Annotated in this window: 93 protein-coding genes, 1 other RNA gene and 1 pseudogene (2 of these 95 cut by a window edge); 35 read left to right on the plus strand and 60 right to left on the minus strand. The window is 72.9% G+C overall.

From position 1 onward, the window contains the following. A protein-coding gene (locus AB0C78_RS01565) for a flavin monoamine oxidase family protein (protein WP_360740541.1) crosses the window boundary here: on the minus strand, nt 1-1383 show its 5' portion. Its footprint begins 246 nt before the window's first position; 1383 of the gene's 1629 nt are visible here — the first part of the coding sequence; its start codon is at nt 1381-1383; its stop codon lies beyond the left edge, outside the window. 301 nt (nt 1384-1684) lie between these two features. On the opposite strand from AB0C78_RS01565, the gene AB0C78_RS01570 reads away from it, so the two are divergent. From AB0C78_RS01570 to AB0C78_RS01580, 3 genes are all read left to right on the plus strand, one after another. After that, complete coding sequence (locus tag AB0C78_RS01570; RefSeq protein ID WP_360740543.1) at nt 1685-2566, plus strand: DUF4231 domain-containing protein; 882 nt, start codon at nt 1685-1687, stop codon at nt 2564-2566. 42 nt (nt 2567-2608) lie between these two features. Then, nucleotides 2609-3142 (plus strand): hypothetical protein, encoded by a 534-nt coding sequence (locus AB0C78_RS01575; RefSeq protein WP_360740545.1) that lies wholly within the window; start codon nt 2609-2611, stop codon nt 3140-3142. Between the two features lie 85 nt (nt 3143-3227). Continuing rightward, nucleotides 3228-5186 carry a methyltransferase domain-containing protein gene (locus tag AB0C78_RS01580; RefSeq protein WP_360740547.1) on the plus strand — a complete coding sequence of 653 codons (1959 nt, stop codon included), beginning with the start codon at nt 3228-3230 and terminating at the stop codon, nt 5184-5186. Here the strand turns inward: AB0C78_RS01580 and AB0C78_RS01585 are convergent. The 7 genes from AB0C78_RS01585 to ftsE all read right to left on the minus strand — a co-directional run bounded on the left by AB0C78_RS01585 (nt 5150) and on the right by ftsE (nt 12749). Beyond that, complete coding sequence (locus tag AB0C78_RS01585) at nt 5150-6376, minus strand: amidohydrolase (protein ID WP_360740549.1); 1227 nt, start codon at nt 6374-6376, stop codon at nt 5150-5152. The two genes, AB0C78_RS01580 and AB0C78_RS01585, sit on opposite strands and share 37 nt — an antisense overlap. A 162-nt stretch (nt 6377-6538) precedes the next feature. After that, nucleotides 6539-6911: a transfer-messenger RNA gene (ssrA, locus tag AB0C78_RS01590) on the minus strand. 326 nt (nt 6912-7237) lie between these two features. After that, nucleotides 7238-9217, minus strand: coding sequence for a penicillin-binding transpeptidase domain-containing protein (locus tag AB0C78_RS01595; RefSeq protein WP_360740551.1), 1980 nt, complete (start codon nt 9215-9217; stop codon nt 7238-7240). An 8-nt stretch (nt 9218-9225) separates the two neighbouring features. Beyond that, nucleotides 9226-9699 carry an SsrA-binding protein SmpB gene (gene smpB, locus AB0C78_RS01600; protein WP_151541267.1) on the minus strand — a complete coding sequence of 158 codons (474 nt, stop codon included), beginning with the start codon at nt 9697-9699 and terminating at the stop codon, nt 9226-9228. Between the two features lie 5 nt (nt 9700-9704). After that, on the minus strand, nt 9705-10874 hold the full coding sequence (locus AB0C78_RS01605; protein WP_360740554.1) for a S41 family peptidase: 1170 nt from the start codon (nt 10872-10874) through the stop codon (nt 9705-9707). 76 nt (nt 10875-10950) lie between these two features. Next, the gene (gene ftsX, locus AB0C78_RS01610) at nt 10951-11856 is read right to left on the minus strand and encodes a permease-like cell division protein FtsX (protein WP_360740556.1); all 906 of its coding nucleotides are present in this window, start codon (nt 11854-11856) and stop codon (nt 10951-10953) included. Nucleotides 11857-12059: 203 nt separating this feature from the next. Continuing rightward, nucleotides 12060-12749, minus strand: a complete 690-nt coding sequence (ftsE, locus tag AB0C78_RS01615; RefSeq protein WP_151541270.1) for a cell division ATP-binding protein FtsE — start codon at nt 12747-12749, stop codon at nt 12060-12062. A gap of 445 nt (nt 12750-13194) precedes the next feature. Here ftsE and AB0C78_RS01620 point away from each other — a divergent pair, with 445 nt between their 5' ends. Continuing rightward, nucleotides 13195-13380: a hypothetical protein gene (locus AB0C78_RS01620; RefSeq protein WP_151541271.1), complete on the plus strand. Its 186-nt coding sequence runs from the start codon at nt 13195-13197 to the stop codon at nt 13378-13380. Nucleotides 13381-13440: 60 nt separating this feature from the next. Here AB0C78_RS01620 and AB0C78_RS01625 read toward each other — a convergent pair whose 3' ends face one another. Next, nucleotides 13441-14481: a hypothetical protein gene (locus tag AB0C78_RS01625; RefSeq protein ID WP_360740559.1), complete on the minus strand. Its 1041-nt coding sequence runs from the start codon at nt 14479-14481 to the stop codon at nt 13441-13443. 147 nt (nt 14482-14628) lie between these two features. Between AB0C78_RS01625 and prfB the strand changes: the two genes are divergently transcribed. The 3 genes from prfB (at nt 14629) to AB0C78_RS01640 (ending at nt 18010) form a co-directional block, all read left to right on the plus strand. Then, nucleotides 14629-15741 carry a peptide chain release factor 2 gene (prfB, locus tag AB0C78_RS01630; protein ID WP_151541273.1) on the plus strand — a complete coding sequence of 371 codons (1113 nt, stop codon included), beginning with the start codon at nt 14629-14631 and terminating at the stop codon, nt 15739-15741. Between the two features lie 205 nt (nt 15742-15946). Next, nucleotides 15947-16924 (plus strand): hypothetical protein, encoded by a 978-nt coding sequence (locus tag AB0C78_RS01635; protein ID WP_360740561.1) that lies wholly within the window; start codon nt 15947-15949, stop codon nt 16922-16924. Between the two features lie 195 nt (nt 16925-17119). Continuing rightward, the gene (locus tag AB0C78_RS01640; RefSeq protein ID WP_360740563.1) at nt 17120-18010 is read left to right on the plus strand and encodes a hypothetical protein; all 891 of its coding nucleotides are present in this window, start codon (nt 17120-17122) and stop codon (nt 18008-18010) included. A gap of 59 nt (nt 18011-18069) precedes the next feature. Here AB0C78_RS01640 and AB0C78_RS01645 read toward each other — a convergent pair whose 3' ends face one another. The 7 genes from AB0C78_RS01645 to AB0C78_RS01675 form a co-directional block, all read right to left on the minus strand. Continuing rightward, the gene (locus tag AB0C78_RS01645) at nt 18070-22950 is read right to left on the minus strand and encodes an NAD-glutamate dehydrogenase (protein WP_360740565.1); all 4881 of its coding nucleotides are present in this window, start codon (nt 22948-22950) and stop codon (nt 18070-18072) included. A 410-nt stretch (nt 22951-23360) separates the two neighbouring features. After that, complete coding sequence (locus tag AB0C78_RS01650) at nt 23361-24938, minus strand: protein kinase (RefSeq protein ID WP_360740567.1); 1578 nt, start codon at nt 24936-24938, stop codon at nt 23361-23363. Between the two features lie 258 nt (nt 24939-25196). Continuing rightward, nucleotides 25197-27158: an acetoacetate--CoA ligase gene (locus AB0C78_RS01655; protein WP_360740569.1), complete on the minus strand. Its 1962-nt coding sequence runs from the start codon at nt 27156-27158 to the stop codon at nt 25197-25199. Nucleotides 27159-27652: 494 nt separating this feature from the next. Continuing rightward, nucleotides 27653-28363: a haloacid dehalogenase-like hydrolase gene (locus AB0C78_RS01660; RefSeq protein WP_360740571.1), complete on the minus strand. Its 711-nt coding sequence runs from the start codon at nt 28361-28363 to the stop codon at nt 27653-27655. Nucleotides 28364-28820: 457 nt separating this feature from the next. Then, nucleotides 28821-30452 carry an L-glutamate gamma-semialdehyde dehydrogenase gene (pruA, locus tag AB0C78_RS01665; RefSeq protein ID WP_360740573.1) on the minus strand — a complete coding sequence of 544 codons (1632 nt, stop codon included), beginning with the start codon at nt 30450-30452 and terminating at the stop codon, nt 28821-28823. Nucleotides 30453-30634: 182 nt separating this feature from the next. Continuing rightward, nucleotides 30635-31141 (minus strand): hypothetical protein, encoded by a 507-nt coding sequence (locus tag AB0C78_RS01670; RefSeq protein ID WP_360740575.1) that lies wholly within the window; start codon nt 31139-31141, stop codon nt 30635-30637. A gap of 17 nt (nt 31142-31158) precedes the next feature. After that, complete coding sequence (locus AB0C78_RS01675) at nt 31159-31809, minus strand: HAD family phosphatase (RefSeq protein WP_225992534.1); 651 nt, start codon at nt 31807-31809, stop codon at nt 31159-31161. 61 nt (nt 31810-31870) lie between these two features. Here AB0C78_RS01675 and AB0C78_RS01680 point away from each other — a divergent pair, with 61 nt between their 5' ends. Next, the gene (locus AB0C78_RS01680; RefSeq protein WP_151546569.1) at nt 31871-33067 is read left to right on the plus strand and encodes an acyl-CoA dehydrogenase family protein; all 1197 of its coding nucleotides are present in this window, start codon (nt 31871-31873) and stop codon (nt 33065-33067) included. Nucleotides 33068-33424: 357 nt separating this feature from the next. Here the strand turns inward: AB0C78_RS01680 and AB0C78_RS01685 are convergent, their stop codons facing one another. Together AB0C78_RS01685 and AB0C78_RS01690 are read right to left on the minus strand one after the other, a co-directional pair. Then, nucleotides 33425-34321 carry an N-acetylmuramic acid 6-phosphate etherase gene (locus AB0C78_RS01685; RefSeq protein WP_360740577.1) on the minus strand — a complete coding sequence of 299 codons (897 nt, stop codon included), beginning with the start codon at nt 34319-34321 and terminating at the stop codon, nt 33425-33427. After that, nucleotides 34318-35280, minus strand: a complete 963-nt coding sequence (locus AB0C78_RS01690) for a MurR/RpiR family transcriptional regulator (RefSeq protein ID WP_225992680.1) — start codon at nt 35278-35280, stop codon at nt 34318-34320. Before AB0C78_RS01690 ends, AB0C78_RS01685 begins: the two co-directional genes overlap by 4 nt. Before the next feature lie 61 nt (nt 35281-35341). Here AB0C78_RS01690 and AB0C78_RS01695 point away from each other — a divergent pair, with 61 nt between their 5' ends. The 5 genes and pseudogenes from AB0C78_RS01695 (at nt 35342) to AB0C78_RS01715 (ending at nt 41749) form a co-directional block, all read left to right on the plus strand. Further along, the gene (locus AB0C78_RS01695) at nt 35342-36610 is read left to right on the plus strand and encodes a BadF/BadG/BcrA/BcrD ATPase family protein (RefSeq protein ID WP_360740579.1); all 1269 of its coding nucleotides are present in this window, start codon (nt 35342-35344) and stop codon (nt 36608-36610) included. A gap of 431 nt (nt 36611-37041) precedes the next feature. Further along, nucleotides 37042-37869: pseudogene (locus AB0C78_RS01700) on the plus strand (biosynthetic peptidoglycan transglycosylase); the annotation flags it as partial. Between the two features lie 127 nt (nt 37870-37996). After that, nucleotides 37997-39283: a penicillin-binding transpeptidase domain-containing protein gene (locus AB0C78_RS01705; protein ID WP_360740581.1), complete on the plus strand. Its 1287-nt coding sequence runs from the start codon at nt 37997-37999 to the stop codon at nt 39281-39283. A gap of 395 nt (nt 39284-39678) precedes the next feature. Beyond that, nucleotides 39679-41184 carry a glycoside hydrolase family 3 N-terminal domain-containing protein gene (locus tag AB0C78_RS01710; RefSeq protein ID WP_360740583.1) on the plus strand — a complete coding sequence of 502 codons (1506 nt, stop codon included), beginning with the start codon at nt 39679-39681 and terminating at the stop codon, nt 41182-41184. Nucleotides 41185-41245: 61 nt separating this feature from the next. Further along, entirely contained in the window at nt 41246-41749 is a 504-nt protein-coding gene (locus tag AB0C78_RS01715) for a hypothetical protein (RefSeq protein ID WP_360740585.1), read from the plus strand. 128 nt (nt 41750-41877) lie between these two features. On the opposite strand, the gene ptsP is transcribed toward AB0C78_RS01715, so the two are convergent. From ptsP to nagA, 7 genes are read right to left on the minus strand one after another with little or no spacing between them, the layout of a single operon-like run. Next, on the minus strand, nt 41878-43560 hold the full coding sequence (gene ptsP / locus AB0C78_RS01720) for a phosphoenolpyruvate--protein phosphotransferase (RefSeq protein WP_360740587.1): 1683 nt from the start codon (nt 43558-43560) through the stop codon (nt 41878-41880). Next, nucleotides 43553-43825 (minus strand): HPr family phosphocarrier protein, encoded by a 273-nt coding sequence (locus AB0C78_RS01725; RefSeq protein ID WP_151538612.1) that lies wholly within the window; start codon nt 43823-43825, stop codon nt 43553-43555. Before AB0C78_RS01725 ends, ptsP begins: the two co-directional genes overlap by 8 nt. Continuing rightward, nucleotides 43822-44505, minus strand: a complete 684-nt coding sequence (locus tag AB0C78_RS01730) for an HAD family phosphatase (RefSeq protein WP_360740589.1) — start codon at nt 44503-44505, stop codon at nt 43822-43824. Before AB0C78_RS01730 ends, AB0C78_RS01725 begins: the two co-directional genes overlap by 4 nt. Nucleotides 44506-44509: 4 nt before the next feature. After that, nucleotides 44510-44959 (minus strand): PTS glucose transporter subunit IIA, encoded by a 450-nt coding sequence (locus tag AB0C78_RS01735; RefSeq protein WP_151538614.1) that lies wholly within the window; start codon nt 44957-44959, stop codon nt 44510-44512. Between the two features lie 20 nt (nt 44960-44979). Then, nucleotides 44980-45213, minus strand: a complete 234-nt coding sequence (locus tag AB0C78_RS01740; protein ID WP_151538615.1) for a PTS glucose/sucrose transporter subunit IIB — start codon at nt 45211-45213, stop codon at nt 44980-44982. A gap of 27 nt (nt 45214-45240) precedes the next feature. Beyond that, nucleotides 45241-46281 carry an SIS domain-containing protein gene (locus tag AB0C78_RS01745; RefSeq protein WP_360740592.1) on the minus strand — a complete coding sequence of 347 codons (1041 nt, stop codon included), beginning with the start codon at nt 46279-46281 and terminating at the stop codon, nt 45241-45243. Further along, a complete protein-coding gene (gene nagA / locus AB0C78_RS01750; protein ID WP_360740594.1) occupies nt 46278-47435 on the minus strand; it encodes an N-acetylglucosamine-6-phosphate deacetylase in 1158 nt (385 codons plus the stop codon). The genes AB0C78_RS01745 and nagA overlap by 4 nt, the downstream gene beginning before the upstream one ends. A gap of 107 nt (nt 47436-47542) precedes the next feature. Between nagA and AB0C78_RS01755 the strand changes: the two genes are divergently transcribed. From AB0C78_RS01755 to AB0C78_RS01770, 4 genes are all read left to right on the plus strand, one after another. Continuing rightward, entirely contained in the window at nt 47543-48859 is a 1317-nt protein-coding gene (locus AB0C78_RS01755) for a PTS transporter subunit EIIC (protein ID WP_360740596.1), read from the plus strand. Between the two features lie 198 nt (nt 48860-49057). After that, a complete protein-coding gene (locus AB0C78_RS01760; RefSeq protein WP_151538619.1) occupies nt 49058-49798 on the plus strand; it encodes a GntR family transcriptional regulator in 741 nt (246 codons plus the stop codon). Between the two features lie 25 nt (nt 49799-49823). Next, nucleotides 49824-51215 carry a PTS transporter subunit EIIC gene (locus AB0C78_RS01765; protein WP_360740598.1) on the plus strand — a complete coding sequence of 464 codons (1392 nt, stop codon included), beginning with the start codon at nt 49824-49826 and terminating at the stop codon, nt 51213-51215. Between the two features lie 700 nt (nt 51216-51915). Further along, complete coding sequence (locus AB0C78_RS01770; protein WP_360740600.1) at nt 51916-52263, plus strand: Rv3235 family protein; 348 nt, start codon at nt 51916-51918, stop codon at nt 52261-52263. 67 nt (nt 52264-52330) lie between these two features. Here the strand turns inward: AB0C78_RS01770 and secA are convergent, their stop codons facing one another. Then, the gene (gene secA / locus AB0C78_RS01775; RefSeq protein ID WP_360740602.1) at nt 52331-55204 is read right to left on the minus strand and encodes a preprotein translocase subunit SecA; all 2874 of its coding nucleotides are present in this window, start codon (nt 55202-55204) and stop codon (nt 52331-52333) included. Between the two features lie 182 nt (nt 55205-55386). Between secA and AB0C78_RS01780 the strand changes: the two genes are divergently transcribed. After that, nucleotides 55387-55725: an HGxxPAAW family protein gene (locus tag AB0C78_RS01780; RefSeq protein WP_360740604.1), complete on the plus strand. Its 339-nt coding sequence runs from the start codon at nt 55387-55389 to the stop codon at nt 55723-55725. A 22-nt stretch (nt 55726-55747) separates the two neighbouring features. On the opposite strand, the gene AB0C78_RS01785 is transcribed toward AB0C78_RS01780, so the two are convergent. The 7 genes from AB0C78_RS01785 to mtrA form a co-directional block, all read right to left on the minus strand. Continuing rightward, the gene (locus AB0C78_RS01785) at nt 55748-56941 is read right to left on the minus strand and encodes a crosslink repair DNA glycosylase YcaQ family protein (protein ID WP_360740606.1); all 1194 of its coding nucleotides are present in this window, start codon (nt 56939-56941) and stop codon (nt 55748-55750) included. A gap of 58 nt (nt 56942-56999) precedes the next feature. Further along, nucleotides 57000-57656, minus strand: coding sequence for a response regulator transcription factor (locus tag AB0C78_RS01790; RefSeq protein WP_225991365.1), 657 nt, complete (start codon nt 57654-57656; stop codon nt 57000-57002). Between the two features lie 463 nt (nt 57657-58119). Further along, entirely contained in the window at nt 58120-58794 is a 675-nt protein-coding gene (gene raiA, locus AB0C78_RS01795; RefSeq protein WP_360740608.1) for a ribosome-associated translation inhibitor RaiA, read from the minus strand. Between the two features lie 644 nt (nt 58795-59438). Further along, complete coding sequence (locus AB0C78_RS01800) at nt 59439-59804, minus strand: phosphoribosyltransferase family protein (RefSeq protein WP_360740610.1); 366 nt, start codon at nt 59802-59804, stop codon at nt 59439-59441. 730 nt (nt 59805-60534) lie between these two features. Further along, nucleotides 60535-62355 carry an LpqB family beta-propeller domain-containing protein gene (locus AB0C78_RS01805; protein WP_360740612.1) on the minus strand — a complete coding sequence of 607 codons (1821 nt, stop codon included), beginning with the start codon at nt 62353-62355 and terminating at the stop codon, nt 60535-60537. Beyond that, a complete protein-coding gene (gene mtrB / locus AB0C78_RS01810) occupies nt 62352-63989 on the minus strand; it encodes an MtrAB system histidine kinase MtrB (protein ID WP_151538626.1) in 1638 nt (545 codons plus the stop codon). The genes AB0C78_RS01805 and mtrB overlap by 4 nt, the downstream gene beginning before the upstream one ends. A gap of 112 nt (nt 63990-64101) precedes the next feature. After that, complete coding sequence (gene mtrA, locus AB0C78_RS01815) at nt 64102-64779, minus strand: MtrAB system response regulator MtrA (protein ID WP_151538627.1); 678 nt, start codon at nt 64777-64779, stop codon at nt 64102-64104. 435 nt (nt 64780-65214) lie between these two features. On the opposite strand from mtrA, the gene AB0C78_RS01820 reads away from it, so the two are divergent. The 5 genes from AB0C78_RS01820 to AB0C78_RS01840 all read left to right on the plus strand — a co-directional run bounded on the left by AB0C78_RS01820 (nt 65215) and on the right by AB0C78_RS01840 (nt 70589). After that, complete coding sequence (locus AB0C78_RS01820) at nt 65215-66342, plus strand: hypothetical protein (protein WP_360740614.1); 1128 nt, start codon at nt 65215-65217, stop codon at nt 66340-66342. Then, nucleotides 66339-67025: a DUF4129 domain-containing protein gene (locus tag AB0C78_RS01825; protein WP_360740616.1), complete on the plus strand. Its 687-nt coding sequence runs from the start codon at nt 66339-66341 to the stop codon at nt 67023-67025. Before AB0C78_RS01820 ends, AB0C78_RS01825 begins: the two co-directional genes overlap by 4 nt. After that, nucleotides 67019-68242 (plus strand): DUF4350 domain-containing protein, encoded by a 1224-nt coding sequence (locus AB0C78_RS01830; RefSeq protein WP_360740618.1) that lies wholly within the window; start codon nt 67019-67021, stop codon nt 68240-68242. Before AB0C78_RS01825 ends, AB0C78_RS01830 begins: the two co-directional genes overlap by 7 nt. An 86-nt stretch (nt 68243-68328) precedes the next feature. Then, nucleotides 68329-69297 carry a MoxR family ATPase gene (locus AB0C78_RS01835; protein ID WP_225991366.1) on the plus strand — a complete coding sequence of 323 codons (969 nt, stop codon included), beginning with the start codon at nt 68329-68331 and terminating at the stop codon, nt 69295-69297. After that, the gene (locus AB0C78_RS01840; RefSeq protein ID WP_360740620.1) at nt 69297-70589 is read left to right on the plus strand and encodes a DUF58 domain-containing protein; all 1293 of its coding nucleotides are present in this window, start codon (nt 69297-69299) and stop codon (nt 70587-70589) included. The genes AB0C78_RS01835 and AB0C78_RS01840 overlap by 1 nt, the downstream gene beginning before the upstream one ends. Nucleotides 70590-70733: 144 nt before the next feature. Here AB0C78_RS01840 and AB0C78_RS01845 read toward each other — a convergent pair whose 3' ends face one another. Further along, nucleotides 70734-71729, minus strand: a complete 996-nt coding sequence (locus AB0C78_RS01845; RefSeq protein ID WP_151538632.1) for a stage II sporulation protein M — start codon at nt 71727-71729, stop codon at nt 70734-70736. Nucleotides 71730-71799: 70 nt separating this feature from the next. Here AB0C78_RS01845 and AB0C78_RS01850 point away from each other — a divergent pair, with 70 nt between their 5' ends. Together AB0C78_RS01850 and AB0C78_RS01855 are read left to right on the plus strand one after the other, a co-directional pair. After that, nucleotides 71800-72978: an RDD family protein gene (locus AB0C78_RS01850; RefSeq protein WP_360740622.1), complete on the plus strand. Its 1179-nt coding sequence runs from the start codon at nt 71800-71802 to the stop codon at nt 72976-72978. A 153-nt stretch (nt 72979-73131) separates the two neighbouring features. Beyond that, nucleotides 73132-74553, plus strand: a complete 1422-nt coding sequence (locus AB0C78_RS01855) for a cellulase family glycosylhydrolase (protein WP_360740624.1) — start codon at nt 73132-73134, stop codon at nt 74551-74553. A gap of 25 nt (nt 74554-74578) precedes the next feature. Here AB0C78_RS01855 and AB0C78_RS01860 read toward each other — a convergent pair whose 3' ends face one another. The 3 genes from AB0C78_RS01860 to AB0C78_RS01870 all read right to left on the minus strand — a co-directional run bounded on the left by AB0C78_RS01860 (nt 74579) and on the right by AB0C78_RS01870 (nt 77324). Beyond that, nucleotides 74579-75460 (minus strand): MBL fold metallo-hydrolase, encoded by an 882-nt coding sequence (locus AB0C78_RS01860; RefSeq protein ID WP_360740626.1) that lies wholly within the window; start codon nt 75458-75460, stop codon nt 74579-74581. 64 nt (nt 75461-75524) lie between these two features. Then, entirely contained in the window at nt 75525-75989 is a 465-nt protein-coding gene (locus AB0C78_RS01865; RefSeq protein ID WP_360740628.1) for a helix-turn-helix domain-containing protein, read from the minus strand. A 78-nt stretch (nt 75990-76067) separates the two neighbouring features. Further along, on the minus strand, nt 76068-77324 hold the full coding sequence (locus tag AB0C78_RS01870; RefSeq protein WP_360740630.1) for an MFS transporter: 1257 nt from the start codon (nt 77322-77324) through the stop codon (nt 76068-76070). Between the two features lie 102 nt (nt 77325-77426). Between AB0C78_RS01870 and AB0C78_RS01875 the strand changes: the two genes are divergently transcribed. Next, entirely contained in the window at nt 77427-78302 is an 876-nt protein-coding gene (locus AB0C78_RS01875) for a LysR substrate-binding domain-containing protein (RefSeq protein WP_360740632.1), read from the plus strand. On the opposite strand, the gene AB0C78_RS01880 is transcribed toward AB0C78_RS01875, so the two are convergent. The 3 genes from AB0C78_RS01880 to ahcY (AB0C78_RS01890) all read right to left on the minus strand — a co-directional run bounded on the left by AB0C78_RS01880 (nt 78303) and on the right by ahcY (AB0C78_RS01890) (nt 81640). Beyond that, nucleotides 78303-78881: a hypothetical protein gene (locus AB0C78_RS01880; protein ID WP_360740634.1), complete on the minus strand. Its 579-nt coding sequence runs from the start codon at nt 78879-78881 to the stop codon at nt 78303-78305. 3 nt (nt 78882-78884) lie between these two features. Continuing rightward, nucleotides 78885-80141, minus strand: coding sequence for an adenosylhomocysteinase (gene ahcY, locus AB0C78_RS01885; RefSeq protein ID WP_360740636.1), 1257 nt, complete (start codon nt 80139-80141; stop codon nt 78885-78887). A gap of 68 nt (nt 80142-80209) precedes the next feature. Next, a complete protein-coding gene (gene ahcY, locus AB0C78_RS01890) occupies nt 80210-81640 on the minus strand; it encodes an adenosylhomocysteinase (RefSeq protein ID WP_151538640.1) in 1431 nt (476 codons plus the stop codon). 227 nt (nt 81641-81867) lie between these two features. On the opposite strand from ahcY (AB0C78_RS01890), the gene AB0C78_RS01895 reads away from it, so the two are divergent. Together AB0C78_RS01895 and AB0C78_RS01900 are read left to right on the plus strand one after the other, a co-directional pair. Next, a complete protein-coding gene (locus AB0C78_RS01895) occupies nt 81868-82233 on the plus strand; it encodes a MerR family DNA-binding transcriptional regulator (RefSeq protein WP_151538641.1) in 366 nt (121 codons plus the stop codon). 64 nt (nt 82234-82297) lie between these two features. Continuing rightward, complete coding sequence (locus AB0C78_RS01900; RefSeq protein ID WP_360740639.1) at nt 82298-82972, plus strand: hypothetical protein; 675 nt, start codon at nt 82298-82300, stop codon at nt 82970-82972. A gap of 26 nt (nt 82973-82998) precedes the next feature. Here the strand turns inward: AB0C78_RS01900 and AB0C78_RS01905 are convergent, their stop codons facing one another. The 7 genes from AB0C78_RS01905 to AB0C78_RS01935 form a co-directional block, all read right to left on the minus strand. After that, complete coding sequence (locus AB0C78_RS01905) at nt 82999-83670, minus strand: response regulator transcription factor (RefSeq protein ID WP_151538643.1); 672 nt, start codon at nt 83668-83670, stop codon at nt 82999-83001. 36 nt (nt 83671-83706) lie between these two features. Then, nucleotides 83707-85335 carry a histidine kinase gene (locus AB0C78_RS01910; RefSeq protein WP_360740641.1) on the minus strand — a complete coding sequence of 543 codons (1629 nt, stop codon included), beginning with the start codon at nt 85333-85335 and terminating at the stop codon, nt 83707-83709. 438 nt (nt 85336-85773) lie between these two features. Beyond that, on the minus strand, nt 85774-86736 hold the full coding sequence (locus AB0C78_RS01915) for a cation diffusion facilitator family transporter (protein ID WP_360740643.1): 963 nt from the start codon (nt 86734-86736) through the stop codon (nt 85774-85776). Further along, a complete protein-coding gene (locus AB0C78_RS01920) occupies nt 86737-87873 on the minus strand; it encodes a bifunctional phosphoglucose/phosphomannose isomerase (protein WP_360740645.1) in 1137 nt (378 codons plus the stop codon). Then, a complete protein-coding gene (locus AB0C78_RS01925) occupies nt 87870-88052 on the minus strand; it encodes a Trm112 family protein (RefSeq protein WP_151538645.1) in 183 nt (60 codons plus the stop codon). The genes AB0C78_RS01920 and AB0C78_RS01925 overlap by 4 nt, the downstream gene beginning before the upstream one ends. 26 nt (nt 88053-88078) lie before the next feature. Next, nucleotides 88079-89434: a phosphomannomutase/phosphoglucomutase gene (locus AB0C78_RS01930; protein ID WP_360740647.1), complete on the minus strand. Its 1356-nt coding sequence runs from the start codon at nt 89432-89434 to the stop codon at nt 88079-88081. A gap of 140 nt (nt 89435-89574) precedes the next feature. Beyond that, a complete protein-coding gene (locus tag AB0C78_RS01935; RefSeq protein WP_192808627.1) occupies nt 89575-89952 on the minus strand; it encodes a DUF3499 domain-containing protein in 378 nt (125 codons plus the stop codon). Nucleotides 89953-90217: 265 nt separating this feature from the next. Between AB0C78_RS01935 and AB0C78_RS01940 the strand changes: the two genes are divergently transcribed. Further along, complete coding sequence (locus tag AB0C78_RS01940; protein ID WP_360740649.1) at nt 90218-90646, plus strand: metallopeptidase family protein; 429 nt, start codon at nt 90218-90220, stop codon at nt 90644-90646. A 23-nt stretch (nt 90647-90669) separates the two neighbouring features. On the opposite strand, the gene AB0C78_RS01945 is transcribed toward AB0C78_RS01940, so the two are convergent. The 4 genes from AB0C78_RS01945 to AB0C78_RS01960 form a co-directional block, all read right to left on the minus strand. Continuing rightward, nucleotides 90670-92115 (minus strand): DUF5719 family protein, encoded by a 1446-nt coding sequence (locus AB0C78_RS01945; protein ID WP_360740651.1) that lies wholly within the window; start codon nt 92113-92115, stop codon nt 90670-90672. 1 nt (nt 92116) lies between these two features. Then, entirely contained in the window at nt 92117-95491 is a 3375-nt protein-coding gene (locus tag AB0C78_RS01950; protein WP_360740653.1) for a glycosyltransferase, read from the minus strand. A 233-nt stretch (nt 95492-95724) separates the two neighbouring features. Then, nucleotides 95725-95940, minus strand: a complete 216-nt coding sequence (locus AB0C78_RS01955; RefSeq protein ID WP_171064042.1) for a WhiB family transcriptional regulator — start codon at nt 95938-95940, stop codon at nt 95725-95727. 283 nt (nt 95941-96223) lie between these two features. Then, nucleotides 96224-97183: a hypothetical protein gene (locus AB0C78_RS01960; protein WP_360740655.1), complete on the minus strand. Its 960-nt coding sequence runs from the start codon at nt 97181-97183 to the stop codon at nt 96224-96226. Nucleotides 97184-97355: 172 nt separating this feature from the next. On the opposite strand from AB0C78_RS01960, the gene cofD reads away from it, so the two are divergent. Both cofD and AB0C78_RS01970 read left to right on the plus strand, forming a co-directional pair. Beyond that, nucleotides 97356-98306: a 2-phospho-L-lactate transferase gene (gene cofD, locus AB0C78_RS01965; RefSeq protein WP_360740657.1), complete on the plus strand. Its 951-nt coding sequence runs from the start codon at nt 97356-97358 to the stop codon at nt 98304-98306. Further along, nucleotides 98303-99589: a coenzyme F420-0:L-glutamate ligase gene (locus tag AB0C78_RS01970; RefSeq protein WP_360740659.1), complete on the plus strand. Its 1287-nt coding sequence runs from the start codon at nt 98303-98305 to the stop codon at nt 99587-99589. The genes cofD and AB0C78_RS01970 overlap by 4 nt, the downstream gene beginning before the upstream one ends. 11 nt (nt 99590-99600) lie before the next feature. On the opposite strand, the gene AB0C78_RS01975 is transcribed toward AB0C78_RS01970, so the two are convergent. From AB0C78_RS01975 to AB0C78_RS02000, 6 genes are all read right to left on the minus strand, one after another. Then, nucleotides 99601-100617 (minus strand): substrate-binding domain-containing protein, encoded by a 1017-nt coding sequence (locus AB0C78_RS01975; protein WP_360740661.1) that lies wholly within the window; start codon nt 100615-100617, stop codon nt 99601-99603. Between the two features lie 78 nt (nt 100618-100695). Next, nucleotides 100696-103248: a bifunctional FO biosynthesis protein CofGH gene (locus AB0C78_RS01980; protein ID WP_360740663.1), complete on the minus strand. Its 2553-nt coding sequence runs from the start codon at nt 103246-103248 to the stop codon at nt 100696-100698. A gap of 395 nt (nt 103249-103643) precedes the next feature. Next, entirely contained in the window at nt 103644-104588 is a 945-nt protein-coding gene (locus AB0C78_RS01985; RefSeq protein ID WP_360740664.1) for a DNA-3-methyladenine glycosylase 2 family protein, read from the minus strand. After that, complete coding sequence (locus AB0C78_RS01990) at nt 104581-105648, minus strand: NDP-sugar synthase (RefSeq protein WP_151538652.1); 1068 nt, start codon at nt 105646-105648, stop codon at nt 104581-104583. Before AB0C78_RS01990 ends, AB0C78_RS01985 begins: the two co-directional genes overlap by 8 nt. 37 nt (nt 105649-105685) lie before the next feature. Beyond that, nucleotides 105686-106855 (minus strand): glycosyltransferase family 1 protein, encoded by a 1170-nt coding sequence (locus tag AB0C78_RS01995; RefSeq protein ID WP_360740666.1) that lies wholly within the window; start codon nt 106853-106855, stop codon nt 105686-105688. A gap of 180 nt (nt 106856-107035) precedes the next feature. Then, complete coding sequence (locus AB0C78_RS02000; protein WP_360740668.1) at nt 107036-107740, minus strand: class I SAM-dependent methyltransferase; 705 nt, start codon at nt 107738-107740, stop codon at nt 107036-107038. 96 nt (nt 107741-107836) lie between these two features. On the opposite strand from AB0C78_RS02000, the gene AB0C78_RS02005 reads away from it, so the two are divergent. Continuing rightward, nucleotides 107837-108838 carry a lysylphosphatidylglycerol synthase transmembrane domain-containing protein gene (locus AB0C78_RS02005; protein ID WP_360740670.1) on the plus strand — a complete coding sequence of 334 codons (1002 nt, stop codon included), beginning with the start codon at nt 107837-107839 and terminating at the stop codon, nt 108836-108838. A gap of 2 nt (nt 108839-108840) precedes the next feature. Next, the gene (gene trxA, locus AB0C78_RS02010) at nt 108841-109164 is read left to right on the plus strand and encodes a thioredoxin (protein ID WP_151538655.1); all 324 of its coding nucleotides are present in this window, start codon (nt 108841-108843) and stop codon (nt 109162-109164) included. On the opposite strand, the gene AB0C78_RS02015 is transcribed toward trxA, so the two are convergent. The 3 genes from AB0C78_RS02015 to AB0C78_RS02025 all read right to left on the minus strand — a co-directional run bounded on the left by AB0C78_RS02015 (nt 109145) and on the right by AB0C78_RS02025 (nt 113418). After that, on the minus strand, nt 109145-110236 hold the full coding sequence (locus AB0C78_RS02015; protein WP_360740672.1) for a glycosyltransferase family 4 protein: 1092 nt from the start codon (nt 110234-110236) through the stop codon (nt 109145-109147). The two genes, trxA and AB0C78_RS02015, sit on opposite strands and share 20 nt — an antisense overlap. A gap of 13 nt (nt 110237-110249) precedes the next feature. Further along, the gene (locus tag AB0C78_RS02020; RefSeq protein ID WP_360740746.1) at nt 110250-111185 is read right to left on the minus strand and encodes a glycosyltransferase family 2 protein; all 936 of its coding nucleotides are present in this window, start codon (nt 111183-111185) and stop codon (nt 110250-110252) included. Nucleotides 111186-111375: 190 nt separating this feature from the next. Next, on the minus strand, nt 111376-113418 hold the full coding sequence (locus AB0C78_RS02025) for a hypothetical protein (RefSeq protein ID WP_360740674.1): 2043 nt from the start codon (nt 113416-113418) through the stop codon (nt 111376-111378). A 107-nt stretch (nt 113419-113525) separates the two neighbouring features. Here AB0C78_RS02025 and AB0C78_RS02030 point away from each other — a divergent pair, with 107 nt between their 5' ends. Next, a complete protein-coding gene (locus tag AB0C78_RS02030; RefSeq protein ID WP_360740676.1) occupies nt 113526-114386 on the plus strand; it encodes a TIGR03089 family protein in 861 nt (286 codons plus the stop codon). A gap of 153 nt (nt 114387-114539) precedes the next feature. Next, nucleotides 114540-115343, plus strand: partial view of an LCP family protein gene (locus AB0C78_RS02035; RefSeq protein ID WP_360740678.1) — the 5' portion only. Its footprint extends 618 nt past the window's final position; the window shows 804 of its 1422 coding nt (coding positions 1-804); it begins with the start codon at nt 114540-114542; the stop codon falls past the right edge of the window.

Genomic DNA, 115343 nt, shown 5'->3' on the forward strand with positions numbered 1-115343 from the left:
CTTGGCGCCGTAGATGCGTTCGCCGAGGGTGACGGCGCGTTCCTGGCGCTGTCGCGGGGTCATCTTGCCGTACTTGTCGGCGGTCTCGTCGTAGTTGTAGTAGCCGACGATGACGCCCCGCCTCTCGTGGAAGCCGTGGGAGGGGTGCCAGACATGCGTGAGGTCGAGGTCGGTCTCGGTGATGCCGCCGTAGATGCGGTGGTCGGTCTCCCACCACCGGCTGCGGTACTCCAGTCCGATCTTGCTGGCGGAGGCGGGGGTGATGGCCCGCAGGGCCGCCTGGACGTCGTCGCCGAGGTTGTGCGGGAGCCCGGCCAGCAGGTGCGGGGGCATCGCGGCGATGCAGTAGTCGGCGTCCAGGGTCTTCTGGCGGCCCGCGGCGTCGGTGTAGTGGACGGTCACGCCGTCCGGCCGCTGCACGAGACGGGAGGCGGCGCAACCCAGCTTGACCTTGCCGGGGCCGATGGCGCGCGTCAGCGCCCTGGGGATCTGGTCCATGCCGCCGACCGGCTGGAACATCAGCATCGCCTGGTCGTACTCGAACTCGAAGGAGAAGTAGCGTCCGACGGCCGACGCGAACACGTCGGAGACATCGGGAACCGAGCCCAGCGGCGTGCCGGGCTGACCCGCCGCGCCGGGGTAGACGCCGAAGCCGCGGTTGGTGCCGCCCTTGTAGGCGTAGCCGTCGGACTTGCCGCCGATCTGGCCCCAGTCCTCCAGGAACGACAGCAGCGCGGCGCGGTCGTCGCCGGTGAGCTCGGCGTCCAAGGCGCCGCTGCCGGCGGCCTTGGCGAGCAGCTCGCTCACGTAACCGTAGACGTCCGCCTTGGCCGTCCTGTAGCGCATGGGGTGCCCGGGCTTCATGCCGGAGGACTCGTTGTAGATGTAGGCGTCGGCGTTGACGTTGGTGAACACCTCGATCGGGACGCCGAGTTCCCTGCAGTAGTCGAGCGTGACCATCCACTGGGCGAGCCTCGCGGGACCCGCGTTGAGGTACTGCCCTTCGCCGAAGCGGGCGACCTGCTTGTTGCCGAACAGGTCGGTCTGCTCGGTGCCGCCGCGCACCGTGAAGTTGCGGCCGCCTGTCCGGTCGCGTGGTTCCAGGATCGTGCAGCGGTATCCGGCCTTGCCGAGTTCGTAGGCGGAGACGAGGCCGGCGATGCCGCCGCCGAGGATGACGACGCTGGCGGCGCTGCGCCCGGTGAGGTGGAAGTCGGCGGGGCTGAGGGGCCGGAAGGGCGGTGTGGCCGCGGTGGCCTCGGCCGGTGCGAGGCCGAGCACCCCCATGGCCGCGAACATCGTGCCGGCACCGCCCGTCAGCCCCACCGCGCGCAGGAAGCCCCTGCGCGTCTGCCCGTGCCGCGTCCGCTGGATCTGTGCCAAGGCGCATCTCCCCACATGAAGATCGTTCCGTCGATGCGCCGACGATCTTCATTTTGGAACGTTTCGGGCGGAGTGCTCCCCTGTGAACTTCATGTGTCCTGGCCCCGCGAACACGAACGGCCCGACCGCGGCGGAACGGAAATCGCGGAGATCCGCCCTCCCGCGGGTTTCCAAGCCCTCTTTCATCCCGACCGGCGATCGCCGCCCGCAGAGGAGATGCCGCGGCCAGAATGTCGTCACTTCTATGGCAAACGTCAGGTTTGCCACAGACAGATCGCCGCCGTTGGCTTCATATCAGTACGTGGAGCTGATTTCTGAGACGGAGTTCCCCGCGTCGTACCGCGCCGCCGATCGCCATGCGCAGGTGGGGCAGCAGAGACTTCTGACGGCGACCGGGGTCAGGCTGGTCGCGCTCGTCTCGGCGGCGGTCTTCGGCGCCCTGAGCCTCAAGAGCGGCCGGGTGGACCTTGCCGCCTTCGGCGCCGCCACTGCGCTGATCGTGGCGCTGGTGACCGATGTCTATCTGCTGACCGTCCGGCCGGACCGGCACTGGTACGCGGCCCGCGCCATGGCGGAGTCCGTCAAGTCGCTGGCCTGGCGCTACCTGGTGGGCGGGCGTCCCTTCGCACGAGGGAGCGAAGACGGGCATCACGCCGACGAACTGCTCTTGCGCCGGTTCGGCAGCATCACCGATGCCCTCCGAGGCGTCGTCGTGGCGCCGCCACCCGAAGGCGGCCTGCAGATCACCGGCGCGATGCGGCAGTTGAGGGCGATGTCGCTGGACGAGAGGCGGCACGCCTACACGATGGGCCGGATCAACGACCAGCGGTCCTGGTACGCCTCCCGAGCGCTGCTGAACGAGCGCAGAGCCGCCCGGTGGTCGGTCGTGCTGGCCGTCGCGGAGGCCATCGGGCTCGTCTGCGCGGTGCTGAAGGTGGCGCAGGTGACCAACATCGACCTGGCAGGAGTGGCCGGTGGGCTGGCCGCCGCCGGTGTGGCCTGGCTGCAGACCCGGCAGCATCACCAGCTGGCCAGCGCCTATGCGGTCGCCGCCCAGGAACTGGCCGACATCGCCTCGCGCGTGGACTGGCCCGAGACCGAAGTGGAGTGGGCGCACTTCGTCGACGAGGCGGAGGAGGCGATCTCCCGTGAGCACACTCTCTGGTGGGCATCGCACAGTTGAGGCCGACCGGGCGGGACGAGACGGCGGAAGGGCGGTGACGGCATGCGCGTCGCCGTGACCGGCCATCGGGACCTGACCGCACGGTCCGCCCTAGCGGTGGAGGCGTGGATCCGGGATCTGCTCGGTTCGCACGCTCCAGGGCTGGTGGGAGTCTCCTGCCTCGCGGAGGGCGCCGACCAGATCTTCGCGCGCGTCGTCCTCGACCTCGGCGGCACGCTGGAGGCCGTGGTCTGCGCCGCGGACCGCCGCCGTGCCCTCCCGGCGACGGCGAGGGACCTTTACGACCGGCTGCTCGGCGCGGCCGCCCGGATACGCCGGCTCCCCTTCGCCGAATCCACGTCTCACGCCCATGAGGCGGCGAACCTCGTCATGCTGGAGGCGGTGGACGAACTCATCGCGGTCTGGGACGGCCGGCCTGCGCGGGGACGGGGCGGTACGGCGGAGGTGGTCGGCGAGGCCCGGCGGCGAGGCATCCCGGTCAGGCTGGTCTGGCCACCAGGCTCGGCGCGTTCTTCCGCGTACGGCCGCGCGGCAATCGACCGGTTCGTGACCAATTCGTACGCTGCCGGGAAATGAGATATCGGGGTACGCTGGTAACGCTGAACGGGCACGGCATGGCGTGTCGCGCACCCCCGCGCCGAACCGAAAGGCAGGGAGAGCCTTGGATCGCACCAGAGTTTTTCTCGCCTGGTCCCAGCAGGTCTCCGAGGAGAGCGCGCTGAACAAGGCGCTCGATATGGTGCGAAAGCAGCTCGGCGAGCGCGAATACGTTGTCTACGACTGGAGTCAGCAGCAACATATCCGCAATATCGGCGCGGAAATAGAGAACCAGCTGCACCAGTGCGATCTGGTGATCCTGGAGGGCTCGTCGGGTCGCCCCAACCTGGCGTTCGAGGTCGGTTTCGCGCGGCGTGCCGACATCCCGGTCATCATCCTGAAGCAGGAGGGCACCGACGCGCTTCCCGAGGATTTCGGGGCGCCCAAGTACCTGCAGTATCCGAAGGACGCGAGCTGGGAAGCGAACTTCAAGCGGTTCGAAGCGGATCTGCGCAGGCTGCTGGACACGCTGGAGAGCGGAGTGCTCAGCCCGGGACATCGGGACCTGCGCCGGGCGCGGGCCGAGTTCCACCACTGCGTGCAGCAGATACTGGACACCTATCCCGGCGATCACGCCCACCTGCATCTGATGGACGGGCTGCTCAAGGCGATGGCGGGCGGGATCCGCGAGGGCGGGCAGTCGATCATCACCGCGCATCCCGACTACTACGTGCGGATGTTCAACGCCCTGCAGAAGCGGGCCGGCGTCCGCGTCAAGGCGATCGCCGACCTCACCGACGACATCGAGCCGTTCTGGAGGTCCAGCAAGCCGGACCTGACCACCCCGGTGGGCGAGCGCGTCTTCCTCGTCGACTGGCGGCTGTTCTTCGAGCGCGAGGCGGAGCTGTCCCGCTACATCGACACCTGGCGCAAGGAGCTCCTGCGGCACAAGGACTACAAGATCTTCGTCGCCACCAAGGACGACATCGACCCGCGTGCCCGGCATCCGTTCAGCACCGAGACGGTCGGCCTGAACCTGCTGCTCATCGAGGACGACGCCACCTTCGGCGGCTACCGCCGGAGCCGGGACTCGGGCGAGCAGGAGGTGTTCATCGTGGAGCACGACGAACACCGCTGTGAGAACGCGCGGGTCTTCTACAACGCGGTGGTGGAGGGCGCGGTCCGGTTCGAGTCGGCCGACGACTTCGTCACCCTGAAGCGCAAATGGCTCGGCAAGCACCGGATCGGCCAATGGGACCTGGCCTGGAACCAGCAGACCGAGCGGCGGCCGCCGGCCTATTTCGACCGCTACGACCAGCACGTTCGCTGCTGGATACCGCTCTACAACGAGCTGATCTCCGAATGCGCGGCGGCGGTGGCCCGCGAGATCCTGCATATCCGGCAGGGCACCGGAAAGCCCGTGGACCTGCTGGAGATCGGCCACGGAACCGGCAGCCTGACCGCGTTGATCCTGCCCTGGATCAAGCATCTCAGCGAGCCCTCCGAAGCCCTCGGCGACCTTCCGCCGGTCGGCCACTACTACGCGGTGGACCGTGCCGAGCAGATGCACAACATCGCCCGGGAGTACTTGGGCGACGACGTGAACGCGCGGGTCCACCTGCTCAAGCAGATCGCCTGGCAGGGTGTGCGCGATGATCTGCAACACGATGTCATCTTCGGCTCCCTGGTGACGCATTTCATGCTCGATCGCGATGCCGGACGGGTGAGCGCGGACACCTTCTTCAAGGAATGCCTGCGCAGGCTGCGGCCCGGCGGGAGCCTGGTCTTCTCCGACTCCTTCGGCATCGACGAGAGTTCGGGGATGACGCCGGAGGACGCCGCCAGGCAATGGCGGGACGCCATGATCGCGCACGGCCTGACGGACGACTACGCCAACGGGTTCATCAGCGGGAATCCCGACATGATCGGCGCCTTCTCGTGCGAGGAGCTCAGGGAGGTCGCCGCCGAGAACGGCCTGGTCCCGGTGGGCGAGCGGTCGATCGGCGCCATGCCGTTCTTCAAGGTCATGGCCTTCCGATGGCCCGCTCAGGGCGCCGGAGCGGCCGCCGTCCCGGCGACGTAGCCGAGGGCCAGTGCCCGGGCCGTGGCGGCCACGGCCTCGTCGGGCGGCAGGAAGTCGGGCTGGTGCAGCGGGACCGGCTCGAATCCCGGCGCGCCGCGGAGGCCCACGAAGATCATGAGTGCCGGGCAGACGGCCCGGTAGTGCGCGAAATCGTCGCCACCGCAGGAGCGCCACGGAGGAGCGAGCCGGAAACCGGTGCCGGCGGCCAGGGATCGAGCGGCCCGCGCCAGGCCTTCGTCGTTGACGAGCGCGGGTTCGGTCTTGGGGAACGTCATCGCGGCCGTGCAGCCGTGCGCGCCGGCGATATGGGACGTCATCCGCGTCACCGCGTCCCGCAGCCTGTCCTGGTCGCGCTCGTCGAGCGCACGGAAGGTGAGCCTGGCCTCGGCATGGTCGGGGATGATGTTCTCCGCCGAGCCCGCCCGGATGCTGCCGACCGTCAGCGTCGCCGCCCTGGTCGGGTCCACCCGGCGTCCGACCAGCCCGTTCAGCCCGACCACCAGGTGCGCGAGCGCCAGCACGGGATCGGCGGCCTGGTGCGGGTAGGCGGCATGGCCGCCCGCGCCCTCGATCACGATGTGCACGGCGTCGGCGGCGGCGTTGACGGCGCCCGGCTCGATCCCGACGCCTCCCCAGGGCAGCTCCGGATGGACGTGCGCCGCGATCGCGGCTCGGACGCCGGCCGTCAGGTCCGGCTCCTGGACGAGCGCGAGCGCCCCGGAGGGATGGCGCTCCTCGCTGGGCTGGAAGACCGCGGTGAGCCTGGCCGGCAGAGCGTCGCGCATCCGGTGGGCGGCGCGCACCAGAGCGACCAGCGCCGCGATATGGACGTCGTGGCCGCAGGCGTGCATGGTTTCGCCGGTGGCGGCGTACGGGACCCCGGTGCGTTCCCTGATCTCCAGGCCGTCGAGTTCGGCCCGCACCCAGACCGCGTCGAGAGCCGGGTCGCCGACCGACACCAGCCGTCCCGTTCCGGCGAAGCCCCGTCCCGGGACGGGAAGAGCAGCGTCGACGAGCGCGGCCGTGGCGTGCTCTCGCAATCCGAGTTCCGGGACGCCGTGGAGCCTATGCCGCAGTTCGACGGCACCGGGAAGTTCCCCGTCCAGAAGTCTCAGCAGTTCCCGAAGCGTGTCGGCACCGGGCAGAGGCAGACCAGAAGAACCGTCGGCGGCCATGTCACGTTGCCCCATCGCTTGGCTCTGGATGCCCAGGATCTCAGGCACGCCGAGGCCTGCCAAGTGCCCCGTCGGCTCGTCTCAGGTCCCTTCGGCTCCCGGCGACCTGACATGCGCGGCCTCGGACGAACGCGAACGGCCCGACCGGAACAGAGCGTTCCGATCGGGCCGTCAGCATGGTGGAGGTGGCGGGAATCGAACCCGCGTCCTTCGGTGAAGAGCTAGGGCTTCTCCGGGTGCAGCCTGCTTGACGCTTTCTCAGTCCCGGCGCTCACGCAGGCGTGTCGCCGACGGACTCAGTCGCTGTTGGTTTTCCCTACCGGCCCCGCGACCGGACTGGTAGGTGGAGTCTCCTTACGATGCCAGACCCCGGTTCGGAGACGCTACCGGGCTGACAGAGTTCGCTCCTCGCTCAGGCGGCGAGGGCGAACTCGGACTGCTTCTTGTTGGCAGTTATTGGTTTGCTGTCACAGGATTAACGAGGTCACGACAGCAACCCTCGACCCGCTTCCCCTGGCTCGAACGACCGAAGTCGAAGCCGGTCACCCCCATGTTGAGTTGTCAAAGCGGCCGCCGCAGGACGTCCGCACGATGACGTTACAAGGATAACGCCCGCCGGAGCAACGTCATTCCCCGCAGGGGCCCGGACATGCAGGAACCCCGGTGGCGTGACCGAGTCGCGCCACCGGGGTCGACCGGCAGGGTCAGGCCGGTCCGGACGGCAGAGCCTCCCCCGAGACGAGGCTCTGGTCTCATCACTGCGACTGAGTCCGCAACCCCCCAAGCGGTTTCTCAGTCACCCGGGAAGACGCAGCCGGACCCCGGGACGGTTGCGTCCCGCCGGGCAAAGAGATCACAAAGTCCCGGCGGGGCCGCTCAGCCTGCGCTACCGGTCCTGGCCTTGGCGGGGATGCCGCGCAGGAACGTGGCCGCCACCTGGGACGCCGAGACGGGCCCCTCGATGGCGATGGCGAACGCGAGCTCGCCGGCGGAGCCGACGAACCAGGAGACCGTCTTCTGCTTGCCGCCCTCGGCGTACTGGGCGGTCGCCGCGGTGCCGGCGACGTCGCCGGTGACGTGGGCGGCCTGCGCGACGCCCTTGGAGGCGGTGCGGCCCAGCACGGTCGTCAGGTTGGCGACGGGGTCCGACGGCAGGTTCTGCGCCGGGACGTCGGCGGCCTTGGGCGGGTCCGTGAGCAGGTAGGGCGACCGCCAGGTGCCGGCCCGGGCGGCGCCCGCCACCAGGGCCATGCCGAGCGGGCTGACCTCGACGCCCTCGCCGACCATCGCGGCGGCCTTGGCGCCCTCGCTGGTCAGCGGCGGCAGGGACCCCGTGAACGCCGGGACGGAGACGCCCCACCCGCGGCCGATGCCGAACTGGGCCGCCTCGGCCTGCAGGGCACGCGCGTCGATCTTGCTGCTCAGCTGGGCGAGGGTGGTCCGGCAGCCGAGGGCGAAGGTGTTGGCGAAGGACGTGTCGGCGTGGGCCTTGTTGGTGAACGTCTTGCCGCCGACGGTCACGCTGGCGGGGCACGAGGTCTTGGTGTTCTGCTTCATGCCGCCCTGCGCGAACAGCGCCTCGGCGGACACGATCCCGAACGCCGTGCCGGGCTGGTAGTGGGCCTCGAAGGCGCGGTTCTCGCCGCCCGTGGCGTGGTTGGAGACCGCGACGACCTGGCCCGTGTTCGGGCGCAGCGCCACCAGGGACGCGGGATAGCGCAGCCCCTTGAGCGCGTTGTCGGCCTTCTTCTGCACGGTCGGGTCGAGGGTGGTGGAGACCGGCTGCGGGGCCGCCCCGGGCCAGGTCTTCAGCACCTGGGTGGCCTTGCCGGTGGAGTCCTGCGCGACGACGCTGACGCTGGGGGTCCCGGCGAGGCGGCGCTGCTGGAGGAGCTGGACGCCGCTGACGCCGATGGTGTCGCCCGGCTGGTAGGGGGCGCCGACCTGCTGGAGGAGGTCCGCGGTGGCGGGCCCGAGCTCGCCGACCAGCTCCGGCGCGTAGTTCGGGGCGCTCGGCGCCTTGATGGCGTTGATCTTCAGCCCGGGGACCTGCTTCAGCCGCTGGGCCAGCGCGCTCTGCTCCGGGTACCGCAGGGTCAGCAGCGACAGGAACTTCTGCGGCGGGGCCGAGCGGACCCGGCCGAGCAGCCGCTCGGAGTCCAGCCGCCGGCCGCCGCCGAACTTGGCCACCTTGGCGAGCTGGTCGATGGTGGCCTGCGCGTCGGCGAGGTGCCCGGGGACCACCCCGATGTCGTAGGAGTACACCTCGTGCAGCATGCTGCGGCCCGTGCCGTCCTCGATCGGGGCGCGCTTCGGCACGTCGGAGACCACGGCGAGGCGCTGCCCGGGGCCGAGCTGCGGGTTGATGATCGACGGGTTCCAGACGACCTTCCACTTGCCGCCGATCCGGCGCAGGTGCATGTGTCCGAGGTACTCCCAGGGCTGCCCGTTCTCGCCGAGGTCGATCTTCACCGAGAACCGCGCGTCGGCGTCGTCGCCGTTCTTGGCGATCGCCTTGACCTTGGCGTCGTCGACGCGGCCCTGGTCGTCGGAGACGCCGAGGGACAGCCGCAGCGAGGCCGCGTCCAGCTGGGCGCGGACGGCGCCGAGCGCGGACGCGACCGCCTTGCGGTCGGTGCCGACGGTCTTCTTCGCGGCGGCCGGGTAGTTGCCGACCTGCCAGGCGATCAGGAAGTCGCGGACGGCGGGCATCGCGGACGGCTCCGCCCAGCAGCCCGTCGTCATCGTCGCGACGAGGGCCCCGCAGGCCGCCAGCGAGACGGCGCGGCGGCGCACGGTCCGGCTCCCGCGCGGGAGCCGCCTCGACACGCGGGCGGCTCGGCCTCGGTTGGTCATCGACACCCTTACCGTCTCCTGAACCGGGCGGCCGCCGCCTTCTGCATCTCCCGGTCGGCTTCCCGCTTGGCGATGGCCTGGCGTTTGTCGTAGGCCTTCTTACCACGGGCCAGGCCGATCTCGACCTTGGCCTTACCGTCCTTGAAGTACAGCGCCAGCGGGATCAGCGTCCAGCCCGGCTCGGACGACTTGGCGATGATCTTGCCGATCTCGCGCCGGTGCAGCAGCAGCTTGCGGCGGCGGCGCGGGGCGTGGTTGGTCCAGGTGCCCTGCGTGTACTCGGGGATGTGCACGTTCTCCAGCCACACCTCGCCGTCCATCACGTGGGCGTAGCCGTCGGCGAGCGAGGCGCGGCCGGCGCGCAGCGCCTTGACCTCGGTGCCCATCAGCACCATGCCCGCCTCCCACGTGTCGTCGATGTGGTAGTCGTAGCGGGCACGCTTGTTCTGGGCGATGAGCTTGCGCCCTGTGTCGCGTGGCACTGTGATCAGTCCTTGTCCGGCGTCGTCGCGAGCAGGCCGCGCAGCACGCTCCGGCCGCGCTGCTCGGCCACTGAGGGAGGGCGGTCGGCGGAGACCGCCACGTCGGGTTCGATCCCGACCCCGTCGAGGTTACGGCCGCCCGGGGTGCGGTAGCGACCCACGGTCAGCTCGATCGCCGATCCGTCGGCCAGCCGGACCGACTCCTGCACCGAGCCCTTCCCGTACGTACGCGATCCTATGATCACCGCGCGGTCCCGGTCGCGCAGGGATCCGGCGACCACCTCGGCGGCGCTGGCGGTCCCGGCGTCGACCAGCACGACCAGCGGGGTCCGCGGGTCGCCCGGCGCGGTGACCGTGCGCCGCTGGACGGGCCCGCCGCGCGGCTCGTAGGTCACGACGAGGCCGCCGGGCAGGAACGCCGACGCCGTCTCGACCGCCTCGTCCAGCAGGCCGCCGGGGTCGCCGCGCAGATCGAGCATGATCCCGCCGGACGGGGCGCCCCGCGGCGACCGCCCGGTCACCGCGTCGCGGACCTGCCGTCCGGTGCCGCGGGTGAAGGCGCCGACCCGGATCAGCCGGACGTGCCCTGGCAGGTCGGTCACGGTGACGTCGCCTCCGGAGACGGGCGTGCGGACGAGATGGAACTCCTCTGTCCGACGCCCGCGCAGCACGGTGAGTTCGACGGCGGCGCCGGGACGTCCGCGCAGCGCCGTGCCGACGCGCGTCACGTCCCAGCCGGCGACCGGGGTGCCGCCGACCGCGGTCACCACGTCGCCGGCGAGGACGCCGGCGCGGGCGGCGGCGGTGCCGGGCTGGACGCTCGCGACCCGCACCCGCGGGTCGCCGTCGGCGCTGCCGAGCCAGATCCCCACGCCGCTGTAGCGGCCGTTCAGGCGGCCCTCCATGTCGTCGTACCGGGCGGCCGGGTAGTAGCGGGCCCACCTGTCGCCGAGGCCGCGGAGCATGCCCTCGATGGCGGCGCGGTCGAGCTCGCCGCGGCCGACCGGGTGCGCGGCCCGGCTGCCGATCTTCGCGGCGGCCTCGTCCAGCACCGACCCGCCCGCGGCCGCGCGGCGGTCCGGACGGCCCTCGCCGCTCAGCACGCCGAGACCGTAGGCGCACAGGATCGCGGTGGCGACGGCGGCGCCGCGCAGCAGGCGGCCGGGGGCGGACATGACGGCAAGTGTAAAACCGCGGCCGCGCCGCCCTCCGCCGCTCCGCCGGACGCGTGCGGCCGGATCTCGCGTACGGCTAGATCTTCAGGTATCTGCGCAGGGTCAGGAACGACGACGCGGCGCACAGCAGCACGCCGAAGCAGATCGACACGATGATCACCATGATCACCTGGAACCAGCCGAGCTGGCTGACCAGCTGCACCGTCCCGGCCAGCCGGTCGATCAGCAGCTTCTTGCTGATCACCAGCAGCACCGAGGCGAACACCCCGCCGATCAGGCCCGCGATCGCGCCCTCCAGGATGAAGGGCAGCTGGATATAGGTGTTGGACGCGCCGACCAGCCGCATGATGCCGGTCTCCCGGCGCCGGTTGAACGCCGACAGCCGGACCGTGTTCCCGACCAGCAGCACCGACGCGATCACCTGGATCAGCGCGATGCCGAGCGCCGCCGCCTGGAGCCCGTTCAGGATCTTGAAGAACTTCTTCAGGATCTGCTGCTCGTTGATCACCGTGTCGACGCCGGGATGCCCCAGCATCGCCTGCGCGACCGGTTTGTACTCCTCCGGGTTCTTCAGCTTCACCCGGAACGAGTCGGGGATGTCGCCCTCACGGGTGCTCTGCACGAACCCCGGCGACCCGGCGAAGCGGTCCTTGAACCGCGCGAACGCCTCCTGCTTGTTCTCGTACTGGACGTTGGAGACCTGCGGCATCTTCTTCAGCTGCGCCTGGATCTCGGACCGCTGCTGGTCGGTGACGTCCTGCTTCTGGCAGTTGGCGTTGGAACTGGTCTTCGCGCACAGGAAGATCGAGACCTCGATCTTGTCGTACCAGTAGTCCTTGGACGCGGCCACCTGCTGGCGCAGCAGCAGTCCGGTGCCGAAGAGCGCCATGGCGATGGCGACGGTGATGACCAGGGAGATCGTCATCGTCAGGTTCCGGCGGAGACCGATCCAGATCTCCTGCATAACGAACTGTACGCGCATGCCTCGCTGTCCTTGATCGCCTGTGTCCGCCGCCGGCACGGGTCCGCCGCTGGCGGGCCCGGAACGGGCGTCCCCTCTGCCTGAGTCGTACGCCCGGTGGGAACCGTCGGTTCAGATGGAGCCGCCGCTGGAGGGGGTCCGCGGCGGTGGCCCGTCGGGCCGTGGTCGATGGGGCTCGTGCCGGCCGGTGCGCCGGGCCCGGGTCAGTACGCCTGGCCGTACACGCCGCGGGACTGGTCGCGGACGACCCGCCCGTCCTCGAGCTCGACGACGCGCTTGCGGAACGCGTCGACGATGGCGGCGTCGTGGGTGGCCATGACGACGGTGGTGCCGGTCCGGTTGATCCGGTCCAGCACCTTCATGATGCCGATCGAGGTGGCGGGGTCGATGTTCCCCGTCGGCTCGTCCGCCAGCAGGATCATCGGCCGGTTGACGAACGCCCGCGCGATCGCGACGCGCTGCTGCTCGCCGCCGGACAGCTCGTCCGGCATCCGGTGGGCCTTGCCCTCCAGGCCGACGAGGTCGATGACCTCGGGGACGACCTTGCCGATGAACCGCCGCGGCTTGCCGATCACCTCGAGGGCGAACGCGACGTTCTCGAAGACGTTCTTGTTGGGGAGCAGCCGGAAGTCCTGGAAGACGCAGCCGATCCTGCGGCGCAGGTGCGGCACCTTCCAGTTGCTCAGACGGCTCAGGTCCTTGCCCGCCACGTGCACGTGACCCTGGGACGGGCGCTCCTCCTTGAGGATGAGGCGCAGGAAGGTCGACTTCCCGGACCCCGACGGGCCCACCAGGAACAGGAACTCGCCCTTCTCGATGCCGACGTTCACATGCTGGAGGGCGGGGCGGTTCTGGCTCGGGTAGACCTTGGTGACGTTGTCGAAATTGATCACGGCTGCATCACGGCGGTTCAGTCTAGGGGTTGGGGAGCGGCCCGGCCGCCTGCCGCGGACTGGCCGTCCGCGTGCCGCGACCTGCGCCGCCCGGCTCCGCGACCAGGGGGGCCGTGGAACCTTCGAGCAGTGTAGAGGGGACAGTCAACTACCTCGTCCCGCTCCGTGGGGTGGGAACGCCCGGGGCCCGCCGCTTTCAACGGCGTGTCGCGCGCGGACGGGACGACGGCGCGGGCGGCGCCCCGCGGGGCCCCGACCTGTCCGTGCTGTGTCATGTACCGTCTCCCGACGTCCGGCCGTTTCATGCCGTCAAGCTCCCGGACTTGCCGGAACGACCATACAGTCCGGCTACGCTGGATGATGGCGAAAGATACCTAATCGGTCGACGATCGACCTTATCCCCGCACGGAGCCACGTACCGTTCACGGAGAATGGGGCCCACGACATGAGCTGCGAACATCTGATCTGCGCTCGGTGCTCGAATCCGGTGGTCGAGGGACGCTGCCCCACCTGCCGCGCCGCGCGCGCGGAGCTGCACCACCACGGACCTTCCGTCCCTCCGGCCGTGGTCTTGGCCGTCCTGGTCGGCCTGCTGTTCGCCGCCCTCGTCCTCCAGCGCGTCTACGGCTGACGCCACGTCCCGTTAGGGCGCGCCTCAGAACTCCTTGACGCGCTTAGAACTCCTTGACGCTCAGGGCTTTTTGATGGGCGGGGTGGCGGCCTTGGAGATCGCCCCGTCGTCGGCCACCAGCTCGGCCTTGGGCTGCGGCTTGCCGTTCTTGGCGCGGGGCGGGTCGTAGGCGGCGAACTGGAACGTCGCCGTGGTGTCGATCTCGTCGCCCTCGACGGTGCCGTCCAGCAGGTGCTCCGCCTCCTTGGGGATCTCCGGCTTCGCCCCGGCCGTCCCCGGCCCGACGAGCGCGTTGTTGCGGAACAGCGAGTACAGGATCAGCCCCCCGCCGCTCTTCGTCCGCAGCCCGAAGTAGGGATAAGGCGTGGCCGTGTAGACGACGGTGAGGGTGAGGTCCTGATCCTTGGCCTTCTTCTTGGCGCGCTTGGTCTGCTGGTAGTAGCCGGACGTCAGCGGACCGGTCTTCATGACCTTGGCGGCGACGCTCGCGGCGCCCTCGGCGGCCATCGTCGCCTGGATCCCGCCGACGTCGCGGGGACGGATCAGGACCTTGGAGTCGTCCGAGCTCAGCGCCTCGGCGTAGCCGTCCGGATCGAGCTGGATCTTCGGCAGCTCGGCCTTGGGCGCGAGCAGCGTCGCCAGCGTGAGGTGCCAGTCGTCGGACGGGCCGCGCAGGATGAACCCCATCAGCGCGGTCTCCTTGCTCTTCTTCTCCCCCGGGACGGACCGGTCCACGGACGCGACAAACCACTGCGGGTACGCGTCGGCCTTCAGCTTCGGCACGTACAGCGTCGGCTTGCCATAGGAGAAGCGGCGCACCGGGTCGCCGTCGAAGGCCGCCTTGCGGAACTCGGCGGCGGTGAGCAGGGACTGCCCGTCGGACGTCCAGGTCAGCGCCAGCCGCTCGTCGGCGGCGGCACGGGCCACGTCCTCGTCGGTGATGTAGGTCTGGAACGCCTTGCTCGCGACATCCGGGGTCAGCGGGACCGGCTGCGGCGGGGTGGTCGACGGCATGACCGGGGTGGGGCGCGCGCGCGGCTTGTCGCCGCCGCCGCAGCCCGCGGCCATGAGCGGCGTCACCAGCAGCACGGCGGCCGCCACCGCCCGCGCGATCCTACGCAACTACCGCCCCCCGGCACCGACGCGTCGCCGGGCCGTCCCCGGCCCGGCCTTCCGGCCCGTGATTCTGCCATCCGCAGCGTATCCGCGGGCGTCCGGGCACTGCCCGCACGGCGATAAGCTCGAAGCGTGGCAGGCATCGAACCGGAAGAGCAGCTCAAGGAGCTCGGCTCGACCCTCGCGGGCATCGAGCAGGTGCTGGACCTCGACGGCATGCGGCGTGACATCGCCGAGCTGCGCGAGCAGTCGGCCGACCCCGATCTGTGGAACGACCAGGAGCGCGCCCAGTCGGTGACGCGCCGGCTGTCGTACCTGGAGAGCGAGCTGGGCCGGGTCGAGGGGCTGCGGCAGCGGCTCGACGACGCCGCCACCCTGTACGAGATGGCGCAGGAGATGGACGACGCCGACACGCGCGCGGAGGCCGACGAGGAGCTGGCCGCGCTGCACAAGGCGATCCAGCAGCTCGAGGTCCGCACGCTGATGTCGGGCGAGTACGACGCCCGGGAGGCGCTCGTCACCATCAACGCGCAGGCCGGCGGCGTGGACGCGGCCGACTGGGCGCAGCAGCTGCAGCGGATGTACCTGCGCTGGGCCGAGCGGCACGGCTACCCCACGGAGATCTACGAGACGTCCTTCGCCGAAGAGGCGGGGATCAAGTCGACGACGTTCACCGTGAAGGCCCCCTACGCGTACGGGACGCTGCGCGGGGAGCACGGCACGCACCGGCTGGTGCGGATCTCCCCGTTCGACAACGCGGCCCGGCGGCAGACCTCCTTCGCGGGCCTGGACGTCGTCCCGGTGGTGGAGCAGAGCGACCACGTCGACATCGACGAGAGCGACCTGCGGGTGGACGTGTACCGGTCGTCCGGGCCGGGCGGCCAGGGCGTCAACACCACCGACTCGGCGGTGCGGATCACCCACATCCCGACCGGGATCGTGGTGTCCTGCCAGAACGAGCGCAGCCAGCTGCAGAACAAGGCCACGGCGATGAACGTGCTGCAGGCCAAGCTGCTGGAGCGCAAGCGGCAGGAGGAGGCGGAGAAGATGTCCGCGCTGCGCGGTGAGGGCACCAGCAGCTGGGGCACGCAGATCCGCAACTACGTGCTGCACCCGTACCAGATCGTCAAGGACCTGCGGACCGGCGTCGAGGTCGGCAACCCGACCGCGGTGCTGGACGGCGACATCGACGAGTTCATCGAGGCCGAGATCCGCTGGATGCGCCAGCAGGAGACCTCCGCCTGATCCTCGCGGAACCGGAACCGGAACCGGCCTGAGGCGGCCTTTCCGGGCCTGCTGCGGCCGGCGTTCGCGCGCGCCCATCTCCCCGCCTCCGGGTGTCTCCGGAGTGAGGTCCGCGTACGACTTTCCGGATTCGGTGAGTGACCGTGCAGTTACTCTGCGATTATCTTCCGTGGACCGGATCACCGACTCCACCACGGGGGGCTGCATGCCCGCACGCATCGTCACGTCCACGGTTCTGCCGGCCGTCCTGCTGGCCGGCGCCGCGCTGGCCGCAGCCGGGTGCGACGACAACACGTCCTCGGCCGGAGTGGGCCCGCCCGCGCTGACCAAGCAGCAGGCCGGGCAGGTGCTGGCCGCCTACACCACCGCGGTGAACCGGGCGGGCAAGCGGCTGGACGGCAGGGAACTGCCCGGGATCGAGGCCGATCCGCAGCTGTCCATGGACGAGGCCGCGCTGAAGCTGCGGCGCACGATCCGGCAGCGGCCGCCGGCGCTGAAGTTCACCCACCCGGTGTTCTACATCCCGCGGCTGCACGGGTACCCGCACTGGTTCGCCGCCGACGCGATCACCGGCAAGGGCAAGCAGACGCTCCGGCACGCGATGCTGTTCACGCAGGCCAAGGCGGGGGCGCCGTGGCTGCTCGCGGCCGACCCCTACCCGGCGGACGCGGCGCTGAGCAGGGTGGCGCTCGACCCGGACGGGTACGCCACCCCGGTCGACGCCGGCGACAAGGGCCTGCCGATCGCGCCCGCCCGGCTGCCCGCCGTGCACGCGGCGGTGCTGAGCGGCGGCACGTCGGCGCCGGGGGCGTCGGCGCTGGCGAAGGGCCCGAAGACCAGCGAGACCTACAACGCGCTGAAGCAGGGCGAGCAGGCGCTGGCGAACCGCGGCGTCACGCTGTCCTCGAAGTTCTCGGCGGCGCCGTACGCGGTGTACGCGCTGCGCACGAAGGACCGCGGCGCGCTGGTCTGGTACGTCGTGAAGCAGAACGAGGCGTATTCCGCCGCGAAACGGGGCAGGCTGGCTGTGAGCGGTGATCTCACCGGGCTGGCCCCGGCGGCGTCCGCCAGGACGCGGATGGACACGACCGTCCTGGTGCAGTACCTGGCCACCGTTCCGCCCAAGGGCCGCGCCACGGTCACCGGCATGTACCGCAAGGCGATCGCGGCCCACGGTTCCTGATCTCCGTCGGGTGCCGGGCCGTCCCGCTCTTCTCGACCGCTGCAGTGGGACGGTCCCGGCATCCGACGGGCCGCCACCGGACGTTCCCGCCCGGCACGCGGCACCCGGCGGGGCACCGCGTTCTTCTACACTGGCGCGACATACTCGACATTCCGTCCGCCGAGGTGGGAAGTGCGCCGAGCGCCCCGGAGGGCCGTGGCCCTGGTCATGGCCGGTTCCGCCGTCCTCACCGGGGCCTGCTCCGGCGGCGGCGCGGCCGGCGGGACGGCCGCCGCCGCGCCCGCGGGGTCCCCGGTGGTCGGCGCGGACGAGTCCCTGAAGGTGCTGCGCGACTGGACCGACCGGCACAACAGGGCCATCACGTCCGGCGATGAGAAGCTCTGGCGCGACACCGTGACGGGCGCCCTCGCCGCCCCGGTCACCGCTCGCGTCCGCACCTACGGCAAGCTGCCGGAGACGGCGACGATCTCCCTGGCGAACCCGGTGCTGTACGTGCCGCGCCGCTCCGCGTACCCGAAATGGTTCGGGATCGCCGCGCTGGAACGCTCGGACGGCAAGGACCAGCAGGTTCTCGGCGTGTTCGTGAAGACGGGCGCCAAGGACGGCTGGCGCGCCGCGCACTGGCTCACGTTCCAGGGCGGCGCCCCTGACCTCGCCTACGACGCCGAGGGCTACGCGATCCCCGCGCCCGACCGGGGCCTGCCCACCGCGCACGCGAACTACCTGGCCAAGGGCGACGCCACCGGGCTGATGCCGGACGCGTTCTCCGCGAACGCCCGCAAGGCCGAGCAGGGCGACTGGACGGTGACGCCCGGACGGTTCGCGCCCGGTCCGGGCCCGTCGTACGCGCTGCGGACCGGCGACGGCGGCTCCCTCGTCTGGTACGGGCTGACGCAGGACGCGACGCTCACCGGCGGCACGGAGCCCGGCCTGCCCGCTGACGTCCGCGACTACCTCGCCAAGGACGGCCGGAAGCCGGGCGGGACCGTCCACGCGTCCTGGCAGTGGCTCGTGATCGGCTACGCCCCGCCGTCCGGCAAGGGCCGCGTCCTCGGCGAGTCCGTCTCCCTCACCACCGCCCGCTGACCGCCGAACCGCGGCGTGCCGCCCTCATCGCGGCCGATGAGGGCGGCGGCGCCGCGGGATCAGGCTTCGGTGGACGGGAGGGAGCTGGCCGTCACCAGGGTGCGGATCGAGCCGAGCGCGACCGACAGCGTCGCCAGGTCGAAGCTGTCGCTCTCCCAGATCTCGCTGAGCGTCTGCTGGGCGCGCTGCACCGCCGTCTTGTTCTTCTCCGCCCAGTGCGCCATCCGCACCTCGGGCTCGCCGCCCGGCTCGCTCGTCACCAGCACGTCGCGGGTGAGCGCGGCGTGCGCGGCGTACAGGTCGTCGCGCAGCGCGGAACGGGCCATGGACCGCCACCGGTCGTCGCGCGGCAGCGCCACGACCCGGTCGCGCAGCCGGGCCAGCTGCAGCCGGTCCGCCAGGTCGAAGTAGACCTCCGCGACCTCCTCCACCGGACGGCCCGACTCGTGCGCGATGCCGACCAGGTCGAACGTCGAGTACGCGGTGACCAGCATCGCGCACTGCTCGGCCAGCTCGTCCGGCACGCCCCGCTCGGCGAAGCCGTCCCGGCGCTGCTCGAACGCCTGCAGGTCCAGGCCGACGAGCAGCTTCGGCAGCTGCGAGGTGAGCGTGGTCGCGCCGGCGCCGAAGAAGTCGATCGTCTCCCGGATGTCGAACGGGGGACGCCGGTTGTGCAGCAGCCAGCGGGCGCCGCGCTCGGTGAGCTTGCGCGCCTCCAGCAGCATCGCGATCTGCGTCGACTCGGCGACCTGGTGCGACAGCCGCTCCACCGACCGCCAGAACCGCGGCATCTGGAACACCTCGCGGGCCACCAGGTAGGCGCGGGCGATGTCCGACGACGACGCCCCCGTCTCCTCGTTCATCCGGAACACGAACGTGGTGCCGCTGTTGTTGACCAGGTCGTTCACCACCGCGGTGGTGATGATCTCGCGGCGCAGCGGGTGCCGGTCCATGTACGGCTGGAACCGCTCGCGCAGCGGCGTCGGGAAGTAGTCGACCAGCCACGACTCCAGGTACGGGTCGTCGGGCAGGTCGGAGGCGATGATCTCGTGGTCGAGGGTCAGCTTGGAGTAGGCGAGCAGCACCGAGAACTCCGGGCTGGTCAGCCCGAGCCCGGACTGCCGCCGCTCCGCGATCGCCTTGTCCTCCGGCAGGAACTCCAGCCGCCGCTTCAGCCGCCCGTCCCGCTCCAGCTTGCGCATGTACCGGGCGTGGACGTGCAGCATCGCGGGCGCCTGCGCGCGGGACGCGGCGAGCACCACGTTCTGCGCGTAGTTGTCGGGCAGCACCAGCCGCGCGACCTCGTCGGTCATCTCGTAGAGCAGCGTGTCGCGCTGCTTGCGGGTCAGCTCGCCGTCCCGCACGACCTGGTCGAGCAGGATCTTGATGTTGACCTCGTGGTCGGAGGTGTCGACGCCGGCGGAGTTGTCGATGAAGTCGGTGTTCACCAGCCCGCCGTTGCGGGCGAACTCGATCCGGCCGAGCTGGGTCATGCCGAGGTTGCCGCCCTCGCCGATGACCTTGCAGCGCAGCTCGTCGCCGTTCACCCGCAGCAGGTCGTTTGCCTTGTCGCCGACGTCGGCGTTGTTCTCCACCGACGCCTTGACGTAGGTGCCGATGCCGCCGTTCCACAGCAGGTCGACCGGCGCCTTCAGCGCGGCGCTGATCAGCTCGTACGGCGCCATGGCCTTCACCGCGTCGTCGATGCCGAGCGCCGCCCGCACCTGCGGGGTGATCCGGATCGACTTGGCGGCGCGGGGATGCACGCCGCCGCCCTTGGAGATCAGCGAGGTGTCGTAGTCGGCCCAGGTGCTGCGCGGCAGCTCGAACATCCGGCGCCGCTCGGCGAACGAGACCGCCGGGTCCGGGTCGGGGTCGAGGAAGATGTGCCGGTGGTCGAACGCGCAGACCAGCTTGATGTGCTCCGACAGCAGCATCCCGTTGCCGAACACGTCGCCGGACATGTCGCCGATGCCGACGACGGTGAAGTCCTCCCGCTGGACGTCCTTGCCCAGCGACCGGAAGTGGTACTTCACCGACTCCCACGCGCCGCGCGCGGTGATGCCCATCGCCTTGTGGTCGTAGCCGACGGACCCGCCGGACGCGAACGCGTCGCCGAGCCAGAACCCGTACTCGGCGGCGACGCCGTTGGCGATGTCGGAGAACGTCGCGGTGCCCTTGTCGGCCGCGACCACCAGGTAGGTGTCGTCGCCGTCGTGGCGGACGACGTTCGGCGGCGGGACGACCTTGCCGTCCACCAGGTTGTCGGTGACGTCGAGGAGCCCGGAGATGAAGTCCTTGTAGCAGGCGATGCCGGCCTGCTGCCACGCCTCCCGGTCGACGGACGGGTCGGGCAGCTGCTTGCCGACGAACCCGCCCTTCGCGCCCGCCGGGACGATGACGGTGTTCTTCACCGCCTGCGCCTTGACCAGGCCGAGGATCTCGGTGCGGAAGTCCTCGCGGCGGTCCGACCAGCGCAGCCCGCCGCGCGCGACGGACCCGAACCGCAGGTGCACGCCCTCCACCTTCGGCGAGTACACGAAGATCTCGTAGGTGGGCCGCGGCTGCGGCAGGTCCGGGATGCCCTCCGGGTCGAACTTCATCGACAGGTAGGGCTTGTGCTGGTAGTGGTTCGTGCGCAGCGTCGCCTGGACGAGCGCGAGGTAGGCGCGCAGGATGCGGTCCTCGTCGAGGCTCGCGACCTCGTCGAGCATCCCGTTCAGCTCCTCGATGATGGCGAGGCTGCGCTCCTCCTCGCCGCCGGCCAGCCCCGGGTCGAGGCGGCTCTCCCACAGCCGCACCAGCAGCCGGGTGATCGCGGCGTTGCGCAGCAGCACCTGCTCGATGTACCGCTTGGAGAACGTCGTCCCGGTCTGCCGCAGGTACAGGGCGTAGGCGCGCAGGATCATCGCCTGCCACCAGTTCAGCCCGACGTGCAGGACGAGCGCATTGAACCCGTCGTTCTCGATGCGGCCCTGCCACAGCGCGGTGAACGCGTCCTGGAACAGGCCCTTGATGGCCTCCTCCGGGACGTCCCCGGGCGGCGCGTACCGCAGCCCGAGGTCGTAGACCCAGTACCGCTGCCCGTCGGAGGTGTTGACCTCGTACGGGCGCTCGTCGACGACCTCCACGCCCATGTTCTGCAGCAGCGGCAGCACCCGCGACAGCGAGATCGGCTCGCCCCGCCGGTAGATCTTCAGCCGCCGCTCGCCGGGCTCGGCGCTGAACGGCTCGTACAGGTTGATGGAGGTGTCGTCCTCGTCGGTGAGGTCGTCGAGGAAGCGCAGGTCGGCGACCGCGGTGCGGGCCGGGAAGTCGGCCTTGTAGCCGTCGGGGAACGCGTCGCCGTAGCGGCGCGCGAGCGTCCCGGACCGTTCCTCGCCGCACTGCTCCACGATCGCGTCGGCGAGGTCGTCCTCCCACGAGCGGGTCGCGGCGGCGAGCCGGTCCTCCAGCCCGTCGACGTCCACGTCCGGCAGCGGGCGGCCCCGCTCGCCGCGCACCACCACGTGCAGGCGGGCCAGCAGCGACTCGGTCACGTTCGCGCTGTAGTCGACGCTGACGCCCTCGAACGCGCGGCGCAGGATCTCCTGGATGCGCAGCCGGATCTTGGTGGTGTAGCGGTCCCGCGGCAGGTACACCATGCACGACATGAACCGGCCGTACAGGTCCTTGCGCAGGAACAGCTTCAGCTGGCGGCGCTCGCGCAGCCGCAGCACGCCGAGCGAGATGCCGAGCAGGTCGTCGACGGAGATCTGGAACAGCTCGTCGCGGGGGTAGCTCTCCAGGATCTCGATGAGGTCCTGGCCGTCGTAGCTGTCGGGGGTGAACCCGGCGCGCTCCAGCACCTCGTCGAGCTTGCGCTTCAGGACGGGGACGTGCGCGATCGACTCGCTGTAGGCGACGTGCGTGAACAGCCCGAGGAACCGGCGCTCGCCGATGACCTCGCCGTCCTCGTCGAACTTCTTGACGCCGATGTAGTCCAGGTACAGGCCGCGGTGGACGGTGGAGCGCGAGTTCGCCTTCGTCAGGATCAGCAGCCGCTTCTCGGTGGCCTTCTCGCGGACCTCCGGCGGCAGCGCCGCGAAGCTGTCGGACTCGCGCTTGTCGTTGCGCAGGATGCCGAGGCCGGTGCCGGGCTCGGGGCGCAGGCCGAGCTTGGCGTGGTCCTCGACGGCGGCGGCCGAGGTCTGCCCGTCGTCGACGAGCGTGTAGTCGCGGTAGCCGAGGAAGGTGAAGTGCCCGTCGGCGAGCCATTCCAGCAGCTCGACGCCCTCGGCGAGCTCCTTGTCCGGCAGCGGCGGCGCGGCGTCGCGGATCGACGCGGCGATCTCGACCGCGCGGGCCCGCATCTTCGGCTCGTCCTCGACCGCGACCCGCACGTCCTGCAGGACGCGGACCAGGTCCTTCTCCAACCGGTCCAGCAGCGCGCGGTCGCTGGTGCGGTCCACCTCGATGTGGATCCAGGACTCGTCGATGTCGGACGGGCTGTCGTGCTTGCCGCGGAACGCCCGCAGATGTCCCGCGACGTCGCGGTCGACCCCGAGCAGCGGGTGCACGATCAGGTGGGTGGCGAGCTGGTGCCGGGTCAGCTCCATCGTGACGGAGTCGACCAGGAACGGCATGTCGTCGGTGACGACCTGGACGACGGTGTGGCCGGGGTCCCAGCCGTACTCCTCGACCGTCGGGGTGAACACGCGGACCTTGGCGCGGCCCTGCGGCCGTTCCTCGCCGAGCGCCCGGTGCGCCATCGCGGGCCCGCAGATGTCGGCGGGGTCGCGGGCGAGGAGGTCTTCCGAGGCCACGTGACGGTAGTAGAGCCGGAGGTAGGCGGCGGACTCCTCGACGTCCCCCGCCGAACGCGCCCCCGGCCGCTGGGCGCACGTCTCCGCCGCCCTCCGGAGCAGATCGTCCTTCGCCTGATCGAGCCTGCCGCCCATCACCAACAACACTCCCTAGAGAAACTTCGCCACCTCGTTGTGGCGCCGCTCACTTGCGCCAGTAAATCAGGGAAATCCCCCAAAGCCGACCTGCCAGTCCGCGAGGTCAGCGTGGCTTTGCCCACCCTGCCAGGCGGCGCGGGGCGCCCGCCCGAAGATCGCCGAAGTCCGTGCGGGGCGCCGGTCCGCGGGCGCGCGCCGGTGGCGGGGGCGCCGTCCGGACGCCGGTTACGGCGGTGGGCCGGGGCGCCCGGCGCCGATTCCGGCGCAAGGCCCGACCGGCTCGGGGCCACGCTCGGGCGCCTGGGGGCCGGGGCTCGGCGCGCTCGGGGGCGGGCTCGGGCGCCCGGGGGCCGGGGCTCGGCGGCTTGGGGGCGGGCTCGGGCGGAGGCCTTGGGCGGGGCCGGGTGTCAGCCGGTGCCGGTGCCGCTGCCCGTGCCGGTGCCGGCGGGCGGGCTGCCCGGGTCGTCCGTGGGCGTTCCGGGGTCGGTCGGCCCCGTGGTCGGGCTCGAGGTCGGGTCGGGGCTGTGCGTGGTGTGCGTGGGCGACGGGTCGCCCGGGGACGTCGGCGTCGACGTGGGCGAGTCCGACGGGTAGGGGCTCTCGGGCGCCGACCCGGTCGTCGTCGGGGACGGGCTGTACGACGTGTCGGGGGCCTGCCGGGTCGGCGCGTGCCGCGACGGCACCGACATGCTGGGCACGTCGCCGGACTGCTGCGGCTGGTGGCTCGGGTCGCCGACCTTCTCCCCCGCCTTGCCCTTGTCGCCGGAGCCGAGCACGAGCACCGCGGACACCACGACGATCGCGACGAACAGCGCGGCGGCGCCCGCGAGGACGGCCGAGCGGCTCGACCCGGCGAGCGAGCGGCGCAGCGCCGCGACGGCGCCCCCACCGGCCCCGCCGGCTCCGGCCGCGGCCGCGCGGTCGCGCGGCAGGGTGTCGGCCACGTTCTCGGCGGCCCACTCCGCGGGCGTCGGCAGCCGCCCTGGGGCGGTGCCGGACGGGTCCGGACCGGGGTCGCCGTGGGCGGCCGGGTCCGTCCCGGCGAAGGCCGCGGGCTCGTACCCCTCGCCGGCGGCGGGCTCGAACCCTTCGTCGCCGAACTCGGCGGCGAGCACCGAACCGGCCGCGAGCATGGCGGTCTCGTCGGTGTTCCCGGTGGGCGCCGCCTCGACGGGCGCCTCCTCGTGCCCGAGCAGCCGCATCAGCACCTGCCGGGCGGCGGGGCGCCGCGCCGGGTCCTTCTCCAGGCAGTCGGCCACCAGATCGCGCAGCGGGCCGCTCATGTCGCCGAGATCCGGCTCCTCGTGCAGGATCCGGTTGATGACGGCGGGGATCGTGTCCTGCCCGAACGGCGGCTCCCCGGTCGCCGCGAACACCAGCGTGGCGGCCCAGCAGAACACGTCCGCGGGGGTGCCGACGTCGTCGCCGCTGATCTGCTCCGGCGCCATGTAGGAGGGCGTGCCGATGACCCGGCTGGTCAGCGTGGTGCTTCCGCTGATCGCGCGGGCCACGCCGAAGTCGATCACGCGCGGGCCGTCCGGGCCGATCAGCACGTTGTGCGGCTTGAAGTCGCGATGGATGATCTTCGCCTGGTGGATCGCGGACAGCGCGGTCGCGGTGCCCACGGCGAGCCGGTCCAGCGCCGCGCCGCGCACCGGGCCGTCCTGCGTGACCTGCTGGTTCAGCGACGGTCCCGGGACGTACTCGCTGACGATGTAGGGTCGGTCGCCGTCGACGTCGGCGTCCAGCACCTGCGCGGTGCAGAACGGCGCGACCTTCTTGGCCACCTCGAGCTCGCGCAGGAAGCGCGCGCGGGCCTTGTCGTCGGAGGTCAGTTCGGCGTGCAGCAGCTTGATCGCGACCTGGCGGCCGTCCTCGTCGGCGCCGAGGAACACCGCACCCTGCCCGCCCTCGCCCACCCGGCCGACCAGGGCGTAGCGACCCAGCCGCTCCGGGTCTCCGGACCGCAGCGCCCCAACCTCCATGCGTGGAACCGTCCCTCTCTCGTCGACGGGCCGAACGGACCACGGGCCGAATTCTCGCAGACCAGCGCTCCGACAGTGGGACGCGCGAGGCCGTCGGGAAGTTGACCCGGCCATGCGACCTTACGGCGCGATCCGACCCACCGCTCCTGAACAGACGCATTTGGGCCGAGCGACCACCTTAATGCCCCTCCCACCCCGCGCGACACCGTGGGAACACGTGTCGCGCGGGTGTTTCGGGGCGCGGAGGGACGGCCCCCGCTACGGCGTGAAGTGGGTGAGGACCTCGGGGTTCGCCATGGCGCCGCGGTTGGCGGCCTGGTCCACCGGGGTGCCCTGGAGGATCTTGCGGACGGGGACCTCCAGCTTCTTGCCCGACAGGGTCCGCGGGATGCCGGGGACGGCGGTGATCTCGTCCGGGACGTGCCGCGGCGACAGCGCCGAGCGGATCTCCCGCCTGAGCCGCGCGGCGAGGTCGTCGGTGAAGGACGCGCCCTCGGCGAGCTGCACGTACAGCAGCAGCCGCCCCTCCTGCCCGAGCCGTCCGGTGTCGATGACGAGGCTGTCGGCGATCTCGTCGAACGCCTCGACGACCCGGTAGAAGTCGGACGTGCCCATGCGGACGCCGCCGCGGTTGAGGGTCGAGTCGGACCGCCCGTAGATGACGCAGCCGCCGTCCGGGAGGACCTTGATCCAGTCGCCGTGCCGCCACACGCCCGGGTACATGTCGAAGTAGGACTCGCGGTAGCGGTCGCCGCTCTCGTCGTTCCAGAAGAACACCGGCATGGACGGCATCGGCTCGGTGATGACCAGCTCGCCGACCTCGTCCACGACCGGCTTGCCGTCGTCCCCGTACGCCTCGACCTTCGCGCCCAGGCACCGGCACTGGATGACGCCCGCGCCCAGCGGCAGCAGCGGCGACGGTCCGACGAACGCGGTGCACAGGTCGGTGCCGCCGGACATGGACCCGAGGAGGAGGTCCTTGCCGACCTCCTCGTACACCCACGCGAACCCTTCGGGCGGCAGCGGCGAACCGGTGGAACCGATGCCGCGCAGCCCTGACAGGTCGAACTCGCGTCCCGGGTGGCGTCCGTCCTTGGCGGACGCGGTGATGTAGGGCGCGCCCACACCCATGTAGGTCACCCCGTTGTCGGCGGCGAGCTTCCATAGGTCGAGCGGTGCACCGTCGTACATGACGATGGTGGAGCCCACCAGAAGACCGCCGATGAGGTAGTTCCACATCATCCAGCCGGTCGTGGTGAACCAGAAGAACACATCGCCCTGGCCGATGTCCTGGTGGAAGGTCAGCGCCTTGAGGTGCTCCAGGACGACCCCGCCGTGCCCGTGCACGATCGGCTTGGGCAGGCCCGTCGTGCCGGACGAGTACACCACCCACAGCGGATGGTCGAACGGGACGTCCTCGAACTCGATGGTGTCGTGGTTGGTGCGCGGCAGGTCGCCGTAGTGCATGCCCACGCGCAGGCCGTCGGGCGTGGCGGCCGGGTCCAGGTACGGGATCAGCACCGTCGCGGCCAGCGTCGGCAGCGCCGCCTCGATCTCACCGACGATCTCCCGCCGGTCGAACGTCCTGCCGTTGTAGGCGTAGCCGTCCACCGCGATCAGGACCTTCGGTTCGATCTGCGCGAACCGGTCGATCACCGAGGAGGACCCGAAGTCCGGCGAGCACGAGGACCACACCGCGCCCAGCGACGCCGTCGCCAGGAAGCAGATCAGCGCCTCCGGGATGTTCGGGATGTAGGCGACGACCCGATCGCCCTTCCCGACGCCCAGCTCGGCGAGGCCCGCCCGCACCTCCGCGACGTGCAGGAACAGCTCGCGGTAGGACAGCACCCGGTGCCCGCCGGCCTCCGACCGGAACACCACGGCCGTCTCGTCCGGCGTGTCCTCGGCGCGGCGCAGCGCGTTCGCGGCGTAGTTCAGGGTCGCGCCGGGGAACCAGCGCAGCCCGTCCACCGGCATCGGCCCGCCCTCGCGGACCGGGCCGTCCCCGCGCTCGCCGACCACGTCGAAGTACGACCAGATCGCGTCCCAGAAGTCGTCGACCTCGGTCACCGACCAGCGCCACAGCTCGTCGTAGGACTCCGCGCGCACGCCCCGGTCCCACAGCCAGTGGATGAAGCGGGTCACCCGCGCGTTCGCGACGACCTCCTCCGACGGCCGCCACAGCGCCGCTCCTTCGGAGACCTCGTGATCACGCGACATCGCTCTCCCTCCCCGCCGCGCCCAGGTGCGCAGCCCTCCCAATATCGGCCTCCCCGCCGGGCCCGCGCAACTTCCGCCGGCCCTGCGCGCGCTGCCCGGGCGGCCGGCTCCCATCGCAGGTCACAAGGGTGCGGCGGGCAATCCGCGGACGCCACACATCGGACCGCCCGCCGATCCTCATCCCCCACACACCGCGGTTTTCCACAGAACGCAGTTCTACTTCCGGTGCCCGGACGCGGCGTCGAGACTGGCATCCGGTCCACGAGAGGAGCGGCGGATGACCGAGAGCCCGCTGAACGACGCGACCGCACCGCACGCGGGGAGGACGCGCGGAAGGAGCCCGCACGCAAGGCAGACGGGCCGGAGGAGGGCGCGCGGAGGGAGGGCGCGCGGAGGGAGGGTGCGCGGAGGGAAGGTGCGCGCGAGGGGGGCGCGATCACGTTCCACGCCCGGCGCGAACCTGACGGCACGTCCCGCCGAAGAGGCCGCCGATCTCAGATGCGCGTCAGCTCCGCCACGGCGCTCACCACGGCGTCGGTGTCGGCCAAGGTCGCGAGCACCCGGTCGGCACCGGCGGAGCGCAGCTCGGCCTCGGTGGCGCTTCCGGTGGCCACGGCGATGATCGGCGACCCGGCGATGTGGGCGGCCTGCACGTCGCGCGGCGAGTCGGCGATGTAGACGGTGGCCGCCTCGGGGTAGCGGGCGCCGTGCCGCTCACCCGCGCGCGTGCGGGCGAGCTCCAGCAGCGCGGCCTTGCTGTAGACGCCGTCCTCGTAGCCGCCGGCGCCGAGGTCGAGGCGGTCGGCGAGGCCGAGCTCGGTCACCTTCAGCACGGCGTTCGGCCGGACGGACCCGGTCAGCACCGACTGCACGACCCCGGGCACGTGCGCCAGGGCCTCGACGGCCTCCCGGGCCCCGGCCAGCACCCGGCCGTGCGCCCGCAGATCGGCACGGCGGCTCGCGAACGCCGCGGTGAGCGCGGACACGAAGGAGGGCAGATGGTCGTCGGTGGTGACGACGTCGTTGAACGCCAGCGTCTCGAAGATGATCTCCGATTCGGTGCGGCCCGGGGTGGGGGCGAGCCGCACGAGGGGCCGCCCGACGGTCCGCTGGAACGCCTCCGCGTAGGCGTCCCGGGTGACCCGCCCGACGTCGACCAGCGTGTGATCGATGTTCCACAGCACCAGACGGTTCAGCGTCGACATCCCGTTCCCATGCGCGGCTCGAAAGGCGTCGGCGGGCGCCCTCCCGGCGCCGGCCCGCCCCACCGTACGGCGAGGCGGACTCATCGTCGGGCCTCCCGGCCACTCCCCGCAACCGCGCACCCCCACACCCGGCCGCCGGCCCGGCACCACAGCCGCCGGTCCGCCGCCGCAGCCGGCCATCCGGCACCACAGCCGCCCATTCGGCACCGCAGCCGGTCATCCGGCGCCGCAGCCAGCGGTCCGGGACCGCAGCCGCCGGTCCGCCGCCGCAGCCGACCATCCGGCACCGCAGCCGGTCATCCGGCGCCGCAGTCGGTCATCCGGCGCTGCAGCCAGCGGTTCGGGATCGCAGCCGCCGGTCCGCCGCCGCAGCCGACCGCCCGGCGGTGAGGTCGGCGGTTGGGCGGCGCGGGTCGGACTGCGGCGGCGGGGGTCGGGGGTGCGGCGGAGGGTGGGGTCAGGGGGCCATGTGCGGGTAGCGGTGGTCGGTGGGCGGGACGAAGGTCTCCTTGATCGCGCGGACGTTCGTCCAGCGGGTGAGGTTGAACACCGACCCGGCCTTGTCGTTGGTGCCGGACGCGCGAGCGCCGCCGAACGGCTGCTGCCCGACGACGGCGCCGGTCGGCTTGTCGTTGATGTAGAAGTTGCCGGCGGCGAACCGGAGCGTCTCGGTCGCCGACGCGATGGCCGCGCGGTCCCGGGCGACGATCGCGCCGGTCAGCCCGTACTCGGAGACGCTCTCCAGCTGCGTGAGAACGGAGTCGTAGTCGTGGTCGTCGTAGACGTGGACGCCGAGGATAGGCCCGAAGTACTCGGTGGTGAAGATCTCGTCGGTCGGGTCCGACGACTCCAGCACCGTCGGCCGGACGAAATGGCCGACCGAGTCGTCCAGCTCGCCGCCCACGAGGATCCGCATGGTGTCGATGCCGCGGGCCCGCTCGATCGCGCGGCGGTGCTTGGCGAAGGCGCGGTCGTCGATCACGGCGCCCATGAAGAGCGACAGGTCCTCCGCCACGTTGCCCATGGTGAGGCCCTCGACCTCGGCGCAGAAGTCGTCACGCATGCCGTCCCAGACGGAGCGCGGGATGTAGGCGCGCGACGCCGCCGAGCACTTCTGCCCCTGGTACTCGAACGCGCCCCGCACCAGCACGGTCTTGAGCACCGCCGGGTCGGCGGACGGGTGCGCCACCACGAAGTCCTTGCCGCCGGTCTCCCCCACGATCCGCGGGTATCCGCGGTACCGGGCGATGTTCTCCCCGATCGTCCGCCACAACGCCTGGAACGTGGGCGGCGAGCCGGTGAAGTGCAGGCCCGCCAGCTCCGGGCTGGCCAGCGCGACGTTCGACACGGCCCGCCCGTCTCCGGTGACCAGGTTGATGACGCCGGGCGGCAGCCCGGCCGCCTCCAGCAGCCGCATCGTGTGGTGGGCGGCGAGCTGCTGGGTCGGCGACGGCTTCCACACCACGACGTTGCCCATCAGCGCGGGCGAGGTCGGCAGGTTCCCGGCGATCGCGCTGAAGTTGAACGGGGTGATGGCCAGCACGAACCCTTCCAGCGGCCGGTACTCCATCCGGTTCCACACGCCGGGCGAGGAGTTCGGCTGCATCTCGCGGATCTGCCGCGCGTACGCGACGTTGAACCGCAGGAAGTCGATCAGCTCGCAGGCCGAGTCGATCTCCGCCTGCTGGACGGACTTGGACTGGCCGAGGATCGTCGCCGCGTTCAGCGTGGACCGCCACGGCCCCGCCAGCAGCTCGGCGGCCCGCAGGAAGATCGCGGCCCGGTCGTCCGGCGCCATGGCCCGCCATCCGGGCGCGGCCTCCCGCACCGCCGCGACGGCCTCGGCCACGTCGGCGTCGACGGCGTTGCCCATCCGGCCGAGGACGTGACCGTGGTTGTGCGGCTCGACCACGTCGATGGGGGCGCCGGCGCCCATCCGCCGCTCCCCGCCGATCGTCATCGTCAGCTCGGTCTCCGCGCCGCCGAGCTCTTTGATCTTCGCTTCCAGCGCCGCCCGTTCGGCGCTCCCCGGCGCATATCCCTTGACCGGCTCGTTCACCGGTACCGGCACGTTGGTGACGGCGTCCATCTGTCCGCTCCCGCAAGCTCGACGGCCCTGTCGACATGCGGTGCCCTACCCACCGCCACCCACCGGATGCCTGCCCCCCACTACCGAGGACACGCAGCCGCCGCCTTGATGCGACGGGCCGGGTCGCCCGACCCGACCCAGCACGGACCCGCTGCTGGTCGCGTCCGAAGTGCGGGCGAGGGTCAGAGGAGGTGCTGGAGTTCCTGGGTGGCGTACCAGAGGAGCTCGTGGCCTTCGGCGCCGTCGACGGTGAAGAGGGCGTCGTCGTCGCCGGCGTCGGCGGCGGGGAGGGCCTCGATGGCGGCGATCACGTCGGGGACCGCGGCGGGGTCGTCGACGTGGCCGGAGGCCAGGCGCTTCCACGGGACGGGCGCGGTGATCTCGACGAGGGAGCGGTCGTCGCCGTCGATCGACGCGTCGCCGCGGGCCCAGACCACCGACTGGTCGGGGATCTCGGCGGCGAGGACGACGCGGCGGCGGGGCGCGGACGGGTCGGCGGCGAGCAGCCGCAGCGACGCGCGGGCCGCCGCGGTCAGCGCCGCGTACTCCAGTTCCTCCAGGTCGCCGCCCGCGTACCACTCGCGCAGCGCGGGCGTCACCGCGTGCCCGGACAGCGGCGCGGGGCCGGCCTCGCGCGCGGCGTGGACGGCGGCGAGAAGCGGGAGCGTGGACGGAAGGTAGACGCGCATGACGGTTCGTCAGTCTGTCACGGGAGGAGGCCCAGCTCGCGCAGTTCGGCGATCGTGGCGTCGGCGGATGTGTGGTGGATGCCGCGGATGCCGAGCGATTCGGCGGCCCGGATGTTGTGCTCGATGTCGTCGATGAAGACGCATTCGGCGGCGTCCAGGCCGAGCAGGCCGAGCGCGTGCCGGAAGATCCGCTCGTCCGGCTTGCGCATGCCGACCTCGCAGGAGATGACGACGGCGTCGAAGAGGTCGGCGAACAGGTCGCGGGGGTAGTCGTTGCCCCAGGAGTTGGAGAGGAGGGCGGTGCGGGTGCCGTGCGCGCGGGCCGCGCGGAGCGCCTCGTACATCGGTTCGACCGGGGAGAACGCGCCGAACATGCGGGAGATGAGGCCCGCGGCGGCGACGGGGCCGCCGTCCACGGTGAGGAGCTCGGCGGCGAGGAGGCGCTCGAACTCCTCGGGGGCGAGCGAGCCGTCCTCGAGACCGTGGATGGGGTTGGTGCCTGCGCCGTCGTAGGCCTGCTTCACCCAGGCGCGCATCACCGTCCGGTAGCGGTCGGCGTCGATGCCGTCGGCGGCCAGCCAGGCGCCGACGGCGTCGTTCAGCGGGGAGGTGAGGACGCCGCCCCAGTCCGTGATCACGGCTTTGACCGTCTTGTCTTCTGCGGGCACGGGCCGATGGTAGGCGATCCCGCCCACATTGACCGAATCTCGTTCTGCCAGACTGGCCGGCATGGACTTCGAACTCAGCCCGAAGGCGCTGGACTACCAGGAACGACTCCAGGAGTTCATGGACGAGCACGTGTACCCGGCGGAGCCGGTGTACACGGCCTGGCGCGCGGAGAACGACCCGCACGCGCTGCCGCCGATCGTCCAGGACCTGAAGGCGGAGGCGCGCGAGCGGGGCCTGTGGAACCTGTTCCTGCCGGACGTGTCCGGGCTGACGAACCTTGAGTACGCGACGCTGGCGGAGCTGACGGGCCGCTCCCCGGACCTGGCGCCGGAGGCGGTCAACTGCGCCGCGCCGGACACCGGGAACATGGAGGTCCTGCACATGTTCGGGACCCCCGAGCAGAAGGACCGCTGGCTGAAGCCGCTCCTGGACGGGGAGATCCGCAGCGCGTTCGCGATGACGGAGCCGGAGGTCGCGTCCTCCGACGCCACCAACATCACCACCTCGATCGTCCGGGACGGCGACGAGTACGTGATCAACGGCCGCAAGTGGTTCATCACCGGCGCGGCGGACGAGCGCTGCAAGATCTTCATCGTGATGGGCAAGACCGACCCGGACGGCCCCCCGCACCGGCAGCAGTCGCAGATCCTAGTGCCGCGCGACGCGCCGGGCGTGACCGTCGTCCGGCACCTGCCGGTGTTCGGCTACCAGGACCAGCACGGCCACTCGGAGATCCTGTTCGAGGACGTCCGGGTGCCGGTGTCGAACCTGATCGCCGAGGAGGGCGACGGGTTCATGATCGCGCAGGCGCGGCTCGGGCCGGGCCGGATCCACCACTGCATGCGCGCGCTCGGCATGGCGGAGCGGGCCCTCGAGCTGATGTGCCGCCGCGCCGTGGACCGCGTCGCGTTCGGCGGCCCGCTCGCCAAGCAGGGCGTGGTGCGCCAGCAGATCGCCGAGTCGCGGATGGCGATCGAGCAGGCGCGCCTCCTCACGCTGAAGACCGCCTGGCTGATCGACAAGCACGGCTCCAAGGGCGCCCGCTCGGAGATCGCGGCGATCAAGGTGGTCGTGCCGCGGATCACCCACGAGGTGCTCGACCGCGCGATCCAGATCCACGGCGGCGCCGGCGTCTCCGACGACACCCCGCTCGCCGCGATGTACGCCTGGGTCCGCGCCATGCGCATCTTCGACGGCCCGGACGAGGTCCACGTCCGCACCGTCGCCCGCCAGGAACTCCGCCAGTACGAACACTGACTCCCCGGCCGCAACCGCACGTGATGGACGTGGCACGTGGTGGGGGCGGCGTGTGTGGGTGTGGGGGGCTGGGCTTGCGGGGTGGGGGCTGGGGTGCGGGGGCCGTGGTCATGCGGTCGGTGCGGGGACGAGCGCATGACCACGGATCCTCCGTGAGCCGGCGGGGGCCGCCGCCGGGCTCGGAAACGGGCGGGACCCGCCTCAGCCGTCGCGCGAGCGCGTTATCTGACCGGTGGGGTGAAGCCGGAGGCGAGCCCCACCGGGAAGCTCGCGAAGCGAGGTCGCGCTCGCCCAAGCACGGTCAGAGGGCGAGCCGCCAGGCGAGCCCTCTGGGCCGGGATTGCAGACAACACAGCGCTATGCGGATCTGAGGCGTTGCAGGGCCTCCCGGACGCCGCCGTCGGTCTCCTCCAGGACCACCGTGGCGCGCGCGGCGGGGACCTCGCCGAGCAGCGAGACCAGCGCGACGCGGGTGTTGCCGCCGGCTTCGGTGAGCGCGTTCTCGCAGGTCCGCGCGTCCATGCCGGTGGCCTCGGTGAGGATGCGGACCAGCCGGGCGCGCAGCTTGGAGTTCAGCGCGTTCACGCTGACCATCAGGTTGGAGTAGGTGCGGCCCATCCTGATCATCAGGGTGGTGGAGAAGGAGTTGAGCACGAGCTTGGTCGCGGTGCCCGCCTTCATCCGGGTGGATCCGCTGATGACCTCGGGTCCGGTGGCCAGGCCGATGTGCACCTCCACTTCCTCCCCGTAGGGGGTGTGCGGGTTGCAGCTGATCAGCGCCGTGCGCGCGCCGCCCGCGGTGGCGGCGCGCAGCGCGCCGATCACGTAGGGGGTGCGGCCGCTGGCGGCGATGCCGATGGCGATGTCGCCGGGGCGCACCTCGCGGGCGTCCCGCATGCCGAGCTCCATGTCGTCCTCGACGTCGGAGATCGCCTGGGACAGCGCGCCGGGGCCGCCGGCGTGGTGCGCGACGACGCGTCCCCAGATGCCGAACGTCGGGGGCAGCTCGGCGGCGTCGATGACCGCGAGCCGGCCGGACGTGCCGGCGCCGAAGTAGTGCACGCGGCCGCCCGCGCGCAGCGAGTCGACGGCGAGGTCGACCAGCCGGGCGACCTCGGGCAGGACGCCCGCCACCACCATCGGGACGGTGGCGTCCTCCGTGTTGATCAGGTGCAGCACCTCCAGGGTCGGCAGCGTGTCGACGTCGAGGGTGCGGGGGTTCCGGCCCTCGGTGGGGAGCTCGCAATCGATCACCGACGCCTCCGGTCGGGTCGCACGGTCCGGCCGCGGACCGCCTCGAACGTGGCTTCCAGGGCCTTGCGGGTAGACCCGTAGGTGCGCTGCGCCACTCCGACGAAGACGCAGTCGACCACCGTGAGCTGCGCCAGCCGGCTGGCGGTGGCGCCGGAGCGGAAGGTCGTCTCCCGCGCCGCGGTCGTGAGGATCAGGTCGGCCACCTCCGCTATGGGGGATTTGGGGAAGTTGGTCAGTGCCACGGTCGTGGCGCCGTTGCTCTTGGCGACCTCCAGGGCGTCGATGGTCTCGACGGTCGCGCCGGTGTGCGAGATGCCGATGGCCACGCTGGTGGGGCCGAGCACGGCGGCGCTGGTGAGCATGATGTGCGCGTCGGCCCAGGCCGAGCAGAACCGTCCGATGCGGTGCAGTTTCTGCTGGAAGTCCATGGCGACGAAGGCGCTGGCGCCGACCCCGTAGACGTCGACGCGGTCGGCGGCGACGACGGCGTCGACGACCTGTTCGAGCATCTTGATGTCGAGCTGGGCGGCGGTCTCCTCGACGGCGCGGGCATCGGCGAAGGTCACCTTCTCCACGATCTGTTCGAGCGAGTCGTCGGGGCTGATGTCGCTGCCGATGACCCGTCCGCCGCTGGCGCTCTGGGCCCGTCCCGCCTCGGTGGCGAGGGTCAGTCGGAGCTCTGGATAACCATGGAACCCGATCGCGCGGCAGAACCTGATGACGGTGGTCTCGGAGGTGCCACAGGTCTGGGCGAGTTCGGTGATGGTGGAGTTGGCGACCCCTTCGGGGTCGTCGATGACGCGTTGAGCGACTCGTCGCTCGGCGGGGGGCAGCGAGGGCAGCAGCGAGCGCACCCGCACCACGGTGCTGAGCGGCGTCGCGTCCTTGCGCGCCGGCTCGTCCCGTGCCGCTCCGGGCTCCCCCGTGCTCCCCGGCTCGGGGCCGATGGGTTTCCTCATGGAAGAAAGTTTCTTACTGCCAGGATGTCACGTCAACGGTAGAAAAGGCTACGGTCGGCCTGTGTTGACCCATTTGGCCGGTCCTTACGTGGTCGGCATAGACGCGGGTGGCACGAAGACCCGCTGTGTCGTGCTGACGCTCGGGGGCGCCCTGGCCGGTTCCGGCACCGGCCCCGGGGCCAACCCCAACTCCGGGGGCGACACCGCAGGGGCGCTCACCACCGCCCTGCGGGAGGCCCTCGGAGACCTCGACCGTACCCACATCCTCACCGGCGTGTTCGGGATCGCCGGAGCCGGTTCGGCCGGCCGCCCCGCCGCCGTGACCGCGGCGCGCCGGGCCTGGCAGGCCGTCGGCCTGCGCGGCTCGCCCGCCGTGGTGACCGACATCGCCGTGGCGTTCGCCGCCGGGACCAGCGAGCCCAAGGGCATCGTGGTGTTCTCCGGCACGGGCGCCGGCGCCGCGGTCATCAGCGACGGCGCGATCGTGCAGCGCGCCGACGGCTACGGCTGGCTGGTGGGGGACGAGGGTTCGGCGGTGTGGCTCGGCAAGGAGGCGGTCCGGGCGGCGCTCGCCGCCTACGACGGCCGCGGCTCGCCGACGCTGCTGACCGACTCGGTCCCGCGGGCGCTGCTGGGCCCCACCGTGGTCGCGGAGATCGACTCCGCCCGGCGAAGACCCCGGCACCGGGCGCTGGCGATGGCGGGCGCGCTCCCGCCGGCGTCCGGGGCGGGCGCGCCGGGTGCGGCGGGGGCGGCGGCGCTCTCCCAGGCCGCGGCGCTGCCCGCCGGGACGGGCGGCACGGGCACCGCCGTGCTGATCCCCGAGGCCCCGTATCCGCAGCCGGGCGGCGGCCCGACCGGGCCGCCCGGACCGCTGGGCGCCGCCCAGCCGCCGGGACGTCCCGGCCTCGCGGGGCCCGCGGAGCCGCCGGGTCTCGCGGGCCATCCGGAGCTGCCCGGGACGGCGCCGAACCCGCAGCTCGCGCAGGCCATCATCAAGGAGGTCTACGGCCGCCCGCCCGCGGCCCTGGGCCGGCTCGGCCCGGTGGTCGCCGCCGCGGCGGCCGCGGGCGACCCGGTGGCCCGGCGCATCACCGACGAGGCCGCGGAGTGGCTGCTCCGCGACGTGGACGCGGTGCGCCCGGCCCTGTCCGATCCCTGCGCGCCGGTCGTCATGCACGGCTCGGTGCTGCGCGAGGGCCCCGTCGCCGAGGCCGTCCGCACCGGGCTGCGCGACCGGTTCGCCGAGGCGCCGCGCAGCGCGGGCGACGGCGCCGTCGGCGCCGCCGGGCTGGCACTGCGCCGGCTCGGCCATCCCCTGCCGGGCTGAGCCCGGCCGAGCCCCGCCCGGCCGTGCGGGCGCCGCCGGTGGCCGACCCCACCGGACGCCCCGCCGAGAGGCCGGAGACGACGGCGACGCAGCCGTCCGGCTCATCACGATGGACCCCACCGTATTTCCGTTCCGCTTGCGGGCCAGGGGTCCATCGTGATTAGGCTGTTACCACGGTGGCTCGAGATCCGCCGGGACGGTGCCGTGGGCGCCGTGACCGGTGGGACCACCGGCCACAGACGTGGCTCGTACCGATTTGGGCTGCGGTCGTTCCGCAGCGTCGTCCGCGCAGGTCCGTCCTGCCGCACATCCCTCGTGCGCCTTGCCGCGCCGTGCCGCCTCCCGCGTGCGCCTCCGCACGCGCCCGCGCCACGGCGCCCGCCGACGCCCGGACGACGGCCGACTCCGTACACCACGTCGAACGAGGTCGCATGCTCCCCGCTTCCGAAGGGCGCCGTCTCCGGGCCGCCCGCGTCCGCCTGTCCCGCACCGCCCGCCGGTTCGTCCGCGCCGGGCAGCGGTCGCTCCGCCGCGGCACGGGCGGGCACCGCCGCGCCCGCCCGCTTCGCAGGGGCCGCCGGGTCCCGCGCGCCGTGCGCTGGGCCTTGGCCTTCCTCTGCACGCTGGCCGTCCTGGCGACGTCCGCCGTCGTGATCGGCTACGCCCGGACGCCCGTCCCGACCGAGCCGCAGGACGGCGTCACCGACGAGGGCTCCACGGTCTACTACGCCGACGGCCGTACGCCGCTGTTCAGGCTGGGCGCGAACCGGCAGAGCGTCCGGCACGGCCAGATCCCAGACCGGCTGCGGTGGGCGGTCCTCGCCGCCGAGGACCGCGGCTTCTACCGCAACCGGGGCGTCTCGGTCTCGGGGACGTTCCGCGCGCTGCTCCGGGACGCGTCGGGCGGCGACGTCGAGGGCGGGTCCACGATCACCCAGCAGCTCGCCCGCAACTACTTCAAGGGCCTCAGCCGGGACCGGACGCCGGGACGGAAGATCAAGGAGATCTTCGTGGCGCTGAAGCTGGACCGGCACCGCGCCAAGGACGAGATCCTCGACCTGTACCTGAACACCGTCCCCTTCGGCCGGCAGACGTCGGGCGTGGAGGCGGCGGCGCGCGCCTACTTCGACAAGGACGTGTGGCAATTGGACGTCGCCGAGTGCGCGCTGCTCGCCGCGATGATCCAGCGCCCGGGCTACTTCCGGACGCAGGGCAACGGTGACGCGGCGCGCGCGCTGAGGGCCCGCTGGCGGTACGTGCTGGACGGCATGGTGTCGATGGGCAAGCTCGACCGGCCCGACGCGGACCGTCTCCGCTTCCCGCGCACGCGGGAAGCGTGGCGCGGCGTCAGCGTGTCCGGCCAGGGGCTGCTGGCGGCGCCAGCGGGTGCTGGACGAGCTGGAGAGGGCCGGCATCCCCGCGAGCGCCGTCGTGAACGGGAAGCTGAAGATCTACACCGGTCTCGACCCGCGCTGGATGGCGTACGCGGAAGAGGCCATGCGGCGCGCGCGCGAGCCGCAGTGGCCGAAGGACGTGCGCGCCGGGCTCGTCGCGGTGGACCCCGCCGACGGCGCGGTCAAGGCGTTCTACTCCGGCGACCCGAAGCGCGGCGTGTACGACTCGGTGTTCGAGCCGGTCGCGCAGGCGGCGTCGACGTTCAAGCCGTACGTGCTGGCCGCCGCGCTGCGCCGCGGCTTCAACGTCCGGACGGCGGTGCCGGGCAGGTCGCCGCTGCGGTTCGCGCCGGACGGGAGCGTCACGCCGATGACCGCGCCGGGCTACCGGGTCTCCAACGACGAGAAGATCGGCTCGCTGGGGACGATCGACCTGGTCAAGGCGACGGAGCTGTCGGTGAACACCGGATTCGTGAAGGCGGCGCTGAAGACCGGGATCGCGAACGTGGCGGAGACGGCGCGGCGGTTCGGGGTGCCGGAGTCGGCGCTGCGCCCGTACCGGGGGCAGGCGGGGCTCGCGCTCGGCATCGCGAACGTGTCGGCGGCCGTGCAGGCGGCGGGGTACGCGGCGTTCGCCAACGGCGGCACCGCCGTCACCCCGCACCTGGTCACCAGGGTCGTCGACGCGCGCGGGCGGCGGGTGCCGCTGCCGTGGGACCGGCCGGGCGGCCGCGTCCTGACCGGCGAGCAGGCGGCGCAGGCGACGTACGCGATGCGCGCGGTCGTCACCGGCGGGACGGGGCGGCGGGCCGCGCTGCCGGACCGCGACGCGGCGGGCAAGACCGGCACGTCCGACGGCAACCACGCCGCCTGGTTCGTCGGGTACGTCCCGCAGCTGGCGGCGTCCGTGGTGCTGACGCGCGCGGAGCCCGGCCCGCTCGAGGGGCTGCCCGGCCATCCCGGGCGGGTCGCCGGGGAGGACCTGCCGTCCTCGGTGTGGCACGCGTTCATGGCGCAGGTCACGCGCGGCATGCCGGCGGAGCCGTTCGCCGAGCCCGCGTTCACCGGTACCGCCGCGAACTGGGACGACACGGTCGAGAAGAAGGAGCCGGGCGGCCCGGCGGCGGGGCGCGGGACGCCCTCGGCCGGCGTACCGCAGGCGCCGTCCCGGACACCTGATCCGGACGGCTCGTCCGGTGCGCCCGCCGACGCGCGGAGCCGCAAGAAATGGTGCGCGGCGCCCGGCCACGAGGACGCGGCGGGCTGCGCCGGGATGTGACCGTGCGGCCGGGCCGTCCGGCGCCGCGAGTCGACAGGGCGGTGCCGCGAGTCGACAGGGCGGCGGCGAGCGGTTAACGTCGCGACGTCCGATGCGAGCAGACGACCATGTCGGGGGGCCTGGTCAGGTGCGTGCCATTGATGTCCGCGGATGACCGTTCGCGATCGGCCGGAACCGCCCGGCGGCGGCCCCGGCGAAGGCGCGCTGCGCTCGGACGACCGCCGCTCGGACGACCGCGGTTCGGACGACCGCGGTTCGGGCGGCTGCCGCTCGCGGCGGCGCTGGCGCTGGTGGTGCCGCTGGCCGGGTGCGGGGGCGGCGGCGACGGCGGGAAGGGCCCGTCCGCGCACCACGGCTCCCCCGGCGCGTCCGGTACGTCCGGGAAGAAGGCGCCCGTGACGAAGGCCCCGGACGCGTGGGTCCCCGGATACGTCGCGAAGATGAGCCTGCGGGAGAAGGTCGGGCAGCTGTTCGTGCCGACGTTCTCCAGCCGCGCGAGCGCCCTGGCGATCATCCGGAAGTACCACGTCGGCGGGTTCATCTACTTCCCGGAGAACTTCGGGTCGCCCGCCACGACCGCCGAGCAGTCGAACGCGCTGCAGAAGGCGTCCACGGTCCCGCTGCTGCTCGGCGTGGACGAGGAGCAGGGCATCGTGTCGCGGACGCCGTTCATCACCCGCTTCCCCGGCAACATGGCGCTGGGCGCGACGCACAGCGCCGCGGACGCGCGCGCCGCCGCGCAGGTCACCGGCACCGAGCTGCGCGCGGTCGGGATCAACCTGGACTACGCGCCAGACGCCGACGTCAACGTGAACCCGCGCAACCCGGTGATCGGGCTGCGCTCGTTCGGCTCGGACCCGTCGCGGGTGTCGCCGCTGCTCACCGCGGCGATCGCCGGGTACCAGGGCGCCGGGGTCGCCGCGACGGCCAAGCACTTCCCCGGGCACGGCGACACCGCGACCGACAGCCACACCGGCCTGCCGGTGATCACCCATTCGGCGGCGCAGTGGCGGGCGCTGGACGCGCCACCGTTCGAGGCCGCGATCGCCGCCGGCGTCGACCTGGTCATGACAGCGCACATCGTGGTGCCGGGGCTGGACAAGTCGGGCGACCCGTCCACGCTGTCGAAGACGGTGCTGACCGGGCTGCTGCGCGGCGACCTCGGCTACAAGGGCGTGATCACCACGGACTCGCTGCAGATGGCGGGCGTCCGGGAGAAGTACGGCGACGCGGTCGTGCCGGTCCGGGCGATCAACGCGGGCGCCGACCAGCTGCTGATGCCGCCGAGCCTGTCCAAGGCGTACAACGCGGTGCTGGAGGCCGTGCAATCCGGGAAGATCACGCGGCAGCGGCTGGACGAGTCCGTCACCCGGATCCTGGACCTCAAGCAGAAGCGCGGGCTGTTCAAGGCGCCGCCCGCCGACCCGGCGAAGGCGTCCGCGCAGATCGGCACGCCGCAGCAGAAGGCGACCGCGCGGCGGGTCGCCGAGCACGCCGTCACGCTCGTCCGCAACGACCGCGGGCTGCTGCCGTTGAAGGGCAAGAAGGTCAGCGTCACCGGCCCGGGCAGCGAGGCGCTCGGCGCCGCGCTGCGCGAGCGGGGCGTCGCGACGGCCGCGCCGGGCGCCGCCGACGTCCACGTGCTGACCACCGTGAACGCCGGGACGGCCACGGCCGCGCGGGTCCGCGCGCTGGCGTCCAGGCCGGTCGTGGTCGCGGCGCTCGGCCGCCCCTACGACCTCGACCACGCCGCCGGGGCCGCCGCGACGCTCGCGACGTACTCCTCCGGCGCGACGTCGATCGGCGCGCTCGCGGGGGTGCTGTCCGGCGCGGTGAAGCCGGTCGGGAAGCTGCCGGTGCCCGCGGGCGGGCAACCCGTTGGTCACGGCTTGTCGTATTGATGGACGCGGGGCCCCGCGAGCTGGGAAGATCGGCCCGCCTTCGCACCCCCGGGAGGTCCCCGTGCGCGTTCGTCCGTTCCTGCCCGCTCTGTCCCTGCTGCCCGCGCTGGCCCTCGGCCTCGGCGCCTGCGGCGGGAAGGAGGAGGCGGGGATGCCGCCGCTGACGCCCGAGCCGGGCGACTCCCGGCTCGTCGACGTCACCGCCCCGGCGAAGGACAGCCTTCCCGCGCGGCTGGTGCTCTACAAGTTCCTGCGGGGCGTCGCCGCCGGGAACGTCAAGGTCTGCGGTTTCCTGGCCCCGGCGTACGACCGGGCGGCGTTCGGCCGCGCGGGCGGCTGCAAGGCCGGCGGGCTCGCCGCGGCCCGCGCGAAGCTGCGTCCCGCCGACCTGGCGGCGCTGCGCGGCGTGACCGTACCGACCTGCGACGACGGGCCCGGCGACGGCGAGTACACGGTCGCGTTCGGCGACCTGAAGTGGAAGGGCGACCCGGCGCGTCCCGGCGGCGTCCTGGCCGCGAAGTTCACCCTCCACAAGACCGGAGCCCGCTGGCTCATCACCGCCTGACGGACGCGCCGCCCAGCGGACGCGCCCGCGACGGACGCACACGCAATGGACGCACCCGAAGCGGACGCGTCCGGCGAAAGGAACGCTCGCGACGGGCCGCCCACCCCGACGACCCGCCGCGAGCGCGTTCAGATGCCGAGCTCCGCGAGGCCCGGCAGGTGGGAGCGGGCCGCCTCGCGCGCCTGCTCGGCGGAGCGGGCGGCGCGGGCCGCCTCGGCGGCGCGGCGGCACTCGTCCAGCGTGTGCCGGGCCAGCGCGGCCCGGACGAGCGGGAGGGACGGGGCGCTCATCGACAGCGACGTCACGCCGAGCCCGACCAGGACGCAGGCGAGCGCCGGGTCGGCGGCCGCCTCGCCGCAGACCCCGCACGGGACGCCCGCCGCGGCCGCCGGGGCGACCAGGTCGAGCACGGCGGGCTGCCACGGGTCCTGCAGGTGCGCGAGGCCGCCGACCTGCCGGTCGGCCGCGCACGCGTACTGGGTCAGGTCGTTGGTGCCGATGCTGAAGAACTCCACCTCCGGCGCGAGGTCGCGGGCGCGCAGCGCGGCGGCGGGCACCTCGATCATGACGCCGGGATGCTCGATGCCGGCTTCGCGGCAGGCTCCGGCGAAGAACGCGGCCTCCGCCGCGTCCGTCACCATCGGGGCCATGACCTGCAGCTTCACGCTGAGCCCGGCGGCGGCGCGGGCGAGGGCGGCGAGCTGGGCGGTCAGCACGTCCGGGTGCCGGCGCGCCATCCGCAGCCCGCGCTCGCCGAGCGCCGGGTTCGGCTCCTCGCCGGGGGGCGGGAGGAACGCGAGGGGCTTGTCGGCGCCGGCGTCGAGCGTCCGGACGACCACGCGGCCCTCCGGGAACGCCTCCAGCACCTTGCGGTAGGCGTCCTCCTGCTCGTCGTCGGACGGCGGCACCGAACGGTCGAGGAACAGGAACTCGGTGCGGTACAGGCCGACGCCCTCCGCACCGTTCGCCAGCGCGGCGTCGAGGTCCTTCGGGCCGCCGACGTTCGCCAGCAGCGGGACCGCGTGGCCGTCCTTCGTCGCGCCCGGCCCGGACGTCTCCGCGAGCGCGGAGTCGCGGGCCGCGCCGGCGGCGAGCGCCGCGGCGACCTCGGCCTCGGTCGGGTCGGGCCGGACGGTCCCGGCGGACCCGTCCACGAGGACGCGGGTGCCGTCGGCGAGGTCCGTCGCGCCCGGCAGCGCCACCACGGCCGGCACGCCCATCGTGCGGGCGAGGATCGCGGTGTGGCTGGTCGGGCCGCCCTCCTCGGTGACGAACGCGACGACCTGCGCCGGGTCGAGCACCGCGGTGTCGGCGGGCGCGAGGTCCCGCGCGACCAGCACGAACGGCTCGTCCGACTCCGGCACGCCGGGCATCGGCAGGTCGAGGAGTCGGGCGATGGCGCGGTCCCGGATGTCGTCGAGGTCGCTGACCCGGGCGGCCATGTACTCGCCCGCCCCGGCGAGCATCTCCCGGTACACCCCGAACGCCTCGAACACGGCGCGGGCCGCGGCCGTGCCCTCGCCGATCTTGGCGGTGACGCCGTCGGCGAGGCCGGGGTCGCGGGCCATCAGCGCCTGCGCGTTCAGCACGTCATGGCCGTCGGTGTTACCGGCCGCCGCCGCGCGCGCGCCGCGCTCCTCCAGATCCGCGGCGACGGCTTCGAGCGCGGCCAGCGCGCCGTCCCGTTCCGCGGCGGCGTCGCCGCCGTGCCGGGAACCGGCGTCCGGCTCCGGGACGGCGCCGGCGATGCGCCGCACCGGCCCCGCGCCCACCCCCGGGCTGACGCCCGCGCCGCGCAGGACCTCAGGCACCTTCCGGCTCCGGCGTGGACAGCAGCGCCTCCAGGCTGTCCAGCAGCTCGTCGGCGCCCTCGCCGTCGGCGGACAGCACGACCTCCTCGCCGTGCCGGGCGTCCATGCCGAGCACCGCGAGGATGCTCTTGGCGTTCACCGGCGAGCCGCCGCGCTTGGCCACGGTCACGTCCATCGGCGCCTTGGCCGCGGTCTGGACGAACAGCGCGGCCGGCCGCGCGTGCAGCCCCACCCTGGACTCGATCTTGACGTTGCGCTCGCTCACAGAATCTCCCTTGCGGCGCCGCGCACCCGCAGCGCGGGGCCCGGCTCGACATTGACTTCCTTCAGGTCCGCGACGACGTGGTCCGCCTCGGCGAGCGCCGCCACCGGCTGGGTGGTGGCGACGCCGACGCAGGCCATCCCGGCCGCCTTCACGGCCGCGACGCCCGCGGGCGCGTCCTCGAACCCGACCGCCTCCCCCGGCGGGACGCCGAGGTCGCGCGCGGCGGCCAGGTACCCCTCCGGGTGCGGCTTGCCGGTGACGACGTCCCCGGCGGTCACCACGATGTCCATCAGGTCGCGGACGCCCAGCGCGGCCAGCAGCCGCTCGGCGTAGGGGCGCTGCCCCGACGTGACGACGGCCAGCGGGACGCCCGCGTCCGCCAGCGACCGCACCAGCTCGACGGCCCCCGGCACGGGGACGTCCGCCGGGATCCCGTCCGCCGTCTCGTACGACACCGCCTGGTCGAACAGCTCCTCGGCGGTGCGGCCGGGGAACAGGTGCGCCAGGTCCTCCAGCACCTCGATGCCGCGGCGCCCGGCGAACGAGGAGATCAGCTCGTCGTCGTACGGCACGCCGTGCGCCTCGAACAGCCGCGCCCACATCACCCGGTTGCGCGGCTCGGTGTCCATCAGGGTGCCGTCGAGGTCGAACACCGCCGCGCGCAGGCCGATCAGCGCCATCCGGTCAGCTCCATGTGAACAGCTCGGCCCCCTTGACGACCTCGCCCGCCTCGACGACGTCCGACAGCGCGTCGGCGCCGGCGTCCAGCGCCACCACGGCGCAGATCGGCGAGCGGCCGCCCGCCTCGATGACGGCGGGGTCCCAGGCGACGACCCGCTGGCCGGCGGTGACCTGGTCGCCCTCGGCGACCAGCAGCTCGAACCCCTGGCCCTTGAGCTTGACGGTGTCGATGCCGAGGTGCACGAGGACGCCGTGCTCCTCCTCGTCCACCACCACGTAGGCGTGCGGGTGCAGCTTGACGATCTTGCCGGTGACCGGGGCGATGGCGTGGCCGGGGCCGCGCTCGGGGTCGACGGCGGTGCCCGGGCCGACCATGGCCTGGGCGAACACCGGGTCCGGGACGCCGGCGAGGCCGACGACCCGGCCGGCGACCGGGGACAGTACTCGGGTCATGAGCGGGGGTTTCCTTCGGGTCAGTCGAGGATGTCCTCGATGTCGCTGGCGATGGTGTCGGCCTCCGGGCCGACGACGACCTGCACGACGGTGCCGCTGCGCATGACGCCGAACGCGCCGGCCTTCTTCAGCGCCGCCTCGTCGACCTTGCCGCCGTCGGAGACCTCGGTGCGCAGCCGGGTCGCGCAGGGCTCGATCTCCACGATGTTGTCGGCGCCGCCCAGCGCGGCGACGATGGCCTCGGCCTTGTCCATGTCGTTCTCTTCTCTCGGTGCGTCCGGTCAGTCCGTCTGGGTGACCTTGTTGAGGCCGCGCGGGACGTCGGGGTCGACGCCGAGCCGGCGGGCCAGGTTCTCGACCATGATCTGGCCGGGGACGATGAGGCCCAGCGGCGCCACCCATTCGGGCAGCCCCGGGCCGGGCAGCGCGGCGGTGCAGGCCCGCGCCAGCCCGTCGCCGCCGCCGACGCCGAACGCCCTGGCGCCGGCGCTCTCGACGCGGCGGGCCAGCGCGATCGTGCCGGGCAGCGTCGGGCCGGAGTCGGCCGCGACGAGCAGCGCGGGGGTCTGCTCGTCGACCACGGCGATCGGGCCGTGCAGCAGGTCGGCGTAGGACAGGCCCATGGCGTGCAGGTAGCACGCCTCCTTGATCTTCAGCGCGAGCTCCAGCGCGGTGCCGAACGCGATGCCGCGCCCGGACACGACCGCGCCGGGGACCTTCGCCAGCTCCTCGACGATCGCGGGCAGCGCCGGGGACGCCTCGGTCTCCGCGATCATCCGCGCGACCTCGTCGGGGACGCGGCGCAGGTCGTCGACGGCGACGTCGGCGCCGAGCCCGAGGCCGAGCACCGACAGCGCGGCGAGCTGGGTGGTGTAGGTCTTGGTGGCGGGGACGGCGATCTCGTCGCCCGCCTCGGTGATCAGCGCGACCTCGGCGGCCTCCGCGAGCGGCGAGCCGGCGCCGTTGGTGACGGCGACGGTGCGGGCGCCGCAGTCCCTCGCCCAGTCGAGGGTCTCGACGATCTCCTCTGTCTTGCCGGACTGGCTGATCGCGACGGCGAGCACGCCGGACAGGTCCAGGCGCCGCTTGTAGGTCGTCGCGATGGACGGGGCGGCGAGGGTGGCGAGCCGCCCGGCGTGCGACTCCACCAGGTAGCGGCCGTACACGGCGGCGTTGTCGGACGAGCCGCGCGCGATGAACAGCACCTGCCGCGTCTCGCGGGCGAGCGCCCCGATGTCGGGCGTGCGCGGCAGCAGCGCGTCGATCGTCCGGCGCAGCGCGTCGGGCTGCTCACCGATCTCGGCGCGCATCAGACTGGTCATGATCCCCCTCCGAAGAGTTCCTGCCCGTTGATCCAGGTCGTACGCGCCCGGTGGTCCGGCCCGAGCCAGACGAGGTCGGCGGCCGCGCCGGGCGCGATGCGGCCGAGGTCGGGGCGGCCGATGAGGTCGGCCGGGACGCGGGTGGCGGCGTCGACCGCGACGGCCGGGTCGAGGCCGAGGCCGATCGCGTTGCCGACCGCCTCGTCGAGGCGCAGGCCGGAGCCGGCGATGGTGCCGTCGGCGCGCAGCGGCGGGCCCTGCTCGGGCATGGTGATCGGCTCGCCGCCCAGCTCGTAGGTGCCGGGCGGCATCCCGGCGGCGGACGCGGCGTCGGTGACGAGCACGACGCGTCCCGCGGCGGCGCGGAACACCAGCCGGGCCGCCTCCGGGCCGACGTGGTGCAGGTCGAGGATGAGGCCGGGGTGCAGCCGGTCGTCGATGAGCGCCTGGACGGCCACGCCGGGGTCGCGGTGGTGGACGCCGCTCTGCGCGTTGAAGATGTGGGTGACCTTGCGGGCGCCGGCGCCGGCCGCGGCGGCGGTCTGCGCGGCGGTCGCGTCGCTGTGCCCCACGCTGACCAGCACCCCGGCATCGGTGAGGCGGCGGATCGCGGCGAGCGCGCCGTTCCGCTCGGGCGCGAGGGTGACGAGCTTGACGAGCCCGGTCTCCAGCAGCGTCTCGATCGCCTCGGGCGTCGGGTCGGTGAGGTGCGCGGCGTTGTGCGCGCCCTTGCGCTTCTCGGAGAGGAACGGCCCCTCCAGGTGGACGCCGAGCACGCGCGCGCCGGGCGGCAGCTTGGGCAGCAGGTCGCGGGTGCGGCGCAGCGCCTCGGCCTGCGTCGCGACGGGGGCGGTGATGAACGTGGGCAGGAACGAGGTCACGCCCGTCTCGGGGAGCCGGGTGACGACCTCGCGCCAGCCGGTCTCGCCGGCGTCCACCATGTCGTGGCCGAAGAAGCCGTTGACCTGGAGGTCGACCAGACCGGGGGCGAGCAGCCCGTCCGCCAGGTGCACGTCGGCGCCCGGCGGGACGCCCTCGCCCGCATCGGTGATGACACCGTCCTCGACGCGGACGTATCCCGGGGAGACGACGCGGGTAGGACCGTCCGCGGGGGTCATGATCACGCGCTCCGCGGTGATCAGCAGTGATGCCATGGGGGTGCACTCTCCGTGATGCGACCGGCCGCCGCCTGCGCGGCGAACTGGTCTAGTCCGGACTAGACCAGTACGCACCATACTCCACGAATCGGATGGAGCTAAAGATGTCGGCCCGAACTCATCCGGGATCGGCCCGGGACGCCTGGTCGGCGACGTTCGCGGTGCTGCAGCGGATCGGCCGCAGCCTCATGCTGCCGATCGCGGTGCTGCCCGCCGCCGGGATCCTGCTCCGCCTCGGCCAGCCCGACCTGCTCGGCGCGGACGGGCTCGGCGCCGACCGGGTCGCCGAGGTGTTCGCCGCCGCCGGCGGCGCGCTGCTGGACAACCTCGCGATCCTGTTCGCGGTCGGCGTCGCGATCGGGTTCGCGAAGAAGTCCGACGGCTCCACGGCGCTCGCCGCCGTGGCCGCCTACCTCGTCTTCGACCGCGTCTCCAAGACGATGTTCGCGCACAGCTCGGCGTTGAAGGACAGCGTCGTCCAGCTCGTCCGGCAGGAGGACGGCTCCCTCAAGGAGACGATCGGGTACGGGCTCATCAACCCGACGCAGGTCATCGGCGGCATCGCGGTCGGGCTCATGGTCGCGCTGCTGTACCAGCGGTTCTACCGGATCAAGCTGCCGTCGTGGCTGGCGTTCTTCGGCGGCCGCCGGTTCGTCCCGATCGTCAGCGCCGCCGCCGCGCTCGTCCTCGGCGTCGTCGTCGGGCTGATCTGGCCGACGCTCGGCGGGTGGATCAACGACTTCGGCGACTGGATCACCGGCGCGGGCGCGGCTGGCGCGGGCGTCTACGGGGTGGCGAACCGGCTGCTGCTCCCGTTCGGCCTGCACCACATCCTCAACTCGCTGATCTGGTTCGTGTTCGGGTCGTACAAGGGCCCGCAGGGCGTCGTGCACGGCGAGATCAACCGGTATTTGGCGGGCGACCCGCACGCCGGGACGTTCCTCGCCGGGTTCTTCCCCGTGCTGATGTTCGGGCTGCCCGGCGCGGCGCTGGCGATCTGGCGGTGCGCCGAACCGGACCGGCGCGGCGCCGTCGGCGGGCTGATGATCTCCGCGGCGCTGACCGCGTTCGTCTGCGGCGTGACCGAGCCGATCGAGTTCTCGTTCATGTTCGTCGCGCCGCTGCTGTACGGGATCCACGTCGTGCTGACCGGCGTCTCGATGTACCTGCTCGCGGCGGCGCACGCGCAGCTCGGGTTCAGTTTCTCCGCCGGGCTGATCGACCTGCTGCTGAACGCGACCAAGAGCAACACCCGCCATCTGTGGTACGTCGTCGGGCTCGGCGTGGTCTACTTCTTCGTCTACTACCTGGTCTTCAGCTTCGTGATCAAGAAGTTCGGACTGGCGACGCCGGGCCGCGAGCCGGTCGAGGACGCGCCGCCACAGGCCCGCCCGGACGCCCCGCCGGAGCCCGCCACATGAGCCCTGACCTGCACGTTCACCTGATCTTGCCGCCCCGGGGCCGTGACCCGGTCGTTACGGTTCTGTGCATTGACACGACTTTCTATGATGTGGTCTAGTCCGGCCTAGACCAGTACGAACCAAGTCGATTCACGCGTCACCCCATCATTCCCGTCAATCCCGTCGATACGGCCGCAGAGGCCATCGAGGACACCCCCAGTGACGACCATCGATCCGCACAGCCCCGTCCCGAAGTACTTCCAGCTGCGCGCCATCCTGCTCGACCTCATCGAGAGCGCCGAGCTGCCCGTCGACGCCCCGATCCCCTCGGAGCGCGAGCTGTGCGTGCGGTACGGGCTGTCCCGCATGACCGTCCGGCAGGGCGTCGACCAGCTCGTGTCGGAGGGGCGGCTGTACCGCGTCCCCGGCAAGGGCACCTTCGTCGCCCGGCCCAAGATCGAGATGCCGCTGCGGCTCGTCTCGTTCACCGAGGACATGCTCGCGCGCGGGCTGCGGCCCGGCGCCGTCGACCTGGACCGCCGCACCGTCCCCGCGGACGCCCGGCTGGCCCGGATCTTCGAGGTCGAGCCCGGCACCGAGATCCACGTGATCGAGCGGCTGCGCACCGCCGACGGCGATCCCATGGCGCTCGAACGCGCGCACATCCTCGCCTCCCTCGCCCCCGACCTGCTGGACCGCCGCCTCGCCGACCGCTCCCTGTACGGCGTCCTCGAAGCGGTGTACGGGCTGGTCTTCGACGCCGGCGACCAGACCATCGACGCCAGCCTCGCGGACGCGGCCGACGCCAAGCACCTGCAGATCCCCAAGGGCAGCGCCGTGCTGCTCCTGCAGCGCCGCTCCTACACCGGCGGCGTCTGCGCCGAGCTGGGCGTGTCCACCTACCGGGCGGACCGCTACCAGATCCACACGGCACTCGGAAATCCCCCGCCGCACTCCTGACACACCCCTGAGGAGGGACCTCCCGATGACTTCGACCACCGTGGACGCCGCGCCGCGGCGGGGGTCGCGCGCCCTCGCGGTGCTGCAGCGGATCGGCCGCAGCCTCATGCTGCCGATCGCCGTGCTGCCCGCCGCCGCGCTGCTGCTCCGCTTCGGCCAGCCGGACATGCTCGGCAAGGACGGCCTCGGCTGGATCCGGGTCGCCGAGGTCGTCGGCGGCGCCGGCCAGGCCCTGTTCGACCACCTGCCGCTGCTGTTCGCGGTCGGCGTCGCGATCGGCTTCGCCAAGAAGTCCGACGGCTCCACCGCGCTCGCCGCCGTCGTCGGCTACCTGGTCTTCGACCAGGTCACCAAGATCATGTTCTCGCACTCGGCCGACCTCAAGGGCCAGGTGCTGATCACCAAGGTGACCGACGGGACCGCCGCGCCGGCCATCGACTTCGGCGCCAAGAACCCGACGGACGTGCTCGGCGGCATCCTCATCGGCGTCGTCGCCGCACTGCTCTACCAGCGCTTCTACCGGGTGAAGCTGCCCACCTACCTGGCGTTCTTCGGCGGCCGCCGGTTCGTCCCGATCGTCACCGCGCTCGCCGCGCTGGTCCTCGGCGTGCTGATCGGCTTCATCTGGCCGGTGTTCGGCGGCTGGCTCACCGACTTCGGCAACTGGATCACCGGCGCGGGCGCCGCGGGCGCCGGCATCTACGGCGTCGTCAACCGGCTGCTGCTGCCGTTCGGCCTGCACCACATCCCGAACTCGCTCATCTGGTTCGTGTTCGGCTCCTACAACGGCCCGGACGGCGTCGTGCACGGCGAGATCAACCGGTACCTCGCCGGCGACCCGCACTCGGGCGGCTTCCTCGCCGGGTTCTTCCCGGTGCTGATGTTCGGCCTGCCCGGCGCCGCGCTCGCGATGTGGCGCGCCGCGCCCCCGCACCGCCGCTCCGCGGTCGGCGGCATCATGATCTCCGCCGCGCTCACCGCGTTCGTCACCGGCGTCACCGAGCCGATCGAGTTCGCGTTCATGTTCGTCGCGCCCGTGCTGTACGCGGTGCACGTCGTCCTCACCGGCGTCTCGATGGCGATCCTCAACGCCGCCGGGGCCCAGCTCGGCTTCGGCTTCTCGGCGGGCGGCATCGACATGCTGCTGAACGCGTCGAAGGACAACACCAAGGGGCTCCCGCTCATCATCGGCATGGGCATCCTCTATTTCGTCATCTACTACTTCCTGTTCAAGTTCCTGATCGTGAAGTTCAACTTCGCGACGCCGGGACGGGAACCGGAGGACGTGGAGTCCGTCGCCGCCGACCCGGGCTCGAACCCGGAACTGGCGGGCGGCGGGAAGAAGCCGTCCCGCCGCCGCAAGCCGGACGCGCAGGAGGCCGAACCCGCCGAGTCCCCGTCCCCGACGACCAGCTGACCTGCATCGTCGCCCCATCAACGGCGGCGGGACGCTCTTTCCGGAGCGCCCGCCGCCGTTCCATTCGCCAGGCAAGCCGTTCTGCTGTCGCGCGATCATCCGCTCCCGCACGCAAGCCGTTCTGCTTCCGCGCACGCCGTCTGCTTCCACGCAAGCCGTTCGCTTCCGCGCGGGCCATCCGCTTCCGCGTAGCTGTTCTGGGTCCGCGCGGGCCCTCCGCTTGCGTTCGAAAAGACGCCCCACCCGCCCGGGGGCGGACCTCGCTACCGCCCAAGTCAACCCCTCGCCGGCCTCCACCGCCTACAGAACCCCGTTCTGTGGATAACCCCGTCCCAGACGGCCGTCTGAGCAGCCACGACAGGGCGCCGGCGGACGGCCGGCTCGGCAAAAGTGGCCGCACCCGGCCATGGATGTATTTATTCGCCGCCTCGCGACTCCAGTTCAAAAACGAGTCGGGAGGTTCTCGATGCGTCACCGTCCAGCCAAGCGTCCTGCGGTCCGGGTCGTCCCATACCGCGCCGTTCCGTCACGCACCGTTCCGCCACGCGCCGTGCCGTCACAGCGGACGGACGGTGCCCTCGCCCTCAACCCCGCCCAGGCGAGTGCGAGGCAGCGAGCCGCATCGTCCGAGCAGAAGCCCGAGGCTCCACCGGGCAGCGTTGTGCGGCCGGTTCATCGAGCGACGCCGGGGCCCCTGCGGGTGGTACGGCCCGGGGACGGGGTCGAGGCGGAGGTCCGGGCCGTCGCCGACACCACGCTGCGGATCGTCGTCGAAGTACTCGCCGGGACGCGACCGCCGCACCAGCTGTCGCTGGTAGCGGTGCCGGCGGTGTGCCGCGGCCTCGCGCCGCACCGCCGCGCGGTCCCCGGAGGGCGGCGGATCGTCCCGCCGCGGGTGCTGTCCAGCCGGTTCCAGCGGCCGTCCCCCACCGTCGCCGAGACGTCCGCCGTGGTCGTCGTCGCGGGACGCGTGCACGCCGTCGCGCTGCGCCTCCAGCACCTGCGCGGACGGTGGCGCTGCACGGCCGTCGAGACCACCGCCCCCTGACAGAGCCCCGGAACGCGTCGAGGCGGCCTCCCCGACATCCGGGAGGCCGCCTCGTCAGCGCGTGACCCTACTTCTTGTTGCGCGGGTCGCCGTGGCAGCGCTTGAACTTCTTGCCGGAACCGCACGGGCACGGGTCGTTGCGGTTCACGCCCGCGTACTCGTCGTCCGCCTCCTCGGTGTGGTGCTCCACGCCGCCCTCACCGTCGACGGTCGGCGCCGAGTAGTCCAGCTTCTTCGGACGCTTCGGCTCGTCGAGGCCCTTGGCGTGGATGACCGGCTCCTCGTCGGCCTCCGCCTCCACCGGGACGTCGTCGACCGGCTCCGCCTCCCCGGCGGCCGGGGCGGTCTTCGCGACCGACACCGGCTTCGCGCCGACCTGCGGGGCCTCCGGCTGCTCCTCCACCTCGACCTCGAGGTTGAACAGGTAGCCGACCGACTCCTCCTTGATGCCGTCGAGCATCGCGTTGAACATGTCGTAGCCCTCGCGCTGGTACTCCACCAGCGGGTCGCGCTGCGCCATGGCCCGCAGGCCGATGCCCTCCTGCAGATAGTCCATCTCGTACAGGTGCTCGCGCCACTTGCGGTCCAGCACCGACAGCACGACGCGGCGCTCCAGCTCCCGCATGACCTCGGGGCCGAGCTCCTCCTCGCGCTTGTCGTACGCCTCCTGCGCGTCGTCGCGGATCTTCGCGGCGAGCGTCTCCGCGTCCAGGCCCGAGATGTCGCCGCCCGCCTCGTCCTCGACGAGCTGGTCGACGGTGAGGCTGATCGGGTACAGCTGCTTGAACGCCTTCCACAGCTTCTCGAGGTCCCAGTCCTCGGCGAAGCCCTCGTTGGTGGCGCCCGCGACGTAGCCCGCGACGACCTCGTCGATCATCCGGCGGACCTGGTCGTGCAGGTCCTCGCCCTCCAGCACCTTGCGGCGCTCGGCGTAGATGACCTTGCGCTGCCGGTTCAGCACCTCGTCGTACTTCAGGACGTTCTTGCGCATCTCGAAGTTCTGCTGCTCGACCTGGCTCTGCGCCGAGCGGATCGCGTTCGAGACGATCTTGGACTCGATCGGCACGTCGTCCGGGATGTTCAGGCGCGTCATGATCGCCTCGACCCGGGCCGAGTTGAACAGCCGCATCAGGTCGTCCTCCAGCGACAGGTAGAACCGGGACTCGCCCGGGTCGCCCTGCCGGCCGGACCGGCCGCGCAGCTGGTTGTCGATGCGCCGCGACTCGTGCCGCTCGGTCGCGAGCACGTACAGGCCGCCGATCTCGACGACCTCCTCGTGCTCGCCCTTCACGGCCTCCTTGGCCTTCTCCAGCGCCTCCGGCCAGGCCGCCTCGTACTCCTCCGGAGTCTCCAGCGGCGACAGCCCGCGCTGGTGCAGCTCCAGGTCCGCGCGGAAGTCGGGGTTGCCGCCGAGCATGATGTCGGTGCCGCGGCCCGCCATGTTCGTCGCGACGGTGACGCCGCCCTTGCGGCCCGCCTCCGCGACGATCGCCGACTCCTGCTCGTGGTGCTTGGCGTTCAGCACCTGGTGCGGGATCCCGCGCCGCTTGAGCATCTTGCTCAGCTTCTCGGACTTCTCCACCGACGTCGTGCCGACCAGGACCGGCTGGCCCTTCTCGTGCCGCTCGGCGATGTCGTCGACCACGGCCTCGAACTTGGCCTGCTCGGTCTTGTAGACGACGTCCGCGACGTCCTGGCGGATCATCGGCTTGTTCGTCGGGATCGGCACCACGCCGATCTTGTAGGTCTTGTTGAACTCCGCCGCCTCGGTCTCGGCGGTACCGGTCATCCCGGACAGCTTGCCGTAGAGGCGGAAGTAGTTCTGCAGGGTGATCGTGGCGAGCGTCTGGTTCTCGTCCTTGATCGCCACGCCCTCTTTGGCCTCGATGGCCTGGTGCATGCCCTCGTTGTAGCGGCGGCCGTGCAGGATGCGGCCGGTGAACTCGTCGACGATCAGGACCTCGCCGTTCATGACGACGTAGTCCTTGTCGCGCTTGTACAGCTCCTTGGCCTTCAGCGCGTTGTTGAGGAAGCTCACCAGCGGCGTGTTCACCGAGTCGTAGAGGTTGTCGATGCCGAGGTAGTCCTCGACCTTCTCCACGCCGGACTCGGTGATGCCGACCGTGCGCTTCTTCTCGTTGACCTCGTAGTCGCCGGGGCCGTACTCGTCGACCTGCCCGGCGGTGCTCACCAGCTCCGCCCGCTTCAGCCGCGGGACGATCTTGGCGAACTCCGAGTACCACTTGGAGTTCTGCTCGGCCGGACCGGAGATGATCAGCGGCGTCCGGGCCTCGTCGATGAGGATCGAGTCGACCTCGTCCACGATCGCGAAGTTGTGCCCCCGCTGGACGCACTCCTCCAGGCTCCACGCCATGTTGTCGCGCAGGTAGTCGAACCCGAACTCGTTGTTCGTCCCGTAGGTGATGTCGGCGTTGTAGGCCACGCGGCGCTCGTCCGGGGTCATCTGCGGGAGGATGACGCCGACCTCGAGGCCGAGGAACTGGTGGACGCGGCCCATCCACTCGGCGTCGCGCTTGGCCAGGTAGTCGTTCACCGTGACCACGTGCACGCCCTCGCCGGACAGCGCGTTCAGGTACGCCGGGAGTACACAGGTCAGGGTCTTGCCCTCACCCGTCTTCATCTCCGCGATGTTGCCCATGTGCAGCGCCGCGCCGCCCATGATCTGGACGTCGTAGTGGCGCTGGCCGAGGACCCGCTTGGCGGCCTCCCGGGCGGTCGCGAACGCCTCGGGGAGCAGGTCGTCGAGGGACTCCCCCTCGGCGATGCGCTCGCGGTACTTGTCGGTCAGCTCACGCAACTCGGCGTCGGACATGTCGACGAAGTCTTCTTCGATCGAGTTGACCTGATCCGCGAGCTTCTTGAGCTTGCGCAGAATTTTTCCCTCGCCCGCACGAAGGATCTTATCGATGACTGGCGGCACTCTCGAAGGCTCCTTGCAGATCGTGGTTCACCGCTCCCGGCGGCACGCACACCACTCGTACGATGCCCATCGTAGGCGAGACCCAGAATGGTCTAGGTCACTCCGCAGCGCAATCCACGGCCCGTCCCGTTTGACGGACGGGGCCGGGGAGAAGATCTGAGGCACCATCGGAGGGAGGCTCAATGTCCGAAGAGTCGCACGGGTCCCACGCCGGCCGGCCGAGTTCCTGGGTCGCCGTCACGATCATCTTCATCGGCTTCGTGGTGGGCGGTGTCGCGCTCTGCAACGGCCCCATGTGGATCATGTTCTGGGTCGGTGTCGGGATCATCGTCCTCGGCCTGCTCGCCAGCTGGGCGGTCCACCTGTTCTCCGACGTGGTGCTGGACGCGCCGCGGGTGATCCCCGAGATCGTCGACTACACGCTCTTCGGCTCGCGCAGCGCGAAGCGGCGCGGCGGCGACGCCGGCGAGATCCTCGACCGCCCCACCGCCACCGACCCCCAGCAAACCCCCCACGGCTGACCGCCCACCCTTGCCTCCCGGGTCAGGCGGGGCCGGTTTTTAGGGCGGCGTCTATGAGGGTGCGGTCGATGCCGTCCGGGACGATCCGCTCGACGCGGACGTCGTCGCAGCCGACCCACGCCGCCGCACGCCACAGTGCCGTGGCCAGCGCCGCGGCGGACGCCTCGACGCGGCCGGCGGTCCTGGTGGCCCACGGCTCGAACGACACCTGGCGGGCGACGAGGGTGCCGCCCTCCCGTGCCGGGTCGACCCGGCCGAGCAGGCGCCCGCCGGCCAGCAGCGGCATCGCGAAGTACCCGTGGACGCGCTTGTCCTTCGGGACGTACGCCTCCAGCCGGTGGTCGAACCCGAACACGCGGGACGTCCGCGCCCGGTCCCACACCAGCGAGTCGAACGGCGACAGCAGCGTGGTGGCGTGCCGTCCGCGCGCCGGGGCGGCGAGGGCCTCCGGGTCGGCCCAGGCCTGCTGCTTCCAGCCCGCCACCTTCACCGGGACGAGCCCGGCCGCCTCGACGACCGCCGCCACCTGGTCCTGCTTGAGCCGGTAGTAGTCGGCGAGGTCGCCGCGCGTCGCCACGCCGAGCGCCCGCCCCGACCGGGCGACGAGGGCCGTCAGGCACGCCTCGTCGTCCGGGTCCTGCGCGAGCAGCTCCGCGGGGACGGCCCGTTCCGCGAGGTCGTAGACCCGCCGCCAGCCCACCCGCTCGACGCACACGGCCTCGCCGATGTCGAGCAGCCACTCGATGCCGATCTTGTGCTCGCTCCAGTCCCACCATTCGGCGCTGGCCTTGGCGCCGCCGAGCTCCTTCGTGGTCAGCGGGCCGTCGGAGCGCAGCCGGGCCCGGATCTCGTCGCAGACCCCTTCGGGGACCTTGTGCCAGCGCCAGCCCCGCCGCAGGTAGGCGCGGCGGCGGAACGCGAACAGCGGCCAGTCGCGCATCGGGAGGATCGACGCCGCGTGCGCCCAGTACTCGAACGCGCCGAACGAGCCGTTCCCCCAGTAGGCGGTCTCGATCGCGCCGCGCCCGACGGGCCCCAGGCGCGCGTACGGCACCAGCTCGTGCGACCGCGCCAGCACCGAGATGGTGTCGAGCTGGACGGCGCCGAGCCGTTCCAGCATGCCCGTCACGCCGCCTCTCGGCCGCGCGCCCAGGAACCCCTGGGCGCGCAACTGGAGCCGCCGTGCCTCGTCCGCGCTGAGCTCTGCCTCGACCACGCCCGCGATGCTAGGCCACAACACCGACAAAACCACATTGCCGGTAACCGGCCTCCGGTCAGGTGATCTCGAGGAGCTTCTCGCGGACGGCGTAGACGACCGCCTCCATGCGCGAGTGGAGCTGGAGCTTCTCGAGGATGTTGCGGACGTGGTTCTTCACCGTGTTCTCGGAGATGAACAGCTCCCGCGCGATCTCCCGGTTGCCGAGACCGCGGGCGACGAGCCGCAGCACCTCCATCTCGCGCTCGGTGAGGCGGGGCGCTGGGACCTGCTGGGTGCGCTCCTCGCTCCGCTTGGCGAGCGAGGCGAACTCGGTGATCAGCTTGGACGCCATCGACGGGCTGATCAGCGACTGTCCGCCGTGCACGGCGCGGACCGCCTGCGGGACCTCGTCGATCGAGATCTCCTTGAGCAGGTAGCCGCTGGCCCCGGCCTTGATCGCTTCGAAGAGGTCCTCCTCCTCGTCGCTGATCGTCAGCATCACGATCTTGGCGCTGGGCGCCGCGTCCTTGATCGCGGTGCACGCCTCGATGCCGCTGCGGCGGGGCATCCGGATGTCCATCAGCACCACGTCGGGCAGCAGGTCGCCGGCCATCTCGACCGCCTCGTGGCCGTCGCCGCCCTCGCCGATGACCTCGATGTCGTCCTCGGCCTGCAGCACCATCTCCAGGCCTCGGCGGAACAGCGCGTGGTCGTCGACGATGAGCACGCGGATCGGATCGGCCGCATCGCCCGGCCGCGCGGCCCGCCGCTCGGCGGGGGTGGCGGCGGCGCCGCCCTGCCGGGGCACCGTCACGGCTTCGCGAGCCTCGGGATTCTCGCTCACCTGAGTCGCGGCGTGGAGGAGACGCCGCTTCCCCCCTTCACTGTCAGTGATCTGAAACTACCGGAGGGTCGGGGCTCCAGGGTCGCCCCCGGAGTTCTTCGCGGGGCCCGGGGTCGCCCCCGGAACGGTCGGGCCGGGACCGCCCCGGCGCGATGCCGGCGGCGGCAACGCCCCTCAGCCCCTACGTTACGGGGTTTTCCGCCGTTCCCAGCGTCTCGCGGGGCCGACGTCTCCTGACAAAATCCGGGAGGGCCGGCCGGCCCGGACGCTCCACGTCACCCCGGCGGGGTGCGCGGGCCGTCCGGGGCCGTGCCGATCCCGGTGTCGCGTCCGCGTTCTCGGGCGCCGCTCCTCACTCCTCGACGAGCCTGATCACTCCGTAGTCCCAGCCCCTTCTGCGGTAGACGACCGAGGGGTGCCCGGTGGCCTTGTCGCGGTAGAGGAAGAAGTCGTGCCCCACGAGCTCCATCTCGAAGAGCGCCTGCTCGATGCCCATCGGCTCGGCCTTGTGGAACTTCTCGCGGACGACGACGGGCCCGTCGCCCTCCATCGGGATGGGGACGATGCTCTCGTCCGCCGGCGCCCCGGTCCGCGCGTCGCCGGTCTCCTCCTCGGCGACCGCCGTCGCCGTGCGCCCGCCGCCGGACGCGGGCTCGGGAGCGGTCATCGGCGTCGGCTCGGGGAGCGGTTCCATCGTGGCGAGCTTGGCGCGGCCCTTTCCGCCGTGGGCCTTGCGGCGCCCGCAGTCGCGGCGCAACCGCGACTCCAGCTTGTCGAGCGCCAGGTCGAGGGCTCCGTAGCGGTCGTCGGCGGCGGCCTCGGCCCGGATCACCGGGCCGCGGGAGCGGATCGTGAGCTCCACACGTTCGCGCTGGTCGGCGAGCCGCGGGTTGCGTTCCTCGGACACCTCCACATCCACGCGGATGACCTTCTGGTCGAGCCGCTCGATCTTGGCCAGTTTGCTGTCGACGTGCCGACGGAACCTGTCGTTGACCTCGGTGTGCCGGCCCCTCACGATGATGTCCACGCGGGACCCCCCTTCTCCCGGTTGCGATTCACGCCCGGTCCGGGACCCCTGACGGCCCCGAACGGGCACCACAGCACGGTGGGTCGCACCCGCCCGGCCGACCTGGTCTTCGTCCCCACATCCGCCTGCTGAGGGGCTCGCGGCGCTCTCGCCACTACTGCCCTTCTCCCGGTTCGGGGGATGTCGGATCCCTCGACGGGGCAGGACTTACCTCTAAGGCGCACCGTGATCGGTCGACGAGAAGTCGCCTTACGTGGGCCGTTTCGCCTGCGCCTGGCATCGGCTAGCCGGATCGTCTGCCGTGCTCCTGACGAGCACTGCGATCCGACGCAACCACGGACCCGGGCGGGTGCCATGTCAGGAACGCTAACCCCTTACGCCACGAATGTCAGGGGGGTGAGGCGAGGAAAAACTCACTGAACGTCATCGAGGGCCACCACTGCGCCGTCCCCCGCCCCGCCTCCGCCGCGCGCCGAGGACCGCGAAGGCCCCTGGTTCCGGGCGGTCCGCGCCGTTGTACCGCGCAGGTCAGGCCGCCGTACCCGCCCGGTGAGTTTGAGAAAATCTGTACCCCCGCGATGAAGCGATGTGACCCGAATTACCCCCTATGTCGCCGACGGGTGCCCGGTCGCCGATCGGCGCGGCTACGTAAGGTAGCTACCTGCCCTTCCAGGACGCCGGCGTGAAGAAAGCCACCAGCCCCGGCGCAGCGGGGTGGCCGCCACGGTCGCCGCCGCAACGACGTCCGCGCCCGCCGCCCGGAGCGCACGCGCCGCCTCGGCCAGCGACGCCCCGGTCGTGATCACGTCGTCGACCAGGACGACCCGTCGCCCCGCGAGGGGTGCACGCCCGACCGCCTCCAGCGCGCCGCTCAGGTTGTCCCGGCGCGCCTTGGCCCCGAGCCCTGCCTGGTCGGCGACCCGCCGGCACTGGCGCAGCCCGCCCACCGCGACCACCGGGACGCCGCCCGCCCGCAGCCGCCGCACGGCCACCGCCACGGCCTGCCTCATGGGATCGTGCCCGCGCCGCCGCGCCGCTCCGCGCCCCGACGGAACCCACACGACCGGCATGAGCTCCCCCAACGCCGCCAAGGCGCCGCCCACAACCGCCCCGCCCAGCGAGGCCGTAGAGGCACCACCCGGCGGCTCCGGCCCACCCGGTAGCCGGGCGGAGGCGGCGTGCGGCGGTAGCGGCCCGCCCGGCGAGGCCGTGGCGCCGCCGTGCGGCGCTCCAGCTGGCGAGGTCGCGGAAGCCCTTCGCAGCACTGGACCGCTCGGTGCGGGTGTGGTGGCGGTGTGGGGCGGGGCGGGTGGCTGTGGCTCCGGGAGGGCGGCGTCCACTGCTTTGGCCAGGGCCTCCCCTAGCGGGGTGGCCAGGGCCGTTCTCCCGTGCTCTTTGTAGGCGGAGAAGATCTTCTGGATGGGGCCCTCGTAGGCGGCGACCGTCCACAGGGGTGGAAGACCCGGGGGTGCCGGGCGGGCCGGCCGGGCGGGGCCGTACAGCGGCGCGGCGCAGGAGCCGCAGAGCAGGCCGGGCTCACCGCCGCAGCCGGCGCAGGTCTCGGGGAGCAGGAAGTCGATCAGGTCGCCGAAGAAGCTCATGGCCTCGACGATCCCGGCCGGCGCCGGCCCCCGGAAGGCCCTCGCCGAAATGTGGATAACCGGCCCGCGACGTCGTCCACATTTCCGTGTTCCGGGCGCAGAGCGTCGAACTTCGGGCTATGTGAGCGCGGCTCCGTGGTCAGTGGGCGTAGCTGGGGTCCCGGGCGGGGGTCGGGCAGATCCACTGGCTGTACGAGGTGACGGGCGGGCGCTGGCGGCACACCTGGTCCTTGCCCGACGACCACGTCCCGATCAGGACCGGGGAGCCCGGAGCAGCGGCGATGGTGCGGGGTTCGCCGAGGGCGCCGACGCCCATGGACGTGATGGCGCTCCCGTTCACGGGCATCAGGTACGGCAGCGTCTGGGAGTCCCGCTTGGCGCGGCCGAGGACGGCGAGCGTGTCGTAGTCGCGCCAGGCGAGGTCGACGGCGTCCTGGAGTTCGGACGAGACGGGCAGGAACGACCCCACGTCCAGTGACCCGTCGGGGGCGGTGGCGATCCGGCCCATCTGGACCTCGGGCCGCCCGTCGATACGGACGATGACGGCGGCGCGGACCCCGTCGCGGGCCACGTGGAACGCGAGCACCTGGCGTCCGCCGAGCCCCCAGTGGCCGGCCTTCACGGGCGCCTTGCCGGGCCGCCGGACCCACAGCCACGACGCCTTAGGAGTGCTCTCCACCGTCCACAGGGTGCCGTCCCGGCTCCAGGAGGGTGCGGTGAAGCGTGCGCCCTTGTGGGCGTTCAGCAGGACGTGGATGGACGGGCTGCCCGCGACGGGCCCGGTGGTGACGAGCTGGCGGCCGTCCGTGCTGAGGCCCGCGAGCTCCTGGTAGTTCGGCGATACGGCCGGGTGGGACAGGCGTCCGGCGGCGCCGGTGACGACGGGCTGGGCATGGTCGCCCTGGAGGGTGCCGATGAAGCCGGCGGTGGCGGCGACGTAGGCGGTCTGGCGGACCTGCTCGTCGGGGTCCTGGCCGTCCGGGGAGTTCCCGTCCCAGGAGTGGACGGACTGCGTGGCGTCGGAGCCGTCGGGCGTGACGGTCTCCCCGTCGATCTCCAGGCGCCAGCGTTTGATCTCCGACAGCTGCCGCAGCGTCCAGCTGAGCTGGGCCGACATGCGCTCCACGTTGCCGCCGCGGGCCTCCTGCGTGAGGTCGACGATCGCGAGGTCCTTGTCGATGCGGACGCTGCCGCCGCGCAGCCTGGTCCCCTTGGGGAAGGCGCTCTGCACGGCGCCGTTGAGCCAGGACGTGGGGCCGGACAAGAGGGCCTGGACGAGCTGGGTGGGCAGCGTCTCGCGGTCCACCACTGGCAGGAAGATGCCGTTAGGCACGAGGGTGTGCTCGTCAGGAGCGAAGAAGTACAGGTTGACCGTGCGCATAGCGCGCTCGACGTCGTCCTTGGTGAGGAACAGGCCGGCCTTGTCATTGCCGGGCAGGCCGGTGATGCGCCATACGCCCTGTTGGGTCTTGGCCAGCTGGAAGTCGGCTTCGAAGCTCTTGGGCGCGGCGGTGTACTGGCCGTCGGAGTCGATCGTGCCGAGCTGGTCGCCGGTGATGTGCACGGTGGCCTGGTTGGCGGACGTCTGGTCCACGTGGGGATCGACCGTGCGGCTCGACAGGACGTCCACGTACGGCCGTAGGCCCGGGTCCCAGGCGTTGGGGGTGCTGAGGTACTCCTTGGCGACCTTGTGGCCGTCGTCGAAGCTCGCGGAGGCGGTGAGGAAGCCGGAGACGATCTGGGTGGGCCCCCAGTCGGGCTGCGGGCTGACGGGGATGAGGCGGACGTACGGGTCGTCGACGCGTTCGGCCTTCTCGGCGGGCTTGCCGGTGACGACCTGCCCGCCGGTGGGGACGTTGGCGCATCCGGTCGCGCAGAGGACGAGGACGGCCGCGACCGCGACGGCGGGCCGCACCCGCCGGTACCGGAGGCGCAGCGTCGTACGGCGGTCGCCGGTCAATCCCCCGCCTCCAGTTCGGCGAAGAGGGGGCGCGCGTCGCCGGCCCCTGGCGGGACGAGCGGGAGGGGCGATCCGCGCAGTTCGGCCCCGGCGACGCGGGGCAGCGACAGGCGGAACTGGGAGCCGACACCGGGTTCTCCCCAGGCCTGGAGCCATCCGCCGTGCAACTGGGCGTCCTCCCGGGAGATGGACAGCCCCAGCCCGGTGCCGCCGGTAGTGCGCGCGCGAGCGGGGTCCGCGCGCCAGAAGCGGTCGAAGACCATCTGTCCCTCCCCCGGTTTGAGGCCGACGCCGTGGTCCCGCACGGCGACGGCGACGGCGTCGCGGTCGGCGGCCACCGACACCACGATGTCCTCGCCCTCGCCGTGCTCGACGGCGTTGACGACGAGGTTGCGCAGGATGCGCTCGACCCTGCGGCGGTCCACCTCGGCCATGCAGGGCTCGCCTGGGAGCTGGAGGACGACCTTGCTGCCCTTGCGCTCGGCGAGGCCCTGGATGTCGCCGACGACGCGCAGGACCAGGTCGCGCATGTCGAGCGACTCGGCGTCGAGCGTGGCGGCGCCGGCGTCGTGGCGGCTGATCTCCAGCAGGTCGGCCAGCAGCGACTCGAACCGTTCGAGCTGGCTCTGCAGGAGCTCCGCGGACCGTCCCACGGCGGGGTCGTCGAAGGTGTCGCGGTTCTCGTAGAGCATGTCGGCCGCGATCCTGATGGTGGTCAGGGGCGTGCGGAGCTCGTGGGAGACGTCGGAGACGAACTGGCGCTGCAGCTGCGACAGGTCCTCCAGCTCGCCGATCTTCTCCTGGAGGTTGGCGGCCATGTCGTTGAAGGAGCGGGCCAGGCGCGCGAGGTCGTCCTCCCCGCGCACGCGCATGCGCTCTTCGAGCCGTCCTGCGGCGAGCCTCTGCGCTCCTTGGGCGGCCAGCCGTACCGGGATGACGACCTGGCGCGTCACCAGTGAGGCGATGGCGGCCAGGAGCAGCACTAGGACGACCCCTACGCCGACCATGGAGCGGCTCACGTTGGTGAGGGTTCGCTGCTCCTGGTCCAGGGGGAACAGGTAGTACAGCTCGAACTGGCCGGACTTGCCGCCCACGATGAGGCCGCGTTCGGACGGGTGACCGCCGACATAGGTGAGCTTGCCGTAGGTGTAGGCGCGCGCTCCACCGGGGGCGTGCTTCATCTCGTCCCTGAGCCGCTTGGGGACGCTCTCCTTGCGGAGCTCGTTGGTGGCGTACCCGTCGAAGTACTCCGCGGTGGTGTCGCGGATGTACACCTCGTACAGGCCGGACGGGCCGCTGCGCGCCTTCAGGCGGTTCACCACGGCGTTGAGGCGGCTGCCGTCCTCCGAGGCGGGCGACGTGCTGTTCCCCAGGTCCCGCTGTACCTGCGCCAAGCCCTCGTCCAGCTGGAGACGGGCCGCCTTGACCTTGCCGTCCATGAGCGCGGTCGACACTTGCTGCATCAGGAACACGCCCAGGATGGCCACCACGATCGCCGAGATGAACAGCGTGGAGGTGACCACCCGTACCTGGATGGAGCGGCGCCAGCGCATGTAGGCGCGGCTGGCCGTGCCGCGCAGGACGCGCCGCAGCGTCACCAGCCCGCACCGCACGAGCCGCTTCGCCCTCGTCATGTCGGCCTTCACGAGGGGTCCTGGCAGCGGGGGCGGGGTGGCGTGGCGATCATCGGCGTGGCGGTCATCGGCGTGCCGTTCCGGCTGTCACGAGGGGCGCGGGACCGGGGGGTCAGGCGGGCCCGGCCTTGTAGCCGACGCCGCGCACGGTGACGACGATCTCGGGCCGCTCGGGGTCCTTCTCGATCTTGGCGCGGAGCCGCTGGACGTGGACGTTCACCAGGCGGGTGTCGGCGGCGTGCCGGTACCCCCAGACCTGCTCCAGCAGGACCTCGCGGGTGAACACCTGGCGGGGCTTGCGGGCCAGGGCGACCAGCAGGTCGAATTCCAGCGGGGTCAGCGGGATGTGCCGGTCGGCGCGCTTCACCGAGTGCCCGGCCACGTCGATGGTGATGTCGCCGATCTGCAGGGTCTCGGGGGCGGGCTCGTCGGTGCGGCGCAGGCGCGCGCGCACGCGGGCGACCAGCTCCTTGGGCTTGAACGGCTTGACGATGTAGTCGTCGGCGCCCGATTCGAGGCCGAGGACGACGTCGACGGTGTCGCTCTTGGCGGTCAGCATGACGATCGGCACCCCGGACTCGGCGCGGATCTGCCGGCAGACGTCGATGCCGTCGGCGCCCGGCAGCATCAGGTCCAGCAGCACCAGGTCGGGCCGGGTCTCCCGGAACGCCTCGAGCGCCTTGTCGCCGTCGTGCACGAACGACGGCTCGAAGCCCTCGCCCCTCAGCACGATGCCGAGCATCTCGGCGAGCGCGAGGTCGTCGTCGACGACCAGTACACGTCCTCTCATGGCCCTCATCGTCACAAAGTCGGGGTTCGGTGGAGTGGGGTGAGACGCTCCGGCCCCACCTCGCCAGGGAGAGATATGCCTTGGCGTGCAAGGTTACCTGCGTTTGCCTCGTACATGACTCCTCCAGGCGTCCGGTGGCCGCCCCGTGACGCGCCCCAGGGCGCGGCATGGCGAGAGGCCCGCCTTATGCGCGCCTTATGCGTCACCCCATACAAGGGCGGGATTGTAAACGGGACTCCCGAAACACATGCCAGGTTGTCCGGGATCGGAAGCTTTCGTCCCTGTGCGCGCCCGTCAGGGCGCAGATCGTCATCGACCGGGCCCGTGTCGGCATATGCGGCGGCTCGCCCGTGACAGGATGACCTGACCGGCGGCCGCGGCCACCATGGGCCGTCCACGCCGGGACACCCCCGCCGAAGACCGCAGGGAGCCGACATGCCGGGACCGGACGGCTGGGACGACGACGCGGACGCCGACGTCCCGTTCCGCCCCATGTCCATCTCGGAGATGCTGGACGGGGCGATCGCCGGGATCCGGCGCCGCCCGCGCACGGCCCTCGGCACGGCGCTGGCGTTCAGCGCGGTGATCCAGGTGGCGAGTTCCGTCGCCGCGTACTTCTTCATCGGCAACGAGGCCCGCGACGAGGTCACGCCGGGGCTGCTCCTGCGGTCGTTCGGGGCGCAGATGACCCTCGCCGTCATGGGGCTGGTGCTGTCGGCCTACGGGATCCTGGTCCTGTCGGGGCTGCTCGCGCCGATCCTGGGGCGGGAACTGGTGGGCCTGCCGATCGCGCCCCGGCAGGCGTGGCGGGACGCCAGGCCGCGGCTGGGACGGCTCGCCGCCACGGCGGCGGTGGTGCTGCTGGTGCCGCTCGCCGCGATGATGGCGCCGATCGTGCCGTTCATCCTCCTGGTGGCCTCAGGTGCGCATCCGGCCCTGGGGGCGGTGGCGGCGATCGTCGGCTTCCCCGTCGGCATAGGGCTGATGGTGTGGTCGTACATCCTGCTGGTCCTGGCCGTACCTGCCGTGGTGCTGGAGCGTACGAGCGTCGGTGGCGCCCTTAAACGGGCCCGGGTGCTGTCCAAGGGCCGGTGGTTCCGCACATGCGGGACGCTGCTGCTGGCGATCCTCATCACGGTGTTCATGGGGTTCTTCGCCTTGCGCATCCCGTTCCTGGTCATCCAGCTGATCTTCTTCGGGATCGGCTCGGACGGCGGCTCGACGTTGGGCTCGCTCGCGGTCGACACGGCGGGCCGGATCATCAGCTGGGCGGTGGTCCTGCCGTTCGACGCGGGGGTCATCGCGCTGCTCTACATGGACCGCCGTATGCGCCGTGAAGGTCTCGACCTGGACCTGCGTACGAGGGGACGGTCCGCCGCCGCGCTGGCGGCCGCTTCCGGCCGTGACACCGGTGGCGGTAGTGGCCCCAGTGGCGAAGGTGGCTCCGGTGACGGAAACGGCCACACGGACGACGGCGATAGCGAAGGCTTCATCGACCTGTGGCGGCCCCGCCCCGCAGGCGCCTGGCATGGAACCGGATCGGAAGCGGGGGCGCGCCGGTGACGCTCGACCCGATCGGCCGCGACGAGGCCCGCGAGATGGCGCGCCGTGAGCTGGACAAGCAGATCTACCAGCGGGACAAGCCGTCCTGGCTGGAGCGTGTGTGGGACAGATTCTCCGAGTGGCTCCAGAAGCTGTTCAGCCACGCCTCCCATCCGAACGCGCACGGCAGCGGCGGCGGATGGTTGTCCATAGCCGTCATCGTGGTGATCGCCCTGGTGGCGGTGGGCCTGGTGGTGTGGCTCATGTGGGACCGGCGCAATCCGCGTTCCAGGAAGGACCCGCTGCTGGAGGACAAGCCCTCGACCGCCCTCGACCACCGCGAGGCCGCGGAGCGGCTCGCGGCCGAGGGGCAGTGGGCCGAGGCCATCCGGGAGCGGCTCCGCGCCATCGCCCGCGACCTGGAGGAGCGGGCCGTGCTCGCGCCGCGCCCGGGGCGCACGGCGGACGAGCTGGCGGCGGAGGCGGGCGAGGCGGTGCCCGAGCTGGCGGACGCGCTGCGCGCCGGCGTGCGGGTCTTCGACGACGTCTGGTACGGCGACCGTCCGGGCACGGCCGACAGGTACGCGCAGGTCAAGGAGCTTGACGAGAGGCTGCGCGCAGCACGTCCGAAGCCGCTGGAGTCCGACGGCCTCACGCCCGCAGGGGTCGGCGCCGACGATCCGGACGGAGGCACGCGATGGTGATGCAGTCGCCGGCGCGCGCGCACGAGGCGGGCGGTGGGACGAACGGCGGCGGCGCGGGCGGCGAGGCGTCCGCCCGGCAGGTCGCCGGTCGCCGCTGGCGGTCGGCGCGCGGCGTGGTGGCGGCGCTGCTCGCGATGGCCGTGATCGCGGTCATCCTCGCGGCGCTGCGCCCGTCCGGCTCGCCCGACCGGCTCGACCCGACGTCCCCGAAGAGGGACGGCTCGCGCGCGCTCGCGGAGATCCTCAAGCAGCACGGGACGCCCGTAACGGTGGCGAGGCACGCCGCACAGGCCGTCGACGCGTCCGGCCCCGGCACCGTCATGGTGGTGACGCGCAGCGAGCGGCTCACCCAGGACGACATCGACCGGATGCGGGGCGCGCAAGGGGACCTGCTGCTCGTCGAGCCGACGGCTCCCGTGCTGGAGGCGCTCGCGCCGGGCGTGGAGATCCAGAACACCAGCTTCGCCAGTACGGCCGACCCCGAGTGCTCCCTGCAGGCCGCCACGCTGGCGGGCTCGGTGACGTTCGGCCAGTCGCAGACCTACGAAGTGTCCGGCAACGCCGTCTCCTGCTACGAGGTGGACCAGGAGGCCCGCCTAGCGCAGGTGCAGGACGGTCCCAGGACCGTCACCGTGCTGGGCTCCAGCGCGCCGCTCACCAACCAGCACCTCGCGGAGGAGGGCAACGCGGCGCTGCTGATGAACCTCGCCGGGGCGCGCCAGTCCGTGGTGTGGCTGGCGCCCGACATCCCCACCGAGGGCGCCGGCGCGGGGCAGGAGTCGCTGACCGACCTGCTGCCGTTCGGCGTCAAGCTGTTCTTCCTGGAGCTGATCGTCGCGGTCGTCCTGGTGGCGCTGTGGCGGGGGCGGCGGCTCGGCCCGGTGGTGGCCGAGGCGCTGCCCGTGGTCGTCCGCTCCGCCGAGACGGTCGAGGGGCGCGCGCGCCTGTACCGGGCGAGCCGCGCCCGGGACCGGGCCGCCGGGGCGCTGCGCTCCGGCGCCCGCGAGCGCCTCGTCCCGCTCCTCGGCCTGCCGCGCAGCAGCGCGCAGGACCCCGCGGCCGCGCAGGAGATCGTCGCGGCCGTGGCCCGCCGGACCGACCGCGACGAGGCGTACGTCGGCGCGGCCCTGTACGGTCCCGAACCCGTGGACGACGCCGGGCTGATCGCCCTCACCTCCGTCCTCGACGACCTGGAAAGGCAGGTACGCCAGTCGTGAACCACCCTGTTGACCTCGGGAAGGACGACGTACCCGGCCCGCTGCCCGGCGACGCGCCGGCCGACACCCCGCCGGGCGCCGCGGGCGTGTCCGAGGAGATCCGGCGGCAGGCCGAGACGGCCCGCGCGGCGCTCGCGGCCCTGCGCGGCGAGGTGGCCAAGACGGTCGTCGGCCAGGACTCGGTGGTGACCGGGCTCGTCATCGCGCTGCTGTGCCGCGGCCACGTGCTGCTGGAGGGCGTCCCCGGAACCGCCAAGACGCTGCTCATCAAGACGCTGTCGCGGGCCCTCGACCTCGACTTCAAGCGCGTCCAGTTCACCCCAGACCTGATGCCGGGCGACGTGACCGGGTCCCTGGTGTACGACAACCGGACCGCGGAGTTCGAGTTCCGCGAGGGCCCTGTCTTCACCAACCTTCTGCTCGCCGACGAGATCAACCGGACGCCGCCGAAGACGCAGGCGTCGCTGCTGGAGGCGATGGAGGAGCGGCAGGTCTCGGTGGAAGGGGCGGCCCGTCCCCTGCCGGATCCGTTCGTGGTCTGCGCGACGCAGAACCCGATCGAGTACGAGGGCACGTACCCGCTGCCCGAGGCGCAGCTCGACCGGTTCCTGGTGAAGCTGACGGTGCCCGTCCCCACGCGGGACGAGGAGATCAGCATGCTGCAGCGGCACGCCGCGGGGTTCGATCCCCGCGACCTGTCGGAGGTGAAGGCCGTGGCGGGCGCCGCGGAGCTGGCCGCGGGACGCGCCGCCGTCCGGGCCGTGCACCTGGACCCGAAGGTCGCCGCGTACGTCGTGGACCTGTGCCGCGCCACGCGCCAGTCCCCGTCGCTCCAGCTGGGCGTCTCCCCGCGCGGGGCCACCGCGCTGCTGGCGACCTCGCGCGCGTGGGCGTGGCTGTCCGGCCGCGACTACGTGACCCCGGACGACGTGAAGGCGCTGGCCCGGCCGACGCTCCGGCACCGCGTGCAGCTGCGCCCCGAGGCCGAGCTGGAGGGCGCGACCGCCGACGGGGTGCTGGAGGGCATCCTCGCCCACGTCCCCGCTCCGCGCTGATGGCGCTCACCGGACGCCTGGGGCTGCTGGCGCTGCTCGGCGCGGTCGCGCCGATCCTGCTGCCGAGCTGGTGGACGCTGCTCGCGCTGTGGGGCGTCCTGCTGCTCGGGGTCTTGGTTGACCTCGCCCTGGCCGGCAACGTGCGGGCGCTGCGCTTCCACCGGTCGGGCGACACCAACGTCCGCCTCGGCGAGACGGCCCATGTGGCGCTCATCGTGGAGAACCTCGGGCGGCGCCGGCTCAAGGCGCGGCTGCGGGACGTGTGGCCGCCCAGCGCTGCCGCCGCGCCCCGGACGGTGCACGTGGACGTCCCCGCCGGGGAGCGCCGCCGCGTCGACATGGCGCTGACGCCGACGAGGCGCGGTGACCGTCGCGCCGTCACCGTCGTGGTGCGGTCTGTGGGACCGCTGGGGCTGGCCGCCCGCCAGCTGTCGCGGTCCGCGCCGTGGACGGTGCGCGCGCTGCCGGCGTTCCCGTCGCGCCGCCATCTGCCCGCGAAGCTGGCGCGGCTGCGGGAGCTGACCGGCGCGCACGTCGCGCTCATCCGCGGCCAAGGCACCGAGTTCGACTCGCTGCGCGAGTACGTCGACGGCGACGACGTCCGCTCCATCGACTGGCGGGCGACGGCGCGGCGCGCGGACGTGGTGGTGCGGACGTGGCGTCCCGAACGCGACCGCCGGATCTACATGGTGCTGGACACCGGCCGCACGTCCGCGGGCCGGGTCGGGGACATTCCGCGCCTGGACTGCTCCATGGACGCGGCGCTCCTGCTGGGCGCGCTGGCGTCCCGGGCCGGGGACCGCGTCGACATGCTGGCCTACGACCGGCGCGTCCGTACGCGCGTCGAGGGCGCGTCGCGCACCGACCTGCTGCCGGCGATGGTGCACGCGATGGCGCCGCTGGAGCCGGAGCTGCTGGAGTTCGACGCGGCGGGGATGGTGTCGACGCTGATGGCGCGGGTGCGGCAGCGGTGCCTGGTGGTCCTGCTGACCGAGCTGAACACCGCGGCGATCGAGGAGGGGCTGCTGCCGCTGCTGCCGCTGCTGACGGCCCGGCATCTCGTCATGATCGCGGCCGTGTCGGATCCGCGGGTCGGCGAGATGGCCGGCGCGCGCGGCGATCTCGCGGCGGTGTACGACGCGGCGGCCGCGGAGCGGGCGCGGGCCGAGCGGCGCCGGCTGACCGCCGAGCTCCGCTCGCACGGCGTCGAGGTCGTGGACGCGCCGCCTCAGGACATCGCTCCGGCGCTCGCGGACGCGTACCTCGCCCTCAAGGCCGCCGGGCGTCTCTGAACGGCTCAGCGAGCCTCTCAGCGGCGCCTGGACGGCCGCCGGAGGCCGCGGGGCGCCCGCCCGGACCGACGCCGGCGCCGGTCGATGGCGGTTTCACCTGGTATGACGCGTTCCACTCCGGGGGTCAGCCGGCGACTCCGGGGGTCAGCCGGCGACCGGGACGAGATCGGGGCGCAGCTCCGCGTCGCCGGTCTCGCCCTGCCGGGTGGCGCGGCGGCCCAGCACGATCACGTACCCGAGGAACGCCGTCTCGGCGACGACGCCGATCGCGATCCGCAGCCAGGTGACGTGCACCCAGCCGGTGACGAAGCCCTCGATCAGCCCGGACACCAGCAGCACGCCGACGAGCCCGATCGCGATGCTGATCGCGGCGCGCCCCTCCTCGGCGAGCGCTTGGCCGCGGCGGCGGCGCCCCGGGTCCACGACCGTCCAGCCGAGCTTCAGGCCCCCCGCGCACGCGAGGTAGACCGCGGTCAGCTCCAGCAGGCCGTGCGGCAGGATCAGGCCGAAGAACACGTCGCCCTTGCCGTAGGCGAACATCAGCCCGCCCGTGACGCCGAGGTTGATCTGGTTCATCAGCAGCACGTACACGGTGGGGATGCCCAGCAGGATGCCGAAGATGAGCGCGATCGCCGACACCCACGCGTTGTTCGTCCACACCTGGAACGCGAACGACGCGGCGGAGTGCTCGGTGTAGTAGTTCGCGAAGTCGTGCTCGACGAGGTCCCGGATCTCGTTCGGGGTGCCGATGCTCGACTGCACGTGCGGGCTGTGCACGACCCAGATCGCCAGGGCCAGCGCCAGCAGGTTGCCGAGGACCGCGTTGCCCAGCCACCACCACCGCATCCGGTAGGCGGCGGCGGGGAACGACACCGTCACGAACCGCGTGACGTCCCGCCACATCGGCGCGTGGGCGCCCGCCACGGCGGCCCGGCCGCGCGCCACCAGCGACGACAGCCGCCCCACCAGTTCGGGATCCGGCGAGCTCGACCGGACGACCGACAGGTGCGTGGCCGTCCGCTGGTACAGCTCGACCAGTTCGTCGGCCTCCACGCCGGTCAGCCTGCGGCCGCGGTTGATGAGCTGCTCGAGGCGCAGCCAGTCGGCGTTGTGCGCGGCCACATAGGCGTCGACGTCCACCCGGGGAGACTAACGCCTCGGCCCGCGAAGGCGGCAAGATGGACCGGCCCCGGCATTGGAGGATCAGGACATGGCCGAACTCGTCACCGGCGAGGCCGTCGCGCTCGACATCCGGGTCGCGCGGCTGGCGAGCCGGGGCTGTGCCCTGCTGCTGGACCTGCTGTTCCAGCTCATCCTGCTGAACATCGCCATCTACGTGACGGGCCTGACGGCCCTGGTCGCGGACGAGGCGTGGACCGTAGGGCTGTCCCTGGTCGCCCTCGTCGCCGTGATGGTCGGCTACCCGTGCGCGTTCGAGACCCTCTCGCGGGGGCGGACGCTCGGGAAGATGGCCATGCGGATCCGGGTCGTGGCCGACGACGGCGGGCCGATCAGGTTCCGGCAGGCGCTCGTGCGCGCGCTCGCCGGCTTCATCGAGTTCTGGACGCTCTACGGCGCGCCCGCGCTGATCACCTCGTTCTGCAACCGGCGCGGCAAGCGCCTCGGCGACCTGTTCGCCGGGACGATCGTCATCCAGGAGCGGATCCCGTCGTCCGGCCTCTTCGGCCCGGTCGCCGTCATGCCCCCGCAGCTGGCGTGGTGGGCGCGGTCGCTGGAGATCTCGATGCTCTCGGACGAGCTGGCGATGACGGCACGCCAGTACCTGTCGCGGTTCTGGGAGCTGCTGCCGGAGGTGCGCGACTCTCTGGGGCAGCGCATTGCGGCGCAGGTCGTCGCGGTGGTCAGCCCGCCGCCGCCTCCGGGCGTCCGCCCGGAGATCCTGCTGTCCGCCGTCCTGGCAGAGCGTCGCCACCGCGAGGAGTGGCGGCTGGCCCAGCGCCGGGCTCGCCGCCTGCGCCGTGCCGGGCAGGCGGGCTGGACGCAGGCTCCTGCTCCTGGCGCCGCCCCTGTTCCCGTCCCGGCGATGGCCATGGCCGGAACAGGCCAGCCTCCCCCGCCCGGGTGGCAGGGGCCTCCGTCCGGGCCGCCGCCGCGGCCCGCCCCGTACCCGCCGGGCCCTTACCCCACAGGCCCCTATCCCGCCTATCCCGCTGGCCCTCATCCGACGGGCTCGTACCCAGCAGGCCCTCATCCGACGGGCTCGTACCCGGCGGACCCGTACCCGGCGGGCCCTTACCCGACCGGGGGTTACCCGGTCGGGGGCCCTCCAGCAGGGCCCTATACAGGCGGCCAGTACGCGCCTGCCCCGTATCCGGTGCAGGGCACGCCGCCCGGCGCGTACCCCGGCGGCGGGCAGCCGGGCCGGTAGCCGCACCTTCCGTCGACGCCTCCCGACCAGCGGCGGGAGCGCCGCGTTGTCATCTACCGCCGTAAGCCGGCGCTGTTGTTGTGCATTTCTCCGACTTCCCGGGGATCCCCTCGCCTCCTAATATCCGAACAAATTTCACGTTCAGGAGGCGGGATGCGCGTCCGCAGTGCCCTCGGCCGGATCACCCTGACCACCGCGCTGGCCCTCGCCGGGACGGCGGGGACCGCGGCGGCCGGCGCCCCCGCGCACGCGGACGCCGCGCCGCTCCCCACCATCACCGACGACCAGGGCCGGACGCTGATCCTGCACGGCCTCAACACCGCGAGCAGCGCCAAGGGCGACAGCGGCCTGCCGTGGATCGACCGGGACGACGTCGTCCGCGAGGCCCGCGAGATGGGCACCGATTCGGTCCGCTACCTGATCCAGTGGAAGAACGTCGAGCCGGAGCCCGGGCGCTACGACGACGCCTATCTCGACGAGGTCGCCGAGCGCGTGGCCTGGTACCGGGAGCAGGGCATGCACGTCATCCTGGACATGCACCAGGACATCTACGGGCCCGCCGCGTGCAAGGGCGCCGGGAACGGCGCGCCCGCCTGGGCCACGATCACCGACGGGCTGCCCTGCACGCCGCAGGATCCCTGGGTGCTCACCTACCTCCAGCCCGCCGTCCTGCGCGCCTACGACAACTTCTGGAACAACACCGGGAAGCACCCGGAGCTGATGCAGCGGTACGCGGCGATGTGGCAGCACGTGGCGCAGCGCTTCGCCGGGGACCCCGCGGTCCTGGGCTATGACCTGATGAACGAGCCGTTCGGCGGGACCCGCCAGTTCGGCTTCTTCGAAGGCCCCATCCTGACCCCCTTCTACCAGCGCGTCGTGGACGCGATCCGGAAGGTCGACCAGGACAACTGGGTGTTCGTGGAGCCGGAGGCCCTCGGGTCCAACGAGGGCGCCGAATCGTCCATCGCGCCCGTCCAGGACCCGCGTCCGGGGACGCCCCGCATCGTCTTGGCGCCGCACTTCTACCCGGGCGGGGTGGACCTTGGCGGCGCCTACAGCGGAGCCACGAAACTCCTCGTCCAGGCACAGTTCGCACTGTGGAAGCGCAACATGCCGGCGGCGGCGCGGCGCCTGAACGCGCCGATGTGGATCGGCGAGGTCGGCGGCATGGGGCAGGACGCGCCCGGTGCGGCGGACTTCACCGGCGACTGGCTCTCCATGGCGGACGACCTGGGCGTCGGCTGGTCGTACTGGTCCAACGACCCCGGCTCCGTAGGCGTGACCGACGGCAACGGAAACCCGACGCTCTTCGCCAAGCTTCTGGCCCGCCCCTACGCCAGGGCCATAGCGGGCACCCCCGTCAAGATGTCGTACTCCTCGCCGACGCTCACGGTGTCCTGGCGCAACAAGGCCGGTGTGTCGGGCCCCACGGAGATCTGGTTCCCGTCCACTCCGAAGGTCACGTCGACGGACCCGGCCGGGACGTGGCGGACGGCCTGGGACGCCGGCCGCCACATCCTGTCCGTGTGGGCCGACCCCGACACGGCCGCCCACACCGTCACCGTCACGCCCTAGCCCCTGCGCGGGCTTCTACAGGGCCTTATGCGGCGCTGCTCCAGGCCCGGCGTGCCACGGGAGGCAGGACGCGTCCGAAGACGTGACCGGCGAAGTGGCCGCCGGCCAGCAGCGTGCGCTCGTCCTCCAGGTCGGCGAGCAGCGACTCCCGGGTGGCGAGCGCCTCCTCGGGTGCGTCGTCGAAGAGGAACCCCCAGCGGCTCTCCGCGACCTGGACCTGGCAGTGCATCACGTCGCCCAGGATGATCAGGCGCCGGTCGTCGCCGTCGCCGGTGACGACGAGGCTCTGGTGCCCGGGGGTGTGGCCAGGGGTCGCGCGGACGCGGACGCCCGGCGCGATCTCCTGGCCGTCGGCGACGAAGCCGACGCGGTCCGCCAGCGGGTCCTGCACGGCGACGGCGTCCGGGCCGATGACCTCCGACGTGCCCTTCCAGTGCCGCCACTCGGCCTCGGCGACGAGATGGCGCGCGTTGGCGAAGGTCAGGCCGCTCGGGACGCGTCCCTCGGGAAGGGTGGGCGCGGGCGCCACATCGGTGGTCCAGCCCACGTGGTCGTGGTGCAGATGGGTGTAGACGACGGTGTCGACGTCCTCGGGGGCGAGTCCTTCCGCGGCGAGGCTGCGCAGCAGTGACCCGCCCTTGAACGAGGCAAGGCCGGGCACGTCGAAGTCCACTTCGCCCAAGCCGAGGTCCACCAGGATGACGCGGTCGCCCGTGCGGACGAGGAACGAGCCGATGCTGATGGGGAGCCGTCCGTCGTCGTCCAGGAATTCGCTGTGCGTCGCCCAGCCGGTGGGCGCGCTCGCGGGGAACACCGCGGTGGGGACGACCCTGGCGTGGCCGTCGGGCAGGAAGGTGACGGTGGTGCCGCCTAGGCGGACCTGTGCGCGGGAAGCCGGTTGAACCATGACCATCCTCTCGTGGGGCAGCCTCGAACGGGGGCCGTTGCACCCACTATTGGAGAGTCACTAACTATTGGGAAGTACGCACTTGCAAGTGCGTTCCCCCGCCGGAGTCGAACTCCAGGCGGGCCCGCTCCACCTCGTTGATGTGCTTCTCCGCCCAGTCCCGGACGGCGGCAAGCGGCTCCTCGAGCGTCCGGCCGAGGTCCGTCAGCCGGTACTCGACCTTCGGCGGAACCGTCGGATGCACATGCCGGGCCACCAGCCCGTCGCGCTCCATGCTGCGGAGCGTCTGGGTGAGCATCTTGTCGCTGATGCCGTCGATCTCCGCGCGGAGTTCGGAGAAGCGCCGCGTCCCGGCGGTGAGGGCGCCCACGATCAGCGCCGTCCACTTGTCCGCGATCCGGTCCAGCGCCGCGCGGGACGGGCACGGCGCGCTGTAGACGTCGGCGGGCCTCCCGTCGGGAAGCCAGGCCAGGGGCGAGCGGCCCGGCGTCCCCGGGCGCGGTCTGCGGGTGCGCGGCGGTCTCGGCATGCCGCCACACTAACCATCGGAGAGCACAACGGTCAGCGGGCCACCGGTCAGTGGGGCGGCGGCCCGCGGGCCGGCAGGTCAGCGGCCGGCGTGGTGCGGCGCCGGGCGGCGGTCGGACCGCCGCCCGTCCCGGGACGCCGGGCGGCGCTCCAGCCGGAGCAGCGCCGCGAGCGCGGCCAGCGCCAGCACCGCGACGGCCCCGGTGAACGCCACGGCGGCGCCGCGCAGCCCGAGCACCTGAGCGGCGACCCCGACGAGGATCACCGGGAGGGAGATCCCGGCATAGGCGGTGAGGAAGAAGCTCGACACCGTCTGCGCGCGCTGGGCGGCCGGGGTGCCCGCGGTGACGGCGGCCAGCCCGGCGCGGAACCCGAGGCTCTGCCCCAAGCCCACCACGACGGTGCCGGTGATGAGGAGGGGAAGCGACTCGGCCAGGAGCGCGCCGGCTATGGCGGCGAGCCCGGCGACGAGCACCGCGCACCCCGCGGGCAGGGCGATCCTCTCCGGCACCTTAGCGAACACCACCTGCCCAACCGTGGACGCGCCGAACATGGCGAAGACCACGGCGCCCGCTAGGGCGCGGTCCGGGCGGTGCAGGACGTTGACGAGGATCCCCGGCGCGACCGCCGTGACGAGGCCGAAGACCGCGAACGCGGAGAACGCCGCTATGGCCGCGGGGACGAACACCGGCCGCACCTCCGCCGGCACGGCGGGGCGCTGCGCGCGCGGCCACGCGACCCGGCGGCCCTGCACGGTCTCCGGCGCCGCCAGCACGGCCACCAGCGCGAGCGCCAGCACCACGAGGTCCACCACGAACGGCAGCGCCAGCGGATGCGGTGCGTACTCGGCGAGGAGCCCGGCGAGCAGCGGGCCGCTGCCGAGCCCGAACATGTTGACGGCCGCCGCGAGCAGCGCCGCCGCGCCCCGGCGCTCGGGGCGGACGAGCTCGACCAGCGTGACCGTCCCGGTCGCGGTGACGACCCCCGCCGAGAGACCCGACAGCACCCGTGCCGCCAGGAGGACCGGGACGTCCTCCGCGACCAGGTACACCACCGCGGCGATCATCGAGACCGCCACGCCCGCGAGCATCACGCGGCGGCGGCCGAGCACGTCCGAGGACCGCCCGAACAGCAGCGCGAACATCACGCCCGCGGCGTAGACGGCGAAGACGACGGTCGTGACCAGGCTCCCGAAGCCGAGATGCCGCTGGTAGATGGGGTACAGCGGCGTCGCGAGCGTGGTGCCGAGCATGACGGCCCAGAACGCGTAGGCCATGCACGCCGGGCCGGCGGCCCTCCGCAGGTCCCGCCCCGGGCCGTGCCCCCGAATCCCCATCAATCCTCTCCTTCCACCCAAAGCACCCTTCCCAGGGTGGCGGGAACCACCACCATCAGTCCAACGCATGATTCCCATGCTCATCATCGGTACAGTCGATCCATGGAGCTGCGCCAGCTCGAGCACTTCGTCGCCGTCGCGGAGGAGCTGCACTTCACCCGCGCCGCCGCGCGCGTCCACGTCGTCCAGTCGAGCCTGTCGAGTTCGATCGGCGCGCTCGAACGCGAGCTGGACGCCCGGCTGTTCACCCGCACCAACCGCCGCGTCGAGCTGACCGAGGCGGGCCGCGCGCTGCTGCCGTCCGCGCGCCGCGCGCTGGCCGCGGCGGAGACCGGCCGCGACGCGGTCGCCGGGGTCCGCGGGCTGCTGCGGGGCCGGCTGACCATCGGCGCGATCCAGACCCTCGGCGTCCTCGACCTGCCCGCGCTGCTCGCCCGCTACCGGCGCCGCCACCCCGGCGTCGCCCTCCGGCTGCGGCACGCGGGCGCCGCCGCCCTCGCCCGCGAGACCGCCGCCGGAAGCCTCGACCTCGCGTTCGTGGACCGGGCGACCGGCGAGCCCCGGCTCGCCGAGCACCCGCTCGGCGGCGACCGGCTCGTCCTCGCCGTCCCCCGCACGGACCCGCTGGCCGCGCGCAGCGTGATCCGCCTCGCCGACCCCGCGCTCGCGTCCCGCGACTTCGTCGAGTACCGCGCCGACTCGGCGCTGCGCGCCCAGATCGACGCCGCCTGCGCCGCCGCCGGCCTCCACCGCCGCGTCGCCGCGGAGGTCGACACCATCCAGTACCTGGTGGAGCTCGTCGGTCACGGGCTGGGCGTGTCGCTACTGCCGCCCCAAGCCCTCCGGAACGCCGCGGACCGTGTCGCCGCCGTCCCGACCGATCCGCCGCTGCGCCGCGACCTCGTCGCGGTCACCCTCGCCGCGCGCCCCCTGCCGCCCGCGGTCGACGCCCTATTGGCGCTGCTCCCGGACGTGTAGTCAGACGAGCAGGTTCGGCGGGGAGCCCAGTTCGGTGAGCTCCACGCCGGGAGCGGCCACAGCGACGTCACCGGCCAGATAGAGCGACTCCACCTCGCCCGTGGACAGGTCCGTGATCTCGTACTCCGAGACGGGCAGCGGCTCCGTCTCGGTCTCGTAACTCGACGTCTGGCCCCGGCGCCACCGCCACGACACCGACAGCGCCGACAATGACGTCCCGCTCAACCGGACGAGGCGGACGTCCGCCGCCGCACCCTCGTCCAGCTCCAGGGAACGCGCCACCGCGACGAGGAACCCCGGCGAGTCCGACACGAAGCCCGACGCCCGCTCCCCGTGCTCGGTGCCGCTCTCCCCCGCCGCCCGTACCCACGCCAGTTCGGGCCCCGTCAGCCCGCCGCGCAGCCACCAGCCGGGGGTGACGAGCTCGACGCGGATCTGCCGCCAGCGCGCGTCCACGACGAGGTCCAGCCGGACGCCGTCGTCCCGCCGGGACGTGTAGCGCCAGCCGCCGGGCCCGGGCGCGCACTGGAAGCGCTCCTCGATCCCCTCGTCGAGATGCAGGTACGTCCCGGACGGCACGGGTCAGGACCCGATGCGCCAGGAGTGCAGGTAGTCCTCCTGGTCCGGGGTGAGCAGGTCGATGGAGATGGCCATGGACGCCAGCTTGAGCCGGGCCACCTCCGTGTCGATCTCCATGGGGACGTCGTGGACCGCGGCCGGCAGCGACGCGTGCGCCGTCGCGAGCCACGCGCACGTGAGGGCCTGGTCGGCGAAGGACATGTCCATCACCGCGGCGGGATGCCCCTCCGCGGCCGCCAGGTTCACCAGGCGCCCCTCCGCCAGCAGGACCAGGCGCCGGCCGTCCGCCAGGACGTACTCGTCCGTCTGCGGGCGCACGCCGTGGTGGACCGCGACCGCCATCTCCTCCAGGGCGCGCACGTCGATCTCGACGTCGAAATGGCCGGAGTTCGCCAGGATCGCGCCGTCCTTCATCACGGCGAGGTGCTCGGCGTTCACCACGTCGCGGTTGCCGGTGACGGTGATGAACACGTCGCCGTCCACCGCCGCCTCCGCCATCGGCTGCACGGCGAAGCCCTGCAGCGCCGCGTCCAGCGCCTTCACCGGGTCGATCTCGGTGATGACCACGCGAGCACCCAGTCCCCGCGCGCGCTCGGCGAGGCCCCGCCCGCAGTAGCCGAAGCCCGCGATGACCACGGTCTTGCCCGCCAGGAGCGTGTTGGTCGCGCGCACGATGCCGTCCAGCGTCGACTGCCCGGTGCCGTACCGGTTGTCGAACATGTGCTTCGTATCGGTGTCGTTCACCGCGACCATGGGAAACCGGAGCGCGCCCTCACGGGCCATCTGGTGCAGGCGGATGACGCCCGTCGTCGTCTGCTCGCAGCCCGCCTTCACCGTGGGCAGCAGATCCGTGCGCTCTATGTGCAGCGTGTTGACGAGGTCGCAGCCGTCGTCCAGCACGAGATCCGGGCCGGTCTCCAGCGCCTGGTGGATGTGCGCGTAATAGCCCTCACGGTCGATGCCCGCGCGCGCGAAGACCTCCGTGCCGTCCTCCTGCACCAGCGCGGCGGCCGTGTCGTCCTGCGTGGACAGCGGGTTGGACGACGCGAGCGCCACGCTCGCCCCGCCCGCCTGCAGGGTCCGGATCAGGCAGGCCGTCTCCGTCGTGATGTGCATGCACGCCGCGATGCGCAGGCCGTCCAGCGGACGCTCCTTGGCGAACCGCTCCCGGATCTGCCGCAGCACCGGCATGCTCCGGTCGGCCCACTCGATCCGCTTGACGCCCTCGTACGCCAGCGACACATCCGCGATATCGCTCATCCGTCCCCCTCAAGGCACAAACCGCCGCACGGCACTGGGCCGTGCGGCGGTCCGAACGCTACAGGCGATCAGTAGCGGTAGTGGTCCGGCTTGTACGGGCCCTCGACGTGGACGCCGATGTAGGCGGCCTGCTCCTTGGTGAGCGTGGTCAGCTTGACGCCGAGCGCGTCCAGGTGCAGGCGGGCGACCTTCTCGTCCAGGTGCTTCGGCAGCACGTACACGCCGACCGGGTACTCCTCGGTCTTGGTGAACAGCTCGATCTGCGCGATGACCTGGTTGGTGAACGAGTTGGACATGACGAACGACGGGTGGCCGGTGGCGCAGCCGAGGTTCATCAGCCGGCCCTCGGCCAGCACGATGATCGAGTGGCCGTCCGGGAACCGCCACTCGTGCACCTGCGGCTTGATCTCGATCTTCTCGATGCCCTCGATCTTGGCGAGGCCGGCCATGTCGATCTCGTTGTCGAAGTGGCCGATGTTGGAGACGATCGCCTGGTGCTTCATCCGGCTCATCTGCGCGGCCGAGATGATGTTGAAGTTGCCGGTGGTCGTCACGAAGATGTCGGCGATGTCGACGACGTCGTCCAGGGTGGTGACCTGGAAGCCGTCCATCGCGGCCTGCAGCGCGCAGATCGGGTCGATCTCGGTGACGATGACGCGGGCGCCCTGGCCCTTCAGCGCCTCGGCGCAGCCCTTGCCGACGTCGCCGTAGCCGCACACGACCGCGACCTTGCCGCCGATCAGCACGTCGGTGGCGCGGTTCAGGCCGTCGATGACCGAGTGCCGGCAGCCGTACTTGTTGTCGAACTTCGACTTGGTGACCGAGTCGTTGACGTTGATCGCCGGGAAGGCGAGGGTGCCGGCCTTCGCCATCTCGTAGAGGCGGTGCACGCCGGTGGTGGTCTCCTCGGTGACGCCCTTGATGCCGGCGGCGGTCTCGGTCCAGCGGCCCGGCTTCTCAGCGATGGTGCGGCGGAGGGTCTCGAGGATGATGCCCCACTCCTCCGGGTCGTCCTCGGTCGCCTGCGGGACGGCGCCCGCCTTCTCGTACTCGGCGCCCTTGTGGACGAGCAGGGTCGCGTCGCCGCCGTCGTCGAGGATCATGTTGGGGCCGGAGCCGTCCGGCCACTGGAGGGCCTGGTCGGTGCACCACCAGTACTCTTCGAGCGTCTCGCCCTTCCAGGCGAACACCGGGACGCCCTTCGGGTCCTCGGCGGTGCCGTCCTTGCCGACGACGATCGCGGCGGCGGCGTGGTCCTGGGTGGAGAAGATGTTGCAGGACACCCAGCGGACGTCGGCGCCGAGCTCGACCAGCGTCTCGATCAGCACGGCGGTCTGGATCGTCATGTGCAGCGAGCCCATGATCTTGGCGCCGCGCAGCGGCTTGGCGGCGGAGTACTCCTCGCGCACCGCCATCAGGCCCGGCATCTCGTGCTCGGCGAGCCGGATCTCCCGCCGGCCGAAGTCCGCCAGCGACAGGTCGGCGACCTTGTAGTCCATGCTTTCGTTGCTCCTTGTCTGCTTGCTCGGTCTGCTTGCTCGCAGCAGGGTCCGCTTTGCAGCAGGTCCGCCCGTGCGCGGCAGGTCCGTTGGTGCCCGCGGGTCGCGTCGTTCGTCCGCGAGGACCGGCCCCGCGGGCCGGCCGACCCGGCCGAGTCTACGGGCGGGGACGGTCCGGAGGCACGATCGGGGGCGCATTTCTGACACGGATTTGTCAGAATCGACGCATGCGCATCACGGAGGCCGCCCGGCGGCTCGGCACCTCGCCCCGCATGCTCCGCTACCGGGAGACGCTCGGGCTGCTGCCCGCGACCCGCGACACCGCCCCGTCCGGCGGCGGGACCGGGCGCGGCGGCGGCCACCGGCGGTTCGGCGACGCCGAGTTGCGCGCCGTCGCGCTCGCCCTGGCGCTGGAGAAGCGCTACGACGTCGGTCCCGCCGAGCTGGCGTTCGGGCTCCGCGTGCTCGCCGAGCCGCAGGTCCAGGCGCACGTCCGGGAGCTGGGCGAACGCATCGGCCGGCTGTCCGCGCCGCCCGCCCGGGCGCTGGACTTCGAGAAGGAGAAGGCACTGCGGCTCCTGCGCCGCCGGTAGCGGCCGGCTCACGTTCCGTCGGCGGCACCCACTACCATCCCGCTGGACGGACGGGAGACGGCGCGTGAAGAACTGGCTCTACGGGGTGCTCGGCCTCGTGCTCGGCATCGGGCTGTTCGTGGGCGGTCTGGCGTCGATGCCGGGCGACACGGTGAAGTGCGGCGAGCGGGTGATGTCGCCGGGCGACACCTGCACGACGATCCGCAAGGGGCGCGCCACCGACCGGTCCTATGACGAGCAGAAGTCCAAGGACGGCCGCGAGGCGGTCATCATGATGATCGTCGGGCCGCTGCTGGCGATCGGCTGCGGCGTGCTCTTCCTCGGCCCGGCCCTCACGCGCCGCCGCAAGGCCGCGGCGGCGTACCCGGCCGGTCCCGCCGCGGGGCACGGGTATCCCGCCCCGGGCGGCCCCGGATACGTCACCCCCGGCCACGGCAGCCCCGGGCACGGTGGCCCGCCGTCCGGGTACCCGCCCGCACCGCCCGCGCAGCCGGGCTCGTACCAGCCGTCCGCCCCGCCGGGCTCGTACCCGCCTCCACCGGCTCCCGGGTATCCGCCACAGCCGGGCCCCGCCTACCCGCCGCCCGGCGCGGGCACGTACCCGCCACACGGAGGCTCCGGCTATCCGCCGCACCCGGGCACCGCCCAGCCGCCGCACGCCGCGCCGCCGCCGCCGAGCGCCCGGCCCGCCGACCTCCCCGCACCGCCCGCCCAGCCGGGACCGTACCCGCCCGCCTGAAGCCAAGGGCCTAGCCGGGCCGCTGATCAGGTCGCGTTCTCTCCTGGGACGACCACACCGGACTCGTAGGCGAGCATGACCGCCTGGGCGCGGTCGCGCAGGCCCAGCTTCGTGAAGACCCGCGCCACGTGCGTCTTGACCGTGTGCTCGCTGACCACGAGCCGCGCGGCGATCTCGGCGTTGGACAGCCCGCCCGCGATCAGCACGAGCACCTCGTTCTCCCGGGCCGTCAGCGTGGACAGCTCCGACGGCGCCTGCGGCCGGCTCCGCCGCTGCTTGGTGAACTCCCGGATCAGCCGCCCGGTGACCTGCGGCGCCAGCAGCGAGTCGCCGCGCGCGACGACCCGGACGGCGGAGACCAGCTCGTCCGCGGTCGCGTCCTTGAGCAGGAACCCGGACGCGCCGACGGCGAGGGCCTCGTAGACGTACTCGTCGACGTCGAAGGTGGTGAGGACGAGGACGCGGACGCCCTCGGAGCCGGGCTGCGCGAGGATCCGGCGGGTGGCCTCGATGCCGTCCATGCCGGGCATCCGGATGTCCATGACGACGACGTCGGGCCGGCCCCGCTCGGCGAGCGCGACCGCCTGCCGCCCGTCGCCGGCCTCGCCGACGACGGTGATGTCGTCCTGCGCGTCCAGCAGCGCGGCGAACCCGGCGCGGACGATGGTCTGGTCGTCCGCCACCAGTACCCGGATCACCGGCGGGTCCCCGTCCCGGGGCGGGCGAGAGCGCGGTCAGCGGCGGCCGGGGGGCGCCTCGGAACCGTGTCCACTGGTGGAATTCCCCTCCCTCGTGAGCGGCAGTTCGGCCTCCACCAGGAACCCGCCTTCGGTCGCCGGGCCGGCGGAGAACCGTCCGCCCAGCATGGTCGCACGTTCCCGCATGCCGACGAGACCGTGTCCGCCGCCCGGCCCGCCGCCGGAGGCTCCGGGGCCGGAGCCTCCGGGGCCGCCGGGCCGCGGCGGCGCGCCTTCCAGCCGGGTCGGACCGGCCGGGCCGGCGCCGGCCAGGTCCAGTACCGCGGTACGGGCGGCGGGATCGTCGCGGTTCAGCAGCCGCGTCGACCCGGCGGCGCCGTCGTCGCGGACGCGGACCGCGAGCCGGTCGGGCAGGAAGGTGAGGTCGACGTGCACGCCCGCGCCGGGCGCGTGCCGCCGCGCGTTCGTCAGGGCCTCCTGGACGATCCGGTACGCCGACAGCTCCACGGTCGTGGACAGCGCCCGCGGGTCGCCGTGCACGGCGAGGTCGACGGCGCCGCCGGCGCCGCGGTGCTGCTCGATCAGGTCGGGAAGCCGGTCGAGGCGGGGCTGCGGGGAGTTCGCGGCGTCCGGTTCGGGCTTGGCGTCGGCGCGCAGCACGCTGAGCAGCCGGCGCATCTCGACCAGCGCGTCCCGGGCCGTCTTGGCGATCTCGGTGTAGCCGGCGCGGGCCTCGGGCGACAGGTCGTCCATCGTGTACGGGGCCGTCTCCGCCTGCACGGCGATCATGGAGACGGAGTGCGCGACGACGTCGTGCAGCTCGCGGGCGATCCGGGCGCGCTCACGCATGACGGCCTGCTCGCGCTGGACGGCGGTGAGCCGGGTGAGGGTCTCGTTGGTGCGCTCCTCCGCCTCCGCCTCGGTGCGTCCGGCGGACTCGACGGCGCGGCGCGCGTCGCCGAGGCCGATGGCGGCCAGCACGGCGACGACCGCGGCGGGCCACGGGACGTCGTCGAGCGTGCCCGTGGCGAGGTAGACGACGGCGACGGTGGCGACGCTCCCGGCCGCGAGGACGCCCGCGGACTGCCGGGGCAGCTGCCGTCCGAGCGCGTACAGCGTGTACAGCGCGGCGAACGCGGTGGTGATCAGCAGCTGCTGGCCGGTGAGCAGCCCGGCCGCGAACGCGCCGAGGACGACGGCGGCGACGGGGCGCAGGTTCTCGCGGCGCCAGACGAGCGGGACGGTCGAGGCGACCGCGAAGCCGCCGGCGAGGCTCAGCGGGGACCCGGTGCTCGGCGCCAGCTCGGCCAGCGCGGCGATGGTCAGCGCGAGGCCGGTGAGGGGCGCGAAGTACCAGGCGCCGGTGAAGTCGGTCCAGGTGTTGATCCAGCGGGGCAGCGGCGCCGTCTCACCGGCGGGACGCGACGCGGCGCCCGGCGGAATCCCCGGCGCGCCGGGGGCGGGCGCTCGGCCCGCACCGTTCAGCCGGGCGCCGAGCTTGACGGCGAGCGGCCGCAGCAGGTGCCCGATGCCGGTGAGGATCCAGAGCAGCAGCTGCCCCACCCCCGCCACGATCCGGCCGGACAGCCGCCACGCCTGGTGCGCGAGGGCTGGGCCGAACCCCGCGGGGTCGGGTCCGGTCCGGGCCTTGTCATCGGTGCTCACTCCTCAATACTGACCGCTGGTCGGGCTCATGACCTCACCGTGCGGTGGTATGCGCGCGGCCTGAATCCCCCTGGAGGACGACCCCCGATCCCTCCTTGCGGGGGACGTGCGGACGACCGGCGGAGACGTAATGTCTTAACCGTGACCGCGACGGCGGCGCCGCCGACGTAGGGGGTTCGGCGGGGCTGCCGCGGTCACGCCAACCGCCCGGTTTCAGGGGTCCGGGCGGGGAAGCATGGGAAGCACCTCGCCGGACGGCCGCGCCGCCCGCCTCCGCGGAGGCACTCGCCGGTCTCGCCTGGGCTGGGGTTCGGCCGGCATCCGGTGCCGGCCGCCCGGCGAGGGATCCCGTGCGGCCGCCCGCGACGGCCCGCAGAGGGCCGGCACGGGCCGCGACCGTCGGCGGGCCGCCCGATGAGGGCCGCCCGCCGTCGCACGTCACACGCTCTCGCCGGTGGCCTTCCCGGCGGGCTTGGCGGCGTTGCGGCGGTCCGCCTCGTCCAGCGCCGGCTCCAGGTAGATCATCCCCGCCTCGGGGATCACCGCGCGGACCTTCGCCTCGGCGGCGTCGATGCCGCGGGCCACCTCCGCGGCGGTGTCGTCATGGTAGACGGCGATCTTGGCGGCGATCAGCAGCTCCTCCGGGCCGAGGTACTCGGTCCGCATGTGGATGACGTGGTCGACCTGCTCCACCGACTCCAGCGCGTCGATGATCCGCTTCTCCTGCTCGGCGTCGACGCCCTCGCCGATCAGCAGGCTCTTGGTCTCGATCGCCAGCACCGTGGCGACCAGGCCGAGCAGCACGCCGATCGCGACGGTGCCGATGCCGTCCCAGCGGCCGTCGCCGGTCGCGACCGCCATCGACACGCCGAACAGCGCCAGGACCAGGCCGACGAGCGCCGCCATGTCCTCCAGGAGGACGACGGGCAGCTCCGGCGCCTTCGCGCGGCGGATGAACGCCCACCACGACTTCCCGGCGCGCAGCGTGTTCGACTCCTTGATCGCGGTGCGGAAGGAGAAGCCCTCCATCCCGATCGCGATGATCAGCACCGCGAACGCCCAGATCGGCGACTCCACGTCCTCCGGGTGCGAGATCTTGTGGTAGCCCTCGTACAGCGAGAACGCCGATCCGACGGTGAACAGCACGACCGCGACGACGAACGCGTAGAAGTACCGTTCCCGCCCGTAGCCGAACGGGTGCTCGGGCGTCCGGTCGCGTTCGGAGCGCTTGCGGCCGAGCAGCAGCAGGCCCTGGTTCCCCGAGTCGGCGACCGAGTGGATCGACTCCGCCAGCATCGACGACGAACCCGTGAACGCGAACGCGACCATCTTGGACGCGGCGATTCCGAGGTTGGCGGCCAGGGCCGCGATGATGGCCTTCGTCCCACCCTCAGCACTCATCTAGGCAATCCTCGCTTTGAGCTCTTGAATGGCCGGCACGGGCGTCGGGTCGACGCCCAGCGTGATGGCCAAGTAAACCGTGACATAGTCCGCCAACGCGATCATTGTCGCGATTCTCTCGAGCGGATGGGTCCCTTCGGCGAGGATCTCCGTCACCGCGACGCCCCGGTCCCGGGCCATCTCGACGGACGCCGCGCGCCGCTTGGCGGTCTGCGGATGCTCCTCGGTGTCGCGCAGGACGACCAGGTGCAGCCCGTGCTCCGCGTCCTCGGCGCGGTCGCGGAAGAAGTCGTCGGGATCGGCGGGCGAGCCGCCGCCCGCGAAGAAGCCGTCGAACGCCATCACCTGGTTGTGGTCCGCCTCCGGCAGGCCGCCGGCGACCGCCGGGTACTTGGCGTTCTCGTTGAGCTGGCAGCACATCCGGTACGCGGCCGTCTCGGCGAGCGGCGACGTCCCCCACACCAGCGGGACGTCGCCGGCGAGGTCGAGCGCGATCCGCTTCGCCGGGTTCACGAACGGCTCGCTGCCCGGACGGCACCGGTGCGCGACGTCCTCCAGCCGCGCCGCCGTGGACTCCAGCACCGCGTCGGGGACGTCCGTCAGGCCGAGCGCGCGGGCCGCGACGAGCAGCGGGACCGTGAGCCCCCACAGCGTCGACCGCGGCTGCCCCGCCGACCGCACCGGCACGAACAGGCCGCGGCTGCGGGCGGCGAGGTCGGCGAGCGGGGAGCCCGCGCCGCCGACGCACAGCAGCCGGCACCCGCGCCGGGCCGCCTGCGCCGCCACCTCGAGGGTCTCCTCGGTCGCCCCGGAGCAGGACACCGCGATCACCAGGTCGGCGGCGCCGACCCAGCCGGGCAGCCGGTACCCGCGGACCGTCGTGACCGGGACCGGGCAGCCGAGCCCGCACACCGCCGCGAGCACGTCCCCGGAGATCCCGGAGCCGCCCATGCCGGTGACCACGATCGCGCGGGGGCGGCCGTCCTCGGCGAGCGCCGCGACGCCCGCCTCCTCCGCCGCGCGCCGCGCCTCCCGGATCTGCGCCGCGGACGAGGCGACCTGGCGCAGCATCCCGCCCGGATCGGACGCCTCGACGTCCTGCGCGTCCTCCAGCCGGGCGGGGTCCAGCGTGCTCACGAAGCGGGGGCCCGGGCCTCGTCGACGAGGAGGACGGGGATGTCGTCGCGGACCGGGTAGGCGTAGCCGCAGGAGCCGGTGCACACCAGCTCGGCGGCCGCGTCGTCGGCGCGCAGCTCGCCGCCGCAGTTCGGGCAGGCCAGGATCTCCAGCAGCCAGTCGTCCAGCTTCATGCTCATGACAGGATCACTTCTCTCACGCCGGGTCACTTCTCCCTCACGATGGCCAGGACCTCGTCGCGGATCGCCGCCATGGTGGCCTCGTCGCCGGCCTCCGCGTTGAGGCGCAGCAGCGGCTCGGTGTTGGACGGCCGCAGGTTGAACCACCATCCGGCGGCCTCGTCCCCGACGGTCAGGCCGTCCAGCTCGTCGATCGTAACGCCGGGGCGGCCGGCGAACGCCTCGCGGACCTTGCCGGCGGCGGCGTCCTGGTCGGCGACCTCGCTGTTGATCTCGCCGGACGCGACGTACCGGGTGTACTCCCCGAGCAGCGCCGACAGCGGCCCGTCCTGCTCACCCAGTGCGGCGAGGACGTGCAGCGCGGCCAGCATGCCGGAGTCGGCGAACCAGAAGTCGCGGAAGTAGAAGTGCGCCGAGTGCTCGCCGCCGAACACCGCGCCCGTCTCCGCCATCGTCTGCTTGATGAACGAGTGCCCGACCCGCGTCCGCACGGGGGACCCGCCGTTCTCGGTGACGATCTCCGGGACGGCCTTCGAGGTGATCAGGTTGTGCACGATCGGGGCGCCCGGGTGCTTGGCCAGCTCCCGCACCGCGACCAGCGCGGTGATCGCGGACGGCGCGACGATCTCGCCCCGCTCGTCGACCACGAAGCAGCGGTCGGCGTCGCCGTCGAACGCGAGGCCGATGTCGGCGCCGGTCTCGCGGACCTTGGCCTGCAGGTCGCGCAGGTTCTCCGGCTCGATCGGGTTGGCCTCGTGGTTGGGGAAGGTGCCGTCCAGCTCGAAGTACAGCGGGACGAGGTCGATCGGCAGCCCCTCGAAGACGACCGGGACGGTGTGCCCGCCCATGCCGTTGCCCGCGTCGACGACGACCTTCAGCGGCCGGATCGCGGACAGGTCGACCAGCGTCTTGAGGTGCTCGGCGTAGCCGTGCAGCACGTCGCGCCGCGACACCGTCCCGGGCTCGCCGCCGTACGCCGGGACGCCGTTCTCGATCATCTCGCGGATCTCGGTGAGGCCGGTGTCGCGGCCGACCGGCTTCGCGCCCGCCCGGCACAGCTTGATGCCGTTGTACTTGGCGGGGTTGTGGCTGGCGGTGAACATCGCGCCGGGGAGCCCGAGGTCGCCGCTGGCGTAGTAGAGCATGTCGGTGGAGCCGAGGCCGGCCTCGACCACGTCCGCGCCCTGCGAGGTCGCGCCGCGCGCGAACGCGGCGGCGAGCGGCCCGGACGACTCGCGCATGTCGTGCGCGGTGACGACCGCGTCCGCCCCGGTCACCCGCACGAACGCCGCGCCGGCCGCCTCCGCGACCGCTTCGTCCAGCTCGTCGGGCACGACGCCGCGGATGTCGTACGCCTTGAAGATCTTGGCGAGGTCGCCCACTCCTGCTCCCCTGTACGCAAGTGATGACCGAAAGTCGGCGGGACAACCGAGCCTACCGGGAAGCGCGGCGGCGGCCCGAGCCGGTGCCGGTCGCGGGCGTGACCCGGGCCACTCCCGCGGCGGTCACTCCTGCGGCGGGGTCACTCCTGCGGCTGGGTGCCCGCCGGTTCGGAGCGCAGCACCCGCAGGTGCCCGCGGCGGCCGACCTCGGTGCCCTGGCCGACCGGCTCCTGGCCGGCGCCCGGCGCGGGCCGCGCGGCCTCGCGGACGGCGTCGGCGAGCGCCTCGAGGTCGTCGGCGCTCGGCTCGGTCTCCTCCTCGACGGGGAGCCGGACGAGCTCCCAGCCCATGGGGGCGGTCAGCCGCTCCGAATGCTCCGCGCACAGGTCGTAGCAGTGCGGCTCGGCGTACGTGGCGAGGGGCCCCAGAACAGCGGTCGAGTCGCGGTAGACGTACGTGAGCGTGAAGACTGCGGGCGCCTTGCAGGCGGTGCGGGAGCAGGTGCGGACGGGGCTCACGATGGCCGACCGTACCTCGCTCCCGGCGCCGCCGCCACCACCCGGGCGCACGTGTCGCCGTTACCGGCCGATTTCCGGGGTAACAACTACATTCCGTGTGGTCCCGAACCCTCACCGTGGGGCGGCCGGCCGGGCGCCGCGATGCCACTGTCCTGAGCGCCACGATGTCGCTGTCCGGGGCGCCACGATGGTGTTCCGGGGGTGGAGGCGGGTGTTCCTGGTGCGGGGGCCGGGATTCGCGTGCGGCGGGAGGTAACCTGAGGGGGTGCGATCCCGTGTGGCAGGCGTACGGCGCCGCGATCGGCACGGTCGCGGCCTCCGTGGCCCTCTGACGCCCCCGCAGGCGCCGGTCTCGCGGACCCGCGCGGAGAAGTTCGACGACCTCGTCCACGACGAGGTGCGGCGGCTCGGCGCGCGCTGGGGCCGGGAGCTGTCCGGTGTGGAGTTCGGCGTCGAGGAGGTGCCGGACGTCGAGCCGTGGTTCGACGGTCCCGTGCCGCTCGGCCGGACCGTCCCGGGCGAGGCCGGCCGGTCCGTCCGGATCGTGGTGTTCCGGCGTCCCGTGGAGGCGCGCGCGTCGGGCGAGCAGGAGCTCGGCCGGCTGGTGCGCGACCTGCTGGTGGAGGAGGTCGCCGACCTCCTCGGCCTCTCCCCCGAGTCCGTCGACCCGAGCTACGACTCCCCCGACGACTAGCGGGACGACCGGCCGGCGTACGGCTAGCGGATGAGGGCGGTCTGGCTGTCGCCGGTGGGCGGGAGCCGGACGGCGGTCGGCGCGGGCATCAGCGGCAGGACGGTGAACAGGTAGCCGTCGCCCTTGCCCTTCGCCATGATCCGGGCCGCGTAGACCGGGCCCGACCCCGGCTTGACCGTGATCACGGCCCCGTAGCCCTTGTCGCCGCTCCCCTGGGGCGCGGCGAGCTTGGTCTCGACGGTGCGTCCGGCGCCGATCTCGACGTTCTGCGGTGCGCCCTTCCCCTGCGCGTCCATCGTGGTGATCTGGACGGCGGCGCGGCCGGCGGGCGCGGTGAGGACGACGGACGTGTCGTACCGGTCGTCGGAGACGACCGCGGAGGCTCCGGACGCGCCGCCGAGCCGTTCGGTGGCGGTGCCGTAGGCGACGTCGGCGCCGCGCGCGGCGGAGAAGCCGGCGATGATCGGCCGGTCGGAGTCCAGCCGGACGGCGGCTGCGCGGCCCGAGAGGGCGCCGGCGAGGTCGACGGAGGTGACGCTCTGTGCGGGCGCCTCCACGGTGTCCTGGCCCTGCGGCGCGAACGCGCCGTCGGCGGTGACGGCCCGCACCCTGATCCGGGCGTCGGCCTCGCCGGGCACCGCGACCAGCAGCTTGCGCTGCCCGTCGCCGCCGGGCACGCCGGGAACGACCACGGATCCGGCGGGCTCGGGCGACAGCGGCAGCCACTCGACGCCCTTCTTCTTGCCGATCCGGACGCGCAACGACGCGGCGACGCGTCCGGCGGTGGTGTGCACGTTGAGCGCGAGGTCGCGGGCGGTCTTGACGATGTCGCCGAGCCCCTCCGGCTGCCCGCCGAGCTTGATGACGCTGGTGCTGTACGGCGCGACGGGCGTGGCGCGCCCCTCGGTGGTGTCGAGCGGCCCCTCCCCGGACAGGCCGGTGACGTCGACGGACGCCGGCTGGGCGTCGACGTTGGTGAGGTACAGGTCGAGCCGGTCGGCGGCGAGCGGGCCGGGGCCGAGGAACCACAGGTCGGTGCCGGGGCGGGCGCAGCGGTCGCCGGCGAGGCCGCGGTCGTCGCCGCGAGGCCAGTAGGTGGTCTGCTCCGCCTCGAGCCCGGCGGCGAGGGCGCCGGTGGCCCGGACGGTGAAGGAGTCCTCGGTGGTGCCCATGTCCTTGTCCCAGCCCTGGCCGGGCGCGGTCATGGAGGCGAGCGGGGACCCGCCGCGGGTGCCGGCCACGTCGAGGCGGCCGCCGGTCCGCTTCTGCGGGAGGGACTGGACGCTGACGCGGCCGCCCTCGTGCCCGGGGCAGACCATCACGGCGGCGTTGACGGGCTCGCTGCGCCCCTTCTCCACGGCGTTCCCGGGCCGGGAGAACGACGCCGCGCCGTAGAGGGCGGCGAGGCCGACCAGGACGAGGGCGGCGATGGCGTAGCGCATGCCGAGGAGCTTCAGCACTCTGTCCATGTCAGCTCTGCTCCTCCGAGGCCACGGGTTCCGGCGCGGGCTCCGCCTCTGGCTTCGGCGCAGGCTCGGCCTTGGGCGCGGGCTCGGAAGCGGCCTCGGAAGCGGGCTCGGCACGCGGTTCCGATGCCCCCGCAGGTAGGGCCGGTGCCTCCGCAGGCAGGGCCGGTGCCTCCGCGGGCGGGGCCGGTGCCGGTTCGTGGCGGACGCGGGCGCGATGCCCGCCGCGTGCGCCGCGCGCGCCGCGCCTGCCGCGGCGGCCTCGCCCTTCGCGGCGCTCGCGGTTGCGGTCGCCGCCCGGAACGAGGGTCTCGGCGCGCGCGCCCGGCAGCGCCAGAACGGCCACCAGCAGCACGGCCACACCTTGTATGACGAGCCACGTGTGCCGCATCGCCATACCGCGCGTCAGGGTGAACTCGCCGCCGGACGTAGGAACGTCGTAACCCTGCGCCCAGCCGTCCACGGTCCGCGACTTGAGGCCGTGGCCGTTCAGCTCCGCCTTCCAGCCGCCGTCGGCCGGTTCGGCGAGCAGCAGTGTGCGCGCGCCGGTACCGGCGGGGATGCGCACGCGCGCATCGATCTTGCCCGCGCGCAGCGGCGTGATGGTGGAGCCCTGCACGAGCATCATGCGGGCGGAGTTCGCCTGCAGCCGCCACACCGCGAACGATCCCGTCCGGCTGAGGCGCGACAGTTCCGGCGCCGCGTCCAGGACCTTGGTGACCGGGTCGGAACCGGGGCGCGGCACCAGCACGTACTGGACGCCCATCCGCGACAGCGCGGGGCCGTCGTCGCCCTCCCGGTTCGCGGCGAGGCCCGCGACCAGCTCGTCCAGGCGCCGCGCGCCGGGCCCGTCCGCGAAGGTCTCGGCCTCGCCGAGCCTCGGCCGGTCGCCGCGCAGCAGCGTGTAGGAGACGCGTCCGGACGGGGCGCCGTGCAGGACGAGGGTGCGCGGCCCGCCCGGCGCCTTGACGAACTCGGGGACGGTGTCCGTGCCGACCGTGCCGAGCGGCCCGCCCGCGCCCCGCGCGACCCACGCGCCCGCCGCCAGCAGCGGCGCCGTGAGCGCGGCGAGGACGACGACCGCGCCGCCCGCCCTGTAGATCAGGTGCTTGCCGGCGAGGACCTCGGTGCCGCGCTGGACGGCGGCGGTCGCCGCCAGCAGCACCCCCGCGCCCGCGAAGATCAGCGCAACGCCGGGCCAGGCGGGCGCCGCGCCCGCGCCCTTGGTGACGGTCGCGGCGCCGGTGAGGATCGCGACGAGCAGCCCGGCGACGGCGAGCAGCCAGCCCGCGAGGACGGCGGTGCGGCGGCCGCGCAGCGGCAGCGCGCACACGGCGGCCGCGAACAGCCCGGCGAACGTCCACCACACCGGCGTGCCGGGGCCGCCCGGGTTCATGGCGAGCAACTCGGCGGCCGTCGCGGGGTCGAACGACCGGTGCAGCCCCGCCTCCAGCAGGAACCGCGACGGGTGCAGCAGCAGCCCGATCGTCCAGGGGAACAGCAGCAGCGGCGGGACGGCCAGCGCGATGACGAGGTTGCGGCGGTCCTGCCGGCGGCGCCGGTCGAACAGCGCCCACACCAGGCCGCCGCCGGCCAGCGCGAGCGGCCACGCGAGCGGGACGAAGGCCGTCGCGACGGTCAGCATAAGCGCGACCGCCCAGGCCGCGCGCCCGGCGCGCTTGCGCAGCGTGGCGGGGTCGGCGGCGAAGCGCGGCAGCCCGTACATGCGGGCGACCTGCACCGCGATCAGCGGAAGCAGGACGAGGACGACCGCGGTACCGATCCGTCCGCCCGCGATGGCGCCGGTCGCCGCGGGCAGCAGCGCGTACACGGCGGCGAACCACACGCGGACGGCGGAGACGGGGACGCGACGGCCGGCGGCGCGCGCGCGGCGGCCGGTCCGCGGCGGTTCCAGCACCAGGACGCGGGACGCGCGGTAGGCGGTGAGCCCGGCGAGCGGGACGCTGCCGAGCAGCAGGACCGCGACCGCCAGCCACGGCTTGCCGAACAGGACCGTCGACAGCAGCGCCAGGAACCCGACGTACGGCGGGCTGCCCGCACCGGTCCCGAGCCCGGCCGGGTGGAAACCTGACAGGTACTGGTCCCACAGGTCGCTCGCGCCGCCCCACGCGGGCACGAGCGCGCCGCCGCCGAGCCGCGCTGCGCCGGTGATCAGCGACCGCTCCGCCGCGACGGTGACGGCGGCCAGCGCCAGCACCAGCAGCACGCCGGGACGGGCGAGCAGCCGGCGGATCGGGCCCGGCTCGTCGGTGATCTCGTCCTCGGACTCCCGCTCGTGCTCGTGCGCGGCGAAGAACTCCGAGACCGCCTCGGCGACGCGCCGCAACACCACCATCCGCGGCTGGAACCGCCGCACGCTGCGGTGCACACGCGCCCGGCCCTCGGCGCGGACGGCGCGCGCCCGCCGCAGCCGGCCCGGATCGCGCAGCACGTCGGCGAGCGCGGCGAGCTCCGCGCGCGCGACGGCGGGCCGCTTGGTGATGGTCAGGACGAGCGCGTGCAGCAGCGACGCCCACACGTTGCGGACCAGCGACCGCAGCATGGCGCGGAACGGCTGGTTCGCCAGCAGCGTCCACAGCGCGTTGCGGCGGTCGCGGCGCAGCGGATGCTCCGACGTCATCCCGATCTCGCGGAGCCCCCGCCGCGCCGCCTCGGCGTGGTACACGACCGCGTCGGTCGCGACGACGACCCGGTGCCCGGCCGCGTGGACCCGCCAGCAGAAGTCCAGGTCGTCGCGGAAGATGCCGTACTCGACGTCGAACCCGCCGAGCCGGTCCCACACGTCGCGCCGCACCAGCATCCCGGCGCTGGACACCGCCAGCACGTCGCGGACGCCGTCGTGCTGGCCCTGGTCGAACTCGCGGCGGTCGACGCCGGTCCAGCGGCGCCCGGCGGCGTCGACGGACGTCCCGGTCTCGCGCAGCACCCGCCGGTCGGCGAAGTCGCGGATCTTGGGTCCGACGACGGCGATGCCCGGGTCGGACTCGGCGGTCCGCAGCAGGTGGCCGAGGGCGTCGTGGTCGGGCACGGAGTCGTCGTGCAGCAGCCAGATCCACTCGGACCTCGGGGTGCCCGGCTCGTCGTCGGGGACGGGGGCGGACGCGGCGTCCTGGCGCAGCGCCTCCGCGACGGCCTCGCCGTAGCCGGTGGTGCGGGGCAGCGTGAGGACGTCGTGCCCGCCGATCACCTCGGCGAGGACGGCGGGGCCGCGGTCGCGGCTCCCGGTGTCCACGGTCACGAGGCGCTGCACGGGCCGCGCCTGCGTCAGCAGCGCCTTGAGCGCCTCGGGCAGCCAGCGCGCGCCGTCGTGGGCGACGAGGACCGCCGTGACGACGTGGCGATCGAGTGTGGGGGCCAAGGATCGCTCGATCTGTGGGACGACGGGTTGTTCCCTGCTGGAATGCAGCAGCCGTGCCGACCATCAGATCGGCACGGCTGCTTACTGTACGCGTGGCCGGGCGGGCACGCTCCGGATCCCCGGGATCCGGGCGCCGGCCCGGCCGCCGCGGGCGTCCGGGAGGGGCTCAGCGCGGCGCCGCTCCCCTTCGGCGCCCGCGAACCGGCCGGCCGGTGACCCGCGGGTCGTGGACGTCAGACGGCTTGGCGCTTCAGCTTGCGGCGTTCGCGTTCGGACAGTCCCCCCCAAATACCGAAACGTTCATCGTGCTGCAGCGCGTACTCCAAGCACTCCGTCCGCACCTCGCATGCCCGGCACACCTTCTTGGCCTCGCGAGTGGAGCCGCCCTTCTCCGGAAAAAACGCCTCCGGGTCCGTCTGCGCGCACAGTGCGCGCTCCTGCCAGCCCATCTCTTCGCCGTCTGTGCCGTGCGCCAGCGGGATGACGACCTCGCTCACAGCGCACCTCCTGCCCGTGGAACCCCCTGGTCAATGCCGTCCTCAAGATCTCTCCCCCGGGAAGGCATTGAAACTACACCGACGAAATTACACGCGTGTAGCGCCCGCCCCGTCAAGCGGAACGAGTTTCCAGGGCGACATAGCGGGTTATGTGGTGAACCCCTCGCCGATCCTCAGATGAAGATCAGTTAATCGGCGGGTCAGCGCGGCGGATCGCCGCGCTGACCGGCGCCGGTCACTGCGGCGGCGGGGGCCGGTTGTCGCGGTACCAGTCGCCGCCCTCGTCGGGCCGCTGCTCGCCCTGCGGCTGCCCCGGGTGGGTGCCCTGCGGGCCCTGCTGGCCCGCGCCCTCCTGGCCGGACCCGCCGTAGGCGCGGGTCCACTCGCCCATCTCCTCCTGCTGGTCGGCGGGCTGCTGCTGCGGCTGCTCGCCCCCCTGCGGCTGCCCCGGCTGCTGCGCCTGCGGCTGTCCGGTCTGGCCGGGCTGGCCGGGCTGGCCGGGCTGCGCCTGCCCGGGCTGGCCGTACTGCTGGTACTGCTGCTGGCCGTACTGCTGCTGCCCGTACTGCTGGCCGTACTGCTGCTGCGCGGCCTGCTGGCCCTCCGCGCCCTGCTGGCCGTACTGCTGGCCCTCGGCGCCCGGCTGGCCGTACTGCTGGTACTGCTGGTAGGGCTGCTGGCCGTAGCCCTGCTGCCCGTACTGCTGCTGCCCCTGCTGGTAGCCGAAGTCGGGGTAGCCCTGCTGCATCTGCGGCTGCGGGCGGGCCGGCTGCATGCCCTGGAAGACGGTGAAGACGAACCAGGCGCCGACGCCGATCACGGCGATCTTGCCGCCGCCGGCGAGGAACACCGCGAGCTTGCTGAGGGCGCTCGCGCCGTCGGCGGCCATCGCGCTCAGCCAGGAGATGACGGCGAACAGGGCGGTGACGCCGAGCACGCCGAGCCCGCCCATGGTGATGGTGCGCGCCTGCGGGGTCGCGGCGCCCCAGGTCGTCAGCAGCACCGCGAGGACGACCAGCCCGACACAGACGATCTGCGTGAACAGGGTGTCCTGGGCGGCCGCGAGCGCACGGTAGGTGAAGGCACCGCCGCCGCCGAGCAGCAGGATGATGCCCGCGAGCAATTGGACGCCCGCGGAGGCGAGCAGTACCCAGGCGGCCGGTTCGCGCAGGCGCTGGACGGCTTCCTTGTTCACGGTGACTTCTCCAGACCGAGGCAATCGGATGACACGCAAAGCTTTGCACATCCCGCCCGGCCCCGTCTCTGTCCCCCGCGGCACGCCAAACCGCTAGAAAGGCGCGGTTCGCGGACGCGAAACGTGCACTGCGCGTCGAGAGCCGCCCATCCGGCGCCCTAGGCTGATCGGCATGAGGATCGTGGCGCTGGCGGGCGGCATCGGGGGCGCCCGCTTCCTGCGCGGGCTCCAGGCCGCCGCCCCCGAGGCGGAGATCACCGTCGTCGGCAACACCGGGGACGACATCTCCCTGTTCGGGCTGCGCGTCTGTCCCGACCTGGACACCGTGATGTACACCCTCGGCGGCGGGATCAACGAGGAGCAGGGCTGGGGGCGGACGGACGAGACGTTCGCCGTCAAGGAGGAGCTGGCCGCCTACGGCGTCGGTCCCGGCTGGTTCGGGCTCGGCGACCGCGACTTCGCCACCCACATCGTCCGGACGCAGATGCTGGCGGCCGGGTACAAGCTGTCGTCGGTGACGGAGGCGCTGTGCGACCGGTGGAAGCCGGGCGTGCGGCTGATCCCGATGACCGACGACCAGGTCGAGACGCACGTGGTGGTGGACGACCCGGAGCACGGCCGGCGGGCGATCCACTTCCAGGAGTGGTGGGTGCGGCTGCGCGCGTCGCTGCCCGCGCTGTCGATCGCGCCGGTCGGCGCCGACGAGGCGAAGCCGGCGCCGGGCGTGCTGAAGGCGATCGAGGAGGCGGACGTGGTGCTGTTCCCGCCGTCCAACCCGGTCGTCAGCATCGGGACGATCCTGGCGATCCCCGGCATCCGGGAGGCGGTCGCGGCGAACACCGTGGTCGGCGTGTCGCCGATCATCGGCGGCGCCCCGGTGCGCGGTATGGCGGACGCGTGCCTGACCGCGATCGGGGTGGAGACGTCGGCGAAGGCGGTGGCCGAGCACTACGGGCTCGGGCTGCTGGACGGCTGGCTGGTCGACGAGGCGGACGGCGACGTGCGGGTCGAGGGCATCGAGGTGCGGTCCCGCCCGCTGCTGATGAGCGACCCGGAGGCGACGGCGGCGATCGCGCGGGCGGCGCTCGACCTGGCCTTGGAGCTGAAGAAGGAAGCACCGTGAACCTGCAGGTGTTCGGCATTCCCGGGCTGCCCGAGGTCGGCGAGGGCGACGACATCGCCGCGCTCGTCCCGGCGGACCGGGTCGAGGACGGGGACGTGCTGGTCGTCACGTCCAAGATCGTGAGCAAGGCGGAGGGCCGGGTCCTGGTCGCGGACGACCGGGAGAAGGCGATCGACGCCGAGACGGTGCGGGTGGTGGCGCGGCGCAGGCACGCGCGCGGCGAGACCCGGATCGTGGAGACGCGGCAGGGCCTGGTGCTGGCGGCGGCGGGGGTGGACGCGTCCAACACCGCGCCCGGCACCGTGCTGCTGCTGCCGGAGGACTCCGACGCCTCCGCACGCAGCATCCGCGCGGGCGTGCGGGAGCGCACGGGCAAGGACGTCGCGGTCATCGTGTCCGACACGCTCGGCCGGCCGTGGCGCAACGGGCTGACGGACGCGGCGATCGGTGTCGCGGGCCTCGCCCCGCTCAGCGACCTGCGCGGCACCGACGACGCGTACGGCAACCGGCTCGAAGCGACCATCACGGCGGTCGCGGATGAGATCGCGGCGGCGGCGGAGCTGGTGAAGGGCAAGCTCGACGGGGTGCCGATCGCGGTGGTGCGCGGGCTGTCCCACCTGGTCACGGCCGATGACGGGCCGGGGGCGCGGCAGCTCGTCCGGCCGCCCGCCGAGGACATGTTCCGGTACGGGTCGGCGGACGTGCTGCACGCGCGCCGCACCATCCGCGAGTTCACCGAGGACCCGGTCGACCCGGAGGCGGTGCGCCGCGCGGTCGCCGCCGCGATCACCGCGCCGGCGCCGCACCACACGACGCCGTGGCGGTTCGTCCTGCTGGAGTCGGCGGAGTCCCGGACCCGGCTGCTGGACGCGATGCGCGACGCGTGGGAGGGCGACCTGCGCCGCGACGGCTTCTCCGAGGAGTCGATCGCCAAGCGGCTGCGGCGCGGCGACGTGCTGCGCCGCGCGCCGTACCTGGTCGTCCCGTGCCTGGTCATGGACGGTTCGCACGACTACCCGGACGCGCGCCGCGCGACCGCCGAGCGCGAGATGTTCGTCGTCGCGACCGGCGCGGGCGTGGAGAACCTGCTGGTCGCGCTGGCGGTGGAGGGGCTCGGGTCGTGCTGGGTGTCGAGCACGATGTTCTGCCGCGACGTCGTCCGCGAGGCCCTGGACCTGCCCGACGAGTGGGACCCGATGGGCGCCGTCGGCGTCGGCCATCCGGCCGCGCCGCCCCGCGACCGTCCGCCGCGCACCCCCGACGCGTTCATCGAGGTCCGCTGACCCGCCGCGGCTCAGCGTTTCCAGGAGGAGAGGGCCTCGGCCAGTTCCTTGGAGGTGGGGAAGCGGAGGGCGCGGGGCGGGGTCGCGGACAGGCCGTGGTCGCGGGCGTAGGCGTCGCCGAACGTGCCGTCGGGCGCCCGGAACCCGGCCTGCTGGAGCGCGTTGCGCGCGGACCGGGCGCCGAGCGCGTCGCCGAACGCGGCCGCCGCGTCGCGGTGCCGCCGGTCCCGGGCGGTGACGGCGTACGGGTGGTCGAGCATGAGCGTGCCCTCGTCCGGGACGATCGGCGTCACCGGGTTGGGACGGTGCGCGTCGTTGTAGGCGACGGCGGCCTGCTCGGTGGTGACGACGAGGGACCGGTCGAGGCGCCCGGCGGTGGTGAGCCCGGTGAGGACGGCGGCCGATCCGCCGGACGCGTCGTCCGTCGGTGACGGCGCGGACGCGCGCAACGCCGCGGCGACGTCGCCGGCCTTCCCGCCCGTCTGGTCGACGGCGAGCATCGCGACCGCTCCGCTGATGCCGACCGCGGGGTCGGCGGCCCTGCGGGCGAGGCCCACGCCGTCCGCCTTGTCCTTGAACAGCAGCTTCCAGCTCATGGCGACGCGGTCGGCGGCGAACTCCTCCGCCACCGGGCGGGTCATGGCGAGCACCACGGGCGTCTCGGCGAGCGACGTCCCGCCCGAGGGGACGTCCTTGCCGCCCGCGTCGCGGACGATGCCGAGCCACACCGACGACTCCGGCACCCACGCGTCCGCGTGTCGCCGCAGCTCAGGCCGGCGGGCGAACTCGGCGGGCGCGACGGCCGTGACGCGCGCGCGGACGCACCGCCCGCCGACACGGTGCTCCTCCACGTTGAACCGGGACGCGACGTCGCGCAGCGCCGGCGCGATCTCCGGCTGCGCGGCGACGGAGACGCGCACGGTCCCGCCCGTGCACGACGACGGCCCCGGCAGCAGCCCGAGCGCCCACGCCCCGCCGCCCAGGCCCGTCACGACGAGCAAGGCGGCCGCCCACACCTTCCACCTCACGCGTCAGTCATACCGGACGCGCGTTCCTTTGCGGCGTGTTGTCGCCATGAACGGTGCCATGACGACAAACGCCGCGACTCAACGAGGGGTGAGGGTGAGCGTAGGACGGCCGAAGTGGCCGATCCCGTCCGTCTTGCGCGCGGCTTCGAGGCGTTCGGGCGGGACCTCGCCGTAGAGGGTGGTGCGCTGCTTGGCGGGACGCCCCGCGCGCGCGGCGATCTCCTCCAGCTCGCTGATGGGCTTGAACGAGCCGTTCTCCGACCCGGCCATCCGGCTGATGGTCTCCTCCATCAGCGTCCCGCCGAGGTCGTTGACGCCGCCCTGCAGCACCCGCGTGCACAGCTCGTCCCCGAGCTTCACCCAGGACGTCTGGATGTTGGAGATGGCGCCGTGCAGCAGGATCCGGGCCAGCGCGTGGACGGCGACGTTCTCCCGCACGGTCGGCCCCGGCCGCGCGAGCCCCGCCAGGTAGATCGGCGAGTTGTGGTGGACGAACGGCAGCAGCACGAACTCGCTGAACCCGCCCGTCCGCTCCTGGATGGACCGCAGGAGCTTGAGGTGCGCGACCCAGTGCGCCGGGGTGTCCACGTGCCCATACATCATCGTGGACGTCGTCGGGATGCCGACCTCGTGGGCCGTGGTGACGACCTCGATCCACTGGTCGGTGGGCAGCTTGCCCTTGGTCAGCACCCAGCGGACGTCGTCGTCGAGGATCTCGGCGGCCGTCCCGGGCAGCGAGTCGACGCCCGCCTCCTTCGCCGCCTCCAGCCATTCGCGGATGGACAGGTCGGTGCGGGACGCCCCGTTGACGACCTCCATCGGGCTGTAGGAGTGCAGGTGGATGCCGGGTGCGCGGCGCTTCACCTCGCGGGCGAGGTCGAAGTAGGCGGTGCCGGGCAGGTCGGGGTGGATGCCGCCCTGCATGCAGATCTCGGTGGCGCCCGCCTCCCACGCCTCGTCCACCCGGTCGCCGACCTGCTGGAGCGACAGCGTGTACGCGTCGGCGTCGGTGCGGCGCTGCGCGAACGCGCAGAACCGGCAGCCGGTGTAGCAGACGTTCGTGAAGTTGATGTTCCGGGTGACGACGTAGGTGACGTCGTCGCCGACCGTGTCGCGGCGCAGGTCGTCGGCGAGCTTCGCGAGCGCGTCGAGTTCCGGGCCGTCGGCGTGCAGCAGCGCGAGCGCCTCGTCGTCGGACAGGCCGGCGGGGTCGCGTTCGGCGGCGGCCAGCGCGGACTTGACGTCGGCGTCGAACCGCTGCGGCGCGCTCATCCGCTCCTTGAGCGCGTCCCAGTCGCCGTACACCTCGTCGAAGTCGTCGCGCCGGTCGGACGTGCGGCCGGTCGTGTCGATCTCGGTGTGCAGGTCGGTGCGCCCGGACGCCTCGAACCCGCCGTCGGGCTCCTGCCACGGGCGCCCTTCGAGAACGGCGTCCTCGCGGGCGAGCCCGGTCGCCGGGTCGGCCAGCGCGGACACGTGCCCGATCAGCCGCGGGTCCAGCCACGGCTCGCCGCGCTTGACGTACTCGGGGTAGATCGTCAGGCGTTCGCGCAGCTCGAAGCCCGACTCGCGGGTCCGCTCGGCCAGCTCGTCGATCTGCGGCCACGGACGCTCGGGGTTCACGTGGTCGGGCGTCAGCGGCGACACGCCGCCCCAGTCGTCGATGCCGGCGCGCAGCATCAGCGCGTACTGGTCGGCCACCAGGTTCGGCGGCGCCTGGACGCGCGCCTTCGGCCCGAGGACGATCCGCGTCACCGCGATCGTCGCGGCCAGCTCCTCCAACTCGGCGTCCGGGGTGTCGCGCATCTTGGTGTCCGGCTTCGCCCGGAAGTTCTGCACGATCACCTCCTGGACCGCGCCGTACTCCCGCATCGTCCTGCGGATCGCGAAGATCGCGTCGGCGCGCTCCTCGACCGTCTCGCCGATGCCGATGAGGATGCCGGTGGTGAACGGCACGTTCGTCCGGCCGGCGTCCTCCAGCACCCGCAGCCGGACGGCCGGGTCCTTGTCCGGCGACCCGAAGTGCGGGCCGCCGCGCTCGCTGAACAGCCGCGTCGCGGTCGTCTCCAGCATCATCCCCATGGACGGCGCGACCGGCTTGAGCCGCTGGAAGTCCCGCCAGGTCAGCACGCCGGGGTTCAGGTGCGGCAGCAGCCCGGTCTCCTCCAGCACCCGGATCGCCATCGCGCGCACGTACGAGAGCGTGTCGTCGTAGCCGTGCGCGTCGAGCCACTCGCGGGCCTGCTTCCACCGGTCCTCGGGACGGTCCCCGAGCGTGAACAGCGCCTCCTTGCAGCCCATCGCCGCGCCCTGCCGCGCGATCTCGAGGACCTCGTCGGGGCTGAGGTACGGCGCGTCCAGCTTGTGCGGGACGGTCGCGAACGTGCAGTAGCCGCAGCGGTCCCGGCACAGCCGGGTCAGCGGGATGAAGACCTTGCGGCTGTAGGTGATGATCCCGGGACGTCCCGCCGCCGCGAGACCGGCGTCCCTGGTCCTCGCCGCGTAGGCGAGGAGATCGTCGAGCTGCGGGCCGCGGGCCTGCAGCAGCGTCGCGGCCTCGGACTGGTCGAGCGTCTTCCCGTCACGCGCACGGGCCAAAGCCCGCCTGATCGCGTTCTGCGTGGCCTCCATGCGGGCACTCTATGCCAATCGTCATATTTTGCGCCGCGCCGGGGGCCGGGAAACCGGCGATCACCGGGATACAGCCCGCCGCACGCTCCGACTATTCCCACGAGACCGCCGCGACCCGGGATGTAGCGGAACTTAATCAATACCTCTAGAAAGAGTCGCTAGTCCTCAATGTTGGACTGAGTCAAACTAAGGGTGCGAGAGGGTCGTCCCCCCGGGCGGAACCACCGCCGCACGGCCCTCGCCGAAGGACAGTCCCATGCTGGTCATGCTCGCGATCATCATCCTGCTCGCCGTCCTCGCGCCGATTGCCGGCGCCGACACCCGCGACGGCCTCAACTGGACCCCCGGCAACTTCTGGCTCTCCCGCCGGTCCACCCGGCCCCGGAAGGAGAGGATCAGAAGCGCCGGTAGTCGCGGACGGGAAGACGGGGGCCGCGCCGCGGAGGCCGCGCGCCGGACGATCCCAGCAGCCGGGTGACCCGGTGCCGATGCCCCGCGTACGGCGCCAGCAGCTCCAGCATCCCGTCGTCGTCGACCTTGCGGCCCGCCAGCGCCCAGCCGACCAGGCCGGGCAGGTGGTAGTCGCCGACGGAGACGGCGTCGGGATCGCCGGCCGCCCGCTGCCGGACCTCCGCCGCCGTCCAGACCCCGACGCCCGGCAGCGTCCGCAGCCGGGCCTCGGCCGGGTCGTCCTCCAGCCGGGCGGCGACCCGCGCCGCGCCGATGATGGTCCGGGCCCGGACCGCCTCCAGCCCGGACCGGTGCCACTCCCACGACGGGATCCGGATCCAGACCGCGGGCGGCGGCGGGACCCGCAGCCGCAGCGCGGCGGGCGCGCCCGGCGCCGGCTCGCCGAACCGGCGCAGCAGGTACCCCCAGGCCCGCCACGCCTCCTCGGCGAGGACCTTCTGCTCCATGACCGCCGGGACGAGCGCCTCGAACACCCGGTTCGTCCGGCCGATCCGCAGCCCCGGCCGCAGTAGCGCCTGCCGCCGGACGATCTCGTGGTGCGGCTCGAACCCGTCCGGGTCGTCGGACGCCCCGAGCAGGTCCGGCAGGCCGTCGAGCAGCCATTCGGCGCCCGGCCCCCACGCGCGCCCCTCGACGACGCCTCCGCCGCTGCGGATCCGCAGCGTGCCGGGGCCTTCCGGGGTGTAGGACGCGCGCCAGACCGTCCCGTCCCGCTCCACCCGGAACGCGGGATCGTGGTGCCCGCGCTGGTGCGGGCCGAGCGTCGCCCCCACGTCGACGGCGAAGGCGGGCGCCCACTCCCGCCGCAGCCCCCCGGCGGCACGTCCCGGCAGCGGCCCGGACGCGACGCCCGCCGGGCCGTCAGGCATCGGTGGAGAAGCGGACCGCCGTGGGCGGGAGCTCGATGCCCGGCCAGACGCGCAGGCCGCAGCACAGCTCGTTGCCCGGCCCGACCACCGCGCCGTCGCCGAGGATGACCCCGTCGAGGACCGCTCCGGGCCCGACGCGCGCGCCGCGGCTCAGCACCGAGTCGCGGACGGTCGCGCCCTCCGCGACGAACGCGTCGTCCAGCAGCACGCTGCCGATGACGGTCGCGCCCGCCTCGACCACGGCGCCGCGCCCGACGGTCGTGCCGCCGCGCACCACCGCGCCCGGCGACACCGTCGAACCGGCGAGGGTCAGCCGCTCCCCCGGGCCGCCCGGCATCGCCGGCGAGTCGATCTTGCCGAGGACGAGGTCGCAGGACCCGCGGACGAACGCCTCCGGCGTGCCGACGTCCAGCCAGTAGCCCGACTCGACATGGCCCATGACGACCGCGCCGGAGGAGATGAGGGCCGGGAACGTCTCGCGCTCGACGGAGACGACCTCGTCCTCGGCGATCGTGTCGATCGCCGAGCGGCGGAACACGTAACAGCCCGCGTTGATCTGGTTCGTCACCGGATGGGAGGTCTTCTCCAGGAACGCGGTGACGCGTCCCGCGCCGTCGGTCGGGACGCACCCGAACCGGGTCGGGTCGTCCACCTCCGTGAGGTGCAGCGTGACCGCCGCGCCGGCGCTCTCGTGCACCTTCACCTGGGCGCGCATGTCGTGGCCGGACAGGATGTCGCCGTTGAGGATCAGCACCGGGTCGTCCGGGCCGCAGGTCAGCGCGCGCGCCGCGTTGCGGATCGCGCCTCCGGTGCCGAGCGGCTGCGACTCACTGACGTACACCAGGTCGACGCCGTGCGCGCGCGGGCCGAACGCCGCCTCGAACATCTCCGCGCGGTAGGACGTCGCGAACACGATGCGCTCGACGCCGGCGGCGTGCGCGCGGGCCAGCTGGTGCGCCAGGAACGCGACGCCGGCCGTGGGGAGCAGCGGCTTCGGGGTGGAGATCGTCAACGGGCGCAGGCGGGTGCCCTGGCCTCCCACCAGGAGGATCGCTTCCACTCGGCTCCTTTCTCCACCACGACCGTGGTGACGAAGCCTAGTGGGTGGCGGACGCGGGCCCGCGACCGTGGGAGGCCTCGTACTGCCGGATGGCGCGCTCGTAGGAGGCCATATGCGCCTCCGCGGACGCGGTCCAGGTGAACTCCAGCGACCGCGTGTAGGCGGCCTCCGCCAGCCCGGCGCGGCGCGCCGGGTCGCCGCTCAGCGCGGTCAGCGCCGACGCGATGCCCTCCGGGTCCGGCTCGGTGTAGGCGACCGCGTCGCCGCCGACCTCCGGCAGCGGGCCCCGGCGCGTCGTCAGCACCGGCGCGCCGCACGCCATCGCCTCCAGCACCGGCAGCCCGAACCCCTCGCCGCGGCTCGGCAGCGCCACCACCAGCGCGCCGCCGAAGAACCCGGGCAGCGACGGCCACGGCAGGTACCCCGGCCGCAGCACCCGCAGCCGCGGCGGCACCGTCGCCATCGCCGCGTCGACCTCGTCGTCCCAGCCCCCGCCGCCCGCGAGGACCAGCGCGGGCGGGTCCTCCAGGCCGGAGCAGGCGCGCACCCAGCCGCGGATCAGGTTCGGGACGTTCTTGCGCGGCTCCAGCGCGCCCAGATACGCGACGTACGGGCGGCCGTGCAGGCCGAGCCGGTCGGAGACCTGCTTCACCTCCGCCTCGGACGGCCGGTGGAACACCTCGTGGTCGACGCCGTGGTAGGCCACGTCGATGTGCTCGGGGTCGGCGCCGAGGATCCGGACGAGCTCGTCCCGCGTCGCCCGCGACGGGACGATCAGCCGGGTCGCGCGGCGCGCCGCCGTCCGGGTCGCCGACTTGACGTAGGTCGTGCGGACCGGGTCGTGCACCTCCGGCTCCGCGAACAGCGTCACGTCGTGGATGGTCACCACCGTCGGCCGGACGGCGCTGACCGGCATCGTGTACGTCGGCAGGTGGATCACGTCGGCCGCGACGCTGTCGGCGACGTGCGGCAGACCGGTCTGCTCCCACGCCAGCCGGGTCGCGCGGTGCGCCAGCGCCGCCGGGCCCGCGACGATCCGGGCCCCCGGGGCGAGCTGGCCGTACCGCTTCTCGTCCGCGCGCTGGCACGCGACCGCGAGGTCCGCGCCGAGCGCGTGCAGGGCCGACAGCAGGCCGTCCACGTACCGTCCGAGCCCGCCCCTGTCGGCGGGTACCGCGGTGGCGTCGAGCAGGATCCGAGGCGCCACGGTCCACTCCCCCATTCCGGCGCTTCCGCCGTAGTGGCGTAGATCACTCTTTACCGTTCGAGCCTACGCCCGCGACCGTGCCGGGCGCGCGACCTCCGCGCCCCTCGCCGCCGCGAGTCATGGTGAGGGCCTACCCGAGCCCCCGGGCCCATACCTTTCACTCCGGGCCCGGCCCCACACCTATCTCTTGCGCGCGTGCACCAGGACGATGCTGCCCTGCTGGTTCGGCGCGCTCCGGTCGGCGAGGGCGACGAGCGGCGCCAGCGGGGCCGCCGCGTTGAAGCCGACCTTCCCGCCGTACGTCGACAGCGACAGGTACAGGCGCTCCGTCGCGGCCGTCCTGAACTGGTAGGAGTGCCGCACGAGGTCGAGGCCGCGCTCGTCCATCAGCTTGCGCAGGCTCTCGTGGGTGTAGGTGTGCTGGACGTGGTACTTCGCCTTGTGCGCGTCCCGCAGCTTCGGCCATGCGTCCGCGCGGCTCAGCACGTCGGCGGACATGAAGATCTCACCGCCGGGCTTCAGCACCCGCGCCATCTCGTCCAGGGACTTCCCGCCGTCGTCGAAGTGCTCGATCGCGCACACCGACAGGACGGCGTCGAACGAGGCGTCGCCGAACGGCAGCCGCAGCGCGTCGCACTCGATCAGCGCGGGCGCGTCGGCGAGCGTCCGGCCGTACACCATCTTGTTGCGGGCCAGGTCGATCGAGACCGCGTGGGCGCCGCGGCGGCGCGCGCGCCCCGCCCAGTAGCCGTCGCCGCCGGCGACGTCGAGGACCCGCTTGCCGCGCAGGTCCCGTCCCATCCAGGACAGCAGCGTCCCCGCCTCGCGGTACCGGCACACGTGCACCTGGTGCCCCATGAAGGCGACCACATCCGAGAGTTTCATCGTCCCCAACTGTAGGGCGCGGCGGGCGGCGGCGCGGCCGAAGCGGCTCCGCGGAGCCCGGGCACGCCGCGATCGCGGTTCGCCTACGCTGGGCGCGTGAACATCAAGGTCGTCGCCATGCGGGCCCTGCGCGTGCTGCTGGTGCTGCTCGCGCTCGGGTTCTGCGCCTACAGCGTGATCCACCAGTGGGACGCGACGACGAAGGCGTTCCGGGAGATGTCCTGGCCCACGCTCGCCGGCGCGCTCGTGATGGGCCTGGCCGGCCTGTTCGCGTGGACGCTCGGGTGGCGGACGTTCCTCGGCGGACTCGGCTCGCACCTTCCGCTGCAGGTCGCCTACCGGATCTCCGCGGTCTCCCAGCTCGGCAAGTACGTGCCGGGCAAGGTGTGGGCGCTGGTCACGCAGATCGAGATGGCCCGCGAGCACAAGGTGCCGGCCGAGCGCAGCTTCGGCTCGACGCTGCTGGCCGTCGCGACCTCGACCGCGTGCGGGCTCGCCGTGGCGGCGGTGACGCTGCCGCTGACGTCCGCGGCGGCGCGCCGCGAGTACTGGTGGCTGTTCCTGCTCGCCCCGTTCATGCTCGCGGCGCTGCACCCGAAGGTCGTGACGTGGGCGCTGGACCTGATGCTGAAGCTCGTCCGGCGGCCGCCGCTGGAGCATCCGGTCAGCCTCGGCGTGACGCTGCGGGCCGTCGGCTGGACGGTCCTCGGGTGGGCGCTGTTCGGCGTGCACACCTGGCTGCTGTGCCTGGCCGTCGGCGGCGACGGCCCCGGGCTCCCGTTCCTCTCGACCGGCGCCTACGCGCTCGCGTTCGTCGCCGGGTTCCTCGTCTTCATCGCGCCGGGCGGCATCGGCGCGCGGGAGGCCGCGCTGACGGTGGTGCTGACGCCGGTGCTGCCGGCGGGCGCGCCGGTCGTGGTCGCGATCGCGTCCCGCGTCGTGCTGACGGTCGCCGACCTGCTCAACGCGGGCGCCGGCCTCCTCCTCGGCCGCCCCGCCCGCCGCCACCGCGCGGAGGCCGCCCTGTCCGCGGACGAGGACGGGAATGAAGCCGACCGCCACGCGCTTGTCAGGGGTACCAAGCCTACGAAGGAGTGACCGTGACGGCCCCCATCAGCGTGACCGACGCCACGTTCGCCGAGGAAGTCCTGAACAGCGACGTGCCGGTGCTCGTCGACTTCTGGGCGGACTGGTGCGGCCCCTGCCGCATGATCGCCCCCGTCCTGGACCAGATCGCGGCCGAGCAGGACGGCCGGATCAAGATCGCCAAGCTGGACTACGACGCCAACCCGCAGACCCCGCAGAAGTACGGCGTGCTGGGGCTGCCGACGCTGCTGCTGCTCAAGAACGGCGAGGTCGTCGAGCAGATCACCGGCGCCAAGCCGAAGCGGGCGCTGCTGAAGGTCATCGAGCCGCACCTGTGAGCGCGGTGAGCGCCTCCAGGTAGGCGGCCCAGACCGGGCCGTGGTCGACCGGGCGGACGCCGGAGCGCAGCCGCTCCGGCTCCCCCGGCGCGTAGAACCGGGTGATGGTCTCCGCCAGGCCGGGCACGTCGCCGGGGCGGCAGACCAGCCCGTCGACCCCGTCGCGGACCTGCTCGGCGAACGCGCCGACGTCGGTCGCGATCACCGGGAGGCCGTGCTCGTAGGCCATCCACACGTTCTGCGACGCGGTGGCCGTCCGGTACGGCAGGACGAGCGCGTCCGCGGCGGCGAACAGGCCGGGGACGTCCGCGGCGGGCACGTAGCCGGGCCGCAGGTCCACCCGGGACGCCAGGTCCAGCGACCGGATCAGCTCCCGGGTCTCGTCCAGGCCGCCCCAGAACTCGCCCGCGACGGTCAGCTCGACATCGCCGGGGCCCTCGGCGAGCGCGCGCAGCAGGACGTCCAGGCCCTTGTACGGCCGGACGATCCCCCAGAACAGCAGCCTCCGCCGCACCTTGCCGTCATCGGCGGGCACGCCGCTGGACGCGGGCAGGTGGGCGGGCATCTCCGCCACGCGGACGGGACGCGGCGTCAGCCCTCGCGCCAGCTCCGCCTGCGCCTCCGAATGGACGAGGACGCCGTCCACCTTGCGCAGCAGCCGCTTCATCAGCGGCTCGTCATAGACCTTGCGCTCGTGCGGCAGCACGTTGTGGCACAGCGCCACCACGGGCGCCCGCCGCCGGAGACCGGCGAGTATGCCCAGGTAGGACGGCACCTGGACGGGGCTCAGCACGGCCAGCACGACCAGGTCGTACGCCCGCAGCGCCCGGCCGGTGCGGTACCAGCCGTCCGGGCGGCGCCAGTCGAGGCGGTGCCGGGTGCCGGGGAACGGCTCGCCCTCCGGCTCGGAGATCGTCTGCTGCCCCGGGTACAGGAAGCCGGGGTACTGGGCGCGCCACGACTCGATGGCGACGTCGTGCCCGGCCGCGGCCAGCCGCCGCGCCAGCTCGGTGGTGTGGTGGGCGCCGCCCCCCTTGTAGGGGAAGGCGGGGCCGACGACGGCGATCCGCACTAGACCGCCCGCATCAGACGTCGCCGCGCGATCGGACGATCAGGTCCGCCAGCAGCGCCAGCGACGCGATGATCAGCCCCGTCACGAAGATCATGATGGTGTTGTTGGCGAAGTAGCCGATGTGCACCACCATGTCGAACACGCCCTTGAGCAGCCCGATCCCGATCAGCCAGAGGGCGAGCGGCATCAGCACCTTGAGCGGGTTGAAGTACATCACCATCCGCAGCACCTGCAGGATGTAGCGGTAGGCGTCCTTGGTGAAGTGGAACTTGGACTTGCCGGCCCGCTTGGCGTACTCGATCGGCATGTAGTGCACGGGGTGCTGGTTCGACAGGAACGCGATCGTGATCGTGGTGACGCACGAGAACCCGGGCGGCAGCAGCCGCAGGTACGGCAGCGACACGTCGCGGCGGAACGCGCGCAGCCCCGAGTTCAGGTCGGGGATCTTCGAGTTGGTGAGCCGCTCGGCGACCTTGCGGATGAACCACTTGGCGGGGACGCGCAGCAGCTTGTGCGTGCCCTCCTCGGTGGTGCGGGCGCCGACGACCTGGTCGACGGACGGGTCGGTGTCGAGGATGTCGACGAGGTCCGGGATCCGCTCGTTCGGGTACGACATGTCGGCGTCGGTCCACACGACGATGTCGCCGCGGGCCTGCTGGGAGCCGATGCGCCGGACCGTCCCGGACCCGCTGTTGTGCTGGAACGCCATGACCCGCATGTGCGGGAAGCGGGGCGCCGCCTCCTCCAGCCGGGCGAGGGTCGCGTCGGTGGAGCAGTCGTCGACGGCCAGCAGCTCGTAGCTCTTGCCGCTGTTGTCCATGGCCTTCGTGATGCGCTCGACCTCGTCGATCACGTGGTCCTGCTCGTTGTAGCAGGGCAGGACGATGGTCACGTGGACGGGCGGCGCCGCGTCGGGGTCGGCGGCGGCCTTGGGGGCCGTGCCGGGCACGGCGGCCGGGTCGCTCACGGGGTCGCTCGGCTCGGCGCCTTCGGGCGCGGGCCGCTGCGCGGGCTCGGCGGGCTGGGTACTCACGCACCGCGAGAATACTCGCAACGGCGCACCCCGGCCGACTCACCGGCCGACTCACCGCCCGGCACGGCGCGCGGACACCGCCCGCGGACGCCCCGGCGAGGGCGTGTCAGGGGGCCGCCGGCTCGGCGATCCACACGTCGATGCCGAGGCCCCAGGACCCGGCCGGCGGTTCGTCGAGGGTGCGCCCGTCCTGCCGGCTGCGCAGCCGCATGATCTGCCGCGGGCGCCCGTACGGCGCCACCTGGTCCGGCTTCGACCCCATGACCACCGGATGCCGCCCGGCGCGGTCGATCCTCCCGATGACGCGGCGGACGTCGGCCTGCGTGGCGAACGTGGCGGCCCGCGCGGCCGGCAGCCCGCACATCCCGCGCAGGACCTGCAGGAACCGGTCGGCGGTCCCGGCCTCGACGACCACGACGGAGCGGCCGGGCCCGAGCCGGTCGCACATCGCGCCGACCGCGCCGACCTCCTTCTGGTCGGTCCGCTCCACCATGTACCCGGCGGACGTGATGACGATCGGGACCAGCATCAGCGCGACGCCCGCCACCGCCGTGATCCGCACGACCTTCCGCGAGTAGCCGATCCGCCGCAGCCGCTTGGTGATCCATGCCGCCGCGAACGCCGTGAACAGCAGCAGGCCGGGGATGACCAGCCCGATCAGGCGGCGGGACGCCCACGGATGGTCGGGGGTGATGCCCGGCCTGATCAGCACCTGCACGGTCGTCCAGACGATGACGGCGTAGGGCAGCAGCCATTCCGGCGACTGGCGGCGCATGAGCCGCCGCACGAGCAGCGCCGCGCCGAAGGTGGCGAGCAGCAGCGCGGGGATGCCGATGTACCAGACGACCCAGTACAGCGACAGCTCCGAGTACTGCCGGGTGCCGTCCAGCGGCAGCTGGTCGATCTTCTGGACGGCCTCGATGAACTCGGCGTTCAGCCGGTCGTCGGTGTTGGTCGGGACGCGGCGGACGGTCTGCACGAGCGGCCGGACGGCGAACCCGACCATCACCAGCGCGGTGAGGATCGCGGCGGCGCCGGGCAGCCGGCCGCGCCCGATCGCGGCCCCGGCGGCCCGCAGCCGGCGGCCCGTGACGTCCCAGCGGAGCAGCACGACCATCAGCGCCGTCGCGACCACGATCGCGCCGGAGATCATCAGCAGCGGGTCGAGCGAGGCGTGCAGGTAGTCGAGGTAGGGGCGGGACTTGACGTAGCCCTCGACGAGCCCGGCGGCCGCGCCGAGCGCGAGCCCGCCGGCGAGGGCGTAGCCGGTGCGGCGCCGCCACGCGACGAGCAGCCCGGCGTACACGACGGCGGGCAGGATGTCGCGGATCCCGTCGATGCGGACGAGCACGATCAGCCCGAGCGCGAGGCCGCCGAGGAACGCCTTCACCGCGGCCGCGCCGGGGCGTTCCGTCCGGCCGTCGTGCAGCAGGGAGAGCCCGCCGAGCAGCAGGATCAGCGCCGGCGGCTCGCTGAAGGTGGACCGCGACACCCACAGCATCGGCAGGGTCAGCGCCAGCAGCAGCGCCCCGGCGGGCGCCCAGCGCGGGCCGACGAGCCGCGCGACGAGGCCGCCGAACGCCAGCACGCTGCAGGCGCCGAGCAGCGGCGCCATCAGCAGCATCCCGTGCGTGCCGCCCGCCCAGCCGCCGAGCGCGAGGATCATCGGCAGGCCCGCCATGAACTGCGGGACGACGGAGCCGCCGTGCTCGTAGAAGGCGGGGCTGTCGAACTTGAGCGCGGGGTCGCCGCCGCCGAACGCCCAGCGCAGTTCCGGGATCGGCAGCGAGCCGTGGTCCTTCAGCCAGGTCGCGAACTGCACGTAGGAGGCGGGGTCGCGGCGGACGATGATCTGCTCGGAGCACATCAGCGCCTCGAAGACCAGGAACGCGGCGGCGACCGCGATCACCCCGGCCGCCGACCACCACGGGGCGGGGCCGAGCGGCCCGTCGCGCTCGGCGGTCGCGTCGCGGGGCCGGCGGCGCAGGCCGAGCCAGAGCGCCGCCGCGGCGACCGGCACCCACAGCAGGATCGCCGGGCCGGGCCGGAACACCCCGCCCATCAGCAGCGGAAGCGCCACCACGAGCCAGGCGGCGACGAGCAGCGCCGGGGCCACGGTGATCCGGGCGAGCAGCCGACCCGCGTTCATGCACCCGCCCCGCGCTCGTCCGATCCGTGGTCATCCATCGGTGCGGAGCGTAGCGGGAACGGCCGGTCAGCGAGTCCCCGCCGGTCACGGGGCTCTACGCTCGCCCCATGAGCCACAGCGAACCCGCCGTGCCCGGGCCCGCCGAACTGCTGCGCCTGCGGCTGGCCGCCGACCCGTCCCGCCCGTTCGTCACCTACTACGACGACGCGAAGAACGAGCGCGTCGAGCTGTCCGCGCGGACGTTCGACAACTGGGTCGCCAAGACCGCGAACTTCCTGGTGGACGGGCTCGCGGCGGAGCCCGGCGGGCGTGTCGTGCTGGTGCTGCCGCCGCACTGGCAGACCGCCGTGTGGCTGATGGCCTGCTGGTCGGCGGGGCTCGTGGCCGAGCCGGTCGACCCGGCGGCGGTGCTCGAGCGGAGCGAGGCGGGGTCCGAACCGCTCGGGGCGTCCGGGCCGTACATCCTGGCGGCGGCCGAGGAGGTGCTGGACGTGGTGCTCGCGGACCCGGGCGTGGACGCCGAGGCGGAGGAGATCGTCGGGCTCTCGCTGCACCCGCTCGGCGGCCCGCTGGCGGACTGCCCGGTGGGCGTCACCGACTACGCCGCGGAGGTCCGCTCGTACGGGGACCGGTTCTCGGCGGGCCCGGAAGTGGGTCCCGAACTGCCCGCTTTGGATGTGACAAAGACCACACTGACCGGCGCGGAGCTGGTCGCGGCGGCCCGCGCGGCCGCCGCGAAATGGGAGCTGGACGCGGACGCGCGGCTGCTGGTCGACATGCCCTTCACCACACTCGACGGGGTTATGGCGGGCCTGGTCGCACCACTAGCCTCAGGAGCTTCCGTCATAATCCAACGAAACTTTGACAAAGCCGCCCTCGATCGACGCTTGACCTTGGAGCATGTGACGGCGGTCGCCGGACTGACCGGATGGAAAGACGCATCCGGGTCCGTGCGCCGGCTCGGCTGACCTACGCTCTCTTTGCCCGGGCTTTGTCAACCGAGCCGCGGCCAGCACCGTCACAGCACTACAGGACAGAGTCAGCAGAACAGACCGTTCCAGCAGAGCAGACCAAGCCGACCGACCCCCTGAAAGCGGGCCGCGCCCCCGGACACGGAGCCGATGAACAGCAACCCGATGTACATGGAGTACGTCGACGACGCCGATCCGCAGCCGGCGCCGCGTCGACGCGGCTGGCGCATCCTCGGCTGGGTGTGCGTCGGAATGTCGGCGGTCATGGTGGCCGGCTCCCTCACCGCCTACGGCCTCTACCGCAGCGCGATGGGCAACATCAACCACGAGGACGTCAACTCGGCGATCGGCCCCAACCGGCCGAAGAAGCTGAACAGCGCGATGAACATCCTCCTGCTGGGGTCCGACACCCGCGCCGGCGCCAACGCCAGCTACGGCCGGTCGATGAAGAACGACCCGCCGCGCTCGGACACGATGATCCTGCTGCACCTGTCCCCCGGCGGCAGCCAGGCGATGGGCATCAGCTTCCCCCGCGACCTGATCGTGCACATCCCGCCGTGCAAGACGCACGCGGGCGGCATGTCGGCGGACCAGCCGAAGGCGCAGATCAACTCCTCGTTCACCATCGGCGGCGCGGCCTGCGTCATCAAGACGATCGAGGGCCTGTCCGACATCCGCATCGACCACTTCATGCAGGTCGACTTCACCGGGTTCAAGGCCATCACGAACGCGATCGGCGGCGTCCCGGTCTGCCTGCCGAAGGACGTGAACGACCCCAAGTCCAAGCTGCACCTGACCCGCGGCAAGCACGTCATCAAGGGCTCCACCGCCCTCGCCTACGTGCGCGTCCGGCACGGCCTCGGCGACGGCTCCGACCTCGACCGCATCAAGCGGCAGCAGAAGTTCATGGGCGCGCTGGCGAACAAGGCCATGAGCGCCGGGGTGCTGAGCAAC

It is taken from the genome of Actinomadura sp. NPDC048394 (assembly GCF_040651755.1).
Lineage (GTDB): Bacteria > Actinomycetota > Actinomycetes > Streptosporangiales > Streptosporangiaceae > Spirillospora > Spirillospora montaniterrae.

Excerpts from the sequence above, each read along its gene's own strand:
- pruA (WP_360740573.1), bottom strand. The coding sequence starts at position 30,452 with ATGGACGCCGTCACCAACGTGCCGGTACCGGTGAACGAGCCGGTCAAG.
- AB0C78_RS01985 (WP_360740664.1), bottom strand. The coding sequence starts at position 104,588 with ATGCCTGACGGCCCGGCGGGCGTCGCGTCCGGGCCGCTGCCGGGACGT.
- AB0C78_RS01915 (WP_360740643.1), bottom strand. The coding sequence starts at position 86,736 with ATGAGTGCTGAGGGTGGGACGAAGGCCATCATCGCGGCCCTGGCCGCC.
- AB0C78_RS01670 (WP_360740575.1), bottom strand. The coding sequence starts at position 31,141 with ATGCGCGTCTACCTTCCGTCCACGCTCCCGCTTCTCGCCGCCGTCCAC.
- AB0C78_RS01605 (WP_360740554.1), bottom strand. The coding sequence starts at position 10,874 with ATGTCCGCCCCCGGCCGCCTGCTGCGCGGCGCCGCCGTCGCCACCGCG.
- AB0C78_RS01830 (WP_360740618.1), top strand. The coding sequence starts at position 67,019 with ATGGTGATGCAGTCGCCGGCGCGCGCGCACGAGGCGGGCGGTGGGACG.
- ahcY (WP_151538640.1), bottom strand. The coding sequence starts at position 81,640 with ATGGACTACAAGGTCGCCGACCTGTCGCTGGCGGACTTCGGCCGGCGG.
- cofD (WP_360740657.1), top strand. The coding sequence starts at position 97,356 with ATGAGGATCGTGGCGCTGGCGGGCGGCATCGGGGGCGCCCGCTTCCTG.
- AB0C78_RS01740 (WP_151538615.1), bottom strand. The coding sequence starts at position 45,213 with ATGGACAAGGCCGAGGCCATCGTCGCCGCGCTGGGCGGCGCCGACAAC.
- AB0C78_RS02000 (WP_360740668.1), bottom strand. The coding sequence starts at position 107,740 with ATGAAACTCTCGGATGTGGTCGCCTTCATGGGGCACCAGGTGCACGTG.
- AB0C78_RS01680 (WP_151546569.1), top strand. The coding sequence starts at position 31,871 with ATGGACTTCGAACTCAGCCCGAAGGCGCTGGACTACCAGGAACGACTC.
- AB0C78_RS01895 (WP_151538641.1), top strand. The coding sequence starts at position 81,868 with ATGCGCATCACGGAGGCCGCCCGGCGGCTCGGCACCTCGCCCCGCATG.
- AB0C78_RS01780 (WP_360740604.1), top strand. The coding sequence starts at position 55,387 with ATGTCCGAAGAGTCGCACGGGTCCCACGCCGGCCGGCCGAGTTCCTGG.
- AB0C78_RS01955 (WP_171064042.1), bottom strand. The coding sequence starts at position 95,940 with ATGGGCTGGCAGGAGCGCGCACTGTGCGCGCAGACGGACCCGGAGGCG.
- AB0C78_RS01850 (WP_360740622.1), top strand. The coding sequence starts at position 71,800 with ATGGCCGAACTCGTCACCGGCGAGGCCGTCGCGCTCGACATCCGGGTC.
- AB0C78_RS01745 (WP_360740592.1), bottom strand. The coding sequence starts at position 46,281 with ATGACCAGTCTGATGCGCGCCGAGATCGGTGAGCAGCCCGACGCGCTG.
- AB0C78_RS01980 (WP_360740663.1), bottom strand. The coding sequence starts at position 103,248 with ATGGAGGCCACGCAGAACGCGATCAGGCGGGCTTTGGCCCGTGCGCGT.
- AB0C78_RS01730 (WP_360740589.1), bottom strand. The coding sequence starts at position 44,505 with ATGGCGCTGATCGGCCTGCGCGCGGCGGTGTTCGACCTCGACGGCACC.
- ftsX (WP_360740556.1), bottom strand. The coding sequence starts at position 11,856 with ATGCGCGTACAGTTCGTTATGCAGGAGATCTGGATCGGTCTCCGCCGG.
- AB0C78_RS01650 (WP_360740567.1), bottom strand. The coding sequence starts at position 24,938 with ATGGAGGTTGGGGCGCTGCGGTCCGGAGACCCGGAGCGGCTGGGTCGC.
- AB0C78_RS01690 (WP_225992680.1), bottom strand. The coding sequence starts at position 35,280 with ATGAGGAAACCCATCGGCCCCGAGCCGGGGAGCACGGGGGAGCCCGGA.
- AB0C78_RS01840 (WP_360740620.1), top strand. The coding sequence starts at position 69,297 with ATGGCGCTCACCGGACGCCTGGGGCTGCTGGCGCTGCTCGGCGCGGTC.
- AB0C78_RS01765 (WP_360740598.1), top strand. The coding sequence starts at position 49,824 with ATGACTTCGACCACCGTGGACGCCGCGCCGCGGCGGGGGTCGCGCGCC.
- AB0C78_RS01645 (WP_360740565.1), bottom strand. The coding sequence starts at position 22,950 with ATGGGCGGCAGGCTCGATCAGGCGAAGGACGATCTGCTCCGGAGGGCG.
- AB0C78_RS01620 (WP_151541271.1), top strand. The coding sequence starts at position 13,195 with ATGAGCTGCGAACATCTGATCTGCGCTCGGTGCTCGAATCCGGTGGTC.
- AB0C78_RS02030 (WP_360740676.1), top strand. The coding sequence starts at position 113,526 with ATGAGCCACAGCGAACCCGCCGTGCCCGGGCCCGCCGAACTGCTGCGC.
- AB0C78_RS01925 (WP_151538645.1), bottom strand. The coding sequence starts at position 88,052 with ATGAGCATGAAGCTGGACGACTGGCTGCTGGAGATCCTGGCCTGCCCG.
- AB0C78_RS01585 (WP_360740549.1), bottom strand. The coding sequence starts at position 6,376 with ATGGGGCAACGTGACATGGCCGCCGACGGTTCTTCTGGTCTGCCTCTG.
- AB0C78_RS01575 (WP_360740545.1), top strand. The coding sequence starts at position 2,609 with ATGCGCGTCGCCGTGACCGGCCATCGGGACCTGACCGCACGGTCCGCC.
- AB0C78_RS01755 (WP_360740596.1), top strand. The coding sequence starts at position 47,543 with ATGTCGGCCCGAACTCATCCGGGATCGGCCCGGGACGCCTGGTCGGCG.
- AB0C78_RS01655 (WP_360740569.1), bottom strand. The coding sequence starts at position 27,158 with ATGTCGCGTGATCACGAGGTCTCCGAAGGAGCGGCGCTGTGGCGGCCG.
- AB0C78_RS01820 (WP_360740614.1), top strand. The coding sequence starts at position 65,215 with ATGCCGGGACCGGACGGCTGGGACGACGACGCGGACGCCGACGTCCCG.
- AB0C78_RS01945 (WP_360740651.1), bottom strand. The coding sequence starts at position 92,115 with ATGGACAGAGTGCTGAAGCTCCTCGGCATGCGCTACGCCATCGCCGCC.
- mtrA (WP_151538627.1), bottom strand. The coding sequence starts at position 64,779 with ATGAGAGGACGTGTACTGGTCGTCGACGACGACCTCGCGCTCGCCGAG.
- AB0C78_RS01855 (WP_360740624.1), top strand. The coding sequence starts at position 73,132 with ATGCGCGTCCGCAGTGCCCTCGGCCGGATCACCCTGACCACCGCGCTG.
- AB0C78_RS01870 (WP_360740630.1), bottom strand. The coding sequence starts at position 77,324 with ATGGGGATTCGGGGGCACGGCCCGGGGCGGGACCTGCGGAGGGCCGCC.
- AB0C78_RS01735 (WP_151538614.1), bottom strand. The coding sequence starts at position 44,959 with ATGACCCGAGTACTGTCCCCGGTCGCCGGCCGGGTCGTCGGCCTCGCC.
- AB0C78_RS01875 (WP_360740632.1), top strand. The coding sequence starts at position 77,427 with ATGGAGCTGCGCCAGCTCGAGCACTTCGTCGCCGTCGCGGAGGAGCTG.
- AB0C78_RS01660 (WP_360740571.1), bottom strand. The coding sequence starts at position 28,363 with ATGTCGACGCTGAACCGTCTGGTGCTGTGGAACATCGATCACACGCTG.
- AB0C78_RS01635 (WP_360740561.1), top strand. The coding sequence starts at position 15,947 with ATGCCCGCACGCATCGTCACGTCCACGGTTCTGCCGGCCGTCCTGCTG.
- ahcY (WP_360740636.1), bottom strand. The coding sequence starts at position 80,141 with ATGAGCGATATCGCGGATGTGTCGCTGGCGTACGAGGGCGTCAAGCGG.
- mtrB (WP_151538626.1), bottom strand. The coding sequence starts at position 63,989 with ATGACGAGGGCGAAGCGGCTCGTGCGGTGCGGGCTGGTGACGCTGCGG.
- AB0C78_RS01800 (WP_360740610.1), bottom strand. The coding sequence starts at position 59,804 with ATGAGGCAGGCCGTGGCGGTGGCCGTGCGGCGGCTGCGGGCGGGCGGC.
- AB0C78_RS01865 (WP_360740628.1), bottom strand. The coding sequence starts at position 75,989 with ATGCCGAGACCGCCGCGCACCCGCAGACCGCGCCCGGGGACGCCGGGC.
- AB0C78_RS01595 (WP_360740551.1), bottom strand. The coding sequence starts at position 9,217 with ATGACCAACCGAGGCCGAGCCGCCCGCGTGTCGAGGCGGCTCCCGCGC.
- nagA (WP_360740594.1), bottom strand. The coding sequence starts at position 47,435 with ATGGCATCACTGCTGATCACCGCGGAGCGCGTGATCATGACCCCCGCG.
- AB0C78_RS01860 (WP_360740626.1), bottom strand. The coding sequence starts at position 75,460 with ATGGTTCAACCGGCTTCCCGCGCACAGGTCCGCCTAGGCGGCACCACC.
- AB0C78_RS02025 (WP_360740674.1), bottom strand. The coding sequence starts at position 113,418 with ATGAACGCGGGTCGGCTGCTCGCCCGGATCACCGTGGCCCCGGCGCTG.